The sequence below is a fragment of the Jiangella anatolica genome, from assembly GCF_003236295.1.
In the GTDB taxonomy this organism is placed as follows: Bacteria; Actinomycetota; Actinomycetes; order Jiangellales; family Jiangellaceae; genus Jiangella; species Jiangella anatolica.
In genome coordinates, this window is record NZ_POTW01000011.1 from 1 (window position 1) to 110,069 (window position 110,069).

Annotated in this window: 113 protein-coding genes, 4 tRNA genes and 1 pseudogene; 22 read left to right on the forward strand and 96 right to left on the reverse strand. The window is 71.5% G+C overall.

The annotated features are described in order from the left end of the window. The 9 genes and pseudogenes from C1I92_RS06375 to C1I92_RS06415 all read right to left on the reverse strand — a co-directional run. Positions 1-431: pseudogene (locus tag C1I92_RS06375) on the reverse strand (hypothetical protein); the annotation flags it as partial. After that, entirely contained in the window at positions 428-2,029 is a 1,602-nt protein-coding gene (locus C1I92_RS06380; RefSeq protein WP_146605045.1) for a sensor histidine kinase, read from the reverse strand. The pseudogene C1I92_RS06375 and the gene C1I92_RS06380, both read right to left, overlap by 4 nt. A 13-nt stretch (positions 2,030-2,042) precedes the next feature. Continuing rightward, positions 2,043-4,418, reverse strand: a complete 2,376-nt coding sequence (locus C1I92_RS06385) for an FtsX-like permease family protein (protein WP_111253840.1) — start codon at positions 4,416-4,418, stop codon at positions 2,043-2,045. Continuing rightward, positions 4,418-6,781 carry an ABC transporter permease gene (locus tag C1I92_RS06390; protein WP_111253841.1) on the reverse strand — a complete coding sequence of 788 codons (2,364 nt, stop codon included), beginning with the start codon at positions 6,779-6,781 and terminating at the stop codon, positions 4,418-4,420. Before C1I92_RS06390 ends, C1I92_RS06385 begins: the two co-directional genes overlap by 1 nt. Further along, a complete protein-coding gene (locus C1I92_RS06395; protein ID WP_111253842.1) occupies positions 6,781-9,105 on the reverse strand; it encodes an ABC transporter permease in 2,325 nt (774 codons plus the stop codon). Before C1I92_RS06395 ends, C1I92_RS06390 begins: the two co-directional genes overlap by 1 nt. Then, positions 9,105-11,549, reverse strand: coding sequence for an ABC transporter permease (locus C1I92_RS06400; protein ID WP_199521008.1), 2,445 nt, complete (start codon positions 11,547-11,549; stop codon positions 9,105-9,107). Before C1I92_RS06400 ends, C1I92_RS06395 begins: the two co-directional genes overlap by 1 nt. After that, the gene (locus C1I92_RS06405; RefSeq protein ID WP_111253843.1) at positions 11,546-12,271 is read right to left on the reverse strand and encodes an ABC transporter ATP-binding protein; all 726 of its coding nucleotides are present in this window, start codon (positions 12,269-12,271) and stop codon (positions 11,546-11,548) included. The genes C1I92_RS06400 and C1I92_RS06405 overlap by 4 nt, the downstream gene beginning before the upstream one ends. Continuing rightward, positions 12,268-13,617, reverse strand: coding sequence for an adenylate/guanylate cyclase domain-containing protein (locus C1I92_RS06410; protein WP_111253844.1), 1,350 nt, complete (start codon positions 13,615-13,617; stop codon positions 12,268-12,270). The genes C1I92_RS06405 and C1I92_RS06410 overlap by 4 nt, the downstream gene beginning before the upstream one ends. A gap of 88 nt (positions 13,618-13,705) precedes the next feature. Further along, a complete protein-coding gene (locus C1I92_RS06415) occupies positions 13,706-14,197 on the reverse strand; it encodes a hypothetical protein (protein ID WP_111253845.1) in 492 nt (163 codons plus the stop codon). Between the two features lie 111 nt (positions 14,198-14,308). Between C1I92_RS06415 and C1I92_RS06420 the strand changes: the two genes are divergently transcribed. Genes C1I92_RS06420 through C1I92_RS06430 form a run of 3 tightly spaced genes read left to right on the forward strand, consistent with a single transcriptional unit; the run spans position 14,309 to position 16,868 of the window. Continuing rightward, positions 14,309-15,013, forward strand: a complete 705-nt coding sequence (locus C1I92_RS06420) for a type VI secretion system tube protein Hcp (protein ID WP_111253846.1) — start codon at positions 14,309-14,311, stop codon at positions 15,011-15,013. Positions 15,014-15,027: 14 nt separating this feature from the next. After that, on the forward strand, positions 15,028-16,041 hold the full coding sequence (locus C1I92_RS06425) for a cyclic nucleotide-binding domain-containing protein (protein WP_111253847.1): 1,014 nt from the start codon (positions 15,028-15,030) through the stop codon (positions 16,039-16,041). Next, positions 16,038-16,868, forward strand: a complete 831-nt coding sequence (locus C1I92_RS06430) for an MBL fold metallo-hydrolase (protein WP_111253848.1) — start codon at positions 16,038-16,040, stop codon at positions 16,866-16,868. The genes C1I92_RS06425 and C1I92_RS06430 overlap by 4 nt, the downstream gene beginning before the upstream one ends. Position 16,869: 1 nt before the next feature. Here the strand turns inward: C1I92_RS06430 and C1I92_RS06435 are convergent, their stop codons facing one another. From C1I92_RS06435 to C1I92_RS06625, 39 genes are all read right to left on the reverse strand, one after another. Further along, entirely contained in the window at positions 16,870-17,289 is a 420-nt protein-coding gene (locus C1I92_RS06435; protein WP_111253849.1) for a hypothetical protein, read from the reverse strand. Between the two features lie 34 nt (positions 17,290-17,323). Next, a complete protein-coding gene (gene truA / locus C1I92_RS06440) occupies positions 17,324-18,223 on the reverse strand; it encodes a tRNA pseudouridine(38-40) synthase TruA (RefSeq protein ID WP_111253850.1) in 900 nt (299 codons plus the stop codon). Between the two features lie 23 nt (positions 18,224-18,246). Further along, positions 18,247-18,870, reverse strand: coding sequence for a 50S ribosomal protein L17 (gene rplQ / locus C1I92_RS35425; protein WP_111253851.1), 624 nt, complete (start codon positions 18,868-18,870; stop codon positions 18,247-18,249). 46 nt (positions 18,871-18,916) lie between these two features. Next, the gene (locus C1I92_RS06450) at positions 18,917-19,930 is read right to left on the reverse strand and encodes a DNA-directed RNA polymerase subunit alpha (protein WP_111253852.1); all 1,014 of its coding nucleotides are present in this window, start codon (positions 19,928-19,930) and stop codon (positions 18,917-18,919) included. Positions 19,931-20,020: 90 nt separating this feature from the next. Then, positions 20,021-20,626 (reverse strand): 30S ribosomal protein S4, encoded by a 606-nt coding sequence (gene rpsD / locus C1I92_RS06455; RefSeq protein ID WP_111253853.1) that lies wholly within the window; start codon positions 20,624-20,626, stop codon positions 20,021-20,023. A 32-nt stretch (positions 20,627-20,658) separates the two neighbouring features. Next, positions 20,659-21,057, reverse strand: a complete 399-nt coding sequence (gene rpsK / locus C1I92_RS06460) for a 30S ribosomal protein S11 (RefSeq protein ID WP_026877472.1) — start codon at positions 21,055-21,057, stop codon at positions 20,659-20,661. A gap of 80 nt (positions 21,058-21,137) precedes the next feature. Further along, on the reverse strand, positions 21,138-21,515 hold the full coding sequence (gene rpsM, locus C1I92_RS06465) for a 30S ribosomal protein S13 (protein ID WP_069110663.1): 378 nt from the start codon (positions 21,513-21,515) through the stop codon (positions 21,138-21,140). Between the two features lie 169 nt (positions 21,516-21,684). After that, positions 21,685-21,798 (reverse strand): 50S ribosomal protein L36, encoded by a 114-nt coding sequence (gene rpmJ / locus C1I92_RS06470; RefSeq protein WP_015883600.1) that lies wholly within the window; start codon positions 21,796-21,798, stop codon positions 21,685-21,687. Between the two features lie 67 nt (positions 21,799-21,865). After that, on the reverse strand, positions 21,866-22,087 hold the full coding sequence (gene infA, locus C1I92_RS06475) for a translation initiation factor IF-1 (protein WP_026877474.1): 222 nt from the start codon (positions 22,085-22,087) through the stop codon (positions 21,866-21,868). Positions 22,088-22,311: 224 nt separating this feature from the next. Next, entirely contained in the window at positions 22,312-22,773 is a 462-nt protein-coding gene (locus C1I92_RS06480) for a DUF1707 SHOCT-like domain-containing protein (protein ID WP_111253854.1), read from the reverse strand. Between the two features lie 80 nt (positions 22,774-22,853). Next, on the reverse strand, positions 22,854-23,681 hold the full coding sequence (gene map / locus C1I92_RS06485) for a type I methionyl aminopeptidase (protein WP_325048132.1): 828 nt from the start codon (positions 23,679-23,681) through the stop codon (positions 22,854-22,856). Then, positions 23,678-24,259 (reverse strand): adenylate kinase, encoded by a 582-nt coding sequence (locus C1I92_RS06490; protein ID WP_233506870.1) that lies wholly within the window; start codon positions 24,257-24,259, stop codon positions 23,678-23,680. Before C1I92_RS06490 ends, map begins: the two co-directional genes overlap by 4 nt. Further along, complete coding sequence (gene secY, locus C1I92_RS06495; RefSeq protein WP_111253857.1) at positions 24,256-25,560, reverse strand: preprotein translocase subunit SecY; 1,305 nt, start codon at positions 25,558-25,560, stop codon at positions 24,256-24,258. Before secY ends, C1I92_RS06490 begins: the two co-directional genes overlap by 4 nt. 173 nt (positions 25,561-25,733) lie before the next feature. Then, positions 25,734-26,183 (reverse strand): 50S ribosomal protein L15, encoded by a 450-nt coding sequence (rplO, locus tag C1I92_RS06500; protein ID WP_111253858.1) that lies wholly within the window; start codon positions 26,181-26,183, stop codon positions 25,734-25,736. Continuing rightward, positions 26,180-26,368: a 50S ribosomal protein L30 gene (gene rpmD, locus C1I92_RS06505; protein WP_111253859.1), complete on the reverse strand. Its 189-nt coding sequence runs from the start codon at positions 26,366-26,368 to the stop codon at positions 26,180-26,182. The genes rplO and rpmD overlap by 4 nt, the downstream gene beginning before the upstream one ends. Continuing rightward, positions 26,365-26,985, reverse strand: coding sequence for a 30S ribosomal protein S5 (gene rpsE / locus C1I92_RS06510; RefSeq protein WP_111253860.1), 621 nt, complete (start codon positions 26,983-26,985; stop codon positions 26,365-26,367). The genes rpmD and rpsE overlap by 4 nt, the downstream gene beginning before the upstream one ends. A 39-nt stretch (positions 26,986-27,024) precedes the next feature. Then, positions 27,025-27,408 (reverse strand): 50S ribosomal protein L18, encoded by a 384-nt coding sequence (gene rplR / locus C1I92_RS06515; RefSeq protein WP_111253861.1) that lies wholly within the window; start codon positions 27,406-27,408, stop codon positions 27,025-27,027. A gap of 3 nt (positions 27,409-27,411) precedes the next feature. After that, positions 27,412-27,951 (reverse strand): 50S ribosomal protein L6, encoded by a 540-nt coding sequence (rplF, locus tag C1I92_RS06520; protein WP_111253862.1) that lies wholly within the window; start codon positions 27,949-27,951, stop codon positions 27,412-27,414. A gap of 19 nt (positions 27,952-27,970) precedes the next feature. Next, positions 27,971-28,378 (reverse strand): 30S ribosomal protein S8, encoded by a 408-nt coding sequence (gene rpsH, locus C1I92_RS06525; protein ID WP_069110670.1) that lies wholly within the window; start codon positions 28,376-28,378, stop codon positions 27,971-27,973. 73 nt (positions 28,379-28,451) lie between these two features. Then, the gene (locus C1I92_RS06530) at positions 28,452-28,637 is read right to left on the reverse strand and encodes a type Z 30S ribosomal protein S14 (RefSeq protein WP_046772627.1); all 186 of its coding nucleotides are present in this window, start codon (positions 28,635-28,637) and stop codon (positions 28,452-28,454) included. A 1-nt stretch (position 28,638) separates the two neighbouring features. After that, the gene (gene rplE, locus C1I92_RS06535) at positions 28,639-29,208 is read right to left on the reverse strand and encodes a 50S ribosomal protein L5 (protein ID WP_111253863.1); all 570 of its coding nucleotides are present in this window, start codon (positions 29,206-29,208) and stop codon (positions 28,639-28,641) included. Beyond that, entirely contained in the window at positions 29,208-29,546 is a 339-nt protein-coding gene (rplX, locus tag C1I92_RS06540) for a 50S ribosomal protein L24 (protein WP_111253864.1), read from the reverse strand. The genes rplE and rplX overlap by 1 nt, the downstream gene beginning before the upstream one ends. A gap of 3 nt (positions 29,547-29,549) precedes the next feature. Beyond that, positions 29,550-29,918 (reverse strand): 50S ribosomal protein L14, encoded by a 369-nt coding sequence (gene rplN, locus C1I92_RS06545; RefSeq protein WP_046772624.1) that lies wholly within the window; start codon positions 29,916-29,918, stop codon positions 29,550-29,552. Positions 29,919-29,925: 7 nt separating this feature from the next. Then, positions 29,926-30,243 (reverse strand): 30S ribosomal protein S17, encoded by a 318-nt coding sequence (rpsQ, locus tag C1I92_RS34805; RefSeq protein WP_111253865.1) that lies wholly within the window; start codon positions 30,241-30,243, stop codon positions 29,926-29,928. Then, positions 30,240-30,650 carry a 50S ribosomal protein L29 gene (rpmC, locus tag C1I92_RS35555; protein ID WP_111253866.1) on the reverse strand — a complete coding sequence of 137 codons (411 nt, stop codon included), beginning with the start codon at positions 30,648-30,650 and terminating at the stop codon, positions 30,240-30,242. Before rpmC ends, rpsQ begins: the two co-directional genes overlap by 4 nt. After that, positions 30,650-31,069 (reverse strand): 50S ribosomal protein L16, encoded by a 420-nt coding sequence (gene rplP, locus C1I92_RS06560; RefSeq protein ID WP_111253867.1) that lies wholly within the window; start codon positions 31,067-31,069, stop codon positions 30,650-30,652. Before rplP ends, rpmC begins: the two co-directional genes overlap by 1 nt. Positions 31,070-31,073: 4 nt before the next feature. Next, positions 31,074-31,943, reverse strand: a complete 870-nt coding sequence (gene rpsC, locus C1I92_RS06565) for a 30S ribosomal protein S3 (protein WP_111253868.1) — start codon at positions 31,941-31,943, stop codon at positions 31,074-31,076. After that, positions 31,943-32,308 carry a 50S ribosomal protein L22 gene (rplV, locus tag C1I92_RS06570; protein ID WP_111253869.1) on the reverse strand — a complete coding sequence of 122 codons (366 nt, stop codon included), beginning with the start codon at positions 32,306-32,308 and terminating at the stop codon, positions 31,943-31,945. Before rplV ends, rpsC begins: the two co-directional genes overlap by 1 nt. 30 nt (positions 32,309-32,338) lie before the next feature. After that, on the reverse strand, positions 32,339-32,620 hold the full coding sequence (gene rpsS / locus C1I92_RS06575; protein WP_046772620.1) for a 30S ribosomal protein S19: 282 nt from the start codon (positions 32,618-32,620) through the stop codon (positions 32,339-32,341). Between the two features lie 17 nt (positions 32,621-32,637). Further along, entirely contained in the window at positions 32,638-33,474 is an 837-nt protein-coding gene (gene rplB / locus C1I92_RS06580; RefSeq protein ID WP_111253870.1) for a 50S ribosomal protein L2, read from the reverse strand. Positions 33,475-33,509: 35 nt separating this feature from the next. Beyond that, complete coding sequence (gene rplW, locus C1I92_RS06585; RefSeq protein WP_046772618.1) at positions 33,510-33,815, reverse strand: 50S ribosomal protein L23; 306 nt, start codon at positions 33,813-33,815, stop codon at positions 33,510-33,512. Further along, complete coding sequence (rplD, locus tag C1I92_RS06590) at positions 33,812-34,462, reverse strand: 50S ribosomal protein L4 (RefSeq protein ID WP_111253871.1); 651 nt, start codon at positions 34,460-34,462, stop codon at positions 33,812-33,814. The genes rplW and rplD overlap by 4 nt, the downstream gene beginning before the upstream one ends. Beyond that, positions 34,459-35,133, reverse strand: coding sequence for a 50S ribosomal protein L3 (gene rplC, locus C1I92_RS06595; RefSeq protein ID WP_111253872.1), 675 nt, complete (start codon positions 35,131-35,133; stop codon positions 34,459-34,461). The genes rplD and rplC overlap by 4 nt, the downstream gene beginning before the upstream one ends. Before the next feature lie 13 nt (positions 35,134-35,146). Continuing rightward, positions 35,147-35,455 (reverse strand): 30S ribosomal protein S10, encoded by a 309-nt coding sequence (gene rpsJ / locus C1I92_RS06600; RefSeq protein WP_026877498.1) that lies wholly within the window; start codon positions 35,453-35,455, stop codon positions 35,147-35,149. Between the two features lie 325 nt (positions 35,456-35,780). After that, positions 35,781-36,977 (reverse strand): elongation factor Tu, encoded by a 1,197-nt coding sequence (gene tuf / locus C1I92_RS06605; RefSeq protein WP_111253873.1) that lies wholly within the window; start codon positions 36,975-36,977, stop codon positions 35,781-35,783. 115 nt (positions 36,978-37,092) lie between these two features. Next, a complete protein-coding gene (gene fusA / locus C1I92_RS06610; RefSeq protein ID WP_111253874.1) occupies positions 37,093-39,198 on the reverse strand; it encodes an elongation factor G in 2,106 nt (701 codons plus the stop codon). Between the two features lie 51 nt (positions 39,199-39,249). After that, entirely contained in the window at positions 39,250-39,720 is a 471-nt protein-coding gene (rpsG, locus tag C1I92_RS06615) for a 30S ribosomal protein S7 (RefSeq protein WP_092614269.1), read from the reverse strand. After that, entirely contained in the window at positions 39,720-40,094 is a 375-nt protein-coding gene (gene rpsL / locus C1I92_RS06620) for a 30S ribosomal protein S12 (RefSeq protein ID WP_026877502.1), read from the reverse strand. The genes rpsG and rpsL overlap by 1 nt, the downstream gene beginning before the upstream one ends. Positions 40,095-40,481: 387 nt before the next feature. Then, entirely contained in the window at positions 40,482-41,240 is a 759-nt protein-coding gene (locus C1I92_RS06625; RefSeq protein WP_111253875.1) for a hypothetical protein, read from the reverse strand. Between the two features lie 91 nt (positions 41,241-41,331). Between C1I92_RS06625 and C1I92_RS06630 the strand changes: the two genes are divergently transcribed. Next, on the forward strand, positions 41,332-42,135 hold the full coding sequence (locus C1I92_RS06630; protein WP_111253876.1) for an ADP-ribosyltransferase domain-containing protein: 804 nt from the start codon (positions 41,332-41,334) through the stop codon (positions 42,133-42,135). Beyond that, positions 42,102-42,251 carry a hypothetical protein gene (locus C1I92_RS33680; RefSeq protein WP_158564027.1) on the forward strand — a complete coding sequence of 50 codons (150 nt, stop codon included), beginning with the start codon at positions 42,102-42,104 and terminating at the stop codon, positions 42,249-42,251. The genes C1I92_RS06630 and C1I92_RS33680 overlap by 34 nt, the downstream gene beginning before the upstream one ends. Before the next feature lie 58 nt (positions 42,252-42,309). Here the strand turns inward: C1I92_RS33680 and C1I92_RS06635 are convergent, their stop codons facing one another. The 10 genes from C1I92_RS06635 to C1I92_RS06680 all read right to left on the reverse strand — a co-directional run bounded on the left by C1I92_RS06635 (position 42,310) and on the right by C1I92_RS06680 (position 55,867). Continuing rightward, the gene (locus tag C1I92_RS06635; protein ID WP_111253877.1) at positions 42,310-46,221 is read right to left on the reverse strand and encodes a DNA-directed RNA polymerase subunit beta'; all 3,912 of its coding nucleotides are present in this window, start codon (positions 46,219-46,221) and stop codon (positions 42,310-42,312) included. A gap of 88 nt (positions 46,222-46,309) precedes the next feature. After that, the gene (gene rpoB, locus C1I92_RS06640; RefSeq protein ID WP_111253924.1) at positions 46,310-49,780 is read right to left on the reverse strand and encodes a DNA-directed RNA polymerase subunit beta; all 3,471 of its coding nucleotides are present in this window, start codon (positions 49,778-49,780) and stop codon (positions 46,310-46,312) included. A gap of 464 nt (positions 49,781-50,244) precedes the next feature. Beyond that, positions 50,245-50,637 carry a 50S ribosomal protein L7/L12 gene (gene rplL, locus C1I92_RS06645; protein WP_111253878.1) on the reverse strand — a complete coding sequence of 131 codons (393 nt, stop codon included), beginning with the start codon at positions 50,635-50,637 and terminating at the stop codon, positions 50,245-50,247. A gap of 78 nt (positions 50,638-50,715) precedes the next feature. Continuing rightward, entirely contained in the window at positions 50,716-51,330 is a 615-nt protein-coding gene (gene rplJ / locus C1I92_RS06650; protein WP_111253879.1) for a 50S ribosomal protein L10, read from the reverse strand. 232 nt (positions 51,331-51,562) lie between these two features. Continuing rightward, on the reverse strand, positions 51,563-53,308 hold the full coding sequence (locus tag C1I92_RS06655; protein ID WP_111253880.1) for an alpha/beta hydrolase: 1,746 nt from the start codon (positions 53,306-53,308) through the stop codon (positions 51,563-51,565). 116 nt (positions 53,309-53,424) lie between these two features. Further along, positions 53,425-54,135 (reverse strand): 50S ribosomal protein L1, encoded by a 711-nt coding sequence (rplA, locus tag C1I92_RS06660; protein ID WP_111253881.1) that lies wholly within the window; start codon positions 54,133-54,135, stop codon positions 53,425-53,427. An 85-nt stretch (positions 54,136-54,220) separates the two neighbouring features. Further along, on the reverse strand, positions 54,221-54,652 hold the full coding sequence (rplK, locus tag C1I92_RS06665; RefSeq protein ID WP_111253882.1) for a 50S ribosomal protein L11: 432 nt from the start codon (positions 54,650-54,652) through the stop codon (positions 54,221-54,223). Between the two features lie 65 nt (positions 54,653-54,717). Continuing rightward, entirely contained in the window at positions 54,718-55,446 is a 729-nt protein-coding gene (nusG, locus tag C1I92_RS06670) for a transcription termination/antitermination protein NusG (protein ID WP_233506872.1), read from the reverse strand. 44 nt (positions 55,447-55,490) lie between these two features. Further along, on the reverse strand, positions 55,491-55,721 hold the full coding sequence (secE, locus tag C1I92_RS06675; protein WP_111253925.1) for a preprotein translocase subunit SecE: 231 nt from the start codon (positions 55,719-55,721) through the stop codon (positions 55,491-55,493). Between the two features lie 73 nt (positions 55,722-55,794). Further along, positions 55,795-55,867: transfer RNA gene (locus tag C1I92_RS06680), tRNA-Trp, on the reverse strand. 250 nt (positions 55,868-56,117) lie between these two features. On the opposite strand from C1I92_RS06680, the gene C1I92_RS06685 reads away from it, so the two are divergent. From C1I92_RS06685 to C1I92_RS06705, 5 genes are all read left to right on the forward strand, one after another. After that, a complete protein-coding gene (locus C1I92_RS06685) occupies positions 56,118-57,830 on the forward strand; it encodes a M14 family zinc carboxypeptidase (protein ID WP_111253884.1) in 1,713 nt (570 codons plus the stop codon). Positions 57,831-57,897: 67 nt separating this feature from the next. Further along, complete coding sequence (locus tag C1I92_RS06690) at positions 57,898-58,338, forward strand: hypothetical protein (RefSeq protein ID WP_111253885.1); 441 nt, start codon at positions 57,898-57,900, stop codon at positions 58,336-58,338. 44 nt (positions 58,339-58,382) lie between these two features. After that, complete coding sequence (locus tag C1I92_RS06695; protein ID WP_111253886.1) at positions 58,383-59,015, forward strand: hypothetical protein; 633 nt, start codon at positions 58,383-58,385, stop codon at positions 59,013-59,015. A gap of 51 nt (positions 59,016-59,066) precedes the next feature. Beyond that, positions 59,067-60,293, forward strand: a complete 1,227-nt coding sequence (locus C1I92_RS06700; protein WP_438940523.1) for a pyridoxal phosphate-dependent aminotransferase — start codon at positions 59,067-59,069, stop codon at positions 60,291-60,293. 10 nt (positions 60,294-60,303) lie between these two features. Further along, positions 60,304-61,329, forward strand: a complete 1,026-nt coding sequence (locus C1I92_RS06705) for an adenosine deaminase (protein WP_111253887.1) — start codon at positions 60,304-60,306, stop codon at positions 61,327-61,329. A 283-nt stretch (positions 61,330-61,612) separates the two neighbouring features. On the opposite strand, the gene C1I92_RS06710 is transcribed toward C1I92_RS06705, so the two are convergent. Continuing rightward, the gene (locus tag C1I92_RS06710; RefSeq protein WP_111253888.1) at positions 61,613-62,416 is read right to left on the reverse strand and encodes a PIG-L family deacetylase; all 804 of its coding nucleotides are present in this window, start codon (positions 62,414-62,416) and stop codon (positions 61,613-61,615) included. Positions 62,417-62,593: 177 nt separating this feature from the next. Then, the gene (locus tag C1I92_RS06715) at positions 62,594-63,025 is read right to left on the reverse strand and encodes a winged helix-turn-helix transcriptional regulator (protein WP_111253889.1); all 432 of its coding nucleotides are present in this window, start codon (positions 63,023-63,025) and stop codon (positions 62,594-62,596) included. A 79-nt stretch (positions 63,026-63,104) separates the two neighbouring features. On the opposite strand from C1I92_RS06715, the gene C1I92_RS06720 reads away from it, so the two are divergent. Further along, complete coding sequence (locus tag C1I92_RS06720; RefSeq protein ID WP_199521010.1) at positions 63,105-64,517, forward strand: MFS transporter; 1,413 nt, start codon at positions 63,105-63,107, stop codon at positions 64,515-64,517. A gap of 9 nt (positions 64,518-64,526) precedes the next feature. Further along, complete coding sequence (locus C1I92_RS06725; protein WP_111253890.1) at positions 64,527-65,039, forward strand: GNAT family N-acetyltransferase; 513 nt, start codon at positions 64,527-64,529, stop codon at positions 65,037-65,039. On the opposite strand, the gene C1I92_RS06730 is transcribed toward C1I92_RS06725, so the two are convergent. The 7 genes from C1I92_RS06730 to C1I92_RS06760 all read right to left on the reverse strand — a co-directional run bounded on the left by C1I92_RS06730 (position 65,036) and on the right by C1I92_RS06760 (position 67,733). Next, a complete protein-coding gene (locus tag C1I92_RS06730; protein WP_199521011.1) occupies positions 65,036-66,106 on the reverse strand; it encodes a UDP-N-acetylmuramate dehydrogenase in 1,071 nt (356 codons plus the stop codon). The genes C1I92_RS06725 and C1I92_RS06730 overlap by 4 nt on opposite strands. Beyond that, entirely contained in the window at positions 66,103-66,549 is a 447-nt protein-coding gene (locus C1I92_RS35235) for a MaoC family dehydratase (RefSeq protein ID WP_111253892.1), read from the reverse strand. Before C1I92_RS35235 ends, C1I92_RS06730 begins: the two co-directional genes overlap by 4 nt. Then, positions 66,542-67,003, reverse strand: coding sequence for a MaoC family dehydratase N-terminal domain-containing protein (locus C1I92_RS06740; RefSeq protein WP_111253893.1), 462 nt, complete (start codon positions 67,001-67,003; stop codon positions 66,542-66,544). The genes C1I92_RS35235 and C1I92_RS06740 overlap by 8 nt, the downstream gene beginning before the upstream one ends. A 69-nt stretch (positions 67,004-67,072) precedes the next feature. Beyond that, positions 67,073-67,243, reverse strand: a complete 171-nt coding sequence (gene rpmG / locus C1I92_RS06745; RefSeq protein ID WP_026877526.1) for a 50S ribosomal protein L33 — start codon at positions 67,241-67,243, stop codon at positions 67,073-67,075. Positions 67,244-67,345: 102 nt separating this feature from the next. Continuing rightward, a tRNA-Met gene (locus tag C1I92_RS06750) sits at positions 67,346-67,422 on the reverse strand. Positions 67,423-67,462: 40 nt separating this feature from the next. Continuing rightward, positions 67,463-67,535, reverse strand: a tRNA-Thr gene (locus C1I92_RS06755). 116 nt (positions 67,536-67,651) lie between these two features. Next, positions 67,652-67,733 (reverse strand) — tRNA-Tyr (locus tag C1I92_RS06760). 100 nt (positions 67,734-67,833) lie between these two features. On the opposite strand from C1I92_RS06760, the gene C1I92_RS06765 reads away from it, so the two are divergent. Together C1I92_RS06765 and C1I92_RS06770 are read left to right on the forward strand one after the other, a co-directional pair. Further along, entirely contained in the window at positions 67,834-68,328 is a 495-nt protein-coding gene (locus C1I92_RS06765) for a YajQ family cyclic di-GMP-binding protein (RefSeq protein WP_111253894.1), read from the forward strand. A gap of 89 nt (positions 68,329-68,417) precedes the next feature. Further along, a complete protein-coding gene (locus C1I92_RS06770) occupies positions 68,418-70,649 on the forward strand; it encodes an esterase-like activity of phytase family protein (protein WP_111253895.1) in 2,232 nt (743 codons plus the stop codon). Between the two features lie 160 nt (positions 70,650-70,809). On the opposite strand, the gene C1I92_RS06775 is transcribed toward C1I92_RS06770, so the two are convergent. The 4 genes from C1I92_RS06775 to C1I92_RS06790 all read right to left on the reverse strand — a co-directional run bounded on the left by C1I92_RS06775 (position 70,810) and on the right by C1I92_RS06790 (position 74,660). Next, complete coding sequence (locus C1I92_RS06775; protein ID WP_199521012.1) at positions 70,810-71,319, reverse strand: hypothetical protein; 510 nt, start codon at positions 71,317-71,319, stop codon at positions 70,810-70,812. Between the two features lie 60 nt (positions 71,320-71,379). Continuing rightward, positions 71,380-72,192 (reverse strand): M48 family metalloprotease, encoded by an 813-nt coding sequence (locus C1I92_RS06780; RefSeq protein ID WP_199521013.1) that lies wholly within the window; start codon positions 72,190-72,192, stop codon positions 71,380-71,382. 87 nt (positions 72,193-72,279) lie between these two features. Continuing rightward, entirely contained in the window at positions 72,280-72,483 is a 204-nt protein-coding gene (locus C1I92_RS06785; protein WP_111253896.1) for a CstA-like transporter-associated (seleno)protein, read from the reverse strand. Then, positions 72,480-74,660 carry a carbon starvation CstA family protein gene (locus C1I92_RS06790; protein ID WP_111253897.1) on the reverse strand — a complete coding sequence of 727 codons (2,181 nt, stop codon included), beginning with the start codon at positions 74,658-74,660 and terminating at the stop codon, positions 72,480-72,482. Before C1I92_RS06790 ends, C1I92_RS06785 begins: the two co-directional genes overlap by 4 nt. Before the next feature lie 279 nt (positions 74,661-74,939). Here C1I92_RS06790 and C1I92_RS06795 point away from each other — a divergent pair, with 279 nt between their 5' ends. The 3 genes from C1I92_RS06795 (at position 74,940) to rarD (ending at position 78,772) form a co-directional block, all read left to right on the forward strand. After that, complete coding sequence (locus C1I92_RS06795) at positions 74,940-76,730, forward strand: 2-oxoacid:acceptor oxidoreductase subunit alpha (RefSeq protein WP_111253930.1); 1,791 nt, start codon at positions 74,940-74,942, stop codon at positions 76,728-76,730. Positions 76,731-76,744: 14 nt separating this feature from the next. Further along, complete coding sequence (locus C1I92_RS06800; protein ID WP_111253931.1) at positions 76,745-77,785, forward strand: 2-oxoacid:ferredoxin oxidoreductase subunit beta; 1,041 nt, start codon at positions 76,745-76,747, stop codon at positions 77,783-77,785. 66 nt (positions 77,786-77,851) lie between these two features. Continuing rightward, on the forward strand, positions 77,852-78,772 hold the full coding sequence (gene rarD / locus C1I92_RS06805; RefSeq protein ID WP_111253898.1) for an EamA family transporter RarD: 921 nt from the start codon (positions 77,852-77,854) through the stop codon (positions 78,770-78,772). Between the two features lie 512 nt (positions 78,773-79,284). On the opposite strand, the gene C1I92_RS06810 is transcribed toward rarD, so the two are convergent. After that, a complete protein-coding gene (locus C1I92_RS06810) occupies positions 79,285-79,542 on the reverse strand; it encodes a GntR family transcriptional regulator (RefSeq protein WP_111253899.1) in 258 nt (85 codons plus the stop codon). A gap of 81 nt (positions 79,543-79,623) precedes the next feature. Here C1I92_RS06810 and C1I92_RS06815 point away from each other — a divergent pair, with 81 nt between their 5' ends. Next, complete coding sequence (locus tag C1I92_RS06815) at positions 79,624-79,893, forward strand: hypothetical protein (protein ID WP_111253900.1); 270 nt, start codon at positions 79,624-79,626, stop codon at positions 79,891-79,893. On the opposite strand, the gene C1I92_RS06820 is transcribed toward C1I92_RS06815, so the two are convergent. The 19 genes from C1I92_RS06820 to C1I92_RS06915 form a co-directional block, all read right to left on the reverse strand. Then, the gene (locus tag C1I92_RS06820) at positions 79,890-80,882 is read right to left on the reverse strand and encodes a polyprenyl synthetase family protein (protein ID WP_233506874.1); all 993 of its coding nucleotides are present in this window, start codon (positions 80,880-80,882) and stop codon (positions 79,890-79,892) included. The two genes, C1I92_RS06815 and C1I92_RS06820, sit on opposite strands and share 4 nt — an antisense overlap. Before the next feature lie 52 nt (positions 80,883-80,934). After that, positions 80,935-82,461, reverse strand: a complete 1,527-nt coding sequence (gene nuoN / locus C1I92_RS06825; RefSeq protein WP_111253901.1) for an NADH-quinone oxidoreductase subunit NuoN — start codon at positions 82,459-82,461, stop codon at positions 80,935-80,937. Beyond that, positions 82,458-83,984: an NADH-quinone oxidoreductase subunit M gene (locus C1I92_RS06830; protein WP_233506875.1), complete on the reverse strand. Its 1,527-nt coding sequence runs from the start codon at positions 83,982-83,984 to the stop codon at positions 82,458-82,460. The genes nuoN and C1I92_RS06830 overlap by 4 nt, the downstream gene beginning before the upstream one ends. A gap of 11 nt (positions 83,985-83,995) precedes the next feature. Then, a complete protein-coding gene (gene nuoL, locus C1I92_RS06835) occupies positions 83,996-85,867 on the reverse strand; it encodes an NADH-quinone oxidoreductase subunit L (RefSeq protein WP_111253933.1) in 1,872 nt (623 codons plus the stop codon). Positions 85,868-85,970: 103 nt separating this feature from the next. Continuing rightward, positions 85,971-86,270 carry an NADH-quinone oxidoreductase subunit NuoK gene (gene nuoK / locus C1I92_RS06840; protein ID WP_111253903.1) on the reverse strand — a complete coding sequence of 100 codons (300 nt, stop codon included), beginning with the start codon at positions 86,268-86,270 and terminating at the stop codon, positions 85,971-85,973. Further along, positions 86,267-87,082: an NADH-quinone oxidoreductase subunit J gene (locus C1I92_RS06845; RefSeq protein WP_111253904.1), complete on the reverse strand. Its 816-nt coding sequence runs from the start codon at positions 87,080-87,082 to the stop codon at positions 86,267-86,269. The genes nuoK and C1I92_RS06845 overlap by 4 nt, the downstream gene beginning before the upstream one ends. Further along, complete coding sequence (nuoI, locus tag C1I92_RS06850) at positions 87,082-87,558, reverse strand: NADH-quinone oxidoreductase subunit NuoI (RefSeq protein WP_369124082.1); 477 nt, start codon at positions 87,556-87,558, stop codon at positions 87,082-87,084. The genes C1I92_RS06845 and nuoI overlap by 1 nt, the downstream gene beginning before the upstream one ends. 43 nt (positions 87,559-87,601) lie before the next feature. After that, positions 87,602-88,921 (reverse strand): NADH-quinone oxidoreductase subunit NuoH, encoded by a 1,320-nt coding sequence (gene nuoH / locus C1I92_RS06855; RefSeq protein ID WP_111253934.1) that lies wholly within the window; start codon positions 88,919-88,921, stop codon positions 87,602-87,604. 48 nt (positions 88,922-88,969) lie between these two features. Then, on the reverse strand, positions 88,970-91,504 hold the full coding sequence (locus tag C1I92_RS06860; RefSeq protein WP_111253906.1) for an NADH-quinone oxidoreductase subunit G: 2,535 nt from the start codon (positions 91,502-91,504) through the stop codon (positions 88,970-88,972). Next, positions 91,504-92,820, reverse strand: a complete 1,317-nt coding sequence (gene nuoF, locus C1I92_RS06865; RefSeq protein ID WP_111253907.1) for an NADH-quinone oxidoreductase subunit NuoF — start codon at positions 92,818-92,820, stop codon at positions 91,504-91,506. Before nuoF ends, C1I92_RS06860 begins: the two co-directional genes overlap by 1 nt. Beyond that, positions 92,817-93,521, reverse strand: coding sequence for an NADH-quinone oxidoreductase subunit NuoE (gene nuoE, locus C1I92_RS06870; protein ID WP_111253908.1), 705 nt, complete (start codon positions 93,519-93,521; stop codon positions 92,817-92,819). Before nuoE ends, nuoF begins: the two co-directional genes overlap by 4 nt. Then, positions 93,518-94,879 (reverse strand): NADH-quinone oxidoreductase subunit D, encoded by a 1,362-nt coding sequence (locus tag C1I92_RS06875; RefSeq protein WP_111253909.1) that lies wholly within the window; start codon positions 94,877-94,879, stop codon positions 93,518-93,520. The genes nuoE and C1I92_RS06875 overlap by 4 nt, the downstream gene beginning before the upstream one ends. Further along, a complete protein-coding gene (locus C1I92_RS06880; RefSeq protein ID WP_199521014.1) occupies positions 94,879-95,775 on the reverse strand; it encodes an NADH-quinone oxidoreductase subunit C in 897 nt (298 codons plus the stop codon). The genes C1I92_RS06875 and C1I92_RS06880 overlap by 1 nt, the downstream gene beginning before the upstream one ends. Beyond that, entirely contained in the window at positions 95,772-96,326 is a 555-nt protein-coding gene (locus C1I92_RS06885; RefSeq protein WP_111253910.1) for a NuoB/complex I 20 kDa subunit family protein, read from the reverse strand. The genes C1I92_RS06880 and C1I92_RS06885 overlap by 4 nt, the downstream gene beginning before the upstream one ends. 12 nt (positions 96,327-96,338) lie before the next feature. Then, positions 96,339-96,698, reverse strand: coding sequence for an NADH-quinone oxidoreductase subunit A (locus C1I92_RS06890; protein WP_111253911.1), 360 nt, complete (start codon positions 96,696-96,698; stop codon positions 96,339-96,341). A gap of 52 nt (positions 96,699-96,750) precedes the next feature. Next, on the reverse strand, positions 96,751-98,085 hold the full coding sequence (locus C1I92_RS06895; protein WP_111253912.1) for a geranylgeranyl reductase family protein: 1,335 nt from the start codon (positions 98,083-98,085) through the stop codon (positions 96,751-96,753). Positions 98,086-98,258: 173 nt separating this feature from the next. Next, positions 98,259-99,119, reverse strand: a complete 861-nt coding sequence (locus tag C1I92_RS33685) for a DUF1707 SHOCT-like domain-containing protein (RefSeq protein ID WP_158564028.1) — start codon at positions 99,117-99,119, stop codon at positions 98,259-98,261. Then, on the reverse strand, positions 99,116-99,940 hold the full coding sequence (locus tag C1I92_RS06910; RefSeq protein WP_111253914.1) for a DUF1707 SHOCT-like domain-containing protein: 825 nt from the start codon (positions 99,938-99,940) through the stop codon (positions 99,116-99,118). The genes C1I92_RS33685 and C1I92_RS06910 overlap by 4 nt, the downstream gene beginning before the upstream one ends. A gap of 2 nt (positions 99,941-99,942) precedes the next feature. Then, a complete protein-coding gene (locus tag C1I92_RS06915) occupies positions 99,943-100,635 on the reverse strand; it encodes a demethylmenaquinone methyltransferase (protein ID WP_111253915.1) in 693 nt (230 codons plus the stop codon). 84 nt (positions 100,636-100,719) lie between these two features. On the opposite strand from C1I92_RS06915, the gene C1I92_RS06920 reads away from it, so the two are divergent. The 3 genes from C1I92_RS06920 to C1I92_RS06930 are packed head-to-tail and all read left to right on the forward strand — an operon-like array spanning position 100,720 to position 103,643. Beyond that, positions 100,720-101,970, forward strand: a complete 1,251-nt coding sequence (locus C1I92_RS06920; protein ID WP_111253916.1) for an isochorismate synthase — start codon at positions 100,720-100,722, stop codon at positions 101,968-101,970. Positions 101,971-102,006: 36 nt separating this feature from the next. Continuing rightward, positions 102,007-103,128 carry a hypothetical protein gene (locus tag C1I92_RS06925; protein WP_111253917.1) on the forward strand — a complete coding sequence of 374 codons (1,122 nt, stop codon included), beginning with the start codon at positions 102,007-102,009 and terminating at the stop codon, positions 103,126-103,128. After that, entirely contained in the window at positions 103,125-103,643 is a 519-nt protein-coding gene (locus C1I92_RS06930; RefSeq protein WP_111253918.1) for a hypothetical protein, read from the forward strand. Before C1I92_RS06925 ends, C1I92_RS06930 begins: the two co-directional genes overlap by 4 nt. Before the next feature lie 329 nt (positions 103,644-103,972). Here the strand turns inward: C1I92_RS06930 and menD are convergent, their stop codons facing one another. Together menD and C1I92_RS06940 are read right to left on the reverse strand one after the other, a co-directional pair. Then, entirely contained in the window at positions 103,973-105,622 is a 1,650-nt protein-coding gene (menD, locus tag C1I92_RS06935) for a 2-succinyl-5-enolpyruvyl-6-hydroxy-3-cyclohexene-1-carboxylic-acid synthase (RefSeq protein WP_111253936.1), read from the reverse strand. Then, on the reverse strand, positions 105,619-106,179 hold the full coding sequence (locus C1I92_RS06940; protein ID WP_111253919.1) for a CGNR zinc finger domain-containing protein: 561 nt from the start codon (positions 106,177-106,179) through the stop codon (positions 105,619-105,621). Before C1I92_RS06940 ends, menD begins: the two co-directional genes overlap by 4 nt. Before the next feature lie 56 nt (positions 106,180-106,235). On the opposite strand from C1I92_RS06940, the gene C1I92_RS06945 reads away from it, so the two are divergent. Beyond that, entirely contained in the window at positions 106,236-107,519 is a 1,284-nt protein-coding gene (locus tag C1I92_RS06945; RefSeq protein ID WP_111253920.1) for an MFS transporter, read from the forward strand. On the opposite strand, the gene C1I92_RS06950 is transcribed toward C1I92_RS06945, so the two are convergent. The 3 genes from C1I92_RS06950 to C1I92_RS34820 all read right to left on the reverse strand — a co-directional run. Then, a complete protein-coding gene (locus C1I92_RS06950) occupies positions 107,476-108,612 on the reverse strand; it encodes a hypothetical protein (protein WP_111253921.1) in 1,137 nt (378 codons plus the stop codon). The two genes, C1I92_RS06945 and C1I92_RS06950, sit on opposite strands and share 44 nt — an antisense overlap. 96 nt (positions 108,613-108,708) lie before the next feature. Continuing rightward, a complete protein-coding gene (locus tag C1I92_RS06955; RefSeq protein ID WP_111253922.1) occupies positions 108,709-109,752 on the reverse strand; it encodes a hypothetical protein in 1,044 nt (347 codons plus the stop codon). Between the two features lie 77 nt (positions 109,753-109,829). Further along, positions 109,830-110,069 (reverse strand): hypothetical protein (locus C1I92_RS34820; protein WP_233506878.1); only part of this gene is annotated, 240 nt, incomplete at its 5' end.

The following is a 110,069-nucleotide window of genomic DNA, read 5'->3' on the forward strand; positions in this document are numbered from 1 at the left end:
GCCCACCCCCACCGCGACGACGGCGGCCGGCCGTCCGGCGTCAGCAGGAACACCAGCGCGATACAGACGAACCACAGCACGAACGCCGAGTCGGCGAGCAGCCCGGCCACCGTCGCCAGCGGCAGGGCGTCCGGCCGGGCGATCGCGCCGTACGCCGCGTAGCCGATCAAGGCCGGACCGCTCGCCTGCAGGACGGCGAGGCCGAGGAACAGCCAGCCGACGGGATGCTCGGGCCGCCGCAGCGCCAGCCCGGCGCCGACGATCGCGGCGCTGGCCATCGCCAGGATGTAGACGACGCCGTCGCGCAGGCCCTGGGTGAGCTCGGGCCGGCCGGCGTCGCGCAGCAGCTCGTCGAAGACCAGCACCGCCGCGATTCCGGCCGGCACCGTCAGCACGGCCACCACGACGACGGCCCGGCGCAGCGCGGTCATGGCCGGCCGGCCTCCGGGACCGGCGTCAGCGCCGCCGTCGGCACCGTCCCGCGGACGACCGCGCCCGCGCCGGGTGCGCTGGTGATGGTCAGCTCGCCACCGAACGCACCGAGCCGGTCGCGCATGTTCACGAACCCGTGGCTCTCCGCGGTCGCCGCGGGGTCGAAGCCGGCGCCGTCGTCGGCGACCTCGAACTCCAGCCCGCCCTCGGCCGCGCCGATCCGCACCGTCACCGTGGCGTCCGGGCCGGCGTGCTTGGCGGCGTTCTGCAGCGCCTCCAGGCAGCAGAAGTACACCGCCGCTTCGGCGTCCGGCGGGTAGCGCAGGCCGGTGTCCGCCTCGACCCGGACCGGGATCGACGCCCGGCCGGCGGCGTTGCGCAGCGCCTCGCCGAGGCCGTGCTCACGCAGCAGCGGCGGATAGATGCCGTGCGCCAGCTCGCGCAGCTCGACCAGCGTCTCCTGCACGTCGGTGCGCAGCTCCTCCAGCAGCGTCGCGGAGTCGCCGGTCGCGAGCCGGCGGGCCAGGCCGAGCTTGACGGCGAGCGCGACCAGCCGCTGCTGCGCGCCGTCGTGCAGGTTCCGCTCGATCTGCCGCCGGGAGGCGTCGGCGGTCGAGACGATCCGGGCTCGGGACGCCTGCAGCTCGGCGTTGCGGCGGCGCAGCTCGGCCAGCGACGCCTGCAGCGCGGAGTCGAGGCTGACGTTGTGCAGCGCCAGTCCGACCTGCCGGGCGAGGTCGGCCAGCACGCGGTCGTCGTCGTCGCTGAACGGCCGGTCGTCGGCGGAGCGGACCACGACGAGCAGCCCGAGCAGACGGCCCAGGTGCGTCACCGACGCCACCCGCACCGACCGCCGTGCGCCCGGCCCCGAGGGCGCCTCGGCGGCCAGCAGGGACGGCAGCCACATCGCCGCCCACGCGTTGCCCGACACCCGGGCCCGGGTGACGGCGGCCAGCTCGGCGCCGGCCAGCGTGAGCCGGCCGGCGCCGCGTTCGGGCACCGAGACGGTCCGCTCCAGCACGCCGTCCTCGCCGGTCCACACCTCCGCGCCGAGCGGGCCGAGCGTCGAGCGCAGCGTCTCGGCCAGCTGCAGCAGCAGCTCGTCCATCGGGACGGCGCGCGTCATCCGGGAGCCGAACGTCTCCAGCGCCGACGCGGCCGGTCGCTGTGGCCGGCCGGCCCACTGCTCGGCCAGCTCGCGCAGCCGAGTCCGCACCGGCTCGGCCAGCACGACCGCCGTCAGGGCCGCCGCCATCGAGAACGCCAGCACGCCCTGCCCGTCCTCGTCGACCTCGCCGCCCAGCCCGATGACGACCACGAGATAGACGGCCAGCACCATCAGCACCAGGCCGCAGAACACGAACGACGGCCCGGCGACGGCGCCCGCGCGGCGCCGCAGCCGCGGCAGCACCGCCGCCACGACGGCGACCGGCACGGCGGCCAGCCCGAGCAGCGCCCACGGCAGCAGCTCGCCGGGCACGTCGATCAGCACCCGCAGCGCCCACACCGCGAGCGCGACGGTGCCGGCGACCAGCGCCGCCCAGCCGGCCCACAGCGCCACGTCGCGCCGGTTGCGCGCCCGCACCGAACCGTTCACCCCGGCCACCTCCTCATTCCGCCCGCAGCGCCCGCCAGACCGGGAAGGACCCGGCCCGCCGCGCGGGCACAACTGCCAGCAGGACCGCCGCCACCAGGGCCAGCGGGACGACCGTGAACAGCGCCGCGAGCGCCGGTGGCGGCACGTACTGGGTCACGGTCGCGTCGGTCACATAGCGCCACACCGAGCGGCCGACGGCCACACCGAGCGGCGCGCCCAGCACCAGCCCCGCCAGCACGATGGTGACCGCCTGCGTGACGACGACGCCACGGCTCTGCCCTCCGGTCAGCCCCAGGGCGCGCAGCACGGCGAGGTCGCGTCGGCGCCGGCGCACCGCCGCCGCCAGCGCGTGCCCGACGGCCCCGACCGCGAGGACGGTGAGGAAGACCGCGAGGTAGAGCGGGAAGGCGCGGATCACCTGCAGCTCCACCGAGTGGTCCCGCTGCAGGGTCGGCGTCACGGCGACACCGTCGGAGACCGCCGCGCCGAGCCGCTGCGCCGCGCCGGCCGGGTCCGCGCCGTCGCGCAGCGCGATGTGGGCCACGTGGTAGGCGGCGCCGTCGAAGAGCTGGTCGAAGCCCGCTGCGCTCACCCAGGCCCCATCGATGTTGTAGTTCTCCGGTCCTTCCGGCACGAACGCCAGGCCGGTCACGGTGAGCCGGCTGGTCGACCGCGTGCCGGTCAGGTCAACGGTGTCGCCGATCCCGGCCCCCAGCGTCGACGCCGTGTACGGCGCCAGCGCGAGCTCGTCCGCACGGGCCGGCATCCGGCCGGCGGTCAGCACCACCGGCAGCGGCTCGGCCACCGGCTGGAACGAGTAGACCATCGGGGTCATGCTGCCGGCATCGGCGACCGCCGAGCGGCTGTCGTTGACCGCCGCGACCTCGGCGTCGGCCGCGAGGACCGCCAGCGCGTCCGCGGCGGTCGCGGCGTCGACGTCCAGGGCCGCATCCAGGTCGTGCACCTGCCCGTACCGGACCGGGTTGGTCCGGGCGTCGTCGACGCCGGCGGCCACGGTCAGCGCGGCCACGGTGCCGACCACGCCGACGACAGCACCGACGAGCGCCGGCCGCACCGGCACCGCTCGCTCGCCCCGGCCGGTCTCCAGCGCCAGGCCCGCGCCGAGGACCACCGGCAGCGGCAGGCCGGCGCGGGCGGCGGCCGCGGCGACCGTGGATCGGCGTGACGACGTGGGTGCGCGGGTCGCCCGCAGCGCGAGGCCGGCGGTCAGCGCCGCGCCCGCGCCGGTGGCGAGAACGATGCCGCCCCAGCCCGTCGCCACCACGGCCCAGTCCACGTCGATGCCGGGCGCAGGCTCGCGCCGGGCCGCCGTGCCGACGGGGAACCAGGCCGACGCGAGCACGGACACCACGGCGCCGGCGGTGGCGCCGAGCACCGCGGCGAGAACGGGGCCGGTCGTTGCGGCGACGACCACCTGCCGCGGCGACAGGCCGAGCGCACGGAGCACGCGCAGCTCAGCCACCGCCGCCGCGGCGTAGCGGGCGATCGCCTGGCCCACCAGGAACATCGCGGCCACGCCCGCGGCCGTCGCGAACACGAGGAGAGCGGTCGTCTCGATGTCGACGATCCCCTGGTCGAAGTCCGTGGTCGCGGCCAGGTTCCAGATGGACACGTCGGTCCGGCCCGTGGCCTGCGCCAGGGCCGCCTTGAAATCCGCGACGCCGCTGCCGCCGGCGCTCAGCCGCACGACGGCGCTGGTCGGCTGGTCGCTGCCGACCAGGTGCTCGGTGTACGCCGCATAGAACGCGCCGGTCGGGATCACCCAGCCGGGGTCCCCGGCGACATCGGAGATCAGGGCCGAGCGGACCACCCCGACGATGCGCACCGGCACGGCCGGCCCGTCGGCCGGCGTCGGCCGACCGGCCGACGCGGGACCGCGGAAGTCCATGAGGCCGGCCCGCAGCGTCTCGGGCCGGTAGAGCCGCAGCGTGACGGTGTCGCCGACACCGCGGCCGTACGACGCGACGAACCCGGGCGTGACGACAGCCTCGTCCGGCCGCTGCGGAGAGGCGCGCCGGCCCTCCAGCACCACGGGACGCTCGACGGTGGACAGGATGGTCCCGTCGGCCGGGACCGGCCCGTCGACCGGCTCGCCGTCGAGCTCGTACGCCGCGAAGACCATCTCGCCGACCGCGGCGACACCGGGGAGATCGCGCACCGCGTCCCAGTCGAACCCCGGCTCGTTCGGGACCACCTGGACGGTGGCCGGCAGCGTGGCGTCGGCCAGCCGCTGGAGGGAGCTCTCGCCGCGCCGGGCGCCGGCCACGGCCGTCAGCACGGTGGCCGCGGCGAAGCCGATCAGCAGCGCGAGCACCAGCAGCGTCCGCCACCGCCGTCGCAGCTCCAGCCGCAGCCAGGCCCCCGTCATCACTCGGCCCTCAGCACGGAGCCGACCCGCATCGACGCCGCCCGTTGCGACGGCCAGGCGGCCAGCAGGTTCGCCGCCAGCAACGCCACCGGCACCACCAGCAGCAGCGCCGTCACGGCCACCGGCGGCACATAGAACAGCGGCGTCGTCTCCGCGACGTAGCGCCAGAGGACCCGGCCGAGCGCGACGCCCAGTGGGATGCCCAGCGCCAGCCCGGCCAGCGCCAGCACGCTGGCCTGCACCGCGACGACCCCACGCGACTGCCGCCGGGTCAGCCCGACCGCGCGCAGCACCGCCATCTCGTGCCGGCGCCGGCGCACCGCCGTGGCCAGCGCGTGCCCGACGGCGCCCAGCGCGAGCACCGCGAGGAATCCGGCCAGGAACACCGGCAGCGTCCGGATCTGCTGGATCTCCGTCACGGGACCGGGCTGCTCCGGCGGCTCGAACCCGACGCCGGCGCTCTCGGCCAGCCGGGCGGCGACGGCCTGCGGATCGGCGCCGGTGCGCAGTTGGACGTGCGCCTCGTGGAACTTCCAGTTGGGCCCGAACAGCGCCTCGTAGCCGTCGCTGGTCGCCCAGGCGCCGGTCGCGTAGTCGTTGTGCGAGCCGTCCGGCACGAACGCCAGCCCGGTGACGGTGTAGTCGGCCGAGCCCTCGGACCCGGTCAGGCCGACGCGGTCGCCGGTCGCCACGCCGAGGTCGGCCGCCGTCGTCGGGGCCAGCGCGATCTCGCCGGCACGCGACGGCAGCCGGCCCTCCAGCATGACGACGTCCGGCGCCGCGCCGACCGGCGCGTAGGTGTACACCGCCACGGACAGCCCGCCGGCCTCCGCCGCGCCGATCCTGGCGTCGTTGACGGCCACGACGTCGGGGTCCGCGGCGGCCGCGGCCAGCACGTCGCCGGCCGGCGGCGCCTCCTCGCCCTCGTCGAGGTACCCGAGCAGCTGGTGGGTCTGGCCGAACCGGCGCAGGTTGCCGGCCGCGTCGTCGACGCCGCTGGAGAACGTGAACGCCGCGAGCACGCCGAGCACCCCGGTGACGGCGCCCAGCAGCGCCGGCCGCACCGGCACGGCCTGCCGACCGCGGCCGGGCTCCAGCGCGAACCGGGTGCCGACGACGACGGGGACCGGCAGCCCGGCGGCGGCGACGGCGCGCGCGACGGCCGAACCACGACGATGCGACTGGGACAGGGCCGCGCGCTGCGCCAGCACGGCCGACGTCACCGCCGCGACGGCCACCAGCGCCGGCGCCAGCAGCACACCGGCGACCAGCACCGTCGCGTCGGCGTCGATGCCGGGCGCGGGCTCCAGCATCGCCGCGGAGCCGATCGGGAACCACCGCGACGCGACCACCGCGACCGCCGCGCCGGCCGCGGCGCCCAGGACCGCCGCCAGCACCGGACCGAGCGCCGCCGCGACGACCAGCTGCCGCGGCACCACACCCACCGCTCGCAGCGCCTGCAGATCGGCGACACCGGCCGCGACGTAGCGCGCGACCGGCTGCCCGACGAGGAACAGCGCCGCAAGGGCGGCCGCCGCGGCGAACACCAGCAGCGCGTCGGCCTCGAAGCCGGTGACGTCGCGGGCATGCTGGTGGAACACGTCGCCCAGATCCCAGATGTCGATGGTCTGACCGGTGAGCCGCTCCAGCTCGGCCTGCAACGCCGGGATGGCCGCCGCGCCGCCGTCCAGCCGGGCGATCGCGTTGAACATCTCCGTCGGCGAGCCCTCGCCCAGCTCGGCGGGGTACCGCTCGTACAGCCCCGCCGACGAGATCAGCTGGCCCTGCCCGCCGAGGTTGTCGCCGTACCAGAAGGATCGGACGACGCCGACGATCCGCGCCTCGACAACCGGCCCGTCCGGCGGAAGCGACGGGTCGGCCCGGAAAGCGGCGAACGACTCGGGCCGGTACAGCCGGATCGTCACGGCGTCGCCGACGTCGAGGCCGTAGGCCTCGACGAACCGCGGCGTCACCACCATCTCATCGGGGCGGTGCGGATCGGGCAGCCGCCCGGCGAGGGCCACCGGCCGCTCCACCGTGACCATCGTGTCCAGGCCGACGGCGCCGCCCAGCGAGTCCGGCGGCACTCCGTCGACGACGTACGGGGCGCTGCCGAACGTGGACAGCGTGGTCACCTGCGGCAGCGCCCGCACGGCCGCCCAGTCGAAGTCGGCCTGGTTCGGCAGGATCGCGACGTCGGCCGGCAGCGTCCGCTCCAGCAGCCGGTCGACGGCGCTGTCCCCGCGCCGCGCCCCCGCGACCGCCGTCAGCACCGTCGCCGTCGCCAGCGCCACCAGCAGCGCCAGCACCAGCAGCGACCGCCACCGCCGTCGCAGCTCCAGCCGCAACCAGGCCGCCGTCATCACTCGGCCCTCAGCACGTGGCCGACCCGCATCGACGCGGCCCGGTGCGACGGCCAGGCCGCCAGCAGGTTCGCGATCACGAGCGCGGCCGCGGCGGTCAGGACGATCGCGACCAGGGCCGCCGGCTCGACATGGTCCACGGGGGTGGCCTCGGCCACGCCCCTCCACACCACCCGGCCGAGGGCGATGCCCAGCGGGATGCCGAGCAGCAGGCCGGCCAGCGCCAGCACCGTGGCCTGCGTTGCCACGACCGCACGCGACTGCCACCTCGTCAGCCCCAGGGCCCGCAGCACGGCGAGGTCGTGCCGCCGGCGGCGGACCCCGCTGGCCAGCGCGTGCCCGACCGCACCCAGCGCCAGCACGGCCAGGAAGCCCGCGAGGAACATCGGTATCGCCCGGATCTGCCGCAGCTCGGCCAGCCGGCTGGGCGGCGCGGCCGGTCTGACGAGGCCGGCCTCACCGGTCGCCTCGCCGAGCCGGCCGGCGACGGCGGCGGGGTCGGCCTCCGCGCGCAGCGCCAGGAGCAGGAGATGAAACTTGAATCGCGGCGAGACGGCGCTCGCCGGGTCGAACAGCGCGTCGTACCCGCCGGGGGTCACCCAGCCACCGAGCGTGTAGTCGTTGTGCGGGCTCTCTGGGACGAAGGCGATCCCGGTGACGTCGAAGGTGCGCTCGCCGCGGGTCCCGGTCAGCCGGACGGTATCGCCGACCGCCGCGCCGATCGTCTCGGCACTGGCCGGAGCCAGCGCCACCTCGTCGGGTCCGGCCGGCGTCCGGCCCGCGGTGACCACGGGCCGCCAGTCCGGGTCCATCGTGAACAGGCTCACCGACCGGTCTCCCGCGGCAGCCACGGCCATCAGGGTGTCGTTGATCACCCGCACGTCCGGATCGGCGGCCAGGACCGGCAGCAGGTCGTCGACCGGCACGAAGTCGTCGCCGGTCAGGCCGACGAACGCCTCAGCCTGGTGGACCTGGCCGAACCGCTCGGCATGCGCCGTCGCGTCGTGCACCCCGGCGGAGAACGTCACCGCCGCCACGACGCCCGCGACACCCGCCACCGCGCCGGCCACGGCGGGACGCACCGTTCCGCCGCGCCCCGCCTCCAGCGCGAACCGGCTGCCGACGACGACGGGAACGGGCGCACCCAGCCGGCTCGCGGCGTCGGCCGCCGCCGACGCCGACGCTCGTCCCGGTGTACGGCGCAGGCCGGACCACGCCGTCGCCGCGGCGCCCAGCAGGATGAGCGCGGGGACGAGCACCGTCCCCGCGGCGAGCACGAGCACGTCGCCGTCGACGCCCGGCGCCGGCTCGAACCGGGCCGCGGTCCCGATCGGGAACCAGCCCGACGCCACCACGGCCACGCCGGCGCCGACGACCGCACCGGCGGCCGCCGCCAATGCCGGACCGGCGGCCGCTGTCCACCCGAGCCGGCGCGGGGGAAGGCCGAGCGCCCGCAGCACCCGCAGGTCGGGCTGCGTCGCGGCCGCGTACCGCGCCACCGCCAGGCCCAGCAGCACCCCGGACGCGACGGCGGCGACCAGCGCGAACACGAGCAGCGCGTCGGCTTCGAACGCCGTGACCTCGCGGTCGTGCCGGGCCAGCTCGGCCAGGTTCACCAGGTCGAGATCGGTACGGCCGCTGAGCCGCTCCAGCCGGGCGCGGAAGTCGGCGATGCCGGCCTCGCCCTCGGCCAGCCTGACGATCGCGTTGAACTCGGCCGGAGCGTCCCCGAGCAGCTCGCGCTCGTACACCGCGTAGAGCCCCGGCGACGGGATCAGCTCGCCCGTGCCGGCCGCGTCGTCCAGGTACCAGTACGACCGGACCACCCCCACCACGGTCGCGTCCAGTTCCGGCTGCGCCGCGGCCGGGTCGACCGGGTCGACCGGATGCAGCCGCAGCGTCACCGTGTCGCCGACGTTCGCGCCGTGGCCGCTGGTGACGACCACCTCGTCAGGACGCGTGGCATCGGGCAGCCGGCCGTCGAGCACGACCGGGCGTTCCACCGTCCGCAGCGTCTCGTCGTCACCGAGCAGCCCCGCCGACGGCTCGCCGTCGATGTCGTAGTCGATGCCGGCGTAGGTGCCGACGGCGGCGACGCCGGGCAGCTCCCGCACCGCGGCCCAGTCGAAGCCGGGCTGGTTCGGCAGGACCGCGACATCGGCCGGCAGCGTCCGTTCCAGCAGCCGGTCGACGGCGGTCTCGCCGCGTCTCGCGCCCGCCACCGCCGTCAGCACCGTCGCCGTCGCCAGCGCCACCAGCAGCGCCAGCACCAGCAGCGACCGCCACCGCCGCAGCAGCTCCAGCCGCAGCCAGGCCGCCGTCATCACTCCGCCCTCAGCACGCTGCCGACCCGCATCGACGCCGCCCGGTGCGACGGCCAGGCGGCCAGCAGGTTCGCCGCCACCAGCGCGAGCGGCACGATCAGCAGCAGCGCGAGCGCGGCCAGCGGCGCGACGTAGAGCAGGGGCGTCGTGTCGGCGACGTAGCGCCAGACGGTGCGGCCCAGCGCCAGCCCCAGCGGCACCCCGGCAGCCAGCCCGATCAGCGCGAGCAGGCTGGCCTGGGTGATGACGACGCCACGAGACTGCCAGCGGGTCATCCCGAGCGCCCGCAGCACCGCGACCTCCTGGCGGCGTCGGCGCACCGCGGTGGCCAGCGCATGGCCGACGGCGCCCAGCGCGAGCACCGCGAGGAACCCGGCGAGGAACACCGGCAGCGTGCGGACCTGCCGGATCTCGGCCAGCCGGCTGGGCGGGTCGGCCGGCATGACGATGCCGGTGACCGACTCCGGCGGCGCGCCCGTGGCCGCCGCGACCGCCTCGTCCAGCCGGGCGGCCACCGCCTCGGGGTCGGCGCCGGGGGTCAGCCCGAGCAGCAGCAGGTGGTACTTGAACGCCGGCGAGACGTCACTGTCGGGGTCGAACAGCGTGTCGTAGCCGTCACCGGTGACCCAGCCGCCGGTGACGTAGTTGTTGTGCGGCCCCTCCGGCACGAACGCCAGGCCGGTGACGGTGAGCTCGCGGTCGCCCGCGGTGCCGGACGCCGTCACGACGTCGCCGACGGCCACGCCCAGCGTGTCCGCGCTCCCCGGCGCCAGCGCCACGTCGCCCGGGTACTCCGGTGCCCGGCCCTCGACCATGACCGGCCGCAACGGCTCCGGCCCGGCCTGGTCCAGCGTGAACAGCGTGACCGGCCGGCTCTCGAGCCCCGCCACCGCGACCCGGGTGTCGTTGACGACGCGCACGTCCGGGTCGGCGGCCATGACCTCCATGACCGTGTCGGTGGGCCCGAAGTCCTCGCCGTCGTCACCGGCGTACGACACCAGTTCGTAGACCTGCCCGAACCGCTCCGGGTGACCAGCCGCGTCCTCGACACCGTCGGAGAACGTGAACGCCGCGATCACGCCGAGCACCCCGACGACCGCGCCGACCAGCGCCGGGCGCACCGGCACCGCCTGCCGGCCACGGCCGGGCTCCAGCGCGAACCGGGCGCCGACCACCACCGGCACCGGCGCGCCGGCCCGCCGGGCGACGGCCGCGAGCGCCGACGCCCGGCCGCGTCGCGCCGTCCGGTCCGAGCGCAGCGCCAGCCGGGCCGCGAGGACGGCGCCGAGCGCGGCCAGCAACACGGTGACCGCGCCGATCCCGGCGAGCACCAGCGGGTCGACGTCCATGCCAGGCGCCGGCTCGTACAGCGCGGCGGTGCCGATCGGGAACCATCGCGACGCCACCACCGCGCCGGCCGCGCCGAGCAGCGCGCCGAGCGCGGCCGCGACCACCGGGCCGGCCGCCGCGGCCAGGACGGCCTGCCGCACGGTCATGCCCAGCGCCCGCACGACCTGCAGCTCGGCCGCCGACGACGCCGCGTACCGGGCCACCGCCTGGCCGACCAGGAAGATCGCCGCCGCGCCGGCGGCCAGCGCGAAGGCCTGCAGCGCGTCGGCCTCGAACCGGGTGACGTCGTTCAGGTGCCGGCCGTCCTCGGCGAGGTTCATGAAGTCGATGTCACCGCGCCCGGTGAGCTGCTGCAGGTCCGCCTTGAACGCCTGGACGTCCGCCTCGCCGCCGCGCAACCGGACCAGCGCGTTGAGCTCGCCCTCCCCCTTGGTGCCCATGAGGTTGTCGCGGTACTGCGCGAACAGCCCCGGCGACGGCGACAGCCCGCCCTCGGAGTCGCCGACGACGTCGCTGAACCAGGGCGACCGGATGATCCCCACGACCGTGGCCTCGACGACCGGCCCGTCCGGCTCGGGCAGCGTCGTGGCGAACTTCAGCTCGTCCTGCGTCTCGGGCGAGAACAGCCGCAGCGTGACCGTGTCTCCGACGCCCAGCCCGTAGGTCTGCTCGAACGACCGGCTGACGACGACCTCGTCGGCCCGCGTGGGGTCGGGCAGCCGTCCGTCCAGGACGACCGGCCGCTCGATGGTCCGGAACACCTCGTCGTCACCGGGCGGGAAGCCGGCGGCGAACGAGTCCGGCGGCAGCCCGTCGACCACGTACGAGCCGGTCAGGCAGAACGTCGTCAGCGACTCGACCTCGGGCAGCGCCCGGACGGCGTCCCAGTCGAAGCCGGCCTGGTTCGGCAGCACGGCGATGGTGGCCGGCAGCGTCCGGTCGACCAGCCGGTCGAGCGCGGTGGCGCCGCGGCGCGCGCCGGACAGCGCCGTCATGACCGTCCCCGCCGCCAGCGCGACCAGCAGCGCCATCACCAGCAGCGAGCGCCATCGGCGCCGGGTGTCCAGCCGCAGCCAGGCGCGGACCGCCGTCACGGGGCGCGCTCCTCCATCACCGCCGGGCCCACCGGGCCCACCCGAACGCCGTCGTCGCCGTCGATGCGGCCGTCGCGCATGCGCACCACCCGGGACGCGCCGGCGGCGACGTCGGCGGAGTGGGTGACCATGAGGATGGTCTGGCCGTCGCCGTGCAGCCGGCGGAACAGCTCCAGGATCTCCGCGCCGCCCTCGCTGTCCAGCGCGCCGGTCGGCTCGTCAGCCAGCAGCACGGCCGGCTCGTTGACCAGCGCGCGGGCGATCGCCAGCCGCTGCCGCTGCCCGCCGGAGAGCACCGACGGCAGCTGCTCGGTGCGGTCGCCCAGGCCCAGCAGGTCGAGCAGGTCGCGGGCACGCGACTCCGCGGCCTTGCGACGGAGCCCGCCGAGGATCGCCGGCAGCGCGATGTTGTCCAGCGCCGAGACGCCCTCCAGCAGGTTGAAGAACTGGAACACGATGCCGACGTGGTGCCGGCGGAACTTCGCCAGCCAGTTCTCGTCGCGCCCGCTCACCACGAGGTCGTCGACGACCACCTCGCCCTCGTCGGCCTGGTCCAGCCCGGCGAAGATGTTCAGCAGGGTCGACTTGCCGCAGCCCGACGGACCCATCAGCGCGACGAACTCGCCGCGCTCCACGGTCAGATCGACGCCGCGCAGCGCGCGGACCGGCGCCAGTTCCGCCTCGAAGGTGCGGCGGACGCCCAGGGCCTGCAGTGCGGTCATCGGCTGTACTCCTCGATCTCGTCGGGCGCGTGGTCGGGTGCGATCACCCGGCACGCCGTCACCACCGCGTCACGGCCCTTGACCCGGACCGGGTCCAGCCGCTCGAATGTCCACGCTGGCGCGCCCACGGCGGTGGCCTCGCTGACGACCGTCGTTCCGGCCGGGCGGGCCAGGTCCTGCAGCCGCTGGGCCAGGTTCACGGTGTCTCCGACCAGCGTGTACTCCAGCCGCTCGTCGCTGCCGAGCAGCGCGGCGGCCACCTCGCCGGTGGACAGGCCGATGCCCATGCCGAACGGCTCGAGCCCTTCGGCCGCCCAGGCCGCGTCGACGACCGCCTGCCGCCGGTGCATGTCCAGGGCGGCCTGCAGCGCCCGCTCGGCATGGTCCGCCTGCGGGAACGGCGCTCCGAAGACCGCCATCACAGCGTCGCCCACGTACTGCATCACGGTGCCCCCTTGGTCGAGGATGGCACCGTTCATGGCCCGGCGGTGGGCGTTCAGCTGACGAGCCAGCGTCGAGGGGTCGGACCGCTCGGCGATGCCGGAGTAGCCGCGCACGTCGGACATCAGCACGGTGACGACCAGCCGCTCGGTCCGGGCGACCGCGCCGGGGTCGTCGCGCAGCTTCTCCGCCAGCCCCGACGGCAGCAGCCGGCTCAGTGTCTCGCCCTGCTCCTCGCGCTGCAGGATCGCGGTGTGCAGCTTGCGCAGCCGCTCCAGCGCGCCGCGCATGCCCTGGCTGGCGTCGCGCGCCAGGTGCAGGAACAGCTCCTCGACGGCGTGGTCGACGGCTTCGGGCGTGCTCTGCAGCGCGACCGCGATGGCCTTGACGGCGCGTCCCTCGGCCACCATGGTGAGCAGCCGTTCCTCGTCGGCGGACAGCCCGGCTTCGCCCCGCGCCGGTGTCACCAGGGCCTGCACGATCTCCGGGTCCAGCATGGAACCCCCCGCCGCGACCTCGCGGACCGCCCGGGCCAGCCGGTCGCCGTCCGCCACCCGCTCCTTGAGCAAGTATGCGTAGCCGGCCGCCCCCTGGGCCAGCAGCGCGACAGCGTACTCCGGATCGTCGTACTGCGACAGCACCACGATCCCGGTGCCCGGGAGCCGCTTGCGGACCTCCTTGGCCGCCTCGATGCCCTCGTCGGCGAACCGCGGCGGCATCCGGATGTCGGTGACGACGACCTGCGGGCGGTGCTCGACGGCCTGTTCCACCAGGCTGTCGTAGTCCTCGGCCATCGCGACGACGTCGACGTCGCCGGCCACGCGCAACAGCGCCCGCACTCCTTCGCGGACGAGCAGGTTGTCGTCCGCAAGGAGCACGGTGATGCGCGCGCCGGTCGAGGTCATGCGGATATGACACTCCTACCGGCGCGAACGCACCAGTGCGGCAGCCACCCGAATGCGACGGGGTGCCAGCATCACCCCGTCGCCGTCGTCAGGTCATCCGGCCCGGGCCGCGGAACGTGGCCAGACCCACGATCCAGCCGGTGAACAGCCCGTACGTCGCGCCGCCGGCGGCCGCCTGGAACGCGCCGAGCGTCGTCGGGTCGCTGATGAAGATCGCCGCCAGCAGGCCGGCGACGGCGCCGGCGAAGATGTAGGCCGACCAGCCGGTGAGGAACTGGGCGGCGCCGCTGCGCTCGCGCGAGAGCCGCGGGCCGGTGAGCAGGGTCAGGAACACCGCGGTCAGCACGACCACGAGGATCGCCCGCAGCATGATCGCGAAGATGTCCCGGGCCGCGAGGTCGGCGTCGAAGTCCCAGGACGGCCAGGTGAGGAGGGTGAGGAACCAGTCGAGGGCGCCTGTCCCGTTCGCGTTGTCGCGGGCCCAGTCACCATACGGCGGACTGCCGAACACGAGGACCAGTACGAACGCCGCGATCACGCCGGCGGCGGTCGTCGTCCGATACCGCGTCAAGACTCCCATACAGGGAGGAATACCCCGAAGCGATCAAGGTCACACGGTGTGCCAGCACCCCTGCCGGCTTGCCTGTCTGCACCCTGCCCGCGCGATGCGCCGCTCCCTAGCGTTGAGGGCATGTCGAAGCGAACGATCGCCCTCGTGACGGGCCTGAGCGCCGCGTTGCTGGCCGGGGCCGGCCTCGCCGGCGCGGCGGTCACCGCCGGCGACGAGAGCATCCGGGCCTGCCGCAGCACGCTGACCGGCCTGGTCCGGCTGCCGTCCGGCACCCAGGCCTGCAACTCGCTGGAGACCGAGGTCCGCTGGAACGTCCAAGGCCCGGCGGGTGCGCCGGGTCCCGCCGGCACGGACGGCGCCGACGGCGCTGCCGGCCCCGCCGGTCCCGCCGGTCCGCCCGGCCCGGCCGGAGGTGGCGGCCCGGCCGAGCCGCACACGACGTCCGTCGGCCGGCTCGTCGTCGACGGGCTCGACGGCGACAGCGTCCTACTCGGCTACGAGATCGGGGTCACGGCCGATGACCGGCCGCACTTCACCCCGTTCACCGTCGTCCGGCCGGTCGACGAGCTGTCGCCCCAGTTGCTGGAGGCGGCCGCGACCGGCCATCACTTCCGCACCGCGACGATCAGCGTCTTCGACGACACCGGCGCGCCGGTCGAGTCGTACGAGCTGGCCGAGGTCACCGTCACCGGCCGGAACACCGAGGCGACCGGCGCCGCCGGAACGCCGCCGCGCGAGACCGTCACGCTCGGCTACACCCGCATCACCCACACCGTCGGCGCCGTCAGCACCTGCTTCGACGTCGTCCGCCAGAGCACCTGCTGACCGGGGAGGAGATCATGACCACCCGCATCGAGGCCACTGCCACCACACTCTCCTGGATCCCGTCCGAAGCGGTCACCGGGCTCACCCGGGCCGCGTTCGAGACCGGTTTCACCCACTACGACCCGCCGCCGCCCGACGTCGTCGACGACCTGGACCGGCTGCGCGCCGGCGATCGGTTCCGGTACGCGAACCTGCTGGCCGGCTGGGCCGAGGTCGAGGACGGCCGGATCGTCCGCGCCGGCTACGCCGACCGGTCCGGCGTGCTGATGGGGTCGACGACCGTGCGCATCGGCCGGCTCGGCGCGACGTTCGCCGCGATCGCGCTGCCGGTGCTGCGCCGCGAGCCGGAGCTCCTCGCCGACGGCAGCGTCCGGCTGACCCAGACCTGCGGCGGCCGGACGGCGCTGCCGGCGCCCCGTGCGGTGCCGCACGCGCCGTTCGTCAAGCTGCAGTCCCCGCTGGTGTGGACGACGCTCTCGCTCACCATCCACCCGGACGGCCGGTCCGAGCCGGGGCTGCCGGGCGCGAGCGCGTTCCCGCGGCACTGGGTCTACGACGACGCCGGCGCGCTGGCACTGAAGTCGGGGCTGACGGACTACTCGGCGTGGGCGGCGCACTCGTTCGGCGCCCGGACCCCGTGGGGCGACGAGGACTCGCCGGCGCTCACCGTCGAGGTCGAGAGCGCCGCGGAGCGGGTGCTGTCGCGGCTGCTGATGGGCGGCGCGGAGAAGCCGCGGATCCGCACGCTGGCCGCCGACGACCTGCTGACACTGCAGGGCGAGCCCGGCGACGAGCTCTACCTGCTGCTCGACGGCGTGCTGCGGGTCGAGGTCGACGGGCGCCGGCTGGCCGAGGTCGGCCCGGGCGCGGTGCTCGGCGAGCGGGCCGTCCTCGAAGGGGGCCGCCGGACGTCGACGCTGGCCGCCGTCACCCCGGTGCGGGTGGCCGTCGCGCCGTCGTCGGCGATCGACCGGGAGCGGCTGGCCGAGCTGGCCGGGTCGCACCGCCGGGAGGACGTGCCGGCGTGAGGATCGTCCTGCATGGTGTCCGGGGGTCGACGCCGGCCCCCGGCGCCGCGTTCGTGCGGACCGGCGGCCACACGTCGTGCGTCTCGGTGACCGTGCGGGACGAGCCGGCGCCCCGGCTGGTGCTCGATGCCGGCACCGGGCTGGCCAACCTGACGGCGCTACTGAGGGGCGCGCCGTACCGCGGCGACCTGGTGCTCAGCCACCTGCACTGGGACCACGTGCAGGGGCTGCCGTTCTTCCGCTCCGGCGACGTCGACGGCGCCGACGTGCGGCTGACGCTGCCGGCCCAGTCCGGCGCGTCGCCGTCGGTTCCGGGGTCGGCGGCGGCGCTGCTGCGCCGGGCGATGTCGCCGCCGCACTTCCCGATCGGCCCGGACGGGCTGGCCGGCCGGTGGCGGTTCGACGCCCGCGACGCCGGCTGGTTCGCGGCCGGCGGCGCGCGGGTCCGGCTGGCCGACGTGCCGCACAAGGGCGGCCGGACGTTCGGGATCCGGGTGGAGGCCGACGGCGCCTCGTTCGCCTACCTCCCCGACCACGCCCTCGGCGCCGGCGACGGCCCCGCCACCGACCTCGTCCGCGGCGTCGACGTCCTCTTCCACGACGCCCAGTTCGCCGACGGAGAGCGCTACTGGGCCAAGGAGTACGGCCACTCCACCGTCGGCGACGCGGTCGCGCTGGCCGCCCGCGCCCGGGTCGGCCGGCTGGTGCTGATCCACCACGCCCCGGCCCGTCCGGACGACGAGGTCGACGAACTGGCCGCGACCCACGCCGCGGGAGCGCCCCTCCCCGTCACGGTCGGCCGGGAGGGCGACGCGCTGGAGCTGTGAGCTACTGGATGCCGTGGCGGCGCAGGATCGCCTCGATGTCGTCCAGCTCCGGGTCGCCGGCGGCGGCCTGCTGCTTCCTGCCCTTCTTCGGGCCGGCGTCGACCGCGCCCTTCGGGGCGGGACCGGACTCGCCGACGGCGGAGGGCTTGGCCGAGCCCTTCGGGACCTCGAGCTTCTGGCCGGCCGCGAACAGCAGGCCGGCGACCGCGAGCATGCCGACACCGATCCAGGCCATCGGCGAGAGCACCAGGCCCACGACGAAGCCGACGATGCCGATGGCGGAGGCGCCCATGAGCAGGAAGCCGCCGGCCGCCATCTGCAGCGAGGCCGCCCAGCCCTTGGCGCGTGCCTGGCGCACGGACAGCACGACCAGCCCGAGGCCCAGCGCGGCTACGGCAATCTCGATCGCATCGGTGAACACTCCTCCAGGCTACGCGGCCGAGCCCGTTTTGCCCTCAGGGATTCCCCCGAGCTTTCGCACCCTCCCCGAGAGGGAGACGGACGTTGCGGGCGACGGCGGCGCGGGCAGCCAGGTCGGCGTCGGGCGGGTAGCCGACGGCCTCCAGCGTCAGGCCGTGCGGCGGGATGACGACGACGCCCGGGTCGCGCACGCCCGACGCGAGCACCGTCGCGGGCCAGTCGGCCGGGCGGCGGCCGTCGCCGACGAGGAGCAGGGCGCCGATCATCGCGCGCACCTGGTTGTGGCAGAACGCGTCCGCCTCGACCGTCGCGACGGCGAGACCCTCGGCCGAGCGCGACCACGTCAGCACCCGCAGCTCGCGGATCGTCGTCGCGCCCTCGCGGGGACGGCAGTAGGCGGCGAAGTCGTGCTCGCCGAGCAGCCCGGCGGCCGCGACGTTCATCGCGTCGACGTCGAGCGGGCGGTCGTGCCAGAGGACGAACGAGCGCAGCAGCGGGTCGGCGCCGTACGCGGTGTCGGCGACGCGGTAGCGGTAGCGGCGCCAGACGGCGGAGAAGCGGGCGTCGAAGCCGGGCGGCGCCGGCGCGACGCCGTGCACGCGGACGTCGTCGGGCAGCACCCCGGCCAGCCGGCGCAGCAGCGCGACCGCCGGCGGCCGGTCCGAGCGGCCGGGCGCCGCCGCCCACGCCGCCCCGGGGACGTCGACGTGGCAGACCTGGCCGCGGGCGTGCACCCCGGCGTCGGTGCGGCCGGCGACGGTGAGCCGCGGCGGGTCGATCCGCAGCACCCGGCCCAGCGCCTCCTCCAGGATGCCCTGGACGGTGCGCCGCCCGGGCTGCGCGGCCCAGCCGGAGAACGCCGTCCCGTCGTAGGCCAGGTCGAGCCGGACACGCAGCAGCCCGTCGATCCCAGCGGTGGGATCGGCGGGCTGCATGACGGTGCTGCGGTGCGCGGAGGTCAGGCCTTGTCGGCCGTGCCCTCGTCGTCGCCGTCGGCCTCGGCCTCGGCCGAAGCCTCGGCGTCGGCCGGAGCCTCAGCGTCAGCCGCGGCCTCCTCGGAGCCCGTGGCCTCGTCGACCGCGGCCTCGGCCTCGGTGGTCTCGACCTTGGTCTCGTCGGCCGGGACGTCGGTGACCTCGGCGGTCGTCGCCGCGGCGGCGGCCGGAGCCGCCGTCTGCGCCGCGCGCCGGGTGGCGGACGTCGCCTCGGTCACGACCTGCTCGGCCAGCGGCTCGACCAGCTCGATGACCGCCATCGGAGCGTTGTCACCCTTCCGCGGACCGATCTTCACGATCCGGGTGTAGCCGCCGTTGCGGTTCTCGTAGCGCGGGCCGATCTCAGCGAACAGCACGTGCACGACGTCCTTGTCGCGGATCGTGCTGAGCACCTGGCGCCGCGCGTGCAGGTCGCCGCGCTTGGCCTTGGAGATCAGCCGCTCGGCGACCGGACGCAGCCGGCGGGCCTTGGCCTCGGTGGTGGTGATGCGACCGTGCTCGAACAGCGCGGTCGCCAGGTTGGCGAGGATCGCGCGCTGGTGAGCCGGCGAGCCTCCCAGGCGAGCACCCTTGGTTGGGGTGGGCATGGTGATCTACTCCTGTGTGGTGGCGACCGCTACCGGCCGCGCTCGGTCAGTACTGCTCGTCTTCGGCGTAGGACTGGTCGTCGTCGGCGTAGCTGTCGACGGCCGCGGCCGGGTCGAAGCCGGGCGCGCTGTCCTTGAGGCCGAGGCCCATCGTGGCCAGCTTCGCCTTGACCTCGTCGATCGACTTCTGGCCGAAGTTGCGGATGTCGAGGAGGTCGGCCTCGCTGCGGGAGACGAGCTCACCCACGGAGTGGATGCCCTCACGCTTGAGGCAGTTGTACGAACGGACGGTCAGCTGCAGGTCCTCGATCGGCAGCGCGAGGTCCGCGGCCAGCTGGGCGTCGACCGGCGACGGGCCGATCTCGATGCCCTCGGCCTCGATGTTGAGCTCGCGGGCCAGGCCGAACAGCTCGACCAGCGTGCTACCGGCCGACGCGAGCGCGTCCCGCGGCCGGATCGACTGCTTGGTCTCGACGTCGACGATGAGCCGGTCGAAGTCGGTGCGGCCCTCGACGCGGGTCGCCTCGACCTTGTAGGTGACCTTCAGCACCGGCGAGTAGATGGAGTCGACCGGGATGCGGCCGATCTCGGCGTCGGCGCGCTTGTTCTGCACGGCCGACACGTAGCCGCGGCCGCGCTCGACCGTCAGCTCCATCTCCAGCTTGCCCTTGCCGTTCAGCGTGGCGATGTGCAGGTCCGGGTTGTGCACCTCGACACCGGCCGGCGGCGCGATGTCGGCGGCGGTGACGGCGCCCGGGCCCTGCTTGCGCAGGTACATCACGACCGGCTCGTCGTGCTCGGAGGAGACGACGAGGCCCTTCAGGTTCAGGATGACGTCGGTGACGTCCTCCTTCACCCCGGGGATGGTGGTGAACTCGTGCAGCACACCGTCGATGCGGATCGACGTGATGGCCGCGCCGGGGATGGACGAGAGCAGGGTCCGGCGCAGCGAGTTGCCGAGCGTGTAGCCGAAGCCCGGCTCCAGCGGCTCGATGGTGAACCGGGCGCGGTAATCGTTCAGCGACTCTTCGCTGAGACTGGGACGCTGGGTGATGAGCACTTCTGACTTCCTCTCCGCGACGCCCGCTATATGACGGTCGCGATCAGGGCGCCGTGGCCGGCCGGATGCCGGCCACGGCGATGGTGCGGACTACTTCGAGTAGAACTCGACGATGAGCTGCTCCTGCACCGGCGTGTCGATCTGCTGCCGGGACGGGAGCTGGTGGACCAGCACGCGCAGCTGGTTCGGGATCACCTCGAGCCACGCGGGGACCGGACGGTCGCCGTGGGTCTCGCGGGCGATGATGAACGGCGTCGTCTCACGGGACTTCTCCCGCACGTCGATGACGTCGTGCAGCGCCACCTGGTAGGACGGCACGTTCACCTTGCGGCCGTTGACCGTGAAGTGGCCGTGGACGACCAGCTGACGGGCGTGGCGGCGGGTGCGAGCCAGGCCCGACCGGTAGATGACGTTGTCCAGGCGCGACTCCAGCAGCTGCAGGAGGACGTCACCGGTGCGACCCTGGCGACGGTTGGCCTCCTCGTAGTAGCGGCGGAACTGCTTCTCCAGGACGCCGTAGGTGTAGCGCGCCTTCTGCTTCTCGTGCAGCTGGAGGCGGTACTCGCTCTCCTTCTGCCGGCCGCGGCCGTGCTGGCCGGGCGGGTAAGGACGGCGCTCGTACGCCTTGTCCTCACCGATCAGGTCGACGCCGAGGCGACGCGACTTCTTCGTGAGTGGGCCGGTGTAACGGGCCATGGTGGATCAGTTCTCCTCGAGGTCTCGGCGGGTCAGACGCGGCGGCGCTTCGGCGGACGGCAGCCGTTGTGCGCCTGCGGGGTCACGTCCGAAATCGAACCGACCTCGAGGCCGACGGCCTGCAGCGAGCGAATCGCGGTCTCCCGGCCCGAGCCCGGGCCCTTGACGAACACGTCGACCTTGCGCATGCCGTGCTCCTGGGCACGGCGGGCGGCCGCCTCGGCGGCCATCTGCGCGGCGAACGGCGTCGACTTACGCGAGCCCTTGAAGCCGACCTGGCCGGCGCTGGCCCACGCGATCACGTTGCCCTGGGGGTCGGTGATCGAGACGATCGTGTTGTTGAACGTGCTCTTGATGTGCGCGACACCATGAGCGACGTTCTTCTTCTCCTTGCGGCGCACCTTGGTCTGGCGGCCCTTGGCGGGTGGCATGTGTGCGGTACTCCTGTCCGAAAGCTTCTGAGGTCAGCGGTTGGCTGCTCGCGACGGCGACGATGGCGCCGTCGCGGCACTCACTTGCCGGCCTTCTTCTTGCCGGCGACGGTCTTCTTCCGACCCTTGCGGGTACGGGCATTCGTGTGAGTGCGCTGACCACGGACGGGGAGCCCGCGGCGGTGCCGGATGCCCTGATAGCTACCGATCTCGATCTTGCGGCGGATGTCGCTCTGCACCTCGCGGCGCAGGTCGCCCTCGATCTGGTAGTTGGCCTCGATCCAGTCGCGGAGCTTGACCAGCTCCTCGTCGCCGAGGTCCTTGACGCGGATGTCCGGGCTCACGCCCGTCTCCTTCAGCGTCTCCAGCGCTCGGGTGCGGCCGATGCCGAAGATGTAGGTGAGAGCTACCTCCAGGCGCTTGTCGCGCGGGAGGTCGACGCCAACGAGGCGTGCCATGCGGTGTTCCTCACTTCGTTTCGCGGAGGTGTCTGACGCACCGCGTCCCGGCGGTTCGTTCCGCCGAGCCCCGGCCTCCGCCCGGGGGTGGTCCCTGTCGCTTATAGGCAGGGGTGCAGGTGCGTTGTCCTGGGTATTCAGTTGTGTCCGGGCGAGCGGTGCCCGGTGATCAGCCCTGACGCTGCTTGTGACGCAGGTTCTCGCAGATCACCATGACCCGGCCGTGACGGCGGATCACCTTGCACTTGTCGCAGATCGGCTTGACGCTCGGCTTGACCTTCATCGGGGACTCTTTCGTTGACGTGTGCCGAGAGTTCGGAACAGGCCGAAGCCGCCGGCAGAGGTCGTGGTTACTTGTAGCGGTAGACGATGCGACCGCGGGTCAAGTCGTACGGGCTGAGCTCCACCACCACGCGGTCCTCGGGGAGGATCCGGATGTAGTGCTGGCGCATCTTGCCAGAAATGTGGGCGAGCACCTTGTGACCGTTGGAGAGCTCCACCCTGAACATGGCGTTCGGGAGAGCCTCGGTCACGGTGCCCTCGATCTCGATGACCCCGTCCTTCTTGGGCATGTCCTCCGCACTTCTTCGTCGTCGTCTTCCAGCTCGGCACACCACACCGCTGGGAGTCCTGGGAGGGACGAGCGGCGAGCTGTCACGTGCGCCCTTGTCCTTGATCGAGACGACCGCGGACCAGCCGCAGGGCACAACGAAACAGGCCACAGTGGGCCGACCAGAAATTGTACGGCACCGGGCCTATCAGAGGCCAATCGTGTGCCGCAAGGCGACCCGCGAGGTCAGCGTGACGCGCGTGTCTCGCCGGCCCGGTAGGCCAGCTCGAGGCCGCCGAGCATGACGCCCCAGGGCCCGGCCACCCAGATCGGCCAGAAGTACGGCGCGTCGACGCCGCCGCCGATGAGCACCAGCAGCCACACCATGAGGTTGATGGCCACGACGATGCCGTAGAACCACCATGCGCCGGTCAGCAGACGGCGTGCGACGCGGCGTCCGGTCCGCTTGGCTGCGGGGCGCGGCGCGGACAGCGGGCGCGGGATCAGCCCGGCCGGCTGGCGGCGCACCGGCAGGTCCGCGATGACCCGGTCCAGGTCCTGATAGGTCTTGGCGGAGTAGGTCGTCTCGACCCGGATGAGCAGCTCGTCCTGGCTCAGCCGGCCCTCCCCGTGCGCGTCGCGCAGGATCTCGGCCACGCGATCGCGGTCTGCGTCGCTGGCGCGCATCTCGAACCGCTCGGCTCCCATGCGCTCCAGTATCCGCCGCCCCGCCGGGTCCGCCTATCGGGGTAACCCCCCAGTTCGACCCCGGGCCGTCCCCCGGTGCGTCAGCCGCGGTGGGCGGCGGCGGCCGGAACACCCAGCGCCGTCAGCCGCTCGGCGCCGCCGTCGAGGGCGGTGAGGACCCAGGGGCCGTCCGGGGTGACGGCGATGCTGTGCTCGAAGTGCGCGGCCCACGAGCCGTCGTCGGTCTTGACGGTCCACTCGTCGTCGAGGACATGCGTCTCGGGGCCGCCCATGGTGATCATCGGCTCGACGGCGAGGCAGAGGCCGGGCACCAGCTTCGGGCCGCGCTGACGGGTGCGGTAGTTCATCACGTGCGGGTCCATGTGCATGGCCGTGCCGATGCCGTGGCCGCCGTACTCCTCGACGATCCCGTAGTCGCCGCGCGACTCGATGGTCTGCTCGATCGCGGTGCCGATGTCGCGCACCCGGCGCCCGGCCGTCATGGCGGCGATGCCGGACCACAGCGCGTCCTCGCAGTCGTCGAGCAGCCTCGCGACCGGCTCCGGCACCGGGCCGACCGGGACGGTGACGGCGGCGTCGCCGTGCCAGCCGTCGAGGACGGCGCCGAAGTCGAGCGAGACGATGTCGCCCTCGTCGAACGGCGTGGCGTCGGGGATCCCGTGGACGACGACGTCGTTGACGGAGACGCAGACGGTGGCCGGGAAGCCGCCGTAGCCGAGGAAGTTCGACGTGGCGCCGCGGGCGGCCAGCTCGCGGCGGGCGATCGCGTCGAGGTCCTGCGGGGTGGCGCCGGGCACGATGGCGGCGCGCATCACCTCGTGGATCTCGGCGACGACCAGCCCGGCCGCGCGCATGCCGGCCAGCTGCTCCGGCGACTTGATCTCGATGGTGGCTCCCGCGGGGCTCAGTGCAGCTGCGGCGGCTGCTCGATCGCGTCGGCCACCCGCTGCTGCACCTCGTCGACGGACCCGAGTCCGTCGACCTCGAAGACCAGGCCGCGGTCGCGGTAGACGGCGATCAGCGGCGCGGTCTGCTCCAGATAGAGCTCCTGGCGGCTGCGGATGGTCTCGGGGGTGTCGTCCTCACGACCCTCCTTGAGTGCCCGCTCGTGCAGCCGCCTGACGACCTCGTCGACATCCACCTTGAGCACGATGACGTGGTCGAGCTCGTGGCCCTGCTCGGCCAGCACCTTGTCGAGGAAGTCGACCTGCGCCAGCGTGCGCGGGTAGCCGTCGAGCAGGAAGCCGTCGGCGACGTCGGGCTGAGTGAGACGGTCGCGGACCACCTCGTTGGTCAGCTCGTCCGGCACGTAGAGACCGGGACCGATGTACGGCTGCACCCGCAGGCCCAGCTCGGTCTCGGCGGCGATGTTCGACCGGAAGATGTCGCCGGTGGAGATGGCCGGCACGGCGAACCGCTTCGCCACCAGCTCGGCCTGCGTGCCCTTGCCCGCGCCCGGCGGGCCCATGATCAACAGTCGCGTCACCGCAAGAACCCCTCGTAGTTGCGCTGCTGCAGCTGGCTCTCGATCTGCTGCACGGTCTGCAGGCCGACACCGACCATGATCAGGATGGAGGTGCCGCCGAACATGTTGTTGAACGTCTGGCCGCCATCGCTGGGGTTCAGCACGTTGAAGGCCAGCAGTGGCAGGAGCGCCACGAGCGCCAGGTAGATGGCGCCGGCCGACGTGATGCGGTTGAGCACGTAGGCCAGGTATTCCTCGGTGGCCCGGCCGGCGCGGATGCCCGGCACGAAGCCGCCGTAGCGCTTCATGTTGTCGGAGATGTCCTTCGGGTTGAACGTGATGGACACGTAGAAGAACGCGAACCCGACGATCAGCAGGAAGTACGCCGCGATATAGGCGGGGTGGGTGCCGCGGGTGAAGTTGTCCTGGATCCACAGCGCCCAGCTCGACGTCGCGTTGAACTGCGCCGCCAGGAGCGGGATGTAGAGCAGCGACGAGGCGAAGATGACCGGGATGACGCCGGCCTGGTTGATCTTGAGTGGGATGTACGTGGCCGAGCCGCCGTACATCCGCCGACCGACCATCCGCTTGGCGTACTGGACCGGGATGCGCCGCTGCGCCTGCTCGACGAAGACGATGAGCGCGACGACGATGAGCGCGACCACGACGACCAGGCCGAAGACGCCCCAGCCGCGGCTGGTCTGGATGCTCCAGAACATGCTCGGCACGCTCGCGACGATCTGGGTGAAGATCAGCAGCGACATGCCGTTGCCGACGCCGCGGTCGGTGATCAGCTCGCCCAGCCACATGACCAGGCCGGTGCCGGCCGTCATCACGATGATCATGATCGCGGCGGTGGTGAGCGAGTCGTCCTGCAGCACCTCCTCGGGGCAGTTCGGGAAGAACTGCCCGCGGCGGGCCAGCGTGACGATGGTGGTCGCCTGCAGCAGCGCCAGGCCGATGGTGAGGTAGCGGGTGTACTGCGTGATCTGCGCCTGCCCGGACGCGCCTTCCTTGCGCAACGCCTCGATGCGCGGGATGACGACTGTCAGCAGTTGCAGGATGATGCTGGCGGTGATGTACGGGATGATGCCGAGCGCGAACACCGCGAGCTGCAGCATCGCGCCGCCGGAGAACAGGTTGAGCATCCCGTAGATGCCCTCGTTGCCGGCGAGGTCCACACAGGTCCGTACCGCCGGGACGTCGACACCGGGCGTGGGCAGAACCGAGCCGACGCGGAAGATCGCGATGATGCCCAGTGTGAACAGCAACTTCTGGCGCAGGTCAGGCGTACGGAACGCCTGCGCGAACACTCTGAGCACTTCAAGGCCTCCTGCGTGGCCGACGGCGGAGACGACCACAGGGTCGAAGCCGGCGCGGTGGTACGGACGGAACAGACGGTAACACCGCCGGGTCCGAACGACCGAAAGCGCCTGCCGCCTGGTAAGACGGCAGGACGCTCTCGAAACCGTTCGAGCTCACCGGTGCGGGACTCCTACACCTCGGTGACGGTGCCCCCAGCAGCGGTGATCTTCTCCTTCGCGCTGCCGGAGAACGCGTTGGCGTTCACTCGCAGCGCAACGGTGATCTCACCGGTGCCCAGAACCTTGACCGGCTGGCCGGCCCGCACAGCGCCCTTGGCCACGAGGTCGTCGACGGTGACGTCCCCGCCCTCCGGGAAGAGGGCCGACAGCTTGTCCAGGTTCACGACCTGGAACTGAACGCGGAACGGGTTCTTGAACCCCTTCAGCTTCGGCAGCCGCATGTGCAGCGGCATCTGCCCACCCTCGAACCGGGCCGGAACCTGGTAGCGGGCCTTCGTGCCCTTGGTGCCGCGGCCCGCGGTCTTGCCCTTCGACGCCTCACCGCGACCCACACGGGTCTTCGGGGTCTTGGCGCCGGGGGCCGGCCGCAGGTGGTGCGGCTTCAGCGGCGAGTTGCTCATGCCTCTTCGACCTCCTCGACGGTGACCAGGTGCGCCACCGTCTTGACCATGCCCCGGATCTCAGGGCGGTCCTCCTTGACGACCTCGTGGCCGATCCGCTTCAGGCCGAGCGAGCGCAGGGTGTTGCGCTGCGACGACGTGCCGCCGATCGGGCTCTTGATCTGACGCACCTTCAGCTGGCTCATGCCGACGCTCCCGCGGCCTGGGCGCGCAGCAGCGCGGCCGGGGCGACGTCCTCCAGCGGCAGGCCGCGGCGGGCCGCCACCTGCTCCGGACGCTCCAGCGACTTCAGCGCCTCCACCGTGGCGTGCACGATGTTGATCGCGTTGGACGAGCCGAGCGACTTGCTCAGCACGTCGTGGACGCCCGCGGCCTCCAGCACGGCGCGCACCGGGCCACCGGCGATGACGCCGGTACCGGGCGAGGCCGGACGGAGCAGCACGACGCCGGCAGCCTTCTCACCCTGCACGGGGTGCGGGATGGTGCCCTGGATCCGCGGCACCTTGAAGAACTGCTTCTTGGCCTCCTCGACGCCCTTGGCGATCGCCGAGGGCACCTCCTTGGCCTTGCCGTAGCCGACGCCCACGGTGCCGTCGCCGTCGCCGACGACGACCAGAGCGGTGAAGCTGAAGCGCCGGCCACCCTGAACGACCTTGGCGACGCGGTTGATGGCGACCACGGTCTCGATGTAGTTGGTCTTGTCCGCACCGCCGTCGCCGCGACGGTTGTCGCGATCGCGACGGTCACGACGATCGCGGCGCTCGCCACCGGCACCGCCACCGCGGCGCTGGGGTTCAGCCATGATGTCCCTCTATCCTCTCGAGAATTTCTGTGTCGCCGGTCAGAGCTTCAGGCCGCCCTCGCGGGCGCCCTCCGCCACCGCGGCCACCCGGCCGTGGTACTGGTTACCGCCGCGGTCGAAGACCACGGCCTCGACGCCGGCCGCCTTGGCCCGGTCGGCGATCAGCTCGCCGACGCGGCGCGCCTTGGCGGTCTTGTCGCCGTCGAGCGAACGCAGGTCGGCCTCCATGCTGGTGGCCGAGGCCAGGGTGCGGCCGGTGGCGTCGTCGACGACCTGGACCACCATGTGCCGCAGCGACCGGGTGACGACCAGGCGCGGCCGCTCGGCCGTGCCCGTGACCTTCTTCCGGACCCGCAGGTGCCGGCGGTCGCGCGCAACTCGCTTGTCGCCCTTCTTGATGTGGCGATTGATCGCGATGCCCATGTCTTACTTCCCAGCCTTTCCGACCTTGCGCCGGACGTGCTCGCCTTCGTAGCGCACACCCTTGCCCTTGTACGGCTCGGGCTTGCGGATCTTGCGGATGTTCGCCGCGGTCTCGCCGACCTTCTGCTTGTCGATGCCCTGCACCGAGAAGCGGGTGGGCGACTCGACGGCGAACGTGATGCCCTCGGGCGGCTCGACGACGACCGGGTGGCTGAAGCCGAGCGCGAACTCGAGGTTCTGGCCCTTGGCCGTGACGCGGTAGCCGACGCCGACGATCTCGAGCTTCTTGACGTAGCCCTCGGTGACGCCGGTGACCATGTTGGCCACGAGCGTGCGCGTGAGGCCGTGCAGCGCCCGGCTCTCGCGCTCGTCGTCGGGGCGGACGACCTGCAGCGTGCCGTCGTCACCCCGCTCGACGTCGATGACCTCGGGCAGCGTGTGGTTCAGCGTGCCCTTGGGGCCCTTGACCGTGACCGCGCGGCCGTCGATGGCGACATCGACGCCCGAGGGAACGGGGATCGGGAGCTTGCCGATACGCGACATGAGTGTTCGCTCCTTCCCGTTACCAGACGTAGGCGAGGACTTCCCCGCCCACGCCCTGCTTCGCCGCCGCCTGCCCAGTGAGCAGACCCTGCGACGTGGAGATGATGGCGACGCCCAGCCCGCCGAGCACGCGCGGCATGTTGGTGGCCTTCGCGTAGACCCGCAGGCCCGGCTTGCTGACGCGGCGGATGCCGGCGATCGAGCGCTCCCGGGACGGGCCGTACTTCAGCGTGAGCTCGAGCGTCTTGCCCACCTGGTCCTCGGCCGGCTCACGCACGGAGAAGCCCGCGATGTAGCCCTGCTGCTTGAGGATCTCGGCGATGTTCACCTTGATCTTGCTGTGCGGCATCGCCACGGTGTCGTGGTGCGCCGTGTTGGCGTTGCGCAGACGGGTGAGCATGTCTGCGATCGGGTCGGTCATGGTCATGTGTGGTTGCCGCTTTCCCGTCGTGGTTTCCGCTGGGCGGACCTACGACGAACAGTGGGTCTGGGGTTCGGGGTTACCAGCTGGACTTCGTAATGCCCGGCAGCTCGCCGCGGTGCGCCATCTCACGCAGGCACACTCGGCACAGCCCGAACTTGCGGTACACCGAGTGCGGACGGCCGCACTTCTGGCACCGGGTGTACGCGCGCACCGCGAACTTCGGCTTGCGCGCCGCCTTGATGACAAGAGCCTTCTTCGCCACGTCAGTTCTCCTTGAACGGGAAACCGAGCAGCTTGAGCAGCGCCCGACCCTGGTCGTCGTTGGTCGCCGTCGTGACGACCGTGATGTCCATGCCGCGGACGCGGTCGATCCGGTCCTGGTCGATCTCGTGGAACATCGACTGCTCGTTGAGGCCGAACGTGTAGTTCCCGTTGCCGTCGAACTGCTTGCCCGACAGGCCACGGAAGTCCCGGATGCGCGGCAGCGCGATGGTGACCAGGCGGTCCAGGAACTCCCACATGCGGTCGCCGCGCAGCGTCGCGTGCGCGCCGATCGGCATGCCCTCGCGCAGCTTGAACTGCGCGATGGACTTGCGGGCCTTGGTGACCGTCGGCCGCTGGCCGGTGATGGCCGCGAGGTCGGTGACGGCGCCCTCGATCAGCTTCGCGTCGCGCGCGGCCTCGCCGACACCCATGTTGACGACGACCTTGGTCACCGTCGGCACCTGCATGACGTTCGCGATCTGGAACTGCTCGCGCAGCGCGGCCACGATCTCGTCGCGGTAGCGCTGCTTGAGCCGCGGCAGGGCGCGGGTCTCAGTGGTGGTGGTCATCAGATGTCCTCACCGGTGCGCTTGGCGAACCGGACCTTGTTGCCGTTGTCGTCGATGCGGTACCCGACCCGGGTGCCCACCGTCTTCTTCTTGCCGTCCACGTCGGCGTCGACGGCGATCATCACGTTCGAGACGTGGATCGGCGCCTCCTGGTGGATGATCCCACCGGACTGCTGCGTGCCGCGCGCCGTCTGGGTCGGCTTCTGGTGCTTGGTGATGCGGTTGACGCCCTCGACGAGGACACGCTCCTGGCGCGGGTAGGCCGCGATGACCTTGCCCACCAGGCCCTTGTCCTTGCCGGCGATGACGATGACCTTGTCACCCTTTTTGATCTTCATGCCTCACAACACCTCCGGAGCGAGCGAGATGATGCGCATGAAGCGCTTGTCCCGCAGCTCACGACCGACGGGGCCGAAGATGCGCGTCCCGCGCGGGTCCCCGCCGTCCCTGATGATGACGGCCGCGTTCTCGTCGAAGCGGATGTAGGAGCCGTCCGGACGGCGGCGCTCCTTCACGGTCCGCACGACCACGGCCTTGACGACGTCGCCCTTCTTGACCGCGCCGCCGGGAATGGCGTCCTTGACGGTGGCCACGATGACATCGCCGATGCCCGCGTATCGCCGGCCGGAGCCGCCGAGCACGCGGATGCACAAGAGCTCCTTGGCACCGGTGTTGTCGGCGACCCGCAGCCGCGACTCCTGCTGAATCATGTCGCTCCTACTTCGCCTTCTCGAGGATCTCCACGACGCGCCAGCGCTTCGTGGCCGACAGCGGTCGGGTCTCCATGAGCAGGACGCGGTCGCCGATGCCGGCGGTGTTCTGCTCGTCGTGGGCCTTCAGCTTGCTCGACCGACGCACGACCTTGCCGTAGAGCGGGTGCTTGAAGCGGTCCTCGACGGTGACGACGACGGTCTTGTCCATCTTGTCGCTGACCACCACGCCCTGGCGGGTCTTGCGGTAGCCACGGCCACCCGGGGCGTTCCCGGTGGACTTCGGGCTCTCGGTCACGTTTTCTTCCTTGTTCGCGGGGCTCACTCGGCACCGTCCTCATCGCTCGAGGCGGCGGCCTTCTTGGTCGTCCGCTTGCGCGGCGCGGCCTTCTTCGGCGCCTCGGCGGCGTCGTCCTCGGCCTTCTTGGCCGCGGCCTTCTTCGCCGGCGCCTTCTTCGGCTCGGCCTTGGCCTCGGCCTTCTCGGCCTTCGGCTCGGCCGGCGCCGCCACGACGGCGACGATGCCCAGCTCGCGCTCGCGCATGATCGTGTAGATCCGCGCGATGTCGCGACGAACGGCCTTCAGCCGGCCGTGGCTCTCCAACTGACCGGTGGCGCCCTGGAATCGCAGGTTGAACAGCGACTCCTTGGCCTTCTGCAGCTCCTCGACCAGTTCGTCGTCCGAGCGGTCGCGCAGCGACACGGCGTCGAGGTTCTTCGTACCGATCGCCATCAGAAGTCACCTGCCTCGCGCTTGATGATGCGCGCCTTCATCGGGAGCTTGTGGATCGCGCGCGTCAGTGCCTCGCGAGCCACGGTCTCGTTCGGGAACGAGAGCTCGAACATGACCCGGCCCGGCTTCACGTTGGCGATCCACCACTCCGGCGAACCCTTGCCGGAGCCCATGCGGGTCTCGGCCGGCTTCTTCGTCAGCGGACGGTCCGGGTAGATGTTGATCCACACCTTGCCGCCACGACGGATGTGCCGGGTGATGGCGATACGAGCGGCCTCGATCTGGCGGTTGGTCACGTAGTGGCCCTCGACCGCCTGGATGCCGTACTCGCCGAAGGCCAGCGACGTGCCGCCCTTGGCCATGCCGCGACGCCGCGGGTGGTGCTGCTTGCGGTGCTTCACCTTGCGAGGGATCAGCATGATCTCAACCCTCCTGGCCCGTCGTGGTCGCCGCGGTGTCGGCGGCCGGCGCCTGGGGCGCGGTCGCCTCGGCCGGAGCGGCCTGGGTGGCAGGAGCGTTGTCGCGGTCGCCGCGGCCACCCGGCCGGCGGCGCTCGGGACGACCGCCACGGCGGTCATCGCGGCCGCCGCCGCCACCGCGCGACTGCTGAGCGCGGGCCTGCGCGGCCTGCTCAGCGGCGCGCTCGGCGCGCGAGCCGCTCACGTCACCCTTGTAGATCCACACCTTCACACCGATCCGGCCGAAGGTGGTGCGGGCCTCGTAGAAGCCGTAGTCGACGTCGGCGCGCAGCGTGTGCAGCGGGACCCGGCCCTCGCGGTAGAACTCCGAGCGGCTCATCTCGGCGCCGCCGAGACGGCCCGAGCACTGGATCCGGACGCCCTTGGCGCCGGCACGCATCGTGGTCTGCAGCGCCTTGCGCATCGCGCGGCGGAACGCCACGCGAGCCGACAGCTGCTCGGCCACGCCCTGCGCGACCAGCTGAGCGTCGATCTCGGGCTGCTTCACCTCGAGGACGTTCATCTGGACCTGCTTGCCGGTGAGCTTCTCCAGCTCCGAGCGCAGCCGGTCCGCGCCCACGCCACGACGGCCGATGACGATGCCCGGCCGGGCGGTGTGGATGTCGACGCGCACGCGGTCACGCGTCCGCTCGATGTCGACGTGCGAGATGCCGGCGCGCTCCATGCCGTCGGTCATCAGCTTGCGGATGGCGACGTCCTCGGCGATGTAGTCGCGGTAGCGCTGACCCTGGGTCGTGCTGTCGGCGAACCACCGGCTCTTGTGATCGGTGGAAATGCCCAGCCGGAACCCGTGCGGGTTGATCTTCTGACCCACTAGCGGGCCCCTCCCTTCAGTGCAGCGATCGACGCCTTGTCGTCGACGATCACCGTGATGTGGCACGTCCGCTTGTTGATGCGGCTCGCGCGACCATGGGCGCGCGGGCGGAACCGCTTCATGGTCGGGCCGTCATCGACGTACGCCTGCGCGATGACCAGCGTCTCGCGCGGCGTGCCCGCGAGGTCGTCGGCGTTCGCGATGGCGCTCTCGAGCACCTTGCGCACCGGCTCGGCGGCCGCCTGCGGTGCGAACCGCAGCAGCGCCGAGGCCTCGTCCGCGTCCATCCCACGGATCAGGTCCACCACACGGCGCGCCTTCATGGGCGTCACGCGGACGAACCGCGCCTGAGCCCTGGCTTCCATCGTTACTCCTCTGTCACTTCGTGGTGGACGTCACCGGCGCCGGGCGCGGCGGTCGTCCTTCTCGTGGCCCTTGAACGTGCGCGTCGGGGCGAACTCGCCGAGCTTGTGCCCGACCATCGCCTCGGTCACGAACACGGGCACGTGCTTGCGGCCGTCGTGCACCGCGATGGTGTGGCCGATCATGTCCGGCACGATCATCGAGCGACGGGACCAGGTCTTGATGACGTTCTTGGTGCCCTTCTCGTTCTGAGCATCGACCTTCTTGGCCAGGTGCTCGTCGACGAAGGGGCCCTTCTTCAGGCTGCGCGGCATCTGTTCCTACTCCCGACTCAGCGCTTCTTGCCGGTCTTGCGACGGCGGACGATCTGACGGTCGCTGGGCTTGTTCTTCCGGCGGGTGCGCCCCTCGGGACGACCGTTCGGGTTGACCGGGTGACGACCACCGGAGGTCTTGCCCTCACCACCACCGTGCGGGTGGTCGACCGGGTTCATGGCGACACCGCGGACCGTCGGGCGCTTGCCCTTCCAGCGCATGCGGCCGGCCTTGCCCCAGTTGATGTTCGACTGCTCGGCGTTGCCGACCTCGCCGACGGTGGCGCGGCAGCGCACGTCGACGTTGCGGATCTCGCCGGACGGCATGCGCAGCTGCGCCCAGGTGCCCTCCTTGGCGACCAGCTGGACGCTGGCGCCGGCGGAGCGGGCGATCTTGGCGCCGCCACCGGGCCGCAGCTCGATGGCGTGCACCACGGTGCCGACCGGGATGTTGCGCAGCGGCAGGTTGTTGCCGGGCTTGATGTCCGCGCTCGGGCCGGCCTCGACCGTGGCGCCCTGCGCCAGGCGGAACGGCGCCAGGATGTAGCGCTTCTCGCCGTCGGCGTAGTGCAGCAGCGCGATGCGCGACGTGCGGTTCGGGTCGTACTCGATGTGCGCGACCTTCGCCGGCACGCCGTCCTTGTCGGCCCGGCGGAAGTCGATCACCCGGTACTGGCGCTTGTGGCCGCCACCCTGGTGCCGCGTCGTGATCTTGCCGGAGTTGTTGCGGCCGCCCTTCTTGGGCAGCGGCCGCACCAGCGACTTCTCGGGCGTGGACCGGGTGACCTCGACGAAGTCGGCGACGCTGGAGCCGCGTCGGCCCGGCGTCGTCGGCTTGTACTTACGGATTCCCATTCGTCGTTACCTCAGTAGCTCGTGTCCTGGCCGGCTCAGCCGACCGGGCCGGAGAAGATGTCGATGCGCTGGCCTTCGGCGACCGTCACGATCGCGCGCTTGGTGTCCGGGCGCTTGCCCACGCCGAAGCGGGTGCGGCGACGCTTGCCCTGGCGGTTCTGGGTGTTGACACCGGTGACCTTGACGTTGAACACCTTCTCGACCGCGATCTTGATCTCGGTCTTGTTCGCGTCGGGCGCGACCACGAAGGTGTACTTGTTCTCGTCCAGAAGGCCGTAGCTCTTCTCGGACACGACCGGCACGATGAGGATGTCGCGCGGGTCCCTGCGGTTGACGGTCACTTGGTGCCCTCCTCAGCGGCCTGCTCGCCCGCGCCGAGGAACGCGTCGAGCGCGCCCTTGGTGAAGACGACGTCGTCGGAGCAGAGCACGTCGTAGGTGTTCAGCTGGTCGGCCACGAGCAGGTGCACCTGCGGCGCGTTGCGCAGGCTCTTCAGCGTCAGCTCGTCGCCCCGCTCGACCACGACCAGGACGCTGCGCCGCTCGGTGAGCGACTGCAGGGCCTTCAGGGCCGCCTTGGTGCTGGGGGCGTCGCCGTCGACGAAGCCGGTGACCACGTGCACACGGCCGTGGCTCGCCCGGTCGGACAGCGCGCCGCGCAGCGCGGCGGCCTTCATCTTCTTCGGCGTCCGCTGCGAGTAGTCGCGCGGCTGCGGGCCGTGGACGATGCCACCGCCGGTGAACTGCGGCGCGCGGATCGAGCCCTGGCGGGCCCGGCCGGTGCCCTTCTGGCGGTACGGCTTGGCGCCACCGCCGGACACCTCCGCACGGGTCTTGGTGGCGTGCGTGCCCTGCCGGGCCGCGGCCAGCTGGGCCACCACGACCTGGTGGATCAGCGGGACGTTGACCTGGACCTCGAAGACCTCGGCCGGAAGTTCGACCGTGCCGGACTTCTTGCCGGCGGCGTCGAGAACCGTGACGGTGCTCACTGGGTCACTCCCTTCGCGGCCGTGCGGACGAAGACCAGACCGCCGTTGGGGCCCGGCACGGCGCCCTTGAGGAGCAGCAGCCCCTGCTCGGCGTCGACGGCCTGGACCGCGATGTTCTGGGTGGTCATGCGCTCGCCGCCCATCCGGCCGGCCATCTTCATACCCTTGAAGACGCGGCCCGGGGTGGCGCAGCCGCCGATGGAGCCCGGCGAGCGGTGCTTGCGCTGCACACCGTGCGAGGCGCGCAGGCCGTGGAAGCCGTGGCGCTTCATGACGCCGGCGAAGCCCTTGCCCTTCGTGGTGCCCGTGACGTCGACCTCCTGGCCGGCCTCGAACACCTCGACCGTGACCTCCTGGCCGAGCGTGTACTCGGAGGCGTCGGCGGTGCGCAGCTCGGCGACGTGCCGGCGCGGCGTCACGCCGGCCTTGTCGAAGTGACCCTGGGCGGGCTTGGTGACCTTGCGCGGGTTCGGCGCGCCGAAGCCGAGCTGGACCGCGTCGTAGCCGTCCTTGTCGGGCGTGCGGACCTGCGTGACCACGCACGGCCCGGCCTTGATCACGGTGACCGGGACGATCCGGTTGTTCTCGTCCCACACCTGGGTCATGCCGAGCTTCTCGCCCAGCAGGCCCTTGCGCACCGTGGTGGCGGCCTCGGAAGACTGAATACTCATCGTCGGCGGTCCCTCAGAGCTTGATCTCGATGTCGACGCCGGCCGGCAGGTCGAGCCGCATCAGCGAGTCGACGGTCTTCGGCGTGGGGTCGATGATGTCGATGAGCCGCTTGTGCGTACGCATCTCGAAGTGCTCGCGGCTGTCCTTGTACTTGTGCGGCGATCGGATGACGCAGTACACGTTCTTCTCGGTAGGCAGCGGCACCGGGCCTGCGACCTGCGCACCCGTGCGCGTCACCGTGTCGACGATCTTGCGCGCCGACGTGTCGATGACCTCGTGGTCATAGGCCTTGAGCCGGATGCGGATCTTCTGTCCCGCCATGGCTGCTTGTCGTCCTCACTCTTCGTACTGCTAAGACCCGATCTGAACGAACACTGAGCTGCTGCTCCGCCGACCCCCGCGGTCGGGCGTGTCGCGCCTCGTGGCACATGCATGCCGCGACGTTTCACGCTGATCACCGGGGATTGACGGCCGGCCACGGCACGCCATGACGGCGTGGCGCCAGCCCCATCGGAGTTCTTCGTCACAAGCGCACAGCGCTGACGTCGCCCTCCGCCGAGCAACCTGAACAGTATGCCAGATCAGATTGGCTGAGGCCAATCGCGGTGCGAGGGGCGGCCGGTGCGGCCGCCCCTCGCAATGTCGACTACTTGAGGATCTTGGTGACGTTGCCGGCACCGACGGTCCGGCCACCCTCGCGGATGGCGAACTTCAGACCCTCCTCCATGGCGACGGGCTGGATCAGCTCGACGCTCATGGAGGTGTTGTCGCCCGGCATGACCATCTCGGTGCCCTCGGGCAGCGTGACGACGCCGGTGACGTCCGTGGTCCGGAAGTAGAACTGCGGACGGTAGTTGTTGAAGAACGGCGTGTGCCGGCCACCCTCGTCCTTGGACAGGATGTAGACCTGCGCCTCGAAGTCGGTGTGCGGCGTGTTGCTGCCGGGCTTCACCGCGACCATGCCGCGCTCGACGTCCTCGCGCTTGGTACCACGCAGCAGCAGGCCGACGTTCTCGCCCGCGCGCGCCTCGTCGAGGGTCTTGCGGAACATCTCGACGGCGGTGACGGTGGTCTTCTGCGCCGGGCCGGGACGGATGCCGACGAGCTCGACCTCCTCGTTGGCCTTCAGCACACCGCGCTCGACGCGGCCGGTGACGACCGTGCCACGACCGGTGATCGTGAAGACGTCCTCGATCGGCATCAGGAACGGCTTCTCGATGTCGCGCACCGGGTCCGGCACGTTCTCGTCGACAGCCTCCATGAGCTCCTCGACGGTCTTGACCCACTCGGCGTCGCCCTCGAGCGCCTTCAGCGCCGAGACCTTGACGACCGGGACGTCGTCGCCCGGGAACTCGTACTCGGAGAGCAGCTCACGCACCTCGAGCTCGACGAGCTCCAGGATCTCCTCGTCGTCGACCATGTCGGCCTTGTTCAGCGCGACCAGGATGTACGGCACGCCGACCTGACGGGCCAGCAGCACGTGCTCCTTGGTCTGCGGCATCGGGCCGTCGGTGGCCGCGACCACGAGGATCGCGCCGTCCATCTGAGCCGCGCCGGTGATCATGTTCTTGATGTAGTCGGCGTGACCCGGGGCGTCGACGTGCGCGTAGTGACGCTTCTCGGTCTGGTACTCGACGTGCGCGATGTTGATCGTGATACCGCGCTGCTTCTCCTCCGGCGCCTTGTCGATGTCATCGAAGGCGAAGGTCTCGTTCAGGTCCGGGTACTTGTCGTGCAGCACCTTCGTGATGGCAGCCGTGAGCGTGGTCTTGCCGTGGTCGACGTGACCGATGGTGCCGATGTTGACGTGCGGCTTGGTCCGCTCGAACTTCGCCTTAGCCACTGTAGGGCCCTCCTGTGGACTTCGTACGTTGCCGATCCCCGCTGGTGCGGTGTGTTCGGCTATCTGTTTCTGGTCGGGATTGCTCTTGCCAGCCGGGCTGAAAACCCGAGGGAGACTACTCTCCCCGGACCTTCTTGATGATCTCTTCCGCCACGTTCCGGGGAACCTCGGCGTAGGAGTCGAACTGCATCGAGTAACTTGCCCGGCCCTGGGTCTTGCTGCGGAGGTCACCGACATAGCCGAACATCTCCGACAGCGGGACCAGCGCCTTGACGATGCGCTGGCCGGCGCGCTCCTCCATGGCCTGGATCTGGCCACGGCGGGAGTTGAGGTCGCCGATGACCTCGCCCATGTAGTCCTCGGGCGTGGACACCTCGACCTCGAACATCGGCTCGAGCAGCACCGGGTCGGCGCGCCGAGCAGCTTCCTTGAACGCCATGGAACCGGCGATCTTGAACGCCAGCTCCGAGGAGTCGACGTCGTGGTAGGCGCCGTCCTGCAGCGTCACCTTCACGTCCACCAGCGGGAAGCCGGCGACGACGCCGAACTCCATCGCCTCCTGGACACCCGCGTCGACCGACGGGATGTACTCCCGCGGGATGCGGCCACCGGTGACGGCGTTGACGAACTCGTACCCGCCGTCGCCCTCGCCACCCGTCGGCTCGATGTCGATGATGACGCGGCCGAACTGGCCGGACCCACCGGTCTGCTTCTTGTGGGTGTACTCGACCTTCTCGACCTTGCGGCGGATGGTCTCGCGGTAGGCGACCTGCGGCTTGCCGACGTTCGCCTCGACCTTGAACTCGCGCTTCATGCGGTCGACCAGCACCTCGAGGTGCAGCTCGCCCATGCCGGAGATGACCGTCTGGCCGGTCTCCTCGTCGGTGCGGACCTGGAAGGTCGGGTCCTCCTCGGCGAGGCGCTGGATCGCGGTGCCCAGCTTCTCCTGGTCGCTCTTGGTCTTCGGCTCGATGGCGACGTGGATGACCGGCGCCGGGAACTTCATCGACTCCAGGATGACCGGCTTGCCGGCGTCGGACAGCGTGTCGCCCGTCGTGGTGTTCTTCAGCCCCATGACGGCGACGATCTGGCCGGCGCTGGCCTTGTCGATCTCCTCACGCTTGTTCGCGTGCATCCGGTAGATCTTGCCGATGCGCTCCTTGTTGCCCTTGGTGCTGTTCAGCACCATGGTGCCGGCGGTCAGCGTGCCCGAGTAGACCCGGACGAACGTGAGCTTGCCCAGGTGCGGGTCGGCCATGATCTTGAACGCCAGCGACGACAGCGGAGCGTCCTCGTCCGGCTCGCGGGTGAGGATCTCTTCCTCGTCGTTCACCGCGTGGCCCTCGACCGCGCCGACGTCGAGCGGCGACGGCAGGTAGCGCACCACGGCGTCGAGCATGGGCTGCACGCCCTTGTTCTTGAACGCCGAGCCGGTGAGCACCGGGGTCAGGTTGCCGGCGATGGTCGCCCGGCGGATCGCGGCGATCAGCTCGTCGCGGTCGGGCTCCTTGCCGTCGAGGTAGAGCTCCATCATCGCCTCGTCGTTCTCGGCGATGGTCTCGAGCAGCCGGTCGCGCCACTCCTGGGCGGCCTCGGTGTGGGTGTCCGGGATGTCGACGGTGTCGTACATCTCGCCCAGCGGCGTCTCGGCCGACCAGACCAGAGCCTTCATGTCGACGAGGTCGACCAGGCCGCGGAAGTCGGCCTCGGCGCCGATCGGCAGCTGCAGCACCAGCGGGGTCGCCTTGAGCCGCGACACGATCATGTCGACGCAGCGGTGGAACTCCGCGCCGGTGCGGTCGAGCTTGTTGATGAAGCAGATCCGCGGCACGCCGTACTTGTTCGCCTGGTGCCAGACGGTCTCCGACTGCGGCTCGACACCCGCGACGCCGTCGAACACGGCCACGGCGCCGTCCAGGACGCGCAGCGACCGCTCGACCTCGACGGTGAAGTCGACGTGGCCGGGCGTGTCGATGATGTTGATGGTGTGGTCGTCCCACTCACAAGTGGTCGCGGCCGAGGTGATCGTGATGCCGCGTTCCTGCTCCTGCTCCATCCAGTCCATGGTGGCTGCGCCATCGTGGACCTCACCGATCTTGTAGTTGATACCGGTGTAGTACAGGATCCGCTCGGTGGTGGTGGTCTTGCCGGCGTCGATGTGGGCCATGATGCCGATGTTGCGGACCTTGGCCAGATCGAGCTTGCGGAGGTCGGTCGCCATGTGCGTGCGTTCGCTTCCTTATATGCGGTCTCGTCGACTCGGCGCCAGCGACTACCAGCGGTAGTGCGCGAAGGCCTTGTTCGACTCGGCCATCTTGTGGGTGTCCTCGCGACGCTTCACGCTGGCACCGAGGCCATTGGAGGCGTCGAGGATCTCGTTCATCAGACGCTCCGTCATGGTCTTCTCACGACGGGCGCGGGAGTAGCTGACCAGCCAGCGCAGGGCCAGCGTGGTGCTGCGGCCGGCGCGCACCTCGATCGGCACCTGGTAGGTCGCGCCACCGACACGGCGGCTGCGGACCTCGAGCGTCGGCTTGACGTTGTCGAGCGCGCGCTTGAGCGTGACGACGGGGTCGGTGCCGGTCTTCTCGCGGCAGCCCTCGAGGGCGCCGTGCACGATGCCCTCGGCGATGGACTTCTTGCCGTCCTCGAGCACCTTGTTGACCAGCTGCGTGACCAGCGGCGACCCGTACACCGGGTCGACGACGACCGGCCGCTTGGGAGCCGGACCCTTCCGCGGCATTAGCTCTTCTCCTTCTTCGCGCCGTAGCGGCTGCGCGCCTGCTTGCGGTTCTTCACACCCTGGGTGTCGAGCGAACCGCGGATGATCTTGTACCGGACACCCGGGAGGTCCTTCACCCGGCCGCCACGCACGAGCACCATCGAGTGCTCCTGCAGGTTGTGGCCGACACCGGGGATGTAGGCGGTGACCTCGATCTGGCTGGTCAGCTTGACACGGGCAACCTTGCGAAGAGCCGAGTTCGGCTTCTTCGGCGTGGTGGTGTACACGCGCGTGCACACGCCGCGTCGCTGCGGGCTGCCCTTGAGCGCCGGGGTCTTGTTCTTGGCGACCTTGTCCTGGCGGCCCTTGCGGACCAACTGCTGGATCGTAGGCACTACGTCTCCGTGTCCTCTGCTCGTCGAACTGCCTCGACTGGTCTGGTTTCCGGGGATCACATCGGCCTTCGGCCTGCCATCGGCGCAGGTCACGGGAGCCTTCCGGCGACCCCCGCGGTCGGGCGTGTCGGCCCGGTCCCACGCCGCACGATCAGGCATCCGATCGATGTGGTCGGTTGATCTGTCCGGTATGCGCTGGCTTCTGCTGCCGGGCGCGCCGGATTGCCCGGAGCAGTCCAGGCACGAAGACTGAGATTACCCGGTCGAGGGTACCCAGGTCAAAGTGATGCCGCAGCTCGACGGGGTAACGCCTACCGACCATAACGCACCGGTCACGCCCACGTCACGACCCCACGCCGCGCCACCTCCGGCGGGGGCGGCGCGGGGTCAGCAGCGGTAGCCGCCGTCCTCCAGGCCGGCCTCGCGTTCCAGCGGGTGCTCGCAGGGCTTGTTGGGGTTGTGGCGGATGACGTACTCCCAGATGAACCGCGCGTAGCCGTAGCGCGCCCACTGCTCGGAGTGGACCCGCTCGTGCCGCAGCAGCCGGGCCAGGCTCGGCGCGCCGGAGCCCGGCGGCTTCCGGCCCGACTCGACCGTGGTCCGCAGGATCTCGGCCGGGTCGTCGAACGAGCCGTTGACGAGGTACATCTCGCCCCAGGTGGTGCCGCCGCGGGCGGCGAACCAGTCCACCGGGTTCGGCAGGGTGCGCAGCGCGCGGCGGCCGGCCACCGCCATCAGCGTGCCTTCCGGGGTCGCGACCAGCGCGCCGCGCTTCACCGTCGTGCCGGCGTCACCCCGGTTGAGGCCGAGCATGCCGCTGTAGGACCAGCGGTTGCGGTCGCGCCGCGGGTCGGTGCGGCTGGGCCGGCCGCCGTTGAGCAGCTCGGTCAGCCGGGCCAGCTCGCGGGCCCGGCGGGCGTCGTCGATGCGGACGTAGGGACGGCGGTCCGGCCCGCGCCAGACGGTGCGGCCGGCCAGCGGCGCGAACGTCGTCGCTGTGACGTTCTCCGCGCGTGCGACCTCGACCACGTCGGCCGGCGCGTGGCCGGCGGCCAGCGTCCAGCGGACCCACTCGCGGTACAGCTCGTCCGGTTCGCCGGCGAGCAGGCCGGCGTCACGGAGCAGGCCGACGGTCGCGTCGGTCATCCGACTCCTCCTCGCGGGGTGCGGGCGCCAATCGCAGCAAATCTACTGGGGCGCTGTCACATTCGGGCTCCGGAAACCACCCATAGGAGGTGTGGCCCTCTCGACCTCCGCCCGGCCGGTCCGGACCGCAGCCCTGGAGCTGGCGGCGCTGTCCGGCCTGCTTCGTGACGGCGCCGGCGTCCTCGCCGCGGCGGTGCTGGCCCACGTCGACGAGGTCCGGCGCCGCGCCGGGCCGGCGCTGCCACCGGATCAGCACGACGTCGTCCGCGCCGCCGGCGTCGCGATGCAACAGGCGCTCACGGCCGCCACCGCCCAGCTGACGCCGCTGATCGACGGCGCCGGCGGCGAGCTCGAGGTGCTGCTGCGCCGGCCCCGTGACGGCCCGCTCGCCGCGGCACAGCGGGAGGCGCTGCGGCACTACACCACCGTCGCCGGCGTGACGGAGCTGAACCGGTACCTGCGCGACCCGGCGAGCACGCCGGAACCGCGCCGGGCCGAGCTGCGCCGGCTGGCCGGCGACGCGATCGCCGGGCTGGCGGCCCTGCCACGGTTCACCGGCGTCGCCTACCGCGGCACGACGCTGCCGGCCGAGCAGCTGGAGCGCTGGCGGCCCGGTGTCGTCGTCGCCGACCGCGGCTTCGCCAGCGCCTCGGCCAGCGCGGCCGTCGCACACGCGTTCCGGGCCGGCGGCAACACGTTCCTCACCATCGTCGGCCGCAGCGGCGCCGACATCCGCCGGCTGTCGCTGTACGAGCACGAGGCCGAGGTGCTGTACCCGCCCGGCACCCGGTTCCGCGTGCTGGACCGATCGTGGGACGACGAGCGCGGCTGCTGGAGCTTCCTGCTGGAGGAGGTGCCGCGATGCGCTTCGACCGCGACGTCTACGACCGGCTGAGCGACGACCAGAAGGCCGCCTACCTGCGGGCCGTGTACGACGGCACCCCGGCGACGAGCGAGCCGGCCACGCGGAAGGCGGCCGCCCCGGAGGGCCTGGAGGTCGTCGAGGAATGACGACGGCGCCGCCACCCACGAGGGGTGACGGCGCCGTCGATCACGGACGCCGGACTCGTCAGTTGTACGAGCCGAAGTCGTAGTCCTCCAGGCGAACGGCCTCGCCGGACCCCTGGCCGAACTCGTAGTCGGAGTAGTCAGCGCCGTAGTCGACCATGGAGTACATGGCCGCCTTGGCCTCCTCGGTCGGCTCGACCCGCAGGTTGCGGTAGCGGGGCAGGCCCGTACCGGCCGGGATCAGCTTGCCGAGGATGACGTTCTCCTTCAGGCCGATCAGCGGGTCGGACTTGGCGTTGATCGCCGCCTCCGTGAGCACCCGCGTGGTCTCCTGGAACGACGCCGCCGACAGCCACGAGTCGGTGGCCAGCGACGCCTTGGTGATGCCCATCAGCTGCGGACGACCCGAGGCCGGCTGACCGCCCTCGGCGACCGCACGCCGGTTCTCCTCCTCGAACCGCGACCGCTCGACCAGCTCGCCGGGGAGCAGGTCGGTGGTGCCGCTCTCGAGCACGGTGATCCGGCGCAGCATCTGCCGCACGATGATCTCGATGTGCTTGTCGTGGATCGACACGCCCTGCGACCGGTAGACCTCCTGGACCTGGTCGGTCAGGAAGACCTGGACCGCCCGCTGGCCCTGGACCCGCAGCACGTCGTGCGGGTCGGCGGTACCGGAGTGCAGCAGCTCGCCGACCTCGACACGGTCGCCGTCCTGCACACGCCACTGGGCGATGCCCGGGGCGCGCCGGTTGGTCCACTCGAACACGCGGCGCGACAGCGGGAACGACTGCTCCTCGCTACCGTCGTCGGGAACGATGACCGCGTGGGCGCCCTTGGCGTCCTCCTCGACCCGGATCCGGCCGGAGACCTCCGACAGCGGGGCCTTGCCCTTCGGGGCACGCGCCTCGAACAGCTCGACCACACGCGGCAGGCCGTGCGTGATGTCCTCACCGGCGACACCGCCGGTGTGGAACGTCCGCATGGTCAGCTGGGTGCCGGGCTCGCCGATGGACTGGGCGGCGATGATGCCGACCGCCTCGCCGACGTCGACGAGCTTGCCCGACGCGAGCGACCGGCCGTAGCACATGGCGCAGACGCCGGTCTTGCTCTCGCAGGTCAGCACGGAGCGGACGCGGACGTTCTCGACCCCCGCGGCCACCAGCCGGCCGATCTCGACGTCGCCGAGGTCGTCGCCGGCCGAGGCCACCTTGGTGCCGTCGGGCGCCACGACGTCCTCGGACAGCGAGCGCGCGTAGACCGAGGTCTCGACGTGCTCGTCGACCAGGAGCCGGCCGTCGGGGCCGGTCACCGCGATCGGCAGCGACAGACCACGCTCGGTGCCGCAGTCGACCTCGCGGATGATGACGTCCTGGGAGACGTCGACCAGACGACGGGTCAGGTAACCGGAGTCGGCGGTCCGCAGCGCGGTGTCGGCCAGACCCTTGCGGGCGCCGTGCGTCGAGATGAAGAACTCGACGACGGACAGACCCTCGCGGAAGCTCGCCTTGATCGGCCGCGGGATGGTCTCACCCTTCGGGTTGGCGACCAGGCCGCGCATGCCCGCCAGCTGGCGGATCTGCATCCAGTTACCGCGGGCGCCGGAGGTCACCATGATGTTGATGGCGTTCTCCGACGCGAACGACTCGCGCATCGCCACGTCGACCGCGTTGGTGGCGTCGGTCCAGATGTCGATGAGCTCCTCGCGCCGCTCGCCGTCGGAGATGACACCCCGGGCGAAGTTGCGCTCGACCTTCTCGGCCTTGGCCTCGAAGCCCTCGAGGATGCCGGCCTTCGTCGGCGGCGCCACGACGTCGTCGAACGAGACCGTCACGCCGGACCGGGTGGCCCAGTGGAAGCCGATCTCCTTCAGCGCGTCCAGCGTGGCCGCGACCTGGATCTTCGGGTACCGCTCGGCGAGGTCGTTGACGATGCTGCCGAGGCGCTTCTTGTCCACGACGGCGTCGACGAACGGGTAGTCCAGCGGCAGCGCCTCGTTGAACAGCGCCCGGCCGAGCGTGGTGCTCAGCGTCAGCGGCTGACCCGTCTCCCAGTCCTCCGGGGTCTCGTAGCCGGCCGGCGGCACGACGTCGTTCACCCGGATGGTGATCGGCGCCTGCAGCGACAGCTCACCGCGGTCGAACGCGGCGATGCCCTCGGCGACGGACGAGAACGCCCGGCCCTCGCCGACCTGCTCGGGCCGGTCGGAGGTCAGGAAGTAGATGCCCAGCACCATGTCCTGCGTCGGCATGGTCACCGGCCGGCCGTCGGCCGGCTTGAGGATGTTGTTGCTGGACAGCATCAGGATGCGGGCCTCGGCCTGCGCCTCCGCCGACAGCGGCAGGTGCACGGCCATCTGGTCGCCGTCGAAGTCGGCGTTGAACGCCGTGCAGACGAGCGGGTGGATCTGGATGGCCTTGCCCTCGATCAGCTGCGGCTCGAACGCCTGGATGCCGAGACGGTGCAGCGTCGGCGCCCGGTTCAGCAGCACCGGGTGCTCGGCGATGACCTCCTCGAGCACGTCCCACACGACCGGGCGGGCCCGCTCGACCATGCGCTTGGCGCTCTTGATGTTCTGCGCGTGCGACAGGTCGACCAGCCGCTTCATGACGAACGGCTTGAACAGCTCGATCGCCATGCCCTTCGGCAGGCCGCACTGGTGCAGCTTGAGCTGCGGGCCGACGACGATGACCGAACGGCCGGAGTAGTCGACGCGCTTGCCCAGCAGGTTCTGCCGGAACCGGCCCTGCTTGCCCTTGAGCATGTCGGAGATCGACTTGAGCGGCCGGTTGCCGGGACCCGTGACGGGACGGCCACGGCGGCCGTTGTCGAACAGCGCGTCCACGGACTCCTGGAGCATCCGCTTCTCGTTGTTGACGATGATCTCCGGCGCGCCGAGGTCGAGCAGCCGCTTGAGGCGGTTGTTCCGGTTGATGACGCGGCGGTACAGGTCGTTCAGGTCGCTGGTCGCGAACCGGCCACCGTCGAGCTGCACCATCGGGCGCAGGTCCGGCGGGATCACCGGCACGGCGTCGAGCACCATGCCGCGCGGGTCGTTCTTCGTCGTCAGGAACGGCGAGACGACCTTGAGCCGCTTCAGCGCCCGGGTCTTCTTCTGGCCCTTGCCGGTGCGGATGAGGTCGCGCAGCTTCTCGGCCTCGGCCTCGAGGTCGAAGCCGTCGATGCGCTCCTTGATGGCCTGCGCGCCCATGCCGCCGCGGAAGTACTGACCGAAGCGGTCGCGCATCTCGCGGTACAGCAGCTCGTCGCCCTCGAGGTCCTGGACCTTGAGGTTGCGGAAGCGGTCCCACACGGCGTTGAGCCGGTCGATCTCGGCCTCCGCGCGCTTGCGCAGCTGGCTCATCTCGCGCTCGGCCGACTCCTTGACCTTGCGGCGCGCGTCGCCCTTGGCGCCCTCGGCCTCGAGCTCGGCGAGGTCGGCCTCGAGCTTCTTCGCCCGGGTCTCGATGTCGGCGTCGCGGCGCTGCTCGATCTGCTTGCGCTCGACGTCGATCTGGCCCTCGAGCGAGGACAGGTCGCGGTGCCGCGACTCCTCGTCGACCCAGGTGATCATGTAGGCGGCGAAGTAGATGACCTTCTCGAGGTCCTTCGGGGCGAGGTCGAGCAGGTAGCCCAGCCGCGACGGCACACCCTTGAAGTACCAGATGTGCGTGACGGGGGCGGCCAGCTCGATGTGGCCCATCCGCTCGCGGCGCACCTTGGCGCGCGTGACCTCGACGCCACACCGCTCACAGATGATGCCCTTGAAGCGGACGCGCTTGTACTTGCCGCAGTAGCACTCCCAGTCGCGGGTCGGACCGAAGATCTTCTCGCAGAAGAGCCCGTCCTTCTCCGGCTTCAGGGTGCGGTAGTTGATGGTCTCAGGCTTCTTGACCTCACCGTGCGACCACTCGCGAATGTTGTCGGCGGTCGCGAGGCCGATGCGTAGCTCGTCGAAGAAATTGACGTCGAGCACGTGTGTCCTTCTCTCGCTCAGATATGTCAGGTCTGTGGTGGCTGGCGGAAATGGGAGGCCGGCTCGGACGAGCGGCCTCCCACCACCGTCAGACCTCTTCGACGCTGCTCGGCTCGCGCCGGGACAGGTCGATTCCGAGTTCTTCAGCCGCGCGGAACACGTCCTCGTCGGTCTCCCGCATCTCGATCTGGGACCCGTCGCTGGAGAGCACCTCGACGTTGAGGCACAACGCCTGCATCTCCTTGAAGAGCACCTTGAACGACTCGGGGATACCGGACTCGGGGATGTTCTCGCCCTTGACGATGGCCTCGTAGACCTTGACCCGGCCCGGGACGTCGTCGGACTTGATGGTGAGCAGCTCCTGCAGCGCGTAGGCGGCGCCGTAGGCCTGGAGCGCCCAGACCTCCATCTCGCCGAAGCGCTGGCCGCCGAACTGCGCCTTACCACCCAGCGGCTGCTGCGTGACCATCGAATACGGGCCGGTCGACCGGGCGTGGATCTTGTCGTCGACGTGGTGGTTGAGCTTCAGGATGTACATGTAGCCCACCGCCACCGGCTTCGGGAACGGCTCGCCGGACCGGCCGTCGAACAGGTTGGCCTTGCCGTCGCCGCCCACGAGGCGGACGCCGTCGCGGGTCTTGAGCGTCGACCCGAGCAGGCCGCCGATCTCGTCCTCGCGCGCGCCGTCGAAGACCGGCGTGGCGACCTTGGTGTCGGCCGGCGCCTCGGCGGCGCCGATGCCGCGCAGCCGCGTCTTCCACTCCTCGTCGTCGCCCTCGACCTGCCAGCCGGTCTTGGCCACCCACCCGAGGTGGGTCTCCATGACCTGGCCGAGGTTCATCCGGCTCGGGACGCCCAGCGGGTTCAGCACCATGTCGACCGGGGTGCCGTCCTCGAGGAACGGCATGTCCTCGACCGGGAGGATCTTGGCGATGACGCCCTTGTTGCCGTGCCGGCCGGCGAGCTTGTCGCCGTCCTGGATCTTGCGCATCTGGGCGATGTAGACGCGGACCAGCTGGTTGACACCCGGCGGGAGCTCGTCGCCCTCGTCGCGGTCGAACACCCGGACGCCGATGACCTTGCCGGACTCGCCGTGCGGCACCTTCAGCGAGGTGTCGCGGACCTCGCGCGCCTTCTCACCGAAGATCGCGCGGAGCAGCCGCTCCTCCGGGGTCAGCTCGGTCTCGCCCTTCGGGGTGACCTTGCCGACCAGGATGTCGCCGTTGGTGACCTCGGCGCCGATGCGGATGATGCCGCGCTCGTCGAGGTCGGCGAGCACCTCGTCGGAGACGTTCGGGATGTCCCGCGTGATCTCCTCCGGGCCCAGCTTGGTGTCGCGGGCGTCGACCTCGTGCTCCTCGATCTTGATCGAGGTGAGGACGTCGTCCTGGATGAGCCGCTGCGAGATGACGATGGCGTCCTCGTAGTTGTGGCCCTCCCACGACATGAACGCGACCAGCAGGTTCTTGCCCAGCGCCATCTCACCGAGCTCGGTGGACGGGCCGTCGGCGATGACCTGGCCGGCCTCGACCCGCTGCCCCTCGTCGACGATCGGCTTCTGGTTGATGCACGACCCGGCGTTGGAGCGGCGGAACTTGGCCAGCTGGTAGGTCTGGTAGGTGCCGTCGTCGGCCATGATCGTGACGTAGTCGGCCGACAGCTCGGTGACCACGCCGCTCTTCTCGGCCAGGATGACGTCGCCGGCGTCCTCGGCCGCGTGCGACTCCATGCCGGTGCCGACCAGCGGCGACTCCGAGCGCAGCAGCGGCACGGCCTGCCGCTGCATGTTCGAGCCCATGAGCGCGCGGTTGGCGTCGTCGTGCTCCAGGAACGGGATCATCGCGGTGGCGACGGAGACCATCTGCCGCGGCGACACGTCCATGTAGTCGACCTCGCCGCCCGGCACGGTCTCGATCTCGCCGCCACGCTTGCGGACCAGCACCTTGTCCTCGGCGAACCGGCTGTCGTCGGTCAGCGGCGCGTTGGCCTGCGCGATGACCCGGCGGTCCTCCTCGTCGGCGCTCAGGTACTCGATGTCGTCGGTGACCTGGCCGTCGACGACCCGGCGGTACGGCGTCTCGATGAACCCGAACGGGTTGATCCGCCCGTAGGTGGCCAGCGAGCCGATCAGGCCGATGTTCGGGCCCTCAGGCGTCTCGATGGGGCACATGCGGCCGTAGTGCGACGGGTGGACGTCGCGGACCTCCATGCCGGCCCGCTCACGCGACAGACCGCCCGGACCCAGCGCGTTGAGCCGGCGCTTGTGCGTCAGCCCGGCCAGCGGGTTGGTCTGGTCCATGAACTGCGACAGCTGGGAGGTCCCGAAGAACTCCTTGATCGCGGCCACGACCGGCCGGATGTTGATCAGCGTCTGCGGCGTGATCGCCTCGACGTCCTGCGTGGTCATGCGCTCGCGGACGACGCGCTCCATGCGGGACAGGCCGGTGCGGACCTGGTTCTGGATCAGCTCGCCGACGGTGCGGATGCGGCGATTGCCGAAGTGGTCGATGTCGTCGACCTCGACCGGCACGGTGACTTCGCCGGTCGTCATCTCCGTCTCGTTGGCGTGCAGCCGCACCAGGTAGCGCAGCGTGCCGACGATGTCGTCCATCGTCAGCGTGCTCTGGTCCAGCGCGAGGTCGACGCCGAGCTTCTTGCCCAGCTTGTACCGGCCCACGCGGGCGAGGTCGTAGCGCTTGGGGTTGAAGTAGGCGTTCTCGAGCAGCTGCTGCGCGGCCTCGCGCGTCGGCGGCTCGCCCGGGCGCATCTTGCGGTAGATGTCGAGCAGCGCCTCGTCCTGGGTGGTGGTGTGGTCCTTCTCCAGGGTGGCGCGCATCGACTCGTAGTCGCCGAACTCCTCGAGAATCTGCTCGTTCGTCCAGCCCATGGCCTTGAGCAGCACCGTGACGTTCTGCTTGCGCTTGCGGTCGAGGCGGACGCCGACCATGTCGCGCTTGTCGATCTCGAACTCCAGCCAGGCGCCCCGCGACGGGATGACCTTGGCCGTGTAGATGTCCTTGTCCGAGGTCTTGTCCAGCGAACGCTCGAAGTACAGACCCGGCGAACGCACCAGCTGCGACACGACGACGCGCTCGGTGCCGTTGACGATGAACGTCCCCTTGGGGGTCATGAGCGGGAAGTCGCCCATGAACACGGTCTGGGACTTGATCTCGCCGGTCTCGTTGTTGATGAACTCGGCGGTGACGAACAGCGGCGCGGAGTACGTGAAGTCGCGCATCTTGCACTCGTCGATGCTGTTCTTCGGGTCCTCGAACCGGGGGTTCGAGAACGACAGCGACATCGTCGCCGAGAAGTCCTCGATGGGACTGATCTCGTCGAGGATCTCCTGCAGGCCCGAGGTGGTGTTGACGTCGGTACGCCCCTCGGCCTCCGCGGCGGCGACACGCGCCTGCCAGCGCTCGTTGCCGAGCAGCCAGTCGAAGCTGTCTATCTGGAGGGCGAGCAGGTTCGGGACGTCAAGAGGTTCGCGAATCTTGGCAAAAGAGATACGACGCGAGACATTAGGGCCAGCAGTGGTGGTGGGCGTGACGGCCAACAGGGGTCCTTCCGAGGGCACACGGTCGGAATGCACGCGCAGTCCTCAACCCAAGCGGGCAGCATCGGCGAAGGGCAGCGCAAAGCTGCAGTCTAACCCAGTGGGCACACTGCTGTCGAGTGGTCAGCCACTCCGCGCTTCCTTCTGTCTCGCATCCCCCACCCCGCTGCCAGATCAGCATCTCGTCACGAGGTCGCCCACGTCAAGCACCAACTCCCCCGGAATCAGCGACATGGCACCTTAATTGCCACATTCACCGTGCTCAGCGGCCAATCGGTGACTCATCCGAACGTACGATCCAGTGGCGCGGCGCGCCGTTTCGAGCCCCCGGAGCGGCGTCGCGAGCCATGTCCCGGGGTCTGGAACGGACGGCCGAATTTCGCTGCGGGCGAACGAACCGGACACGAAACGGGCCCGGCACCCCGCGATGGGGGTACCGGGCCCGCGTGTGTCAGTGGGTCAGTGACTCACTTGACGGAGACGGTGGCGCCGGCGGCCTCGAGGGCCTCCTTGGCCTTGTCCGCGGCCTCCTTGTTGACCTTCTCGAGCAGCGGCTTCGGCGCGGCCTCGACGAGGTCCTTGGCCTCCTTGAGGCCGAGCGAGGTCAGACCCCGGACCTCCTTGATGACCTGGATCTTCTTGTCGCCGGCGGCCTCGAGGATGACGTCGAACTCGTCCTTCTCCTCCTCGGCCGGGGCGGCGGCGCCGGGGCCAGCGGCGCCCGGAGCGGCGGCGACGGCGACCGGGGCGGCCGCGGTGACCTCGAAGGTCTCCTCGAACTTCTTCACGAACTCGGAGAGCTCGATGAGGGTCATCTCCTTGAACGCGTCCAGGAGCTCCTCGGTGTTGAGCTTCGCCATGGTGGCGGTTTCCTTTCTCTGTTCGGCTGAGTGCCGGGTTGTCGTACGGGCTCGGGGCCGTGGAACGACCCCCGGTGGTCAGCCCTCGTTCTGCTCCGTGGCCTCGGCCGCGTCGGCGGCCTCCGTGGCCTCGGCCGCGTCGGCGGCCTCCGCGACGGGTGCCTCGGCGGCGGGCGCCTCGGCCTCGACCTTCTGCCGCAGCGCCTCGACGACGCGAGCGGTCTGCGCCAGCGGCGCCTGGAACAGCGACACCGCGTTCTGCAGCGACGCCTTCATCGCACCGGCCAGCTTGGCCAGCAGGACCTCACGCGACTCGAGGTCGGCGAGCTTGGTGATCTCCTCACCGGTGAGCGGCGCCCCGTCGAGCAGGCCACCCTTCACCACGAGGACGGGGTTCGCCTTGGCGAAGTCACGCAGACCCTTCGCGGCCTCGACCGGGTCGCCCTTGACGAAGGCGATGGCCGACGGGCCGGAGAGGTAGTCGTCGAGCCCCGAGATCCCGGCTTCCTTCGCCGCGATCTTGGTCAGCGTGTTCTTCACCACGGCGTAGGACGCGTTCCCACCGAGCGACCGACGCAGTTCCGTCAGCTGCTTGACGGTGAGGCCGCGGTACTCGGTCAGCACGACCGCGTTGCTGGCGCGGAACTCGTCCGCGAGCTCGGCGACCGCGGCTGCCTTGTCAGGCCTCGCCATGGGGCTCCTTCTTCCGGATGGGTGCCGGTGGAGGCCCGCAGACATGAAGAACGCCCCGGCGCAGGCGCGGGGCGAAGAAGACCGGCGGCACAGCCGACGGCGCGACGTTCGTCTCTCACCTGCGCGGGCCGCCCACATCGCTGCGGGGCCTTCGTCACGATCGGCAAGCGACCGTGAGACCGGCGGTCTTTGGCAGCGTTCATGGTACGGGCACCGGGGCGCTCTCGCCAAATCAGCCGAACGGGCCGGTCTTCTGGTCCTGGAACGAGTGCACCATGTCGCGCAGCTCCTCGGTCCGATCGGCCGGCCAGTCGTCCGGCGGCGCGACCGCCAGCCAGGCGTCGACCAGCTCGCCGCCGTAGTTGTGCCCGTGCCCGGCCGGCACCGTCGCCGACAGCGCCATGTCCGCCGTGACCTGCCAGAACGTCACGAACGGATACCAGTCGAGGCTGGGCAGGACGTCCGGGCCGTGCTCCTCGTCGATCCACTCCGGCCGCTCGAACATCAGGTCCCACGACCACAGCGTCACCGGGTCGGAGGCGTGCTGCAGGAACAGCACCGGCGGGCCGTCGTCGAACTCCAGGTCCAGCGGCTCCTGCCAGCCGCCCCAGAACTTCACCTCGGCGCCGCCGTCGACGACCGGCAGCCGGGCCGGCGAGCCGTCGTCGCGCTCGGCGGTGAGCTCGCGACGCAGCGCGTGCCGGCTGGGCGAGCCGACCCACAGCGCGCCGTCGACCTTCGAGCGCAGGTCGTCCAGCGAGTCGAACGCCGACGCGCTGCCCATCGCGCCGAGGCTCTCGCCGTAGACGAGCAGCTTCGGGCGCTCGTCCGGCGGGCGCTCCAGCCAGGCCTCCTGCACGGCCTCGAACAGGGCCCGGCCGGCGAGCTGCACCTGCTCCTGGTCGGCGACGAAGGAGATCCAGCTGGGCAGGTAGGAGTACTGCAGCGCGACGATCGCGGAGTCGCCGTTGTAGAGGTACTCCAGCGCGTCGGCGGCGGCGCCGTCCACCCAGCCGGTGCCGGTCGTCGTCACCACGACGAGGACGTCGCGGTCGAAGCCGCCGGCCCGCTCCAGCTCGCGCACGGCCAGCGACGCCAGCCCGGCGGGCGTCTCGGCGGAGTCCATGCCGACGTAGGCACGGACCGGGTCGAGCGCGGGCCGGCCGCTGAACGCCGTCAGCTCGTCCACCGTCGGGCCGGACGAGACGAACTCGCGGCCCTTGCGGCCCAGCGAGTCCCACGTGACCAGCGAGCCGGGCCCGCCGGAGTGGGTCGGCGACGACGGCGCGTTGTTGCCGGCCTCGGTCTCCATGTTGACGGCGGCGAACGCGTCGTTGGCGACATCGAGCAGCGATGGGTACAGCAGGCCCGTCCACGACCAGGTCGCCAGCCCGCCGACGCACAGCACCGACGCGACCAGCGCGACCTGCGGCGGCACCCAGCGCGCGAAGAAGCGCCGCAGCCGCCGCGACGCGGCCCGCAGCAGCCGGGCCAGCGCCAGGAAGACCACGAAGATCGCGCCGGCGACCAGCAGGATGAGCAGGTAGTGATTGGGCCCCGGGTTCTCGACGTCCATCAGCGCGCGCAGCTGGGTCTGCCAGGCCGCGTTGTCGGCGAGGTACCAGGCGATCGCCACGGCCGCGACGACGCCGACGCCCCACCAGGCGATCAGCCGGGCCCGTCGCGACGGCGTCAGCAGCTCCGGCCGGGCCCGGCGCAGCACCAGCCGGACCAGCCAGCCGATCAGCACGCCGAGCGCGTAGCCGATGGTGGCCGTCAGGCCGCTCACCATCGCCTGGTAGATCCAGGTGCGCGGCAGCAGGGTCGGCGTCAGCGACCAGCAGAAGAAGCAGACCGCGCCGATCAGCCCCGCGTAGTCCGGGCGCAGCCAGACGAGGAAGCGGCCGAGCACCGGGACGTCGAGCACCGACGGCAGGCTCCGCCCCCGCGCCAGACCGCGGTCGAGCAGCTGCGTCACCGGCGCCGCCCTCCGGGGGCCGTGGAGCGGGCAGAACGCGACCGCCGCGAGCCAGCAGACTGGATCGCGGCGGTCGGCGGACGCTGAGCCGTCAGCAACGGCTCACCGGTCGGAGCTCACGCGTCGGCGGCCTCCGCCGCCCGCACCTTGGCCGGGTCGAGCGGGATGCTCGGGCCCATGGTGGTGGTGAGCGTGGCCTTGCGGATGTAGCGGCCCTTCGACGCCGACGGCTTGAGCCGGTTGATCTCGTCGAGGGCGGCCGCGTAGTTCTCGGCCAGCGCCTGCTCGGTGAACGACGTCTTGCCGATGATGAAGTGGAGGTTCGCGTGCCGGTCGACCCGGAACTCGATCTTGCCGCCCTTGATGTCGGAGACGGCCTTCTCCACGTCCATGGTGACGGTGCCGGTCTTCGGGTTCGGCATCAGGCCGCGCGGGCCGAGCACCCGGCCCAGCCGGCCGACCTTGCCCATGAGGTCCGGCGTCGCGACGACGGCGTCGAAGTCGAGCCGGCCGCCCTGGACCTCCTCGACGAGCTCGTCGCCGCCGACGATGTCGGCGCCGGCCGCCTTGGCCTCCTCAGCCTTCGGACCCACGGCGAAGACCAGGACCCGGGCGGTCTTGCCGGTGCCGTGCGGGAGGTTGACGGTGCCACGGACCATCTGGTCGGCCTTGCGGGGGTCGACGCCCAGCCGCAGGGCCACCTCGACGGTGGCGTCGTACTTGGTGCTCGACGTCTCGCGGGCCAGCTTGACGGCCTCGGTCGGGGCGTAGAGGCGGTCGCGGTCGATCTTCTCGGCCGCGGCGCGGTAGGACTTGCTGCGCTTCATGTCTTCTCCTCGTGTTCCTGGAGTCGTGGTGCGGGCCCAGCGCTGGGACCCTCCCACTGGCCGGCTCGTACTGTGCGAGCCGGTGTCAGTCGGCGACCGTGACGCCCATCTGCCGGGCGGTGCCCGCGATGATCTTCTCGGCGGCCTCGACGTCGTTGGCGTTGAGGTCGGGCATCTTCTGCTCGGCGATGGCCCGCAGCTGCTCGCGGCTGATCGACGCGACCTTCGTCTTGTGCGGCTCGCCGGAGCCCTTGTCGATGCCGGCGGCCTTCAGGATCAGCTTGGCGGCCGGCGGCGTCTTCGTGACGAAGGTGAAGGAACGGTCCTCGTAGACCGTGATCTCCACCGGGATCACGTTGCCGCGCTGCGACTCGGTGGCCGCGTTGTACGCCTTGCAGAACTCCATGATGTTGACGCCGTGCTGGCCCAGCGCGGGGCCGACCGGCGGTGCTGGGGTCGCCTGGCCGGCCTGGATCTGGAGCTTGATCAGGCCTGCGACCTTCTTCTTCGCTGGCATTCCTCGGGTCCTTGTCGTGATGGTGATGCTGTCCCATGCGCACCGGACGGCGCGCGCGGGGACCGTCAGAGCTTCTGGATCTGGTTGAACGAGAGCTCGACGGGGGTCTCGCGGCCGAAGATCTCGACCAGTCCCTTGATCTTCTGGGAGTCGGCGTTGATCTCGTTGATGGTCGCGTGCAGGGTGGCGAACGGTCCGTCGACGACCATGACGGAGTCACCGACCTCGAAGTCTACGACCTCGACCTGCTTCTTCTCCTCGGCCGGCTTGGACTGCTCGGCCACCTGCGGGGCGAGCCACCGCTCGACCTCGTCCAGGCCCAGCGGGATCGGCTGGTGCGCGTGCCCGACGAACCCGGTGACGGCCGGGGTGTTGCGGACCGCGGACCACGACTCGTCGGTCATGTCCATGCGCACCAGCACGTAGCCCGGGAAGCGGTTGCGCTTCACCAGCCGGCGCTGGCCGTTCTTGATCTCGGCGACCTCTTCGGTGGGCACCTCGATCTCGAAGATGTAGTCCTCCATGTTGAGGCTGCCGATGCGGTTCTCGAGGTTCGCCCGGACCCGGTTCTCCATGCCGGAGTAGGTCTGGACGACGAACCACTCGCCCGGCTTCGCGCGCAGCACCCGGCGGAACTCCGCCAGCGGGTCGGACTCCTCGGACTCGACGCTGTCGGCCGCGACGTCCGCGCTGTCGGCGGGCTCCGCCTCGGGTGCGGCCTCGGCCGGACCGGGCTCGCCCGCGGGCGACTCCTCGGTCTCGACGTCCTCGATGGTCGACTCGTGCTCGGACACGGTGTGCGCTTCTTCCTCCTGGGTGCGGCTGACCACGGGATCGATCAGCCGAAGATCTCGAACATCGCCCAGCCCAGGCCCAGATCGAGCAGCGAGACGACCGCGATCATGATCGCCACGAAGACGAGCACGACCGCCGTGTACGTCAGCAGCTGCTTGCGGGTCGGGTAGACGACCTTCCGCAGCTCGGCGACGACCTGGCGGGTCCAGAGCGACAGCCGGGCGAACGGCCCGCGGCGCCGGGGCGAACGCGGACGCTCGGGTGTAGCGGTCATGCCGCTGGTCTCCGTCACGTGCTACCTCGCTGACTCTGGAACAACGTCAGGCCGCTGGGTTGTGGCGACCTCGCAGGGCAGGAGGGACTTGAACCCCCAACCGCCGGTTTTGGAGACCGGTGCTCTACCAATTGAGCTACTGCCCTTCGAATGGACGTGGTGAGTCCCAGCCAAAGATGTGTGGGCACGCTTCGGCCGGGGGTCCGACGACCACCCAAGAGTGAGAGTGTACGGGGTGAGGGGCGTCCGGGTCGAACTCGCTGCGGAGAACGGTCTTGGCCACCACGACCGGTCCAACGAGATCAGCACTCGGTCCGTTCCTTGACCCGCCGATCGACGGGACGGAAAGATCACGATTCACGTGAGATGTCACCTGTCACCGCTCGGGAGGCAGCCGTGAACGCAGCGAAGATCCCCGTCCGTCTGGCCACCGGCGCGCTCGCGATCGCGTTGGCGGGCCTCGTGTTCCCCGGCGCGCCGTCCGCCACGCCGTCCGCTCCCCCGGGCGCGCTGCCGGGCGCCGAGGTCACCGTCGTCCGCGTCGAGGCGGCCACCGACGACGACCGCCGGCGCCTGCTCGGCCTCGGCCTGGACGTCGTCGAGGCCGACGACGCGACCGCCGAGCTCTTCCTCTACTCCGGCGCCGAGGCCGACGCCCTGCGCGCCGCCGGCTTCGATCCCGTCATCGTCGACCACGACCGGTCGCCGGCCGCACGGGCGCTGGCGGCGACCCGGGCCGCCGAGGAGCGCGCCGAGGCGACGGCGGCGACGTCCGAGCTGCCGACCGGGCGGGTGTCGTACCGGACGCTCGACGAGATCGAGGCCGAGCTGGCCGAGCTGGAGGCCGCGTACCCGGACCTCGTCCGGCTGTTCGAGCTGCCGCACCCGACGCTGCTCGGCCGCACCGTCCACGGCGTGGAGATCTCCCGTGACGTGCACGCGCCGTCGGGCGAGCCGGTCTTCCTCACCACCGGCGTGCACCACGCGCGCGAGTGGCCGACCGCCGAGGTCACGCTGGAGTTCACCTGGGACGTGCTGCAGCACGACGGCGCCGACGAGCGGATCACCCGGCTGCTCGACAGCACGACGATGATCGTGGTGCCGGTGGTGAACCCGGACGGCTACGAGCTGTCGCGCAGTCTCGTCAACGAGCAGAAGCGGAAGAACTGCCGGGTGGCGCACGGCGCGATCCCCACGTACGAGCAGTGCGCCGACCCCGTCAACGCCAACCGCGGCGTCGACCTCAACCGCAACTACGCGCCGTTCTGGGCCGGCCCCGGCTCCAGCGCGAGCCAGACCGCCAGCAACCACTACGGCGAGGCGCCGTACTCCGAGCCGGAGATCCACAACATCGCCGAGCTCACGGCCGCCCACCAGGTCACCGTCGCCGTGCACAACCACTCGCCGGACGGACGGCTGCTGCGCGCGCCGAGCTCGCCGCTGGAGCCGGTGCCGGCCGACGTGGAGCTGTACGACGCGCTCGCGCAGGAGCTGGGCGCCGCGCTGGACTGGCCGGCCGGGCCGTGGCCGGAGATCTACTACGAGGCCAGCGGCGTCGCCGAGCAGAACGCGTACTACACCGCGGGCATCTTCGGGTTCACGACCGAGATGACGCCCGGCCACGACGGGCTGGCCCGGTTCCACCCGCCGTACGAGTACGTCGTCGACCAGTACTTCGGCACCGGCAGTTACCCGGGATCCAGCATGCGCGAGGCGCTGCTGATCGCCTGGGACGCCGCCGCGGACCCGGCGCTGCACTCCGTACTCACCGGGCGGGCGAAGCCGGGTGTCGAGCTGACCCTCTCGAAGGACGTCGTCGTCGACTCCTCGCCGCTGACACTGCCCGGTGGCGGCACCGGCGTCGTGTCCACGCCGGTCACGCTCTCGTCGACGCTGACGGTGCCGGCCGGCGGGCGGTTCGAGTGGCACGTCCAGCCGTCGCCGCGGCCCAGCCAGTACGCGTCCGCGCACCTGCCGGAGAGCTGGACGGTGTCGTGCCGCAACCGTTCCGGCCGCGTCGTGCACAGCCAGCAGGTGACGGTCGAGCGCGGGCAGAGCGCCGTTCTGGACCTGCGCCGCTGCCCGGCCGTCCCGCCGCGGGATCGTTGATCGCTGGCGCGTCCGGTCGCGGGTCTCTACTGTCGATGTACAGCCCGCGACCGGACGGAGATCGCCCATGAGCGGCACCGCGGCCGAACTGCGCCCGCCCCGCGACGTCGTGCGCGCCGTGCGCCTCATGTGGGCCGGCGCGGCGCTGACGGCGCTGCTCGGCCTGCTGCGGCTGCTCGACCCGGACGCCTTCGAGGACGCCCTCGACACCTCCAGCGGCACCAGCGCGCGCGGCTCGTACGTCGCCTACCTGTTCGTCGTCGCGGTGATCTGGCTGGTGGTGGCGCGATACTGCGCCCGCGGCAGCCGGCGGGCCCGGCGCGCCGCGGTGTTCTTCGCGGTGCTGTACCTGGCCGCCGTCGTCACGACGTTGGCGGGGCGGCCCCGGTTCGACCTCTACAACGTGGTGAGCGTGCTCATCGCGGTGGTGGCGGCCGCGGTGATCTGGCTGTTGTACCGGCCCGGTTCACGGCCCTGGTTCCTGCGCTCCGGGCCTCCGGCCAGCTAGTGTGCGGGCCTGAACGCACCCGACGAGACGATGGAGAATCGACCATGAGCGGCACCAACCCTCCGCCGGGATCCGGTCCGGGCGAGGAACAGAACCCGTACGCGCAGTCCGGCCAGGGGCAGCCGCCGCAGCAGCCGTGGGAGTCGGCGCCGCCGCCCAGCGCGCCGCCGGCCTGGAGCGGCCCGGTCGACGGAGGCGCCGCCGCCTGGGGCGACCCGACGCCGCCGTCGGAGCCCCCGCAGCCGATCCGGCGCGCCGCGATCCTCATGTACGTCGGCGCGGCCATCTCGGCGATCACCGCGCTGATCCCGCTGCTGTTCCGCGACTCGATCCGTGACGCGATCGAGGACTCCGACACCAGCCTCAGCGCCGACGAGCTCGACACCGCCGTGAACGTCGCGGTGGGTTTCGCGGTCGTCATCGGCCTCATCGGCGTCGCGCTGTGGCTGTGGATGGCGGCGATGAACAAGGCCGGCAAGTCCTGGGCCCGGGTCGTCGCGACCGTGCTCGGTGGTCTGAACATCCTGTTCACGGTGATCTCGCTGGGCACCGGCGGCGGCGGCGCCGGGCTGATCCTCAACCTGGCGTCGATCGCGCTGGCCGGGTACATCCTCTACCTGCTGTACCGGCCCGAGTCCAGCGCCTACTACGCCGCCATGAGCGGCAAGGGACGCTGACCGCCTCAATACGCAGAACCCCTTGGCGTGGCGCGGCGAGGTGATGCCAGGATGGTCGGCATGACCTCGCCTGCGCCCGCCGGCGCCCACCCCCGCGTCTCTGCCCGTATCGCCGCCATCGCCGAGTCGGCCACGCTCGCGGTGGATGCGAAGGCGAAGGCGCTCAAGGCGGCGGGCCGGCCGGTGATCGGCTTCGGCGCCGGCGAGCCCGACTTCCCGACGCCGGACTACATCGTCGAGGCCGCGGTCGAGGCCTGCCGCGACCCGCGCAACCACCGCTACACCCCGGCCGGCGGCCTGCCGGAGCTGAAGGAGGCCGTCGCGGCCAAGACGCTGCGCGACTCCGGCTATCAGGTCGAGCCCAGCCAGGTGCTCATCACCAACGGCGGCAAGCAGGCCGTCTACGAGACGTTCGCCGCACTGCTCGACCCGGGCGACGAGGTGATCCTCCCGGCGCCGTACTGGACCACCTACCCGGAGTCGATCGCACTGGCCGGCGGTGTCCCCGTCGAGGTGCTGGCCGACGAGACCACCGGCTACCGCGTCAGCGTCGAGCAGCTCGAGGCCGCGCGCACGTCGCGGACGAAGGTGCTGCTGTTCGTGTCGCCGTCGAACCCGACCGGCGCGGTGTACTCGCCCGAGGCGGTCCGCGAGATCGGCCGCTGGGCCCACGAGCACGGCCTGTGGGTCGTCACCGACGAGATCTACGAGCACCTCGTCTACGGCGACGCCCGGTTCTCCTCCATCGTCACCGAGGTGCCGGAGCTGGCCGACACCTGCGTCGTCGTCAACGGTGTGGCCAAGACCTACGCGATGACCGGCTGGCGGGTCGGCTGGATGATCGGCCCGAAGGACGTCATCAAGGCCGCCGGCAACCTGCAGTCGCACGCCACGTCCAACGTCGCCAACGTCTCGCAGCGGGCCGCGCTGGCCGCCGTCGCCGGTGACCTGTCCGCCGTCGCCGACATGCGGGCCGCCTTCGACCGGCGCCGGCAGACCATCGTGTCGATGCTCAACGCGATCGACGGCGTGTACTGCCCGGAGCCGGAGGGCGCGTTCTACGCGTATCCGTCGGTGAAGGACGTGCTGGGCCGCACCATCGCCGGGCGCACGCCGAAGACCAGCGCGGAGCTCGCCGAGCTGATCCTCGAGGAGGCCGAGGTCGCGGTGGTGCCGGGCGAGGCGTTCGGCCCCAGCGGCTACCTGCGGCTGTCGTACGCCCTGGGCGACGACGACCTCGCCGAGGGCGTCGGGCGCATCCAGCGGCTGCTCGGCTGAGCCTGTCGCGGTGACCGGACCGGCCCTTCGCGACCTGCGGGCGCTGCCCAAGGCGCACCTGCACCTGCACTTCACCGGCTCGATGCGGCACTCGACGCTGCTGGAGCTGGCCGACGAGCACGGCGTGCGGCTGCCGGACTCGCTGCGCGAGGACTGGCCGCCGCTGCTGTCGGCGGCCGACGAGAAGGGCTGGTTCCGGTTCCAGCGGCTCTACGACCTGGCCCGTTCGGTGCTGCGGACCGAGTCCGACGTGCGCCGGCTGGTCACCGAGGCCGCCGAGGACGAGGCCGCCGAGGGGTCGGGCTGGCTGGAGATCCAGGTCGACCCGTCCGGCTACGGCGGCCGGTTCGGCGGCATCACCGCCTTCACCGACCTGGTGCTCGACGCCGCCCGGTCGGCGTCATCGTCGACCGGGGTCGGGATCGCCGTGGTGATCGCGGCGAACCGGACCCGGCATCCGCTGGACGCCCGGACGCTGGCCCGGCTGGCGGTGCAGTACGCCGGCCGCGGCGTCGTCGGTTTCGGCCTCTCCAACGACGAGCGCCGCGGTGTCGTGGCCGAGTTCGCGCCCGCCTTCGCCATCGCCGGACGGGCCGACCTGCTCTCGGTCCCGCACGGCGGCGAGCTGCGCGGCCCGGACAGCGCACGGGCCTGCCTCAACGACCTCGGCGCCGACCGGCTCGGCCACGGGATCCGCTCGGCGGAGGACTCGGCGCTGGTCTCGCGCATCGTCGACGCCCAGATCACCCTCGAGGTCTGCCCCGCGTCGAACGTCAGCCTCGGCGTCTACCCGACGGCCGCGGACGTGCCGCTGCGCGCCCTGGCCGACGCGGGGGCGCGGATCGCGCTCGGCGCGGACGACCCGCTGCTGTTCGGGTCGCGGCTGCTCGACCAGTACGAGACGGCCCGGCACGTGCACGGATTCAGCGACGCCGAGCTGGCGCAGCTGGCCCGCGGCTCCGTCGACGGCTCCGCCGCCCCCTCCGACGTCCGCAAGGAGCTCCTCGAAGGCATCGACGCCTGGCTCTCCTCCTGACGCGCTGCTCGCCGGCTCGAGTTGATCACGTTGAGCATGCATGATCACGCTCCACCAGGCAGGCATGCCTAGCGACGTGTGAACACGCCTATGTGTATGGCACGCCGCCCTCGAAGCCAGATGAGTGAGTCCGACTGATCGTGCGTGCTGTCACCGGTGGGGGCGCGGCCGAGCCGATGCACGCGGATCCGGCGAATGCCACCCGATCAGGACCCCGCATCCGCGCGTTTGACGGGCATCCGCCGGCGCTCGTCCTCGCCCAGGCCGGCCGGGGACGAGTGCGTCAGGCGGGCGCCCCGACGGTGGCGGGCGCGGCGGCCAGCTCGTCGAGGATGCCGGGGGCGCCGGTGCGCAGGTACCACTCGTAGCCGTACGCCTCGTCGAAGCCGGCGTGGCCGAGCGAGTCGGCGCTGACCTGGCTGGCGTGGACGGCGATGGCGGCCCGCTTGACCGCAAGCTCCGTCGTCGTCGCGGCGAGGCGGAGGGCGACGTCGCCGGAGGGGACGCCGAAGGGGAGACCGGTCGCCTCGGCGGCGGCGTGGATGAGGTGCGAGCGCGTCGCCCGGTCGTGCAGGTGGTCGCGGTCGACGGTGGACTCGTAGGCGGCGATGCCGGTGCGACGGGCGGCCGCGGCGCCGATGCGGTGCGCCGCCAGGTGGTCGGGGTGCCCGTAGATGCCGCGCCCGTCGTCGTGGACGATGGCCTCGGCGGACTCCTCCTCGATGAGAGCGGCGACGCGGCGGGCGACGCGCTCGGGGTCGGCCGCTGCGAGGGCGTCGGGATGGACGTTGTCGGCGGCGCCGGGCAGTCCGGAGTCGCGCGCGCCCAGCAGCACCAGCCGCTCGACGCCGAGGAGGGCGGCCGCGCGCTCCAGCTCGGCGACCCGGCGGTGCGCCATCGTCTCGCCGGACGACAGCGGCACGTGCGCCTCGCCCAGCTCACCGAGGGTGGCCGTGACCAGCACGACCCGCGCGCCGGCGTCGGCCAGCCGGCGCATCGTCACACCGGTGAAGATCGCCTCGTCGTCGGGGTGGGCGTGGAGGACGAGGACGGTGCGTCCGCGAAGGGACGTGAGGTTCGAGAACATTCCTGCCTGCTGTGGTGACGGAGCCAACGGCCCCGGAGGGTGAACGGGTCGCGGATGAGGTTCAGCGACAGCGACAACAGCAGGGCATGCCGAGGACCGCCGCGAGGGCGGTACGGGTCGGCAGGACGTTCACGAGCGCAGAGTCTGCCACATCGGCGCAGGCTCGCGCACCCCTTTTCAGGCCTCGACGAGCTCGTCGGCGCGGCGGTCGTAGGCGTCGCGGGCGGCGGCGATCTCCTGGCGGTGCTCCTCGGTCCAGTTGACCAGCGCCTCGATGGTGTCGTGCAGGGTGGCGCCGAGCGGCGTCAGCTCGTAGTCGACCCGCGGCGGCACGACGGGGTGCACGGTGCGGCGGACCAGGCCGTCGCGCTCGAGCTGGCGCAAGGTGACTGTCAGCATCCGCTGGCTGATGCCGTCGATCTCGCGCCGCAGCTCGGTGAAGCGCAGCGTTCGCAGGTCGAGCAGCGCGATGACCAGCAGCGACCACTTGTCCGCGATGCGGTCGAGGATCTGCCGGACCTCGCAGTCCTCGCGCGGGTCCCAGATCTGGCAGTACGCGGGGTCGGTTACCGGCGTGTACCCGGGTGACTTCGAAGTGCCTTCTTCCATGCTCAGCCATGGTGCCGGAAGATGCGATCAGTGACAAGAAGTAACTGACCCTCGATCCGATAACCAATGAAGGAGTCCCGTGGCAACGTCGGACCGGCTAACCGCTCGCGGCTGGGCCATCCTGATCGTGCTGAGCAGCGCGATCTTCCTGGAGGGCATCGACATCGCGATGATGGGCGTGGCGCTGCCCTCGATCCGCGCCGACCTCGGCCTGTCCACGTCGTCCCTGCAGTGGGTGGTCAGCGCCTACGTGCTCGGCTACGGCGGGTTCGTGCTGCTCGGCGGCCGCGCGTCGGACCTGCTCGGCCGGCGCCGGATGTTCCTGCTCTGGCTCACCGTCTTCCTGCTCTTCTCCGGCCTCGGCGGCCTGGCGACCGACGGCTGGATGCTCGTCGTCGCGCGGTTCGTCACCGGCGTCGCGGCCGCGTTCATGACGCCGGCCGGCCTGTCCATCATCACGACGACGTTCGCCGAGGGACCGCAGCGCAACCGGGCGCTGCTGGTCTACGCCGGCATCGCGGCCGGCGGCTTCTCGCTCGGCATGGTCACCGGCGGGCTGCTGACGTCGATCGACTGGCGCTGGGTGTTCTTCGCGCCGGTGATCATGGCGGCGCTCATCCTGGCCGCCGCGGTGCGGCTGGTCCCGCGTGACACGCCGGCCACGTCGGCGGCAGGCGGCTACGACCTCCAGGGCACGCTCAGCCTGACCGGGGCGATGCTGCTGCTCGTCTACTCGGTCGTGATGCTGCCGGACGTGTCCGCCGGCCAGACGGCGGCGACGGCAGCCGCGGGCGTCGCGCTGCTGGTGCTGTTCGTGACGATCGAGCGCCGGTCCCGCACGCCGCTGCTGCGCCTGGGCCTGCTCCGGTCCGCGCCGCTGCTGCGGGCCAACCTGGGCGCGCTGCTGCTGCTCGCCGGCTTCTTCGGCTTCCAGTTCATCGCCGTCCTCTATCTGCAGGAGTTCCGCGGCTGGTCGGAGCTGCAGACCGGGCTGGCGCTGATGATCCTCGGGCTGGACGCGATCCTGGCGCCGACGCTGACGCCGGTGCTCGTGCGCCGGTTCGGCAACGGCCGGGTGATCGTCGCCGGCCTGGCGCTGTCCGCCGTCGCGTACGCGCTGTTCCTGCGGGTCGGCGCGGACTGGACCTACGCCGCCATGCTGCCGACGTTCCTGTTGCTGTCGACGGCGTTCGCGCTTGCCTACGGGCCGCTGACGATCGCCGCCACCGACGGCGTCGCCGAGCACGAGCAGGGCGTGGCCGGCGGCGTCCTGACGACGTCGTTCCAGTTCGGCGCCGCGCTCGGGCTGGCGGTCGTGACGGCGGTCGTGGTCGGGCGCAGCGGGACGGACGGTGCCGGGCTGGACGCGTTCCGGACGGCGCTGCTGGTCCCGCTGGCCGCCGCGGCGCTCGGCATCCTCGTGACGGCGTCCGGCCTGCGGCGGCGCGGCACCACGTCAGCACCGGCCGAGGCCGTGCTCGAGCGCACCTAGGATGAGCGGATGACCAGGGACGCCGTGATCACCGAGCGGCTCGTCGTGCGCCCGCCGCAGGACGCCGACCGGAGCCGGTTCGTCGAGCTGTTCGGCGACGCGGACTTCATGGCGTTCGCCACGGACGTCCTCACCGAGGAGCAGGCGCACGCCCGCTTCGACCACATGGCCGAGGTCTGCCGGGCGATCCCGTTCGGCAAGCAGCCGGTGGTCGAGCTGGCCTCCGGGCGCATCGTCGGCTACACCGGCGTCGACCACATCGAGGTCGACGGCCGGGCCTGGCTGGAGTGGGGCTACCGGCTGGCGTCCGACGCCCGGGGCCGGGGGTACGCGACCGAGGCGAGCCTGGCGCTGCTGGCCAAGGCCCGTGAGACCTATGCGGGCGAGCTGCTCGCGATCATCGACCCGGCGAACGTCGCCTCGCGCCATGTCATCGGCAAGCTCGGCTTCACGTTCTGGAAGCAGACGCCGATCGACGGCGACCCCTGCGACCTGTTCACCCTGACGCTGGGCGACGGCTAGAGCGCGCAGCCGACCAGCCTGGGCTCCGGCGTCAGCTCGACGCCGAAGGCCGAGCGCACGCCGTCGCGCACCTCGCGGGCGAGGCTCAGCAGCTCGGCGGTGCTGGCGTCGCCGCGGTTGGTCAGGGCCAGCGTGTGCTTGGTGGACAGCGAGACCGCGGACCGGCCGCCGCTGTAGCCGCGGCGGAAGCCGGCGTGCTCGATCAACCAGGCGGCACTGGACTTGACCAGCCCGTCGCCGGCCGGAAAGCGCGGCGCGCCGTCGGGCAGTGCGGCCGCCTGCGCCTCGGTGAGCACGGGATTGGTGAAGAACGACCCGGCGCTCCACGTGTCGTGGTCGGCGGCGTCGAGCACCATGCCCTTGCCGGTGCGCAGCGCGAGCACGGCGGCGCGGACGTCGCCCAGCGGCGCCCGCTCCCCCACGGCGACACCGAGCCGGCGGGCCAGCTCGGCGTACCGGACCGGCAGGCCGAGGCTGCCCTCGCGCAGCTGGTAGCTGACGGTGAGGATGACGTAGCGCTCGGATCCCTTGAACCGGCTGTCGCGGTAGGCGAAGCGGCAGTCGGCGTTGGCGAAGGTGCGGACGCGGCGGTCCTGGCGGTCGTAGGTGCGCACCGTCCAGACCGTCTGCGCAACCTCCTGGCCGTATGCGCCGACGTTCTGCATCGGGGTGGCGCCGACCAGGCCCGGGATGCCCGACAGCGCCTCGATGCCGGGCCACTCGTTCGCGACGGTGTACGCGACGAGGTCGTCCCACGGCTCGCCGGCGGCCGCCGTCAGCAGGACGCCGCCGCAGGCCGCGAGCGCGTCGCTGTCGCAGGAGGCGCTCGCGTCGACGTCGATGCCGCGGGTGGCGACCAGCACCACCGTCCCGGCGAAGCCGGCGTCGTCGACCACGAGGTTGGACCCGCCGCCGACGACCAGGACCGGCTCGCCGCGCTCGTCGCAGTCGCGGACGGCGCCGATCAGCTCGTCCTCGGACGTGACCTCGACGACGCGCGTGGCCGGTCCGCCCAGCCGCAGCGTCGTCAGCTCGGCCAGCGGGACGGTCCCGACCCGCGTGCTCACGGTTCCGACGGACGCTCGGCCGGCAGCCGGCACAGCGCCCGGGCCTGCGTGAGGACCTTCTGCTCGTCGACCTTGACGGTGAGCTCGAGGGCGACCAAGCCGTCGTCGCGGACCTCGGTGACGGCGGCGGCCACCCGGACGGCCACGCCGATGTCGTCGTCGGGGACGACCACCGGGCGGGCGAAGCGGACCCCGTACTCGACGACGGCGGCCGGGTCGCCGAGCCAGTCGGTGAGCAAGCGCCCGGCCAGGCCCATGGTCAGCATGCCGTGCGCGATGACGTTGGGCAGGCCGACGGACGTGGCGACCCGCTCGTTCCAGTGGATCGGGTTGAAGTCGCCGGAGGCCCCGGCGTACCGGACCAGGTTCTCGCGGGTGATCCAGTACGTGTGGTCGGCGACGACGTCGCCGACGGCCAGCTGCTCGGTCACCCGCTCAGTCACTGGCGTCTCCCCCGTCCACGTCCTCGGGCCGCACCAGGAGGGTGGCCTCGGAGAGACAGACGTCCGCGTCGTTCTCGTCGCGTACCTCGGTGCGGATCTTCAGCAGGTCGTTGCCGGCGACGGCACGGACACCGTCGAGCCGGGTGGTCGCCTCGACCCGGCTGCCGACCCGCAGCGAGCGCGAGTACGTGAACCGCTGGTCGACGTGCACGACCCGGGCGAACTCGATGCCCAGGTCCTTCATCAGCAGGTCGAAGCCGTTCATCACGATGATCATCACGAACGTGGGCGGCGCTACGACGTCGCCGTGCCCGTAGCCGCGCGCCGCCGCGGTGTCGACGTAGGCCGGGTTCGCGTCGCCGATCGCCTCCGCGAACTCGCGGATCTTCTCCCGGCTCACTTCATAGATCTGGGGAGGGTAGACCCGTCCGACGACCGAGGGATCAATGGGCATGCGCTGAACTTACCGTCACCTGGGCTGAGCACCGACGGGAGGACCCTGGCGACGGGACCCCGAAGGGTGTCAGCGGGTCTCGCGGTGGACGGTGTGCGTGCGGCAGCGCGGGCAGAACTTCTTCAAGTCGAGCCGGTCGGGATCGTTGCGCCGGTTCTTCTTGGTGATGTAGTTGCGCTCCTTGCACTCCGTGCAGGCCATGGTGATCTTGGGACGGATGTCAGCGCTCTTGGCGGCCACGGGTGCCTCTTTCGGGGACGTCTGGATCGTCGGAACCGTGCAAGGGTACCCGACCTGGTCACGACCCACCCAATCGAGCGAGCGGTGACGGCCGGGCCGGGGTGGTAGCGGGGGCGGGACTCGAACCCGCGACACAACGATTATGAGCCGTTTGCTCTAACCACCTGAGCTACCCCGCCGAGGGGAGTCGGCGCCGCGCAAACGGCGCAGCCTCACCAGAGCCCCAATACGGAATCGAACCGTAGACCTTCTCCTTACCATGGAGACGCTCTGCCGACTGAGCTATTGGGGCGTGCGCCAGTTGAGGGTACACAACCTCGGGCCGTGGTGCGAAATCGGCCGTTCGGCTGCCGAGTTCACGTCCCGGACCGGCGGACCGGGACGCTCGCTCATTGCCCTCGAGAGGCGTGGCAGGTGCAGGATTCGAACCTGCGTAGGCTGTGCCGGCTGATTTACAGTCAGCTCCCTTTGGCCGCTCGGGCAACCTGCCGGGTGGTTCCCCGCCATCGGCTGGGACCGGTGAGAGAATACATCAGCGCGGAGGGCGCCGGACAATCGGTTCGGGCCCGCGACATCCAGAGGGAGCGATCGTGGCTGGCGAGTCGTCGTTCGACGTGGTGAGCAAGGTCGACCGGCAGGAGGTGGACAATGCGCTGAACCAGGCATCGAAGGAGATCGCCCAGCGTTTCGACTTCCGTGGCACCGGCGCCTCGATCCGCTGGCTCGGTGAGCTGGGGGTCGAGATGGAGGCCTCCGCCGAGGACCGCGTCAACGCCGTGCTCGACGTCTTCAAGGACAAGCTGATCAAGCGGAAGGTGTCGCTCAAGGCGCTCGACGCCGGCGAGCCGCGCGCCTCCGGCACCGTCTACAAGATCACCGCCACGCTGCAGGACGGCCTCGACCAGGACCAGGTGAAGAAGATCACCAAGGCGATCCGCGACGACGCGCCCAAGGGCGTCAAGACGCAGGTGCAGGGCGACGAGGTCCGCGTCTCCGCCAAGAGCAAGGACGACCTGCAGGCGGTCATGGCCATGCTGCGCGAGCAGGACTTCGACTTCGCCGTACAGTTCACCAACTATCGCTGACCGGTAGTTCGCGGGGACTTCGGCCGTACGCCGGGCTGCGTTCACGGCAGCGTCGCGCCGTCGTCGCAGGGCACCATTGTGATCGGCGGATGAGAACTCCACTCGCGCGTTCCGTCGCGGCCGCCGTCGCCGCGACCCTGCTGCTCCCGGCAGCCGCGGCCGCCGGAGAGGACGAGTCGCGAAGCCGCGGCCCGGTCCTTCAGCCCGTGCTCGAGGGCCGGGCCACGCTGTCGGCCGACTACTTGGCCGAGGGGCCGCCGTCGGGCGCGCTCGCGACGCCGGCGAACGGCCGGCAGGGCCCGTGGGACGGCCAGGTCATCCCCGGCTTCTCCGCGATGGTCGACAACGGCGACGGCACCTTCTGGGCGCAGCCGGACAACGGCTTCGGCGCGAAGGGCAACTCGGCGGACTTCCTGCTGCGCAACTACCTGGTGCGGCCGGACTGGAACACCGGCTCCGAGGGCTCCGGCTCGGGCCAGATCGAGGTCGAGCGGTTCGTCTCGTACAACGACCGCAACCACGTCCTGGACTTCCCGATCGTCAACGAGTCGACGCCGGACCGGCTGCTCACCGGCGCCGACTTCGACATCGAGTCCGTCGTGCTGGCCAAGGACGGCACCTTCTGGGTGGGCGAGGAGTTCGGCCCGTTCATCCTGCACTTCTCCGCCGACGGCACGCTGCTGGAGCCGCCGGCGCCGCTGCCGAACGGGCTGAAGTCGCCACAGAACCCGTACCTGCAGGCCGGCGAGACGCCGCTGGTGCGGTCCAGCCGCGGCTTCGAGGCGATGGCCGCGTCGCCGGACGGCCGCTACCTCTACCCGATCGTCGAGGGCGCCTACACGAACGACCCCGACCAGCGGCGCCGCGAGATCCACGAGTTCGACACCCGCCGGGACCGCTACACCGGGCGCACCTGGAGCTACCAGACGCACCAGGACGCCAACGTCATCGGCGACGCGTTCACCGTCGGGCGCGGGAAGTTCTGGATCATCGAGCGGGACGACTTCGAGGGCGACCAGTCGGTGATCAAGCGGATCTACGAGATCGACCTCAACCGCCGCGACCGCGACGGCTACGTGCGCAAGACGCTGATCCTGGACGCGCTGAAGATCGACAACCCGCTGGGCATCGACGCCGGCGAGGGCTACGGCCTCGGCGAGACGTTCGCGCTGCCGGTGCAGTCGTTCGAGACGGTGCTGCGGCTGAAGGACGGCCGCATGCTGATCGGCAACGACAACAACTACCCGGGCAACGACGCGCGCGTCACCGGCACCCCCGACGACACCGAGATGGCGATCGTCGACCTGCGCCGGGTCCGGCCCACCGACGACGGCGTCACCGTCGTCGGGCATCGCGGCGCGTCGGGCTACCGGCCGGAGCACACGCTGGCCGCGTACGAGACCGCAATCCTGCAGTGCGCCGACTACATCGAGCCCGACCTCGTCTCGACGAAGGACGGCGTGCTGGTCGCGCGGCACGAGAACGAGATCGGCGGCACCACCGACGTCGCGAACCGCCCGGAGTTCGAGGGCCGCCGCACCACGAAGGTGATCGACGGCGTCAGCGTCACCGGCTGGTTCACCGAGGACTTCACCCTCGCCGAGCTGCGCACGCTGCGGGCGAAGGAGCGGATCCCGGCGGTCCGGCCGGGCAACGTCGCGTTCAACGGGCTCTACCAGATCCCGACGCTGGACGAGGTGCTGGACCTGGCCCGCAACTCGCGCACCTGCGACGGCCAGCCGGTCGGCGTCTACCCCGAGACGAAGCACCCGACGTACTTCGACTCGATCGGGCTGTCGCTGGAGGAGCCGCTGGTGGCGCAGCTGGCGGCGAACGGGATGAACCACGAGGGCGCCCCGGTCATCCTGCAGTCGTTCGAGACCGGCAACCTCAAGGAGCTGGACCGCATGACCGACGTGCGGATCGCCCAGCTGATCAGCTCCAGCGGCGCGCCGTACGACCTCGTCGCGGCCGGCGACCCGCGCACCTACGCCGACCTCGCGACGGCGGCCGGGCTGCGCGCGATCGCCCGCTACGCCGACGGCGTCGGCCTGGAGAAGAACGTCATGATCCCGCGCAACGCCGACGGCACGCTCGGCTCGCCGACCCCCGTCATCCGCGACGCGCACCGGGCCGGGCTGGAGGTGCACGGGTGGACGTTCCGCCGCGAGAACCAGTTCCTGCCCGCCGACTTCCGCTCGTCGGCCGACCCGGCCGGGATCGGTGACCTCGAAGGCGAGATCCAGGTGTTCCTGGAGGCCGGGATGGACGGGTTCTTCACCGACAACCCCGACCTCGGCGACGCCGCCGTCGAGGACTGACCGACCGGCGTCCGGCCCGTGCACTCGCGCACGGGCCGGGCGCCGTCGCCGGCTTGGCAGGGTCGGCGGGCGAGGGTAAGCTGGCGAACGCCAGGGCAGTAGCCTGAGGAAGTGAGCCCCGCAGTCGTCCGGACGGTCGGTGAGCGGGGCTTCGCGCTGTCTAGACCCTGATCACCGTGGTGAAGACGGAGATCAGCTGGCGCCAGCGCCCGCCCTTCGCGTAGCACCACGCGACCGCGTCGGCCACGCACAGGAGCGGGTCCTCGCTGGCCCGCAGGTGCCGGTACTCCAGGTCGGCGGACTGCTTGCCGGTCAGCTCGAACAGCATGCGCCGGTCCGCCTCGACCACGGCGTCGTCACGCTCGAGCACCAGCCGCGTCACGCCCAGTTCGGCGAGATCGGGCACCATGCGCTCGAGGCATGCGCGGCGGGCGGTGCGGCCGTTGTCGGTCACGTAGACGCGGACGGTCAGGTCCAGCGCCGCGATGCCGGCGAGGATCTGCCCGCGGCGGGCGTCGTTCTCCTTCTTGAAGTGGATCCGCGACTGGCCACGCCTGAACAGCCGGCGCATGGCGGCTCGGTGCGCCGTCACGTGACCGTCTGCGGCCGTCACGACTGCCACGACGTAGTCGCCCTCGAACGACTCGTCGACGAACGCGTGCAGCGGCACGGGCCCGACCTCCAGCCTGGCCGGGCCTGTGATCGTTGTCGCGATCGATCGTAGCTGCCGTCAGCGTCGGTAGCCGGCGCGCTGTTCGAGGCGCGCGACCCGCTCGGCCATGGGCGGGTGGGAGGCGAACAGCTTGGCCAGGCCGGTCTGCTGCAGCGGGCTGGCGATCATCAGGTGGCTGGTGGCGACGATGTCGCGCTCCGGCGGCAGCACCAGCCGCCGGGTGCTGGCGTCGAGCTTGCGCAGCGCCGACGCCAGCCCGAGCGGGTCGCCGGTGATGCGGCTGGCCTCGGCGTCGGCCTCGTACTCGCGGGCTGGGCTGACCGTCAGGCGGACGGCGGCCGCGGCGAGCGGGCCGAGCAGCGTCAGCAGCACCCGCCCGACCGGCCCGCGCATGCTGGCCGCGACCATGACGACGCTGGCCACGGCGCCCGCCGTCGACGAGACGAGGGTGTCGGCGCGGCGGATGTGGGCGAGCTCGTGTGCGACGACGGCGCGCAGCTCGCGCTCGTCGAGGAGGGCGAGGATGCCCTCGGTGCAGCAGACGGCGGCGTGCGCGGGGTCGCGGCCGGTCGCGAACGCGTTCACCGCGCGGGTCGGGCTGACGTAGAGGCGCGGCATCGGGACCCGCGCGGGCGCCGTCAGCTCTCGCACGACGCGGTGCAGGACGGGCTGCTCGGCCTCGCTGACGGGGTACGCGCGCATGGCCCCCAGCGCGATCGTGTCGGAGCGCAGCGCGACGTAGCCGTTCACCGCCGCGACGACGATGACGGCGATGACCAGGCACCAGCGGCCGACCGCCCAGCCGGCCAGCAGCGCCAGCGCCGACGGCACGGCCAGCAGCGCCATGGCCTTCACACGGTTGCGATGCACGTCCACCTCTCGGGCGCCCGTCCGGCGAGCACGGCACCCTGCGAATCAACGCGCGGTGAACCGGCCGGGTTCCTCGCCGCTCAGCGCTCAGCAGCAGCGTTGTTGCGGCGACCGGTCGCGATCGTCCTGCCGGCGACGCTCGAACTCGCGCCGCGACAGCACCCGCTCCGCGGCGTCGTGCCGGCCGCAGTGCTCGACGTAGCGATCGTAGGCCGTCTCGCCGCTGACCTCGCGCAGGTACCACCAGACCCCCGCGGCGGCGCGTCCGACGGCCTCCAGCAGCGCCGTCATGCGTCCTCCCGGTCGCCGCGAGCCGCGGCGGCGGCCATCAGCTCGCGCTCGGCCCGGGTCGGGATCAGCCCGGACGGCGCCACCAGCGTCGACCGCACGTACGGCGCCTCGGTGCTGGTGACGGTGGACGGGTCGCGCAGCGCGCCGACGCACACCCGGGCGGCGTCGGCGATGATGATCACGACCAGCAGTGCGAAGAACGCTGCCAGCACCCCGTCGACCGTGGAGTTCGTCACCACCTGCTCCATGTCCTCCAGCGACCGCGCCGGCGGCAGCACCTCGCCATTGTCCAGCGCCTCGGAGAACCGGTCGCGCTGCGCGAAGAACCCGAGCGTGGGGTCGTCGGAGAACACCTTCTGCCAGCTCGCCGTCAGCGTCACCGCGGCGTCCCACAGGAGGGGTATGCCGGTCACCCAAGCCCACTTCAGCCGTCCGCTCTTGATCAGGATCGTGGTGGCGACGGTGAGCGCGATGGCCGCGAGCAGCTGGTTGGCGATGCCGAACAGCGGGAACAGCTGGTTGATCCCGCCGAGCGGATCGGTGACGCCGGCGTAGAGGAAGTAGCCCCACGCCGCGACGACGACCGCGCTGCTCAGCCACAGGCCGGGCTTCCACGAGACGTCGCGCATCGGCTTCCAGACGTTGCCCAACGTGTCCTGCAGCATGAACCGCCCGACCCGGGTGCCGGCGTCGACGGTCGTCAGGATGAACAGCGCCTCGAACATGATCGCGAAGTGGTACCAGAACGCCTGCCCGCCGGCGCCGAACGCGTCGGTGAAGATCTGCGACATGCCGACGGCGAGCGTGGGCGCGCCGCCGGTCCGCGCGACCAGCGTCGACTCCTCGACGGAGGCGGCGGCGGCCGCGAGCTGGTCCGGCGTGATCGAGAAGCCGAGGCTCGCGACGGCCTGTGACGCCGACTCCAGTGAGTCGCCGAGAAAGCCGGCCGGCGCGTTCATCGCGTAGTAGAGGCCCGGGTCGATGACGGACGCGGCGATGAGCGCGCTGACGGCGACGAACGACTCCATCAGCATGCCGCCGTAGCCGATCATCCGGACCTGCGACTCCTTCTCGATCAGCTTCGGCGTGGTGCCGGAGGCGATCAGCGCGTGGAAGCCGGAGAGCGCGCCGCAGGCGATGGTGATGAAGACGAACGGGAACAGCGAGCCGGCGAAGACCGGGCCGTCGCCTCGGGAGGCGAAGTCGGTGATCGCCTCGTTCTGCAGCACCGGCCGGGCCAGCAGCAGGCCGATGGCGAGCAGGAGGATCGTCCCGATCTTCATGAAGGTGGAGAGGTAGTCGCGCGGCGCCAGCAGCATCCACACCGGCAGCACCGACGCGACGAAGCCGTAGATGATCAGCGCCCACACCAGCGCCTCGGGCGACAGCGTGAACGCGTCGGCCCAGCTGGAGTCCTGCACCCAGCCGCCGCCGACGATGGCCAGCAACAGCAGGGCGACGCCGATGAGGCTGGTCTCGATCACCCGGCCGGGCCGCAGCGACCGCAGGTAGAACCCCATGAACAGCGCGATCGGGATGGTCATCGCGATCGAGAAGGTGCCCCACGCCGAGTGCGCCAGCGCGTTCACGACCACGAGCGCCAGCACCGCCAGCAGGATGATCATGATGGTGAACACGCCGATCAGCGCCGCGACACCGCCGACGACGCCGATCTCCTCACGCGCCATCTGGCCCAGGCTCTTGCCGTTGCGCCGCATCGAGAAGAACAGGACGACCATGTCCTGGACGGCCCCGGCGAAAATCACCCCTACGACGATCCAGAGCGTGCCGGGTAGGTAGCCCATCTGCGCGGCGAGCACCGGGCCGACCAGCGGGCCGGCGCCGGCGATCGCCGCGAAGTGGTGGCCGAACAGCACGCGGCGGTCGGTCGGCTGGAAGTCGGTGTCGTTGCGCAGCGTCTCGGCCGGCGTCGCGCGCGTGTCGTCGACCTTCAGCACACGACGGGCGATGAACCGGGCGTAGAAGCGGTAGGCGATCGCGTACGAACCCAACGCCGCAGCCAGCAGCCACAGCGCCGAGATCTCCTCGCCGCGGGTCAGCGCGACGACGCCCCAGGCGATCGCGCCGACGACGGCGACCACGGTCCAGATCACGATCGATCTGAGCGGCGGACGGCGCCGGGGCGGAGCGGGCTCGGTACGGACGGTGTCGACCATGACGACCTCCGGACGGGATCGGGGCCAGCCGGTGTGACCGTAGAGATTACGCGCGGATGTCCCAACGGTCGAGGGTCGTCACACACGTGTCATCTCTCACGCTTCGGACGCCAGGACGGTTCCTGTGGAAAGTCGCCGTAGCATGGATGGTCGGGATTCGAGCCGGGACACCCCGGAAACACCGAACGTCTGAAGGAGGCGTCGACACCGGTGACGGTGAAGCACGTACACGAGCTCGACCGTGTGGTGATCCGATTTGCTGGCGACTCCGGTGACGGGATGCAGCTGACCGGCGACCGGTTCACCGCCGAGACCGCCTCCTTCGGGAACGATCTCTCCACATTGCCGAACTTCCCGGCGGAGATCCGGGCGCCCGCCGGCACGCTCCCCGGCGTCTCCAGTTTCCAGCTGCACTTCGCCAACTACGACATCCTGACGCCGGGCGACGCGCCGGACGTGCTGGTGGCGATGAACCCGGCCGCGTTGAAGGCGAACCTGCCCGACGTGCCGAAGGGCGCCACGATCATCGTCGACACCGGCGACTTCACCCCGCGTGCGCTGAAGAAGGTCGGCTGGGACACCAGCCCGCTCGAGGACAACACCCTCAGCGCCTACAAGGTGCACGCGCTGGACCTCTCCGGCATCACCATGGAGGCGCTGGCGCCGTTCGAGCTGTCGCGCAAGGACGCCTCGCGGTCGAAGAACATGTTCGCGCTGGGGCTGCTGTCCTGGATGTACGGACGCTCCATCGACGGCACGGTGAAGTTCCTGCACGAGAAGTTCGCCACCCGCGAGACCATCCGCGACGCCAACGTCGCCGCGCTCAAGGCCGGCTGGAACTACGGCGAGACCACCGAGGAGTTCGCGGTCTCGTACGAAGTCAAGCCGGCCGCGATGCCCGCCGGCACGTACCGGAACATCACCGGCAATCTGGCGCTGTCCTACGGCCTGATCGCGGCGGCGCGCCAGTCCGGGCTGCCGCTGTTCCTCGGTTCCTACCCGATCACGCCGGCGTCGGACATCCTGCACGAGCTGTCCAAGCACAAGCGGTTCGGCGTGCGCACGTTCCAGGCCGAGGACGAGGTCGCGGCCATCGGCGCCGCGCTGGGCGCGTCGTTCGGCGGCGCGCTCGGCGTCACGACGACGTCCGGACCCGGTGTCGCGCTCAAGGGCGAGACCGTCGGCCTGGCGGTGTCGCTGGAGCTGCCCCTGGTCATCGTCGACGTGCAGCGCGGCGGCCCGTCGACCGGCCTGCCGACGAAGACCGAGCAGGCCGACCTGCTGCAGGTGCTCTACGGCCGCAACGGCGAGTCGCCGGTCCCGGTGGTCGCCGCGTCGTCGCCGTCGGACTGCTTCCACGCTGCCATCGAGGCCGTGCGGATCGCCGTCACGTACCGGACGCCGGTGTTCCTGCTCTCCGACGGCTACCTCGCCAACGGGTCCGAGCCGTGGCACGTCCCCGACGTCGAGTCGCTGCCGACGATCGATCCCGGCTTCGCGACCGAGCTCAACCACGACGGCGAGGGCGAGCGCGACTTCTGGCCGTACCTGCGCGATCCCGAGACGCTGGCCCGGCCGTGGGCCGTCCCCGGGACGCCCGGGCTCGAGCACCGCATCGGCGGCATCGAGAAGCTCGACGGCCCCGGCACCATCTCCTACGACCCGAACAACCACGAGCGCATGGTGCGGCTGCGCCAGGCGAAGGTCGACGGCATCGCCGGCGTCCCGGACCTCGAGGTCGAGGACCCCAGCGGCGCGGCGCGGCTGCTCGTGGTCGGCTGGGGATCGACGTACGGCCCCATCGGCGCGGCGGTGCGGCGGGCCCGCAAGGCCGGCCACAACGTCGCCCAGGCGCACCTGCGTCATCTCAACCCGATGCCCGCGAACACCGGCGACCTGCTGCGGTCCTACGACCGCGTGCTCGTGCCGGAGATGAACCTCGGGCAGCTCGCCCTGCTGCTGCGCGGCAAGTACCTCGTCGACGTCGTCGGGTACAACCGCGTGCGAGGGTTGCCGTTCAAGGCCGAGGAGCTGGCCGACGTGATCATGGAGGAGGTGGGTGCGCTGTGACCGCACCCGTCGAACTGGGCCGGCCCGGCCTCGCCGGGGTGCCCACCACCGATGTCAAGCAGACGAAGAAGGACTTCACCAGCGACCAGGAGGTCCGCTGGTGCCCCGGCTGCGGCGACTACGCCGTGCTGGCGGCGGTCCAGGGCTTCCTGCCCGACCTCGGGCTGGCCCGCGAGAACATCGTCTTCGTCTCCGGCATCGGCTGCTCCTCGCGGTTCCCGTACTACATGAACACCTACGGGATGCACTCGATCCACGGCCGCGCGCCGGCCATCGCGACCGGCCTGGCCGCGTCGCGTCCGGACCTGTCGGTGTGGGTGATCACCGGTGACGGCGACGCGCTGTCGATCGGCGGCAACCACCTGATCCACGCGCTGCGCCGCAACGTCAACCTGACGATCCTGCTGTTCAACAACCGGATCTACGGACTGACGAAGGGCCAGTACTCGCCCACCAGCGAGCAGGGCAAGATCACCAAGTCGACGCCGATGGGCTCGCTGGAGGCGCCGTTCAACCCGGTGTCGCTGGCGCTGGGCGCCGAGGCGACGTTCGTCGGCCGGACCATCGACTCCGACCGTCAGCACCTCACCTCGGTGCTGTCGGCGGCGGCGGCGCACCGCGGCACGTCGCTGGTGGAGATCTACCAGAACTGCAACATCTTCAACGACGGCGCGTTCGAGATCCTGAAGAACCGCGACAGCCGCGACGAGGTCCTGATCCGGCTGGAGCACGGTGAGCCGGTCCGCTTCGGCGCCGACGGCCAGCACGGCGTCCGCCGCAACCCGTCGACCGGCTCGCTGGAGGTGTGCGCGGGCGACGACCCCGGCGTCATCGTCCACGACGCGACGGCCGACGACCCCACCCAGGCGTTCGCGCTGTCCCGGCTGGCCGACCCCGGCACGCTCGCCCGCAGCCCGATCGGCGTCTTCCGCCAGGTCGAGCGGCCGGCGTACGGCGACCTCATGGCCACCCAGCTGGACGAGGCCGCGGACAAGCACGGCCCCGGCGACCTGCAGGCGCTGCTACGCGGCAACGACCCGTGGACGGTCGGCTGACCCGCTCGCGTCTCGCGTAATGAGCCAAACCTGTGGTGATTGCTGGCAAGCCCGTAGCATGCCTCGGTGAGCACCTCGCGGTCCGGCCTGCTGTACGGCGTCAGCGCGTACGCGCTCTGGGGTGTCTTCCCGCTCTACATCAAGCTGCTGGACGACTCCGGCGCGGTGGAGATCCTGTCGCACCGGGTCGTGTGGTCGCTGGTGCTGGTGCTCGGCCTGCTCGCGGCGATGCGGCAGCTGCGCCGGCTGCGGACGCTCGGCCGGCGGGGGTACGGGCTGCTCACGCTGGCGGCGCTGCTCATCTGCGTCAACTGGGGCGTCTACATCTGGGGCGTCAACAACGACCACATCGTCGAGACGTCGCTCGGCTACTTCATCAACCCGCTGGTGACGGTCGTGCTCGGAGTGCTCGTGTTCGGCGAGCGGCTGCGCCGGCTGCAGTGGGCCGCGCTCGGCCTGGCCGGTGTCGCCGTCATCGTGCTGACCATCGACTACGGCCGCCCGCCCTGGCTCGCACTGACCCTGGCCTTCTCGTTCGGCACCTACGGCATGGTCAAGAAGAAGGCCGGCGTCGATGCCGTCGAGAGCCTGGCGGTCGAGACGGCGGTACTGTTCCTGCCCGCGCTGGCGTTCCTGCTGGTGCTGGGCGCGCGCGGTACCGGCGACTTCGTCACTGCCGGCTGGGGACCGACGCTGCTGCTGGCCAGCTGCGGCATCGTGACCGCGGTACCGCTGCTGTTCTTCGGGGCGGCGGCGGTGCGGGTGCCGCTGACCACGTTGGGGACGCTGCAGTACCTGACGCCGACGCTGCAGTTCCTGCTCGGGGTCGTGGTGTACGGCGAGACGGTGCCGCCGGTGCGGTGGTTCGGGTTCTCGCTCATCTGGACGGCGCTGGTCATCCTCACTGCTGAGGTCCTGGTTCGGCGACGGCGGGAGCGGCGGGCTGTGGTGGATCAGGTCGTTGCTGAGGCTGCTGCCGTTCGGTGAGGTCCGGTTCGCCGGGCATCCGTTCGCCGGGCTCTCGTTGGTTGGGTCTGCACCGTTCGGGTGGCCCCCTCGCTTGCCCCATTGTCCGGTCTCGGGAGCACGCCTCAAGTCCGCGCGCCCTGGCGGCGCTTGGACTTGACCCGTGATCCCGAGACCGGGGGCAAGACTCGGAGGGGGCCACCCGAAGAATGGGCCCTGGCCTTCAGGCCCGCTGTTCTTGGACTTCGCTGGCCGCTCACCATCCGCCGTGGTGGGCTACCGACTCCGCTGTTCTTCCTGTCCGCGAGCCGCCGCCGGCCAGCGGACAACGAGAACAGCGGACCTTTGAGCCGGGCCATTTTCCGGGCGGCCCCCTGATGCTGTTAAGACGGGGGCGCGGTGACGCGGGTCAAGTCCAAGCGCCCCAACCACAATCCCCCAGCACCCCACCGCGCTTGGACTTGAGGCGCGTCACCGCGCCCCCGACAATCGAAACAGCAGGGGGCCGCCCACCACTGTCGCAAACCGGCGAACTAGGAAGTCGGCTGCTCGGGAGCCACGAACGTGCCCTTCCCATGCACGGTGAGGATCCGCCCGCGCTCCCGCAGCTCGACCATGGCCCGCCGCACCGTCAGATAGGCGACCCCGTACTCGACGGCGAGGTCGCGCTCGGGTGGGAGGCGGGCGCCCGGCCGGAGCTCGCCCGAGTCGATCCGGGCGCCGACATGGTCGGCGATGGCGACGTAGAGCAGTTCGTGTCCCTGCGGCGAGAACTCCGGCACGTCACCCATGCCCTCACGATAGAAGCTCTGCTGACCTGCACAAAGGCCCTGAGCTATACAAAGGTCTACAGTGCCACTTAAAGTCAGCACATGCGCGAACAGACCTACTCCGGCTGGCTGCTCTGGAGTCGCCCGCCGGTTCGGCTGCTGGACGAGATCGTCGTCACCGATCGGGATGGGGCGACGGTCACCAACCGGCCGCTGCCGTACGGCACGGTCGGCACCCGAGGATGGGACACCACCTTGCGGCAGCTCGGCTACGAGCGGCTCGGCGGCTGGATGCCCGCGACCGGCGGCTACGTGTGCCGCATCCGGCCGATCGACCCGCCGCCCGCCGGGGTGCTGGCCAAGACGGCCTAGGACATGCGGGTGACGACGGAGTCGCAGAGGGCGTGCAGGGCGGCGCGGGCCGGAACGTCCGGGAGGGCGGACAGCGTGGCCCGGGCGTCGTCGGCCCAGCGGCGGACGTCGGCGGAGGCCTCGGCCATCGCCGGGTGGGCGCGCAGCAGCTCCAGCGCCTCCGCGTGGTCGGCGTCGTCGGCCACGGGGCCGGAGATCAGCGACAGCAGCCGCTCGTCGCCGGGCTGGGCGGCCCGCCGGGCGTACAGGACGGGAAGCGTGGCGACGCCCTCCCGCAGGTCCGTGCCGGGGGTCTTGCCGGACAGCCGCTCCGAGCCGGCGATGTCCAGCAGGTCGTCGGCCAGCTGGAAGGCCATCCCGATCCGCTCGCCGAACTGGCCGAGCACCTCGACCTGCGACGGGTCGACGCCGGCGTGCAGGGCGCCCAGGCGGGTCGAGGCGGCGATGAGGGAGGCCGTCTTGTCCGACAGGACCGACAGATAGTGCGCGACCGGGTCCTCGCCGTCGCGCGGGCCGAGCGTCTCGTGCAGCTGGCCGTGCACCAGGCGCTGGAACGTGCGCGCCTGGATCCGCACCGACTCCGGGCCGAGGTCGGCGAGCAGATCGGACGCGCAGGCGAACAGGAAGTCGCCGGTGAGGATCGCGACGGTGTTGTCCCACCGCGCGTTCGCGCTGGGGGCGCCCCGCCGCAGCTGCGCCTCGTCCATGACGTCGTCGTGGTAGAGAGTGCCGACGTGGGTCAGCTCGACGACGACGGCGGCCGGGACGACCTTCGGCGCGTCGAGGTCGCCGAACCCGGCCGCCAGCAGCGTCAGCAGCGGCCGGAACCGCTTGCCGCCGGCCTGGGTCAGGTGCCGCGAGCTCTCGCTGAGCATGGCGTCGTCGGACTTCACCGCCGCCAGCAGCCGCGCCTCGACGTCGTCGAGGGCAGCGCTGATCGACGCCTCGAGTGCGCCGTCGACCGACGGAATGCCCAGACCGCTGCTCAACCCGGCCCCTCCCCGCTCAGCCGGGCACGTTCACCCAGCAGGAGCATCCACTCTAACGAACGAAGATGGACGCCTGCTGGGCCAGGTCCAGCAGCGGACCGGGCACGATGCCCAGCAGCAGCGTCGCCGCCGCGCCCAGCGTGATGCCGACCGCGGTCCACAGGCTCGGCACCGCGACGGTGGGCCCCTCCGGCGCGGGGTCGCTGAAGAACATCAGCACGATCACCCGCACGTAGAAGAACGCCGCCACGGCGCTGGCGATGACACCGACCACGACCAGCGGCGCGGCGCCGCCGTCGATGGCCGCCGTGAACACCGACAGCTTGCCGACGAAGCCGCTGGTCAGCGGGATGCCGGCGAACGCGAGCAGGAACAGCGCGAACGTCGCCGCCAGCACCGGCGAGCGGCGGCCCAGCCCGGCCCACTTGGCCAGGTGCGTCGCCTCGCCGCCGGAGTCGCGGACCAGCGTGACGACGGCGAACGCGCCGAGCGTCGCGATGCCGTACGTGGCCAGGTAGAACAGGATCGCCCCGGTGGCCGACGAGTCCGCGGCCACCATCGCGGTCAGCACGAACCCGGCGTGCGCGATGGACGAGTAGGCCAGCATCCGCTTGATGTCGGTCTGTGTGAGCGCGACGACGGCGCCGACCAGCATGGTGGCGATCGCGACGGCCCACAGCATCGGCTGCCAGTCGGTGCGCAGCCCGCCGAACGCGACGTAGAACAGCCGCACCAGCGCGCCGAACGCGGCGAGCTTCGTGCAGGCCGCCATGAACCCGGTGATCGGCGTCGGCGCGCCCTGGTAGACGTCGGGCGTCCACGAGTGGAACGGCACCGCGCCGACCTTGAACAGCAGGCCGACGGCCATCAGCCCGACGCCGGCCAGCAGGATGCCGTCCTGGCCGACGTTCGCCGTCAGCGCCTCGGAGATCTCGCCGAACCGCAGCGTGCCGGCGTAGCCGTAGACGAACGCCATGCCGAACAGGAAGATCGCCGACGAGAACGCGCCGAGCAGGAAGTACTTGAGCGCCGCCTCCTGCGAGAGCAGCCGGCGCCGGCGGGCCATGCCGCACAGCAGGTACAGCGGCAGCGACATGACCTCGAGCGCGATGAACAGCATCAGCAGGTCGTTCGCGGCCGGGAACAGCATCATGCCGCCGACGGCGAACAGCACCAGCGGGTAGACCTCGGTCTGCAGCATCCGCTCGCGGACGAGGACCCGCTCCTCCTCGCTGCCCGGCAGCGACGACGCCGACGGGGCGAACGCGTCGCCGCCGGCCTCCAGCCGCCGCTCGGCGAAGAACCCGACGCTGATGATCGCCAGCACCAGGATGGTGCCCTGCAGGAACAGCGCCGGCCCGTCGATCGCGACCGCGCCGACCGCCGCCACCATGCCGGTGCCGGCCAGCAGGATCACCTGGACCAGCGCCGCCACCAGCGCCACCAGCGACAGCCCGACCTGGATCGGGTGCCGCAGCCGGCGCGGCGCGAACGCCTCGATCAGCACGCCGACGACGGCGGCGCCGAAGATCGTGATGAGCGGCGCCAGCTCCGCGTACTCGATGGTCGGGGCGTTCACCGGCCAGTCCCTTCCTCGACGTGTTCAGCGACGGGAGCCAGCGGCTCGGGTGGTTCGACGCCGACCTCGACCAGCGTCGGCTCGACGGCCTCGTCGATCGCGTCGGTCAGCGGCTTGGGGAAGAACCCGACCACCAGCAGCAGCGCGAGCAGCGGAGCGACGACGACGGCCTCGCGGGTGCGCAGGTCGGGCATGCCCTCGACGGCCGGCTGGACGGGACCGGTCATCGTCCGCTGGTAGAGCCACAGGATGTACAGCGCGGACAGCACGATGCCGAGCGTCGCGATGATCGCCGCCGGCCGGTACCGCGTGAACGTCCCGGAGATGACCAGGAACTCGGACAGGAACGTCGCCAGCGGCGGCAGCGCCAGCCCGGACAGGCCGGCCACGAGGAACACGCCGGCCAGCTTCGGCGCCGGCTTCTGCACGCCGCCGAAGTCGTCGACCTGCCGCGACCCGCGCCGGTTGATGAGGAAGCCGACGACCACGAACAGCGCGATCGTCGACAGGCCGTGGTTCACCATGTAGAAGGTCGCGCCGGTGGCGGCCTGGCCGGACAGCGCGAAGATGCCCAGCACGATGAAGCCGAAGTGCGAGATCGACGTGTAGCCGATCAGCCGCTTGAGGTCGGTCTGCCCGATCGCCAGCAGCGCGCCGTAGATGATGCTGACGACGGCGAGCGCGACGATCACCGGCGCGGCGTCGCGGGACGCGTCCGGGAACAGCGGCAGCACCAGCGCGATCATGCCGTAGGTGCCGACCTTGTCCGCGACACCGGACAGGAACGCCGCGTTCGACGGCGTCGCCTCGGCCGCGGCGTCGGGCAGCCAGGTGTGGAACGGCCACAGCGGCGCCTTGATCGCGAACGCCAGCATGAAGCCGACGAACAGCCACCACTGCGTGGTGGTGTCGATGTCCAGCGCGATCAGGTCGGGCAGGAAGAACGACGGGTTGCCGGCGTCGACGGACTGGACGTACAGCCCGATGACGGCGGCCAGCATGGCCAGGCCGCCGACCAGGTTGTACAGCAGGAACTTGACCGCGGCGTAGCGGCGCTGCGGCCCGCCGTACATGCCGATCATGAAGTACAGCGGGATCAGCATCGCCTCGAAGACGACGTAGAACAGCAGCACGTCCTGGGAGAGGAACGCGGTCAGCGTCAGCGCCTCGACGACGAGCAGCAGCGCGAAGAACGCCTTCGGGTCGCGCTGCTCGTCCTCGGCCTCGCGCCACATCGCCAGCGCGACGATCGGCGTGGCCAGCACCGTCAGCGCCATCAACGCGAGGCTGATGCCGTGCACGTCCAGCGCCCACGAGGCACCGAACTCCGGGATCCACTCGTAGGTCTCGGACTCGACGCCCATGTCGACGTCGAACAGGTACTGGATGCTGATCAGCGCGCCGACCAGCAGCGTCAGCAGCGCGAAGCCGGTGGCGACCTGCTTGGCGAGCGGGCCCCGCCCGGACGGCACCAGCGCGGTGAGCACCGCACCGAGCGCCGGCAGCGCGATGAGCGTGGTCAACCAGGGAAAGGTCACGGCAGCCTCACCAACAGCATGGCCAGCACGACGACGCCGACGCCGCCGAGCATCGTCGCGGCATAGGAACGGACGAACCCGGTCTGCCAGCGCCGCAGCCGGGCCGACAGCCCGCCGACGGCGGTGGCGGTGCCGACCACGGCGCCGTCGACGCCGCGGTTCTCGAAGTAGACCAGCGAGCGGGTCAGGTACTGGCCCGGCCGCATGAACACCGCCTCGTTGAACGCGTCGCCGTAGAGGTCGTTGCGGGCGGCGACGGTGAGCGGGTTGCCGGCCGGGACGTCCTCGCGGACGGCGCGGTGGCCGTACATCGCCCAGGCGACCGCGACACCGGCGACGACGGTGGCCAGCGTGATGGTGATCAGCAGCCACAGCGGCATCGGCAGGTCGTGGTGCGCCTCACCGGTGACCGGCGCCAGCCAGTCGACGATGTCCGCGCCCAGGTACAGCAGCCCGAACCCGCCGATGACCGAGAGCACCGCCAGGACGATCAGCGGGACGGTCATGACCGGCGGCGACTCGTGCGGTGGGTCGCTGTGCTGCCATCGCCGGTTGCCGAAGAACGTCATGAGCATGAGCCGGGTCATGTAGAACGCGGTGATGCCGGCGCCCAGCAGCGTGGCCAGGCCGACGACCCAGTTGTCCGCGAACGCCGCCTCGATGATCTTGTCCTTGGAGAAGTACCCGGCGAACGGCGGGATGCCGATGATGGCCAGGTAGCCCATCGCGAACGTGATGAAGGTGACCGGCATCATGATCCGCAGCCCGCCGTAGCGGCGCATGTTGACCTCGTCGTGCATGCCGTGCATCACCGAGCCGGCGCCGAGGAACATGTTGGCCTTGAAGAAGCCGTGCGTCAGCAGGTGGAAGATCGCGAACGCGTACCCGGCCGGGCCGAGCCCCGCCGCGAGCGTCATGTAGCCGATCTGGCTCATCGTGGAGCCGGCCAGCGCCTTCTTGATGTCGTCCTTGGCGCAACCGATGATCGCACCCATGAGCAGCGTGATCGCGCCGACGACGACGACCGCGGTGCGCGCGTCCGGCGCGAGGTCGTAGATCGCGGCGGACCGGACGATCAGGTAGACGCCGGCGGTCACCATGGTGGCCGCGTGGATCAACGCCGACACCGGGGTCGGGCCCTCCATCGCGTCCAGCAGCCAGGACTGCAGCGGGAACTGTGCGGACTTGCCGCAGGCGCCGAGCAGCAGGAACAGCCCGATGACGGTGACCCAGCCGGTCGAGGCGCCCTCGGCCGACGCGAACACGACGTCGAAGGCGGTCGAGCCGAAGACGGTGATCATCGACGCCATCGCGAGGACCATGCCCATGTCGCCGACGCGGTTGACGACGAACGCCTTCTTCGCCGCGACCGCCGCCGAGTTCTTGTGCTGCCAGAACCCGATCAGCAGGTACGACGCCAGGCCGACGCCCTCCCAGCCGATGAACAGCACCAGGTAGTCCGAGGCCAGGACCAGCAGCAGCATCGCCGCGACGAACAGGTTCAGGTAGCCGAAGAACCGTCGCCGCCGCTCGTCGTGCTCCATGTAGCCGATCGAGTAAACGTGGATCAGCGACCCGACGCCGGTGATCAGCAGCACGAACGCCATAGACAGCTGGTCCAGCAGCAGGCTGACGTCGACGCTGTAGCCGCCGGCGTTGACGTACTCCCAGAGCTGGACGGTGAACGCGCGGCCGTCGGACGGCTCGCCGAGCATGGCGAAGAACAGCACCAGGCCCATGACGAACGACGCGATCGACGCCCCGCAGCCGATCAGGTGGCCCACCCTGTCCGTGCGCCGCCCGCCCAGCAGCAGGATCGCGGCGCCCAGCAGCGGGAACGCGATGAGCAGCCAGGTCAGGTCGAACACGCCGGTGGCGGAGACGACCGCCTGGCCGCCGCCGTGCCCGCCCTCGGTGGCGACAGCCGTCGCCAGCGCGCTGAGTGTGGAAGTCACTGGTTCCTCACGCCCGTCAGAGCTTCAGCAGGCTGGCGTCGTCGACCGACGCGGACCTGCGAGTTCGGAAGATCGTCACGATGATCGCCAGCCCGACGACGACCTCGGCGGCCGCCACGACCATGACGAAGAACGCCACGATCTGGCCGTCGAGGTTGCCGTGCATCCGGGCGAAGGTGACGAACGACAGGTTGGCCGCGTTGAGCATCAGCTCGACCGACATGAACGCGATCAGCGCGTTGCGCCGGACGAGCACGCCGGCCGCGCCGATCGAGAACAGGATGATCGACAGCACCAGGTAGTTGGTCGGGTTCATGCGCGCTCACCTCCGTTCGTGTCGTCGTCGCCGCCGACCGGCTCGTCGGTCTCGCCCTCGGCGCCCGCCTCGATGTCGGCCGGCGTCGGGTGGTGCCGGAACTCCTCGGTGGAGCGGGCCGCGCCGCGGGCCACCAGGACCCGGTTGATCGACGCCTCGCTCGGGGTGCCGTCGGGCAGCAGGGCCGGGGTGTCCACGGCGTTGTGCCGCGCGTACACGCCCGGGACCGGCAGGCCGGCCGCCTCTCCGGGCGGGCCCTCGGTGAACCGCTTGATCGACAGTTCCTTCTGGGTCGGACGGTGGAACAGCCGCTCCCGGTGGGTCAGCGTCATGGCGCCGACGGCGGCGGTGATCAGCAGCGCCGCCACCACCTCGAAGGCCCACACGTAGGTGCCGAAGATCGCGTCGGCGATGGCCGGCACGTTGCCGTCCGGCGTCGCCTGCGCCAGGCCCGTGGGCTCCGACGGCAGCGTCGCCCGCACCGTCACCCCCGTCAGCAGCACGATGACGCCGAGCACCGCGAGCGTGGCCGCGGCCCGCTGGCCGCGGATCGTCTCGACCCGCGAGTCCGACGAGTCGACGCCGACCAGCATGATCACGAACAGGAACAGCATCATGATCGCGCCGGTGTAGACGACGATCTGCACGACGCCGAGGAACGGCGCCTCCTGCGCGATGTAGAACAGCGCCAGCGAGATCATCGTGAGGGCGAGGCTCAGCGCACCGTGCACGGCCTTGCGCGCGAACACCAGGCCGAGCGCGCCGAGCACGGCGATCGGCGCCATGATCCAGAAGAGGGCCGTCTCGCCCATCAGGCCCCCTCACCGCTGGAGCGGCCGAGGCCGGCGCCGAGGTAGTAGTCGCGCTCGTCGTCGCCCAGCCGCATCGGGTGCGGCGGCTCCTCCATGCCGGGGAGCAGCGGTGCGAGCAGGTCCTTCTTCTCGTAGATGAGGCTCTCGCGGGTGTGGTCGGCGAGCTCGTACTCGTTGGTCATCGTCAGCGCGCGGGTCGGGCACGCCTCGATGCACAGCCCGCAGAGGATGCAGCGCAGGTAGTTGATCTGGTAGACGCGGCCGTACCGCTCGCCCGGCGAGAAGCGCTCGTCCTCGGTGTTGGAGGCGCCCTCGACGTAGATGGCGTCGGCCGGACACGCCCACGCGCACAGCTCGCAGCCGACGCACTTCTCCAGGCCGTCGGGGTGCCGGTTGAGCTGGTGCCGGCCGTGGAACCGCGGCGCCACCGGATGCGGGTGCTCCGGGTACTGCTCGGTGACCGGCTTGCGGAACATGGTCCGGAACGTGACTCCGAACCCCGCCACCGGGTCGAGGAACTTAGGCACGACTGCTCTCCTCGGTACGTTCGTCGGTCTTGGTGGTGGCCCCGGTTGGGGTCACGGGGATGCGCGCCGCCACGAACTCCTGGCCAGGCATCGGCGGGACCGGGTGGCCGCCGGCGAACGCGTCGAACGGCGCCGGTTCGGCCGGCTCGGTCTCCTCCGGCTGCTTCTTCTCCGGGATCAGCAGGCTGCCGATCAGCAGCACCGCGACCGCGATGCCGCCGTACAGCAGGATCTGGTTGCGCTCGATGCCCTCGTTGAACGCCAGCCGCATGCCCGCCACCGCGACGATCCAGACCAGCGAGACCGGCAGCAGCACCTTCCAGCAGAAGTGCATGAACTGGTCGTACCGCAGCCGGGGCAGCGTGCCGCGCAGCCAGATGAACACGAAGATCAGCAGGATGACCTTGGCGAAGAACCACAGCAGCGGCCACCAGCCGGTGTTGAACATGCCGTCGTTGATCGCCGACAGCGGCCACGGCGCCCGCCAACCGCCCAGGAACAGCGTCGTGGCGATCGCGGAGACGTTGACCATGTTGATGTACTCGGCGAGGAAGAACATCGCGTACTTGATCGACGAGTACTCGGTGCCCCAGCCGGCCACCAGCTCGCCCTCGGCCTCGGGAAGGTCGAACGGCGCCCGGTTCGTCTCGCCCACCATCGCGATGAGATAGATGATGAACGACGGCAACAGGATGATGCCGTACCAGAGCCGCTCCTGCTCCGCGACGATGCCCGACGTCGACATGGTGCCGGCGAACAGGAACACGCCGACGAACGACAGCCCCATGACCAGCTCGTACGAGATGACCTGCGCGGTCGAGCGCAGGCCGCCGAGCAGCGGGTAGGTCGAGCCGCTGGACCAGCCGGCCATCATCAGCCCGTACACCCCGACCGACGCGATGGCCAGCGTGAACAGCACCGCCACCGGCATGTCGGTGAGCTGCAGCCGGGTCTCGTGGCCGAAGATCGACACCTCGGGGCCCAGCGGGATGACCGACAGGATCAGGAACGACGGGATCACCGCGACCAGTGGCGCGGCGATGTAGACGATCTTGTCCGCGGCCTTCGGGATGATGTCCTCTTTGAACATCAGCTTCACGCCGTCGGCGAGGCTCTGCAGGCTGCCGAACGGCCCGGTGCGGTTCGGGCCGAGGCGGTGCTGCATGCGAGCGACGACCTTGCGCTCGAACACGATGTTGAACAGCGTCAGGACGACGCACAGCACGAAGATCGCCAGGCACTTGATGGCGATGATCCACCACGGGTCGTTGCCGAACCCGGCGATCTCGTCTCCGGTGGTCTCCGCGGCCAGGGCGATCACGATGGCACCGTCACATTCTGACGTCGGGTCATGCGGGGATCACTCACTCCCACTAGTCGTCTCACGGCCAGGAACGACCTCGGGGGGAGCCTCCGGCCCCGCCCCTCGACCGTTGCCCGCATGACCCGACTGGGCACCTGCGAGCTTGACGACGGCGCCGGCGGCGGCGCCGAGCGACTGGTGCAGCGTCGAGCCGTTCGAGTTCTCCGGCAGCCAGACCACCCGGTCGGGCATGTCCGTCACCCGCACCGGCACCGTGACCGAGCCGGTCCCGGTGCGGACGGTGAGCCACTCGCCGTCGGCGACGCCCACCTCGGCGGCGGTGCCGGCGGAGAGGCGGGCCTCGACCTTGCGCGCCGTCGCCGCCAGGTGCGGCTCGCCGTCCTGGCCGCGGCCGGAGTCGAGCATGAGCCGCCAGCTGGCCAGCACGGCCTCGCGCTCGCCGGGCCGCGGTGGCCCGGCGGGCGTCGCGTCGGCGCTCTCCGGCCGGGCGCCGTCCCAGACCCCGAGCTCGGCGATCTCGGCCCGGGCGTCGTCGACGTCGCGCACCCCGAGCCGGATGCCCAGCTCGCCGGCGATCGCGTCGAGCACGGCGGCGTCGCTGAGCGACGGCGTCTGCGCGAGCACCGCGGGGAACGGCCGCAGCCGGCCCTCCCAGTTGACGAACGTGCCGGCCTTCTCCACCGGCGGCGCGACCGGCAGCACGACGTCGGCCAGCTCGGTGACCTCGCTGCGCCGCACCTCGAGGCTGACGACGAAACCGGCGGACTCGAGCGCGCGCTTCGCCGCGGCCGGGTCGGGCAGGTCGGCCAGCTCGACGCCGGCCACCAGCGCGCCGGTCAGCACGCCGCTGGTCAGCGCGGACAGGATGCCGGTGGTGTCGCGGCCGGGCAGCGACGGCAGCGTCTCGACCGACCAGGCGGCGGCGACGTCGACCCGGGCCTCCGGGTCGGCGACCGGCCGGCCGCCGGGCAGCAGGTTCGGCAGGGCGCCGGCCTCGAGCGCGCCGCGCTCGCCGGCCCGCCGCGGCACCCAGGCCAGCCGGGCGCCGGTGACGGTGGCGACCCGGGCGGCCGCGGACAGCGCCCCAGGGATCGTCGCCAGCCGGGAGCCGACGAGGATGACGGCGCCCTTCTTGCGCAGCGCCTCGCCCAGGTAGGCGACGCGATCGTCGCCGAGCGTGATCGCGTTGAGGATCTCCGGCTCGGTACCCGGCGCGGCCGGCAGCAGCGTGCCGCCGGTCTTCGTCAGGCCGCGGGTCGCGTACGGCGCGATCGAGTGGACCTGGGTGCCGTTCTTCCGGTTGGCCTTGCGCAGCCGCAGGAACAGCGCGCCGGCCTCCTCCTCCGGCTCCAGCCCGACCAGCAGCACCGCCGGCGCCTGCTCGACGTCGGCGAACGTGACACCGAGGCCGGACCCGGCGATGGAGGCCAGGAAGCCGGCCTCCTCGGCCGAGTGCGGCCGCGCGCGGAAGTCGATGTCGTTGGTGTCGAGGGCGACGCGAGCGAACTTCGCGTACGCGTAGGCGTCCTCGTGCGTCAGCCGGCCGCCGGTCAGCACGCCGACGCCGCCGGTGTCCCGCGAGCGGGCCAGGCCCTGCGACGCCAGCGTCAGCGCCTCCGGCCAGGACGCCGGGACCAGCTCACCGGTCTCCTCGTCACGCACCAGCGGGTGCGTGATGCGGTCGTCGAGCGTGGACCAGCGGAACGCGAAGCGGTCCTTGTCGGTGATCCACTCCTCGTTCACCTCGGGGTCGTCGCCGGCCAGCCGGCGCATGACCGTGCCGCGGCGGTGGTCGACCCGGATCGCGCTGCCGCAGGCGTCGTGCTCGGCGACGGACGGGACCGACACCAGGTCGAACGGGCGGGACCGGAACCGGTACGCCGCGCTGGTCAGCGCGCCGACCGGGCAGATCTGGATGGTGTTGCCGGAGAAGTAGCTCTCGAACGGCTCCTTCTCGTAGATGCCGACCTGCTGCAGCGAGCCGCGCTCGAGCAGCTCGATGAACGGGTCGCCGGCGATCTCCTTGGAGAACCGGGTGCACCGGGCGCACAGCACGCAGCGCTCGCGGTCCAGCAGCACCTGCGCGGAGATGTTGATCGGCTTCGGGTAGGTCCGCTTCTTGCCCTCGTAGCGGGAGTCGCCGCGGCCGTTGCTCATCGCCTGGTTCTGCAGCGGGCACTCGCCGCCCTTGTCGCAGACCGGGCAGTCCAGCGGGTGGTTGATCAGCAGGAACTCCATGATCCCCTGCTGCGCCTTGTCCGCGACCGGCGAGGAGAACTGGGTGTTGATCACCATGCCCGGCGCGACGGTGAGCGTGCAGGACGCCTGCGGCTTGGGCATGCCGCGGCCGTTGCCCATGTCGGGCACCTCGACCATGCACTGCCGGCAGGCGCCGACGGGCTCCAGCAGCGGGTGGTCGCAGAACCGCGGGATCTGGATGCCGATCAGCTCGGCCGCGCGGATGACCAGCGTGCCCTCCGGCACGCTCACCTCGAAGCCGTCGATGGTGACCGTCACCAGGTTCGGCTGCGGCTCCACGGCGTCGGACGTGGAGTTGGTCGTCACGGTCATCAGGCCTTGGCCCCCAGTTCCTGCGCGAACAGCGTCGAGGCGGCCGGGTCGAACGGGCAGCCGCCGTGCTCGAAGTGGGCGATGTACTCGTCGCGGAAGTGCTGGATGGTCGAGACCACCGGCGCCACCCCGCCGTCGGCGAGCGCACAGAACGAGCGGCCAGCGATGTTATCGCTCATGTCCAGCAGCTTGTCCAGGTCGGCCTCGGTGCCGTCGCCCTTCTCCAGCCGCTCGAGGATCTGGACCATCCACCAGAAGCCCTCGCGGCAGGGCGTGCACTTGCCGCAGGACTCGTGCTTGTAGAACTCGATCCACCGCTCGGTGGCGCGCACGACGCATGTGGTGTCGTCGAAGATCTGCAGCGCCCGGGTGCCCAGCAGCGAGCCCACGCCGGCCATGCCTTCGAAGTCCAGCGGGACGTCGATGTGCTCGGCGGTGAGGATCGGCGTCGACGAGCCGCCCGGCGTCCAGAACTTCAGCTCGTGACCGGCCCGGATGCCGCCGGCCATGTCCAGCAGCTCGCGCAGCGTGATGCCCAGCGGCGCCTCGTACTGGCCCGGCTTCGTCACGTGCCCGGACAGCGAGAAGATGCCGTAGCCGGGCGACTTCTCGCTGCCCATGCCGCGGAACCACTCGGCGCCGCCGGAGACGATCGACGGCACCGACGCGATGGTCTCGACGTTGTTGATGACAGTCGGCGACGCGTACAGGCCGGCCACCGCCGGGAACGGCGGCTTCAGCCGCGGCTGGCCCCGTCGCCCCTCCAGCGAGTCCAGCAGGGCGGTCTCCTCGCCGCAGATGTAGGCGCCGGCGCCGGCGTGCACGACGACGTCCAGGTCGAACCCGGAGCCGAGGATGTCCTGGCCCAGGTAGCCGGCCTCGTACGCCTCGGCGACGGCGTTCATCACCCGGCGGAACACCTGCAGCACCTCGCCGCGCACGTAGATGAAGGCGTGCTTGGCGCCGATGGCGAAGGACGTGATGATGACGCCCTCGACCAGCACGTGCGGATCGGCCATCATCAGCGGGATGTCCTTGCAGGTGCCCGGCTCGGACTCGTCGGCGTTCACGACCAGGTAGGTCGGCTTGCCCGAGTCCTTGGGGATGAAGCTCCACTTCATCCCCGTCGGGAAGCCTGCGCCGCCGCGGCCGCGCAGGCCGGAGTCCTTGACGATCTCGACGATGTCCTCGGGCTTGCGCTGCAGCGCACGGCGCAGCGCCTTGTAGCCGCCGGCCTTCTCGTAGTTGCGCCGGGTGAACGCGTCGGACTGGTCCCAGCGGGCGGTGAGAACAGGGGTGAGGGTCTTCTGGCTCACTTGCTGCTGCCTCCCAGCTCGCGCTGACCGCCCTCGGGCGCCGTCCAGCCGTTCTCGTTCGCCAGTTCCAGCCCCACGACGGAGGCCGGGCCGGCCGCGGCGCCCTCGGTAGCCAGGCCGTCGGGGAACCCGGCCAGCACCCGCTCGGCCTGCTTCCAGGTGCAGATGCGCGGGCCGCGGGTGGACTCGACCACCTCGCCGGCGCGCAGCCGGTCGACCAGCTCGCGCGCGGACTGCGGCGTCTGGTTGTCCATGAACTCCCAGTTGACCATCATCACCGGCGCGTAGTCGCAGGCCGCGTTGCACTCGACCCGCTCGAGCGAGACCTTGCCGTCGTCGGTCGTCTCGTCGTGCCCGACGCCGAGGTACTCGGACAGGTCGTCCCAGATCGCGTCACCGCCCATGACGGCGCACAGCGTGTTCGTGCACACGCCGACGTGGTACTCGCCGACCGGGCGGCGCTTGTACATGGTGTAGAACGTCGCGACCGCGGCGACCTCGGCCTCGGTGATGTCGAGGACCTCGGCGCACAGCTCGATGCCCTCGGGGGTGACGTACCCCTGGTGCGCCTGCACGAGGTGCAGCATCGGCAGCAGCGCCGACCGCGGCTCCGGGTACCGGGCGATGATCTCGGCCATCTCCGCCCGGACGGTGTCGTCCAGCGCGGCGGGCGCGGCCGGTGTCTGGTTCACGTCGGTCATCGGTCACATCCACCCATCACCGGGTCGAGGCTCGCGACGGACACGATGACGTCGGCCACCATCGAACCCTCGCACATCGCCGGTACGGCCTGCAGGTTGTTGAAGGACGGGTCGCGGAAGTGGACGCGCCACGGGCGGGTGCCGCCGTCGGACACCACGTGCGCGCCGAGCTCGCCGCGCGGGCTCTCGATCGGCATGTACACCTCGCCGGCCGGGACCCGGAAGCCCTCGGTGACCAGCTTGAAGTGGTGGATCAGCGCCTCCATCGACTCACCCATGATGTGCCGGATGTGGTCGAGGGAGTTGCCCATGCCGTCGCTGCCGATGGCCAGCTGGGCCGGCCAGGCGATCTTCTTGTCGCCGACCATGACCGGGCCCGGCTCCAGCCGGTCCAGGCACTGCTCGACGATCTTCAGCGACTCCTTCATCTCGTCGATGCGGATGCGGAAGCGCCCGTAGGAGTCGGCGGTGTCGCGGGTCGGCACCTCGAAGTCGTAGGTCTCGTAGCCGCAGTACGGCTGCGACTTGCGCAGGTCCCACGGCAGGCCGGTCGACCGCAGCACCGGCCCCGTGATGCCCAGCGCCATGCAGCCGGCGAGGTCGAGGTATCCGACATCGACGGTGCGGCCCTTGAACACCGGGTTCTCGTTCGCGAACGCCTCGTAGGAGCCGATGTGGTCCCACATCCACCGCAGGTACTCGCGAACGCTCTCGACCGCGCCCGGCGGCAGGTCCTGCGCGACGCCGCCCGGGCGGATGTACGCGCTGTTCATCCGCAGGCCGGTGATCAGCTCGAACAGGTCCAGCGTGCGCTCGCGCTCGCGGAACCCGTTGGTCATCATGGTGAGCGCGCCCATCTCCATGCCGCCGGTCGCGATGCAGACCAGGTGCGACGAGATGCGGTTCAGCTCCATCATCATGACGCGGATGACGTTGGCCCGCTCCGGGATGTCGTCGGTGATGCCGAGCAGCTTCTCGACGCCCAGCACGTACGCGGCCTCGTTGAAGAACGGGGACAGGTAGTCCATGCGGGTCACGAACGTGACCCCCTGGGTCCACGTCCGGTACTCCATGTTCTTCTCGATGCCGGTGTGCAGGTAGCCGATGCCGCAGCGGGCCTCGGTGACGTTCTCGCCGTCGAGCTCGAGGATGAGCCGGAGCACGCCGTGCGTCGACGGGTGCTGCGGGCCCATGTTGACGACGATGCGCTCCTCGCCCGCGGCGGCCGCGCCGATCACGTCGTCCCAGTCCTGACCGGTGACGGTGTAGACCGGGCCCTCGGTGGTCTCGCGTACGCCCGCGTACGGGTCGTCGGTGTCGTCGCCGGCCGGCGTGAAGGTGACGTCCTGCTGGCTCATCAGTTGTACGCCCTCCGCTCGTCCGGCGGCGCGATGGTCGCGCCCTTGTACTCCACGGGGATGCCTCCGAGCGGGTAGTCCTTGCGCTGCGGGTGCCCCGGCCAGTCGTCCGGCATCTGGATGCGGGTCAGTGCCGGGTGGCCGTCGAAGAGGATGCCGAAGAAGTCGTACGTCTCCCGCTCGTGCCAGTTGGCCGACGGGTAGGTGTGCACGATCGACGGGATGTGCGGGTCGTCGTCGGGGCAGGTGACCTCGAGGTTGACCCGGCGGTTGTGGGTGATCGAGAGCAGCTGGACGACGGCGTGCAGCTCGCGGCCGGTCTCCTCCGGGTAGTGCACGCCGTTGACGCCCATGCACATCTCGAACCGGAGCAGCGGGTCGTCGCGGAACGTCCGGGCGACCTCGGCCAGCTTCTCGCGCTTGACGAAGAACGTGATCTGGCCGCGGTCGACCAGCACCTTCTCGAACACGTCGGCGTCGGTGCTGCCGGCCTCCTGCAACGCCGCGGTGACGTCGTCGCCGAGCTTCTCCAGCTCGTCGGGCCACGGGCGCGGGGTGGAGGCGCCGCGGACCGGGTTCGTGTCGCGGACCACCAGCCGGCCGTAGCCGGACGTGTCGCCGCTGCCGTCGTAGGCGCCGAACATGCCGCGCCGGGACGGGTGCTCCGGCGGCAGCGCCGGGCCCTCCGGCTCGGCCGGGAGCGACTCCTCCTCCGCCTCCGCGGCGGCGGTCTCCTCGGTCGGGGCCTCGGCCGGCTTCTGGTCCTCGGTCGGGCTGGTCTCGGCGCGCGTCTCCGCGGCCTCGGCGACGTCGTCGGGGTGCTGCGAGCCGCTGGTCATGCCCTGCGCGTCGCCCGCGCTGTCGGCGGCCTCGGTCCGCTTCTCGTCGTCGCTCACCGGAGCAGGCCCTTCATCTCGTGCGTGGCCTCGGCCCGCAGCGCCAGCCGCTCGGCCTCGGCGTCGTCCGCGGCCTTGTGCGCGCCCAGCCGCGTGTGCTGGATCTGGTCGTGCAGCTTGAGGATCGCGTCGATCAGCATCTCCGGCCGGGGCGGGCAGCCGGGCAGGTAGACGTCGACCGGCACGACGTGGTCGACGCCCTGGACGATGGCGTAGTTGTTGAACATGCCGCCGGACGAGGCGCAGACACCCATCGACAGCACCCACTTCGGGTTGGCCATCTGGTCGTAGATCTGCCGCAGCACCGGCGCCATCTTCTGGCTCACCCGGCCGGCGACGATCATCAGGTCGGCCTGCCGCGGCGACGCGCGGAAGACCTCCATGCCGAACCGGGCGGAGTCGTGCCGGGGGCCGCCGAACGCCATCATCTCGATGGCGCAGCAGGCCAGGCCGAACGTCGCCGGCCAGACCGAGCCCTTACGCATGTAGCCCAGCAGGCCCTCGACCGTGCTCAGGAGCACGCCGGACGGAAGCTTCTCTTCAACACCCATGATTCGCCTCTGCTAGTCCCAGTCCAGCCCGCCGCGCCGCCACTCATAGATGAACGGCACGGTGATCAGGAAGATGAACGTCACCATCGCGACGAAGCCGAAGACCCCAAGGTGGTCGAACCGGACCGCCCACGGGTACAGGAAGATGATCTCGATGTCGAAGATGATGAAGGTCATCGCGGTCAGGTAGTACTTGACCGGGAACCGGCCGCCGCCCACCGGCAGCGGGGTCGGTTCGATGCCGCACTCGTAGGAGTCCAGGCGGGCGCGGTTGAACCGCTTCGGGCCGGCCAGGGACGAGAAGGCGACCGAGCCGACCGCGAACGCCGCGGCGATCGCGATGAGACCGAGGATCGGTGCGTACGAGTTCACGCCGGGCCACTCCTCTGCGCTGAGTTCCGCAAGACGTCCTGCATGGTGCTCCTCACGCCGCCGGGGCGAGTCGGGTCATCGCGTTGATGACGCGGTCGTACACGTCACCGTCGCGGTGGTCGGTCAGGTTGGCCAGCAGCTTCAGCGTGAACTTCATCAGCCAGGGGCGCGGCAGGCCGTGGTTCCGGGCGATTCTCATGATCCGTGGGTCACCGATCAATCTGACGAAGATGCGGCCGAGCGTGAAGTAGCCACCGTGTTCGTGCTTCAGCGCCGCAGGATATCCCCGCAGCACCCGTTCCCGGCCGGCGGCATCCCGGGAGAGCGCGTCCGCGATCACCGTCGCGGCCAGGCCGGCGGCCTCCATCGCGTAGTCGATGCCTTCGCCGTTGAAGGGGTTGACCATGCCGCCGGCGTCGCCGACCAGGAGCAGGCCACGACTGTAGTGGGGCTGGCGGTTGAATCCCATCGGCAACGCCGCGCTGCGGATGTCACCGACCTGGTTCTCCTCGGTGAAGCCCCATTCCGGCGGCGTCTGGGCCGCCCAGCGGCGCAGCATGTCCTTGTAGTCGACCCGGCCGAAGGCCTTGGAGGTGTTCGTGATGCCGAGGCCGACGTTGCTGGTGCCGTTGCCGGTGCCGAAGATCCAGCCGTAGCCGGGCAGCAGGTCGCGCCCGCCGGACGGGTTGTCGGCCCACAGCTCCAGCCAGGACTCCATCCAGTCGTCGTCGTGCCGCGGCGTCTTGTAGTACGTACGGACGGCGACCGCCATCGGCCGGTCCTCGCGCTTGTGGATCCCCATCGCGGTCGACAGCCGCGACGAGGTGCCGTCGGCAGCGACCACCAGCGGCGCGCGGTACGTGACCGCCTCGCCAGCGGCGCGGCCGCGCTCGTCCAGCGGCCTCGCGGTGACGCCGACGATGTCACCGGTGCGCTCGTCCAGCACCGGGCCGGTGACGTTGGTGCGTTCGTGCAGCCGGGCGCCGGCGGCCGCGGCGTGCCGGGCCAGCAGCTCGTCGAAGTCGGTGCGGGTGCGGACCAGGCCGTAGTCGGGGTAGCTGGCCAGTTCCGGCCAGGGCAGGTGCAGCCGCATGCCGCCGCCGATGATGCGCAGGCCCCGGTTGCGGATCCAGCCCGGCGCACTCGTGTCGATGCCCATCCGGACCAGCTGCCGCACGGCGCGCGGCGTCAGGCCGTCGCCGCAGACCTTGTCGCGCGGGAACGAAGCCTTCTCCAGCAGCAGCACGTCCAGCCCGTACCTGGCCAGGTAGTAGGCCGTGGTCGAGCCGGCCGGCCCTGCGCCGACGACGATGACATCCGCCTCGCCGGCGGTGCGGCTCGGAACGCTCGGTGCGCTCGGTCGGCTACGACCAGTGCGCTGGCTCATCGACGGTCCTCGGCATGCGTGTCACTGTTCGGTTCGTGGCGGCACGCTCGTGAATCAGTTCACGAGCGCACACTCGACCTAAGTGTAGGGGTTGCCTGCCGTGTCACTCACCCCGGGTCACCCACTCTGACCTGCGGATTTACGCAGCATCAGCGTTGCGTAATTCACCGCCGTCAGTAGACGCGGATGACCTCCTGGCCGGTGGGGTCCCAGCGGACGTAAGTGACGCCGGTGTCACCCTCCGGGTAGACGCTGATGGTGACCAGTCCGTCCTGGTAGTGGCCGATGCTGATGTGGCCGACGGTGACATCGGGGAGGCCCGTGGCGGCCGGCATCCCGTCGATCGCGGCCATGACCGCCTCGGGCGTGACGTCGCTCCAGGAGAAGAACACCTCGTCGTCCGGCTCGCCGTCGCCCAGGTCCCGATAAGGGTCTCCCGGCAGCAGAAGCAGCCCGCCGCTGTACTCGACGCGGTCGAGGGCACGCTGGGGCGAGCTCGACCGCACCTCCAGCGTGGCGTTGTCGGCGAACAGGGTGATCGCGCTCGGCTCGGTATCGGCGGCCGCCGCCCACAGCTCCTGCAGGCCCGCCAAAGTGAAGAGGCCGAACTGCTCCATGTCGATCGCCGGAAGGTCCACCTCGGCGGCCGGCGGTGCCGGAGGTTCCGGCGGCTCGGCCGGTGGCTCTTCGACGGGCACCGGCTCGCGCGCCGGCGGATCGGCCGGCGTGGGTCCGTCGCGGAAGGTCAGCAGGAGGACACCGAGGAGCACGGCCAGCGCGACCGCGCCGAAGGCCAGCCTGATCCAGCCGCCGCGTCCGCCGGTGGCGGGCGCTGCGGGCGCCGCCGCAGGGGCGGGCATGTCCTCGACCAGCGCGTCCAGGTCGGCGATCGTCTTCGCCTCGTAGATCAGCGCGGTCCGGCTCTCCATGTCGGCGGCGTCGATGCGGCCCTCGGCGAACGCCTGCGAGACGGCACCCGCGTACCGTTCCCGGTCGGCGTCGGACGGCCGCCAGTTGCGGTCCGTGCGGCTCACGGGTCGATCCCGTCGTCGAGCAGGTGCTGGCCGGTGGCGTCCCAGGTCAGCGTCGGCGCGACCCCATAGGCGTCGGCCTCGAGGTGCACGTTGATGGTGACGACGTCGCCGTAGAACACGTCGCGGTTGATGACGATCAGCTCGACCGCGCGGTCCGGCCGCTGGGCGACCTCCGCGGCCCGGGCGGCGCACGCGGCGACGATCCCCGGGTCGACCTCGTCGAGTGCGAAGAACGCGTCGTCCGGGTTCTCCTCGGAGACCTGGCTGCCCGGCTCGCGCTCGCCCAGCGTGCCGTCGTACTCGACGCTGTCGTAGGTGGGCGCGCCCGGCGCCGTCCGCACCTCGAGGTCGGCCCACTCGTCGTGCAGGTAGATGCTCTGGACCTCGGCCACCTGCTGCGCGGCGAGCGCCTCCCACAGGATGGTCAGCTCGGCCGCGGCGAACATGTCCACCGGGACCTCCTCGTCCTCCTCGACCTCCTCGACCGGCGGTGCCTCGACCTCGCCCGCCGGCGGTTCGGCGGCCGGCGCGTCGTCGTCGCCGGAGCTCGCCGCGACGATGCCGAGGCCGACGGCGGCCAGGATCGCAACACCCGCCACGGCGACCGTCACCAGCGACCGGCCTCCCGCCGTCCGGTCCGGACCGGGCAGGTCATCGACGACGGCGTCCAGCTCACCGATCGTCTGCGCGTAGCGGACGGTGAAGGAGCGCCGGGACAGCTCGGCATCGTCGATGCGGCCCTGAGCGCGGGCGGCGTCGAGCACCGCCGTGTAGCGCCTGCGGTCGTCGTCCTCCGGCCGCCGGTTCTGCCCCCTGGCCATGCTCAGCGCTTCACGGCGTGGTGCAGGGCGACGATGCCGCCGCTGAGGTTGCGCCAGCGGACGTCGGCCCAGCCGGCCTCGCGCAGCCAGCCGGCCAGCCCTGGCTGGTCCGGCCAGGCGCGGATCGACTCGGCCAGATAGACGTAGGCGTCCGGGCTGCTGGAGACGCGGCGGGCGACCGGCGGCAGTGCCCGCATCAGGTACTCGACGTAGACGGTGCGGAACGGCGCGAACGCCGGGTGGCTGAACTCGCAGACCACCAGCCGGCCGCCAGGCCGGGTGACGCGCAGCAGCTCGCGCAGGCCCGCGATCGGGTCGTGCACGTTGCGCAGCCCGAACGAGATGGTCACGGCGTCGAACGCGTCGTCGGCGAACGGCAGCCGGGTGGCGTCGCCGGCCACGAACGGCAGGTCGGTGTGCGTGCGCCGGCCGGTCCGGAGCATGCCGAGGGAGAAGTCGCACGGCACGACGAACGCGCCGCGGGCCCGGAACGGCTCGCTGGACGTGCCGGTGCCGGCGGCGAGGTCGAGCACCCGCTCCCCCGGCGCCGCCGCGACGGCCGAGACGACGGCCCGCCGCCAGGCGCGGTCCTGGCCGAGCGAGAGCACGTCGTTGGTGCGGTCGTACTTCTCGGCGACGTCGTCGAACATGGCCGCCACCTCGTGCGGCTGCTTGTCCAGGGAGGCGCGGGTCACGAGTCCACTTTGACGTGTCGGGCCGTGCATGCGCCAATCGGCAGGCCGCCACGCGTCGCGTCGGGCGGTCGCGCCGTACGCTTGATGGTCGTGACGACGCTGCCCGTCTCCGCGCCGATGGTCGTGCGCACCACCGAGGTGCCGGATCCGGGACCGCTGCTGGAGCTGCTGCCCGAGGACCACCCGATGGCGTGGGTGCGCCGCGGCGAGGGCGTCGTCGGGTGGGGCCAGGCGGCCCGGTTCGACACGATCGGCGCCAACCGGTTCGTCGCCGCCGACCGGTGGTGGCGGCGGATGGTCGGCACCGCCGTCGTCCGCGACGAGGTCCGGCTGCCCGGCACCGGCCCGGTCGCGTTCGGCTCGTTCGCCTTCGACGACGTCCCCGGCTCGTCGTCGCTGGTCCTCCCGGACACCGTCATCGGGCACCGGTCCGGCCGCTGGTGGGTGACGACGATCGACGTCACCGGCAACCTGCCCGGCGGCGCCGCGCTGCCCGCGGTCTCGGCGCCGCGTCGGCCCCTCTCCGTCGTGTACAGCGACGGTGCCCGCTCCGGCGCGGAGTGGCAGGGCGTCGTCGCCGAGGCGGTCCGGCGCATCGTCGCCGGCGGGCTGGAGAAGGTGGTGCTGGCCCGCGACCTCGTCGCCGAGAGCCCGGAGCCGATCGACATCCGTTGGCCGCTGCGGCGGCTGTCGGCCGGCTACCCGCACTGCTGGACGTTCAGCGTCGACGGCATGATCGGCGCGACTCCGGAGCTGCTGGTCCGCCGCGAGCGGGGCCTGCTCACGTCGCGCGTCCTCGCCGGCACCATCCAGCGCACCGGCGACGACGAGCACGACCTCGCGCTGGCGGCGTCGCTGGCCCGGTCCAGCAAGGACCTGGAGGAGCACGAGTACGCCGTACGCTCCGTCGCCGACGCGCTGGCGCCGTTTTGCTCCAGCATGAACGTGCCGGAGACGCCGTTCGTGCTGCACCTGCCCAACGTCATGCACCTGGCCACCGACCTCGCCGGCGTCACCGCCTCCGACGCGTCGTCGCTCGCGCTGGCCGCCGCCCTGCACCCGTCGGCCGCGGTCGGCGGTACGCCCACCGCCGTCGCGCTGGAGCTGATCCGCGAGATCGAGGGCCTGGACCGGGCCCGCTACGCCGGTCCGGTCGGCTGGATGGACGCCCGCGGCGACGGCGAGTGGGGCATCGCGCTGCGCTCGGCCGAGGTGTCCGGTTCCCGGCTGCGGCTGTTCGCCGGCTGCGGCATCGTCGCCGGCTCCGACCCGGCGGCGGAGCTCGCCGAGAGCGTCGCCAAGCTGGTCCCGATGCGCGACGCGCTGTCCTCGTAGCTGTCACAGCGCCGCGGTTCGGCGCACCTTCCTGGTGTGGCGGCGGAAGGCATCCGGTACGCGGCGCACGGCCTGGTGGCCGCCTGGGCCGACCACGCCCGCACGTCGGCCGAGCTGCTCGATCTCGTCGGCGCCCGTGGCCTGACGGTGGCGCGGACGGTCGAGCCGGTCCGGCCCGACGGCGCGGCCCTGGCGACCGCCGTCGTCGGTTCGCTGGCGACCGGTGCGGCCGACGCCTCGTGGGAGCTGGCCGCCGTCGCGGCGACGCTGAGCGGCGAGGCGCGCGCCCTGCTCGCACTGCTGTTCGCCGACCCGTCGCTGCCCACGGTCGCGACGGTGCTGCCGCCGCCCGGCCACGGCCTGGCCGGGATCGCGTCGACATTCCCGCCCGGCGTGGCGCACGACTATGTCGACGCCGTGCTCACCGACCAGCCGGCCTCCTTGGGGCTGCCGGTCCGGGATGCCGCTGCGGCGCCGGTGACGAGCGACGGACCGCTGGTCGCGGCCGTGATCGCGGTGGCCTCGCAGTTCGACCCGGCCCTGCGGCGGGACGTCGCCGAGATGTTCCTGCATGCGTCCAGCCACGCGATCCAGGTGCACGGGCCGTACGTGGCGGACGAGGCGTTGCAGGCGCGGATCACCTGGCGCAAGGACCCGGCCGGCCGGACGACGCCGGAGCACGTGTGGACGGTCGGCCCGGATGACACGGTGACGACGGAGCACCGAGTGGGCGCGGTCGCCGGCCGGTTCGACAGCTTCGAGGCGCTCGCGAAGCCGCTGAAGGCCCTGATCGAGGGAAACGGCGGCACCATCGCCGGGCTGCATGCCTACCTGAAGCTGGTGGGACCCCAGGGCCAGGCCAGGATCTTCGTGCCGGCGGACGTGGCCGGCCTCGGACCCGACGAGACCACCGGTTTCCGCGGCTCCGGCGCCCGATCGCACGATCTGGCCCAGCACTGGACGAAGGCACGCGACTACGCCATGGAGGTGGGCGCGGCGCCGATGCCGATCGTGGCGACGGACCAGATCGCCACCGGATCCGATCCCGGAGCTGTCATCATCTTCCGCAAGATCGGCACCGACTGGATCGTCATCACCTGCTACCCGACCGCGGCGCCGCCCAAGAACTTCACCCGCTTCGGAGGATCGACACCGTGACCGAACGAACCGAGAATCTGCGGCTCTGGATCGGCAACTGGTTCGACGACAGCGGGGATCCGGACGGCTATGTCGAGGGGTGCAACCGGGCGCCGGAGTGGCTGGACGACCCGGACCAGCGCGAGAGCCTCCTCGCCTTCCGCGACGAACTTGCCGCACACATCCGCGACTCGTCGCTGCAGTCGCTGGCGGGCTCGGAGCCTCAGTGGAACAACGACGAGTGGCATCGGAACCTGTACTACGACCTGTTCGGGCCGGAGGCGCCGCCGGGGGACCCGTACCCCGTCCCGCCGGAGGACTGGGGCCACCGGCGCCAAACGCCGTACCTGTTCTGGCTGCCCAAGCGCGCCGACCGACTCAGCGAGGCGAACCGCGCCTGGCTGGCCAAGCGCGGCCTCACCCACGAGGACCGCGGCGACCACCATCGGCGCCCCGAGCCGCCCGACTACCAGCAGCGGCTGGAACGGCTGACCCGCGAGGGCGCCCGTCAGGCCTGGATGAGTGAGTCCGATTGATCGTGCGTGCTGTCGGCGACGGGGGCGCGGCCGAGCTGATCCCGCGGATCCGGCGAATGCCACCCCGGTCCGGGCCCGCATCCGCCTGTTTGACGGGCATCCGCCGACGCTCGTCCTCGTCCCAGTGAGGAGCACCTCACCCGCCCAAGGACCGTTCCCGGAACCGAGCCGAACCCGGATATGGCTGGGTGGCGGGTGAGGTGCACTCGCGATGGGTGCAGAACCCCTTCGGGCGGGCGCGCCACACGGCCCGACCCATGATCATGGGGTGCACACCACTGCGCGGCAGCGAACTGCGGGTCGCCCGAAGGTCGATCAGACTCGTTCATCTAGTCCAGCGCCGCGGACACCGCGGCGCGGATGCGGGCATGCAGGTCGCGCAGCGCCGCGCGGGCGACCGGCACCTCGATCACGCCGCGCCCCGTCACCGGCTCGGCCAGCGCTGACCGCAGCGCCGCCGGATCCGTCACCCGCCGGTGCGCCACGCCATACCCCGCGCACAGCGCCGCCAGGTCGGCCCCGTGCGGGGTGCCGAAGACCCGTTCGAACCGCTCCGCGTGCGCCGGGTCGCCGTGTTCGAGCAGCGCGAAGATGCCGCCACCGTCGTCGTTGACGACGACGATCTGCAGGTCCGGGCGCTCCTCCAGCGGGCCGATCAGCAGGCCGCCGGCGTCGTGCAGGAAGGTGAGGTCGCCGACGAGGGCACGCACCGGGCCACCGCTGGCGAGCGCGACGCCGGTCGCGGTCGAGAGCGTGCCGTCGATGCCGGCGAGGCCGCGGTTGGCCAGCACCGGTCCGGCCTCGTCCGTGACGGCGGGCGCGGCGGCGAGGTCGAGGTCGCGCACGGGGTTCGACGAGCCGACGACGAGCGCCTCGCCGGACCGGCGCGCGGCCCAGACCAGCGCCGCGACCGCGGGCCCGGTGAGCGGCCCGGCGGCCAGGACCCCGTCGACGGCGTCTTGGGCGGCCTTGGCGGCGCGCTGCCAGGACGCCGGCCAGTCCGGGTCGCCGGGGGGCGGCGCCGTCACCGCCGAGACCACCCGGGCGGCCCGGCGGCCGGGGTCGATCCAGTCCGGCCGCCGGTCGACCACGACCACCTCGACGGACTCGCGCGCGAGCAGCGCGCTGACCGGGCGCGACAGCGTCGCGTGTCCGAAGACCACGGCCCGCTCGATCCGACCGCCGAGCTCGGGTCGCTCCAGCAGCAGCCGGTACGGCCCGACGGCGGCCGGGCCCGAGCGGGCGCCCGACGACGGCTCGGCCAGCAGCGGGTAGCCGGCCGCCTCGGCGAACGTCCGCGCGTCGGGCCCGGCCCCGTCGCCCGCGATGACGACCGTCAGCGGTCCACCGTCCAGCGTGGCCGGCTCGACGGCACGAGCAGCGACGATCTCGGGTGCGCCATCGGACGCCTCCGGCCAGAACGCGTCGTCGTCCGGGACCAGGGGCTCGCGGAAGGCGAGGTCGAGGTGGACCGGTCCGGGGTCGCCCGAACGGGTGCCGGCCGCGGCCGCCAGCGCGCGGGCCAGCAGCGCCCGCAGGTCGGCGTCCTCGCCCGGCCGCCCGAACGGCGCGGGCACGTCGGCGAAGAACCGGACCGCGGCGCCGAACAGCCGCACCTGGTCGGTGGTCTGGTTCGCGCCGGTGCCGCGGACCTCGTGCGGCCGGTCGGCCGTGAGCAGCAGCAACGGCACTCCCGCGTGCGACGCCTCCAGCACGGCCGGGTGCAGGTTCGCCGCCGCCGTGCCGGACGTCGTCACGACGGCGACCGGGCCGGCCACCCGGGCCAGCCCGAGCGCGGTGAACGCGGCCACCCGCTCGTCGACGCGGACGTGCAGCCGCAGGTCGCCGCGGGCCGACGCCGTCGCCAGCGCGTGCGCCAGCGGCGCGGACCGCGATCCGGGCGCCAGCACGACGTGCCGGACGCCGTGCCGGACCAGCTCGGTGACCAGCACGCGTGCCGCGGCCGTCGAGGGGTTCACGACGTCGATTCTGCCCTGCGGCCGCGCCACGCCCGCTGTTTGGCCCGGTTGCCGCAGACCTGCATCGAGCACCACCGGCCCGACCGCGCCCGCGACTCGTCGTAGAACGCCCACCGGCACGTGTCGTCGACGCACACCTTGAGCCGCGCCCAGGTGCCGTCCGCCATCGCGTCGCCGACCAGCGCGAGCAGTCCGCCGAGCGCGCCGTCGACACCACCGGCCGACGGCCGGGGGCGCCAGCCGTCGCTCGGCGTCAGGGTCGCGGTCAGCCGGGCGCGCGCCGCGGCGTCGTTGAGGACGGCGAGCGCGGCGGCCGGGATCGGGGCGCGGTCGTGGTTGGCCGCCAGCGCCTCCCGCAGCGCCTCGCGGACGGCGACGGCGCGCGCGAGGTCGTCGGCGCCGGCTCTCGCGCCGGACGCCAGGCCGGCCGCCGTCAGCCAGGCGCTCAGCTCGGACGGTGTCGTCAGCGCGTCGGAGCCCGACTCGATGTCGAGGGTGTTGACGAAGCGCCGGACCGTCTCGAGCCGGCCGGGCGCCGGCGTGCTCGCTCCGGACATCTTCCGAGCATAACCCTCTTGTGGAATTCATTGGTTACTCCATAACCTGTGAATCCATGACAGCGGTTATGGCCAACCGGAACTTCCGCCGGCTCTGGACCGGGTCGGCCGTGTCGATGTTCGGCTCGGAGGTCGCCGAGCTGGCCGTGCCGCTGCTGGCGATCGGCGTCCTGGCCGCGACACCGGGCGAGCTCGGCACGTTGCGCACGGCGCAGTTCCTGCCGTTCCTGCTGGCCACGCTGCCGCTGGGGCTGCTGGTGGACCGGCGGCGCCGGCTACCGCTGATGGTCGGCGCCGATCTCGGGCGGTTCGCGTTGATCCTGGTGATCCCGCTGGCGGTGTGGGCCGGGGTCGCCGGGATCGAGCTGCTGTACGCCGTGATGTTCCTGGCCGGCGTGCTGACGGTGCTGTACCAGGTCGCGGACTTCGCGCTGGTGCCGGAGCTCGTCGCACCGGATCAGCTGGTCGACGCGAACGGGAAGCTGGCAGCGGCGCAGTCGGCGAACGAGATCGGCGCCCGCGGCTTCGGCGGGCTGCTCGTGCAGGCCGCGTCCGCGCCGGTCGCGATGCTGGTCAACGCGCTCACGTATCTGGTGTCGGCGCTGGCGCTGCACGGCATCGACGTCGTCGAGGCGGCCCGGCCGGCGTCCTCGCGGCCGTCGTGGGCGGAGCTGACCGCCGGGCTGCGTGAGGCGCTGCGCAATCGGTTCGTCCGGGCGCTGCTCGGCGAGGCGACGACGTTCAACTTCTTCAACGAGGCCTTCGTCCTGGGGCTGATGCTGTTCGCCGTCCGCGACGTCGGGCTCGGCCCCGTGCAGATCGGCCTGGTGTTCACCGCCGGCGGGGTGGGCTCGTTCCTCGGCGCGTGGTTCGGGTCGCGGGCGACCGGCCGGTTCGGCTACGGGCGGGTGCTGCTGATCACGCTGATCCTCGGCAACACGGCGCCGGTGCTGGTCGCGCTGGCCGGGCCTGACCCCGTCGCGACGATGGCGCTGCTGTGCTCGGTGTTCGTGGTGATGGGTGTGGGCATCGGGATCGCGAACGTGCACGCGGTGACGCTGCGGCAGGCGGCGCTGCCGGAGCGGCTGCGCGGCCGGGTGAACGCGGCGTACCGGCTGATCTCGTGGGGTGCGATCCCGCTGGGTGCGTCGCTCGGCGGGCTGCTGGCCGCGACGACGTCCGCCCGGACGGCGATGGTGGCCGGCGCCTGCGGCATGGTGCTGGCGACACTGTGGGTGGCGTTCTCGCCGGTCCGCCGGCTGACGTCGATCGACGAGGCGGCCCGGTTGTCACACGTCAGGTCTGCGGCGCCTCGTCCTCGACCCGGCGGATCCACGTGAAGCCGGTGTTGCTGCCCTGACAGGTCTGTAGGACGATGTCGCACTCGTCGCCGCAGGTCCAGTTCGACGCGGAGCCGAGCGCGGAGCCGCGGCCCTGCGCGATGACTCGGTTCACGACCTCGTAGAGGCCGGCGAACTCGCCCTCCAGCTGGACGAACGTGCCCTCCGGGATGGAGTTCCACCAGGAGTTGCCCAGGTAGTCGTGCGCGACGACGAACGTGCCGGACTCGACCGGCGTGTAGTGACAGCCGACGCCGTTGCCGAGGTTGTCGATGTCGACGTCGTCGTCGCAGAGCTCCACCGGGATGGTGCGGACGTCGTCGCCGAGCGCGAGGGCCTCCTCGCTCGTGACGGCGGCGAACCGGCTGCCGCCGGCGTAGCTGAACCGGAACCGGGTGGTGTGCTCGGCGGTGGCGTCGACGACCGCGGTGCCCTCCGCCGTCGTCGTCACGGCCGACAGGGGCGCCCACTCCTCGCCGTCGGCCTGCTGCTCCAGTCCGATGTCGCCGACGATCGGGACACCGCCGTCGGTGGTCCACGCGGCGGTCACGCCGACAGCGCCGTCGTCGGTCACCTCGGCCGTCGCGGTGAGGCGGGACGCCAGCTGGGCGCCCGCCGTCACGACCACCTCGTGCGAAGCGATCGCCTCCACCTCCGGCCCGCCGCCGTACGCGAGCCGGTAGATGCCCGACGACCGCACCTGCACGTCGACCTGGCCCTGGCCGTTCTCGACCGGGATGGTGGTGACGGTCGTCCAGGCGTTGCCCTCGATGCGCTGCAGGTCGACCTTGCCGCTGACGGGGTCACCGGCGGGCGTGATCCAGCTGGCCCCGAACGTGACGGAGGCGTCCGGCCGGGCCTCGCTGGGGGCGGTCAGTACCAGCGGCAGCTCCTCGGCCGCGGCCGGCGGCTCGGCCGAGATCGGGCCGGCCACCTGCTCCGGCGCCGGCGACGCGGCCACCTGGACGATGTTCGGCTCCGAGCCGCCGCCACTCGCCGTCGGGTCGTCGTCGTTCGTCGCTCCGAGGATGGCGAACACCGCCGCCCCGAGGAGGGCCAGGACGCCGGTGACGGCAAGCACGCGGTACTTCATGCCTCTATTTTCCATGATCACAGGCGCGTGCCGTCCCCTACCCGGTGCTCCCACACCCCTGAGACGGACGAGTCGCCCGGATCGTTCCCTCTTTTCTCAGGGGACGACGAACGATTCGGTCATGCGGTCGACGTCGTCCGTGAGGCGCTGCCGTTCGTCCGGCTTGCCCGCCGCGTAGACGACCAACGTCCGCTCCTCGAGGTGGATGACCCGCATCAGATACGTCCACTCGCCGGCGATCACGACCCCGTCGATCGCGTGATGACCACGGACGTCGAGCAGGGCCGAGCTCTCGACCGTGCCCTCGACGCTCACGGCCACGTTGGCCAGCGCCGCGTCGAGGTCGTCACCATCCGGCCGTCCATCGACGACGACGAAGCCCAACCCGTCGTCGTGGTGGTAACCCCGCACGGGGGTAGACCCGTCGGGAGACCGGTCCTCGGGCGGGACGCGGTCCGGCAGCTCGACAGTGATGCCGCTGGGCTCGTCGAGCACCGCCACCGGACCGCCCGCGGGCCGGAGGAACGCGGTGTCGGTAAGCCGCGTGAACTCCGACTCCAGCCGCTCCCGGTCCTCCTCCGGACCGCCCGCGAAGCCGGACCAGACGTCGCCGTCGCTGTTCAGCACCAGGATCCGGAACAGCATCAGCTGGTCGTCGCCGTAGACGACCTCGCCGTCGATGCCGCGCTCCTGGCCGACGTCGACCTCCTCGGTCGCCACGACTGCGCCACCGACACTGGCGGCGAGGAAGTCGGCCATCTTCTCCAGGTCGTCCAGAGTGGCGTAGTCGTCGATCATCTCGAATCCGATGACGCCGTCGTCGTGCTCGAACACGAAGCCCCGCGTGATGACGGTCGTGCCGTCGGGTCCGGGGATGGTGTTCGCGATCGGCCTGGCTCCTTCGGGGAGGGCCAGGTTCGACCCGCTGGCCTCGTCCCGAATCGGCGCCCAGAGGAAACCCGTGGCCTCGGGACTGGCCGTCACCGCCGGCCGGAGGCCCTGGGGCGGATCGCTCCCGTCGAGCAGGTCGGAGCTGGGCGTGGGCGTCGGAGTGCTCGCGGCCGCCGCCGGGTCCCCGTCACCGCCGGAGCAGGCTGTCGCCGTCAGCGCGACCAGCAGGGCCGCCGGAACCCACCGCATTCGTCCCCCCGAACACTCAGTTGCGGCACCCTATCGAAGCGTCCGGACACATGCACCGGCTAGCGTGACCGTCAGTGTCAGGGTGATGTCGCCGCTGTTTTCGCGGCTGGTTGGATCCTGATCGCCTTGGTGTCTGGCTCGTAGCGTGGCTGCCGACCGTTGGTCTGGTCTTCATGCGTTTTGCCGGCACCGGGGTGTGAAGGACCGGCCGGCGTGACTTGATAGGAGCGTGGCGTCGCCCCGACTGAGATGTGTCCGCCGGCCGGTCCAACCGTCCCGTCACTGATCAGGTGAGAGGAGGCAACCACCATGGTTGT

Bases quoted from the DNA above. Each gene is read 5' to 3' on its own strand.
- C1I92_RS06385 (WP_111253840.1), bottom strand. From the start codon at position 4,418: ATGACGGGGGCCTGGCTGCGGCTGGAGCTGCGACGGCGGTGGCGGACG.
- C1I92_RS06390 (WP_111253841.1), bottom strand. From the start codon at position 6,781: ATGACGGCGGCCTGGTTGCGGCTGGAGCTGCGACGGCGGTGGCGGTCG.
- C1I92_RS06395 (WP_111253842.1), bottom strand. From the start codon at position 9,105: ATGACGGCGGCCTGGCTGCGGCTGGAGCTGCTGCGGCGGTGGCGGTCG.
- C1I92_RS06405 (WP_111253843.1), bottom strand. From the start codon at position 12,271: ATGACCGCACTGCAGGCCCTGGGCGTCCGCCGCACCTTCGAGGCGGAA.
- C1I92_RS06410 (WP_111253844.1), bottom strand. From the start codon at position 13,617: ATGACCTCGACCGGCGCGCGCATCACCGTGCTCCTTGCGGACGACAAC.
- C1I92_RS06415 (WP_111253845.1), bottom strand. From the start codon at position 14,197: ATGGGAGTCTTGACGCGGTATCGGACGACGACCGCCGCCGGCGTGATC.
- C1I92_RS06420 (WP_111253846.1), top strand. From the start codon at position 14,309: ATGTCGAAGCGAACGATCGCCCTCGTGACGGGCCTGAGCGCCGCGTTG.
- C1I92_RS06425 (WP_111253847.1), top strand. From the start codon at position 15,028: ATGACCACCCGCATCGAGGCCACTGCCACCACACTCTCCTGGATCCCG.
- truA (WP_111253850.1), bottom strand. From the start codon at position 18,223: ATGCAGCCCGCCGATCCCACCGCTGGGATCGACGGGCTGCTGCGTGTC.
- rplQ (WP_111253851.1), bottom strand. From the start codon at position 18,870: ATGCCCACCCCAACCAAGGGTGCTCGCCTGGGAGGCTCGCCGGCTCAC.
- rpsD (WP_111253853.1), bottom strand. From the start codon at position 20,626: ATGGCCCGTTACACCGGCCCACTCACGAAGAAGTCGCGTCGCCTCGGC.
- rpsK (WP_026877472.1), bottom strand. From the start codon at position 21,057: ATGCCACCCGCCAAGGGCCGCCAGACCAAGGTGCGCCGCAAGGAGAAG.
- rpsM (WP_069110663.1), bottom strand. From the start codon at position 21,515: ATGGCACGCCTCGTTGGCGTCGACCTCCCGCGCGACAAGCGCCTGGAG.
- rpmJ (WP_015883600.1), bottom strand. From the start codon at position 21,798: ATGAAGGTCAAGCCGAGCGTCAAGCCGATCTGCGACAAGTGCAAGGTG.
- infA (WP_026877474.1), bottom strand. From the start codon at position 22,087: ATGCCCAAGAAGGACGGGGTCATCGAGATCGAGGGCACCGTGACCGAG.
- C1I92_RS06480 (WP_111253854.1), bottom strand. From the start codon at position 22,773: ATGGGAGCCGAGCGGTTCGAGATGCGCGCCAGCGACGCAGACCGCGAT.
- rplO (WP_111253858.1), bottom strand. From the start codon at position 26,183: ATGAGCAACTCGCCGCTGAAGCCGCACCACCTGCGGCCGGCCCCCGGC.
- rpmD (WP_111253859.1), bottom strand. From the start codon at position 26,368: ATGAGCCAGCTGAAGGTGCGTCAGATCAAGAGCCCGATCGGCGGCACG.
- rpsE (WP_111253860.1), bottom strand. From the start codon at position 26,985: ATGGCTGAACCCCAGCGCCGCGGTGGCGGTGCCGGTGGCGAGCGCCGC.
- rplR (WP_111253861.1), bottom strand. From the start codon at position 27,408: ATGGGCATCGCGATCAATCGCCACATCAAGAAGGGCGACAAGCGAGTT.
- rplF (WP_111253862.1), bottom strand. From the start codon at position 27,951: ATGTCGCGTATCGGCAAGCTCCCGATCCCCGTTCCCTCGGGCGTCGAT.
- rpsH (WP_069110670.1), bottom strand. From the start codon at position 28,378: ATGACCATGACCGACCCGATCGCAGACATGCTCACCCGTCTGCGCAAC.
- rplE (WP_111253863.1), bottom strand. From the start codon at position 29,208: ATGACCACCACCACTGAGACCCGCGCCCTGCCGCGGCTCAAGCAGCGC.
- rplX (WP_111253864.1), bottom strand. From the start codon at position 29,546: ATGAAGATCAAAAAGGGTGACAAGGTCATCGTCATCGCCGGCAAGGAC.
- rplN (WP_046772624.1), bottom strand. From the start codon at position 29,918: ATGATTCAGCAGGAGTCGCGGCTGCGGGTCGCCGACAACACCGGTGCC.
- rpmC (WP_111253866.1), bottom strand. From the start codon at position 30,650: ATGGCGATCGGTACGAAGAACCTCGACGCCGTGTCGCTGCGCGACCGC.
- rplP (WP_111253867.1), bottom strand. From the start codon at position 31,069: ATGCTGATCCCTCGCAAGGTGAAGCACCGCAAGCAGCACCACCCGCGG.
- rplV (WP_111253869.1), bottom strand. From the start codon at position 32,308: ATGGAAGCCAGGGCTCAGGCGCGGTTCGTCCGCGTGACGCCCATGAAG.
- rpsS (WP_046772620.1), bottom strand. From the start codon at position 32,620: ATGCCGCGCAGCCTGAAGAAGGGCCCCTTCGTCGACGAGCACCTGGCC.
- rplB (WP_111253870.1), bottom strand. From the start codon at position 33,474: ATGGGAATCCGTAAGTACAAGCCGACGACGCCGGGCCGACGCGGCTCC.
- rplC (WP_111253872.1), bottom strand. From the start codon at position 35,133: ATGAGTATTCAGTCTTCCGAGGCCGCCACCACGGTGCGCAAGGGCCTG.
- rpsJ (WP_026877498.1), bottom strand. From the start codon at position 35,455: ATGGCGGGACAGAAGATCCGCATCCGGCTCAAGGCCTATGACCACGAG.
- fusA (WP_111253874.1), bottom strand. From the start codon at position 39,198: ATGGCGACCGACCTCCGCAAGCTCGATCTGGCCAAGGTCCGCAACATC.
- rpsG (WP_092614269.1), bottom strand. From the start codon at position 39,720: ATGCCGCGGAAGGGTCCGGCTCCCAAGCGGCCGGTCGTCGTCGACCCG.
- C1I92_RS06625 (WP_111253875.1), bottom strand. From the start codon at position 41,240: ATGACCGACGCGACCGTCGGCCTGCTCCGTGACGCCGGCCTGCTCGCC.
- C1I92_RS33680 (WP_158564027.1), top strand. From the start codon at position 42,102: ATGCGCTTCGACCGCGACGTCTACGACCGGCTGAGCGACGACCAGAAG.
- rplL (WP_111253878.1), bottom strand. From the start codon at position 50,637: ATGGCGAAGCTCAACACCGAGGAGCTCCTGGACGCGTTCAAGGAGATG.
- rplJ (WP_111253879.1), bottom strand. From the start codon at position 51,330: ATGGCGAGGCCTGACAAGGCAGCCGCGGTCGCCGAGCTCGCGGACGAG.
- rplA (WP_111253881.1), bottom strand. From the start codon at position 54,135: ATGAAGCGCAGCAAGTCCTACCGCGCCGCGGCCGAGAAGATCGACCGC.
- rplK (WP_111253882.1), bottom strand. From the start codon at position 54,652: ATGCCAGCGAAGAAGAAGGTCGCAGGCCTGATCAAGCTCCAGATCCAG.
- secE (WP_111253925.1), bottom strand. From the start codon at position 55,721: ATGACCGCTACACCCGAGCGTCCGCGTTCGCCCCGGCGCCGCGGGCCG.
- C1I92_RS06690 (WP_111253885.1), top strand. From the start codon at position 57,898: ATGAGCGGCACCGCGGCCGAACTGCGCCCGCCCCGCGACGTCGTGCGC.
- C1I92_RS06695 (WP_111253886.1), top strand. From the start codon at position 58,383: ATGAGCGGCACCAACCCTCCGCCGGGATCCGGTCCGGGCGAGGAACAG.
- C1I92_RS06700 (WP_438940523.1), top strand. From the start codon at position 59,067: ATGGTCGGCATGACCTCGCCTGCGCCCGCCGGCGCCCACCCCCGCGTC.
- C1I92_RS06710 (WP_111253888.1), bottom strand. From the start codon at position 62,416: ATGTTCTCGAACCTCACGTCCCTTCGCGGACGCACCGTCCTCGTCCTC.
- C1I92_RS06715 (WP_111253889.1), bottom strand. From the start codon at position 63,025: ATGGAAGAAGGCACTTCGAAGTCACCCGGGTACACGCCGGTAACCGAC.
- C1I92_RS06725 (WP_111253890.1), top strand. From the start codon at position 64,527: ATGACCAGGGACGCCGTGATCACCGAGCGGCTCGTCGTGCGCCCGCCG.
- C1I92_RS06740 (WP_111253893.1), bottom strand. From the start codon at position 67,003: ATGCCCATTGATCCCTCGGTCGTCGGACGGGTCTACCCTCCCCAGATC.
- C1I92_RS06770 (WP_111253895.1), top strand. From the start codon at position 68,418: ATGAGAACTCCACTCGCGCGTTCCGTCGCGGCCGCCGTCGCCGCGACC.
- C1I92_RS06785 (WP_111253896.1), bottom strand. From the start codon at position 72,483: ATGACGGCGCTGCTGGAGGCCGTCGGACGCGCCGCCGCGGGGGTCTGG.
- C1I92_RS06790 (WP_111253897.1), bottom strand. From the start codon at position 74,660: ATGGTCGACACCGTCCGTACCGAGCCCGCTCCGCCCCGGCGCCGTCCG.
- C1I92_RS06795 (WP_111253930.1), top strand. From the start codon at position 74,940: ATGCAGCTGACCGGCGACCGGTTCACCGCCGAGACCGCCTCCTTCGGG.
- C1I92_RS06810 (WP_111253899.1), bottom strand. From the start codon at position 79,542: ATGGGTGACGTGCCGGAGTTCTCGCCGCAGGGACACGAACTGCTCTAC.
- C1I92_RS06815 (WP_111253900.1), top strand. From the start codon at position 79,624: ATGCGCGAACAGACCTACTCCGGCTGGCTGCTCTGGAGTCGCCCGCCG.
- nuoK (WP_111253903.1), bottom strand. From the start codon at position 86,270: ATGAACCCGACCAACTACCTGGTGCTGTCGATCATCCTGTTCTCGATC.
- C1I92_RS06845 (WP_111253904.1), bottom strand. From the start codon at position 87,082: ATGGGCGAGACGGCCCTCTTCTGGATCATGGCGCCGATCGCCGTGCTC.
- nuoI (WP_369124082.1), bottom strand. From the start codon at position 87,558: ATGTTCCGCAAGCCGGTCACCGAGCAGTACCCGGAGCACCCGCATCCG.
- C1I92_RS06860 (WP_111253906.1), bottom strand. From the start codon at position 91,504: ATGACCGTGACGACCAACTCCACGTCCGACGCCGTGGAGCCGCAGCCG.
- nuoE (WP_111253908.1), bottom strand. From the start codon at position 93,521: ATGACCGACGTGAACCAGACACCGGCCGCGCCCGCCGCGCTGGACGAC.
- C1I92_RS06875 (WP_111253909.1), bottom strand. From the start codon at position 94,879: ATGAGCCAGCAGGACGTCACCTTCACGCCGGCCGGCGACGACACCGAC.
- C1I92_RS06885 (WP_111253910.1), bottom strand. From the start codon at position 96,326: ATGGGTGTTGAAGAGAAGCTTCCGTCCGGCGTGCTCCTGAGCACGGTC.
- C1I92_RS06895 (WP_111253912.1), bottom strand. From the start codon at position 98,085: ATGAGCCAGCGCACTGGTCGTAGCCGACCGAGCGCACCGAGCGTTCCG.
- C1I92_RS06910 (WP_111253914.1), bottom strand. From the start codon at position 99,940: ATGGCCAGGGGGCAGAACCGGCGGCCGGAGGACGACGACCGCAGGCGC.
- C1I92_RS06920 (WP_111253916.1), top strand. From the start codon at position 100,720: ATGGTCGTGACGACGCTGCCCGTCTCCGCGCCGATGGTCGTGCGCACC.
- C1I92_RS06940 (WP_111253919.1), bottom strand. From the start codon at position 106,179: ATGTCCGGAGCGAGCACGCCGGCGCCCGGCCGGCTCGAGACGGTCCGG.
- C1I92_RS06945 (WP_111253920.1), top strand. From the start codon at position 106,236: ATGACAGCGGTTATGGCCAACCGGAACTTCCGCCGGCTCTGGACCGGG.
- C1I92_RS06950 (WP_111253921.1), bottom strand. From the start codon at position 108,612: ATGAAGTACCGCGTGCTTGCCGTCACCGGCGTCCTGGCCCTCCTCGGG.
- C1I92_RS06955 (WP_111253922.1), bottom strand. From the start codon at position 109,752: ATGCGGTGGGTTCCGGCGGCCCTGCTGGTCGCGCTGACGGCGACAGCC.